At 30.9% G+C, this 115,343-nt stretch carries 134 protein-coding genes, 1 tRNA gene and 2 riboswitches (2 of these 137 running past the window's edge); of the genes, 23 read left to right on the plus strand and 112 right to left on the minus strand.

Going from position 1 to position 115,343, the window contains the following annotated elements; all coding sequences use genetic code 11:
- Both RSA29_RS02200 and RSA29_RS02205 read right to left on the minus strand, forming a co-directional pair.
- Positions 1-3,546, minus strand: partial view of a hypothetical protein gene (locus RSA29_RS02200; protein ID WP_346941562.1) — the 5' portion only. 3 nt of this gene lie to the left of the window's left edge; only the first 3,546 of its 3,549 coding nucleotides appear in the window; it begins with the start codon at positions 3,544-3,546; the stop codon falls past the left edge of the window.
- 61 nt (positions 3,547-3,607) lie between these two features.
- Entirely contained in the window at positions 3,608-4,843 is a 1,236-nt protein-coding gene (locus tag RSA29_RS02205; RefSeq protein ID WP_346941561.1) for a hypothetical protein, read from the minus strand.
- Between the two features lie 190 nt (positions 4,844-5,033).
- Between RSA29_RS02205 and RSA29_RS02210 the strand changes: the two genes are divergently transcribed.
- The 5 genes from RSA29_RS02210 (at position 5,034) to RSA29_RS02230 (ending at position 9,214) form a co-directional block, all read left to right on the plus strand.
- Entirely contained in the window at positions 5,034-5,855 is an 822-nt protein-coding gene (locus RSA29_RS02210; protein WP_346941560.1) for a hypothetical protein, read from the plus strand.
- 76 nt (positions 5,856-5,931) lie between these two features.
- Positions 5,932-6,603, plus strand: coding sequence for a hypothetical protein (locus tag RSA29_RS02215; RefSeq protein ID WP_346941559.1), 672 nt, complete (start codon positions 5,932-5,934; stop codon positions 6,601-6,603).
- Between the two features lie 134 nt (positions 6,604-6,737).
- Positions 6,738-7,319, plus strand: a complete 582-nt coding sequence (locus tag RSA29_RS02220; protein ID WP_346941558.1) for a hypothetical protein — start codon at positions 6,738-6,740, stop codon at positions 7,317-7,319.
- A gap of 47 nt (positions 7,320-7,366) precedes the next feature.
- The gene (locus RSA29_RS02225) at positions 7,367-8,014 is read left to right on the plus strand and encodes a hypothetical protein (RefSeq protein ID WP_346941557.1); all 648 of its coding nucleotides are present in this window, start codon (positions 7,367-7,369) and stop codon (positions 8,012-8,014) included.
- Positions 8,015-8,047: 33 nt separating this feature from the next.
- A complete protein-coding gene (locus RSA29_RS02230; protein WP_346941556.1) occupies positions 8,048-9,214 on the plus strand; it encodes a hypothetical protein in 1,167 nt (388 codons plus the stop codon).
- A gap of 150 nt (positions 9,215-9,364) precedes the next feature.
- Here the strand turns inward: RSA29_RS02230 and RSA29_RS02235 are convergent, their stop codons facing one another.
- Together RSA29_RS02235 and nth are read right to left on the minus strand one after the other, a co-directional pair.
- Positions 9,365-10,543, minus strand: coding sequence for an NADP-dependent malic enzyme (locus tag RSA29_RS02235; protein ID WP_346941555.1), 1,179 nt, complete (start codon positions 10,541-10,543; stop codon positions 9,365-9,367).
- Positions 10,544-10,705: 162 nt separating this feature from the next.
- A complete protein-coding gene (gene nth, locus RSA29_RS02240) occupies positions 10,706-11,341 on the minus strand; it encodes an endonuclease III (RefSeq protein ID WP_346941554.1) in 636 nt (211 codons plus the stop codon).
- 401 nt (positions 11,342-11,742) lie between these two features.
- Here nth and hcp point away from each other — a divergent pair, with 401 nt between their 5' ends.
- A complete protein-coding gene (gene hcp, locus RSA29_RS02245) occupies positions 11,743-13,398 on the plus strand; it encodes a hydroxylamine reductase (RefSeq protein WP_346941553.1) in 1,656 nt (551 codons plus the stop codon).
- 247 nt (positions 13,399-13,645) lie between these two features.
- Here the strand turns inward: hcp and RSA29_RS02250 are convergent, their stop codons facing one another.
- The 13 genes from RSA29_RS02250 to RSA29_RS02310 all read right to left on the minus strand — a co-directional run bounded on the left by RSA29_RS02250 (position 13,646) and on the right by RSA29_RS02310 (position 29,177).
- The gene (locus RSA29_RS02250; protein WP_346941552.1) at positions 13,646-14,761 is read right to left on the minus strand and encodes a galactokinase family protein; all 1,116 of its coding nucleotides are present in this window, start codon (positions 14,759-14,761) and stop codon (positions 13,646-13,648) included.
- Between the two features lie 306 nt (positions 14,762-15,067).
- Positions 15,068-16,330 (minus strand): MFS transporter, encoded by a 1,263-nt coding sequence (locus RSA29_RS02255; protein ID WP_346941551.1) that lies wholly within the window; start codon positions 16,328-16,330, stop codon positions 15,068-15,070.
- A gap of 295 nt (positions 16,331-16,625) precedes the next feature.
- A complete protein-coding gene (locus RSA29_RS02260; RefSeq protein WP_346941550.1) occupies positions 16,626-17,921 on the minus strand; it encodes a hypothetical protein in 1,296 nt (431 codons plus the stop codon).
- A gap of 2 nt (positions 17,922-17,923) precedes the next feature.
- Positions 17,924-18,484 (minus strand): sigma-70 family RNA polymerase sigma factor, encoded by a 561-nt coding sequence (locus RSA29_RS02265; protein ID WP_346941549.1) that lies wholly within the window; start codon positions 18,482-18,484, stop codon positions 17,924-17,926.
- Between the two features lie 343 nt (positions 18,485-18,827).
- A complete protein-coding gene (locus tag RSA29_RS02270) occupies positions 18,828-20,015 on the minus strand; it encodes a nucleoside transporter C-terminal domain-containing protein (protein WP_346941548.1) in 1,188 nt (395 codons plus the stop codon).
- A gap of 515 nt (positions 20,016-20,530) precedes the next feature.
- The gene (locus tag RSA29_RS02275; protein WP_346941547.1) at positions 20,531-21,307 is read right to left on the minus strand and encodes a M20/M25/M40 family metallo-hydrolase; all 777 of its coding nucleotides are present in this window, start codon (positions 21,305-21,307) and stop codon (positions 20,531-20,533) included.
- A gap of 102 nt (positions 21,308-21,409) precedes the next feature.
- Positions 21,410-22,204 carry a GNAT family N-acetyltransferase gene (locus RSA29_RS02280; protein WP_346941546.1) on the minus strand — a complete coding sequence of 265 codons (795 nt, stop codon included), beginning with the start codon at positions 22,202-22,204 and terminating at the stop codon, positions 21,410-21,412.
- Position 22,205: 1 nt separating this feature from the next.
- A complete protein-coding gene (locus RSA29_RS02285; RefSeq protein WP_346941545.1) occupies positions 22,206-22,784 on the minus strand; it encodes a GNAT family N-acetyltransferase in 579 nt (192 codons plus the stop codon).
- A gap of 28 nt (positions 22,785-22,812) precedes the next feature.
- The gene (locus tag RSA29_RS02290) at positions 22,813-23,667 is read right to left on the minus strand and encodes a GNAT family N-acetyltransferase (RefSeq protein WP_346941544.1); all 855 of its coding nucleotides are present in this window, start codon (positions 23,665-23,667) and stop codon (positions 22,813-22,815) included.
- Positions 23,668-23,671: 4 nt separating this feature from the next.
- On the minus strand, positions 23,672-25,438 hold the full coding sequence (locus tag RSA29_RS02295) for an ABC transporter ATP-binding protein (protein WP_346941543.1): 1,767 nt from the start codon (positions 25,436-25,438) through the stop codon (positions 23,672-23,674).
- On the minus strand, positions 25,435-27,180 hold the full coding sequence (locus RSA29_RS02300) for an ABC transporter ATP-binding protein (protein ID WP_346941542.1): 1,746 nt from the start codon (positions 27,178-27,180) through the stop codon (positions 25,435-25,437). Before RSA29_RS02300 ends, RSA29_RS02295 begins: the two co-directional genes overlap by 4 nt.
- Before the next feature lie 638 nt (positions 27,181-27,818).
- Positions 27,819-28,823 (minus strand): S66 peptidase family protein, encoded by a 1,005-nt coding sequence (locus RSA29_RS02305; RefSeq protein ID WP_346941541.1) that lies wholly within the window; start codon positions 28,821-28,823, stop codon positions 27,819-27,821.
- A complete protein-coding gene (locus RSA29_RS02310) occupies positions 28,824-29,177 on the minus strand; it encodes a helix-turn-helix domain-containing protein (protein ID WP_346941540.1) in 354 nt (117 codons plus the stop codon).
- A 155-nt stretch (positions 29,178-29,332) separates the two neighbouring features.
- On the opposite strand from RSA29_RS02310, the gene RSA29_RS02315 reads away from it, so the two are divergent.
- On the plus strand, positions 29,333-29,968 hold the full coding sequence (locus RSA29_RS02315) for an NAD(P)H-binding protein (protein ID WP_346941539.1): 636 nt from the start codon (positions 29,333-29,335) through the stop codon (positions 29,966-29,968).
- 194 nt (positions 29,969-30,162) lie between these two features.
- Here the strand turns inward: RSA29_RS02315 and RSA29_RS02320 are convergent, their stop codons facing one another.
- The 15 genes from RSA29_RS02320 to modA form a co-directional block, all read right to left on the minus strand.
- Complete coding sequence (locus tag RSA29_RS02320) at positions 30,163-30,714, minus strand: hypothetical protein (protein WP_346941538.1); 552 nt, start codon at positions 30,712-30,714, stop codon at positions 30,163-30,165.
- A gap of 20 nt (positions 30,715-30,734) precedes the next feature.
- Entirely contained in the window at positions 30,735-31,202 is a 468-nt protein-coding gene (locus tag RSA29_RS02325) for a GNAT family N-acetyltransferase (RefSeq protein WP_346941537.1), read from the minus strand.
- Positions 31,203-31,348: 146 nt separating this feature from the next.
- Positions 31,349-31,654, minus strand: a complete 306-nt coding sequence (locus RSA29_RS02330; RefSeq protein WP_346933087.1) for a hypothetical protein — start codon at positions 31,652-31,654, stop codon at positions 31,349-31,351.
- Between the two features lie 566 nt (positions 31,655-32,220).
- The gene (locus RSA29_RS02335) at positions 32,221-34,158 is read right to left on the minus strand and encodes an ABC transporter permease (protein WP_346941536.1); all 1,938 of its coding nucleotides are present in this window, start codon (positions 34,156-34,158) and stop codon (positions 32,221-32,223) included.
- The gene (locus RSA29_RS02340; RefSeq protein WP_346941535.1) at positions 34,151-34,918 is read right to left on the minus strand and encodes an ABC transporter ATP-binding protein; all 768 of its coding nucleotides are present in this window, start codon (positions 34,916-34,918) and stop codon (positions 34,151-34,153) included. The genes RSA29_RS02335 and RSA29_RS02340 overlap by 8 nt, the downstream gene beginning before the upstream one ends.
- A gap of 117 nt (positions 34,919-35,035) precedes the next feature.
- Positions 35,036-36,049 carry a sensor histidine kinase gene (locus tag RSA29_RS02345; RefSeq protein ID WP_346941534.1) on the minus strand — a complete coding sequence of 338 codons (1,014 nt, stop codon included), beginning with the start codon at positions 36,047-36,049 and terminating at the stop codon, positions 35,036-35,038.
- A 1-nt stretch (position 36,050) separates the two neighbouring features.
- Positions 36,051-36,722, minus strand: coding sequence for a response regulator transcription factor (locus RSA29_RS02350; protein WP_346941953.1), 672 nt, complete (start codon positions 36,720-36,722; stop codon positions 36,051-36,053).
- A gap of 402 nt (positions 36,723-37,124) precedes the next feature.
- On the minus strand, positions 37,125-38,126 hold the full coding sequence (locus RSA29_RS02355; protein ID WP_346941533.1) for a hypothetical protein: 1,002 nt from the start codon (positions 38,124-38,126) through the stop codon (positions 37,125-37,127).
- Positions 38,127-38,621: 495 nt separating this feature from the next.
- The gene (locus RSA29_RS02360; RefSeq protein ID WP_346941532.1) at positions 38,622-39,575 is read right to left on the minus strand and encodes an L-threonine 3-dehydrogenase; all 954 of its coding nucleotides are present in this window, start codon (positions 39,573-39,575) and stop codon (positions 38,622-38,624) included.
- Between the two features lie 177 nt (positions 39,576-39,752).
- Complete coding sequence (locus RSA29_RS02365; RefSeq protein WP_346941531.1) at positions 39,753-40,946, minus strand: glycine C-acetyltransferase; 1,194 nt, start codon at positions 40,944-40,946, stop codon at positions 39,753-39,755.
- Positions 40,947-41,123: 177 nt separating this feature from the next.
- The gene (locus tag RSA29_RS02370) at positions 41,124-41,822 is read right to left on the minus strand and encodes a lysophospholipid acyltransferase family protein (RefSeq protein ID WP_346933079.1); all 699 of its coding nucleotides are present in this window, start codon (positions 41,820-41,822) and stop codon (positions 41,124-41,126) included.
- Between the two features lie 57 nt (positions 41,823-41,879).
- Entirely contained in the window at positions 41,880-42,857 is a 978-nt protein-coding gene (gene queG / locus RSA29_RS02375) for a tRNA epoxyqueuosine(34) reductase QueG (protein WP_346941530.1), read from the minus strand.
- A complete protein-coding gene (locus RSA29_RS02380; RefSeq protein WP_346941529.1) occupies positions 42,847-43,827 on the minus strand; it encodes an NAD(P)/FAD-dependent oxidoreductase in 981 nt (326 codons plus the stop codon). The genes queG and RSA29_RS02380 overlap by 11 nt, the downstream gene beginning before the upstream one ends.
- A 100-nt stretch (positions 43,828-43,927) precedes the next feature.
- Positions 43,928-44,584 (minus strand): molybdate ABC transporter permease subunit, encoded by a 657-nt coding sequence (gene modB, locus RSA29_RS02385; RefSeq protein WP_346941952.1) that lies wholly within the window; start codon positions 44,582-44,584, stop codon positions 43,928-43,930.
- A 24-nt stretch (positions 44,585-44,608) separates the two neighbouring features.
- Positions 44,609-45,385, minus strand: coding sequence for a molybdate ABC transporter substrate-binding protein (gene modA / locus RSA29_RS02390; RefSeq protein WP_346941528.1), 777 nt, complete (start codon positions 45,383-45,385; stop codon positions 44,609-44,611).
- A gap of 258 nt (positions 45,386-45,643) precedes the next feature.
- Here modA and RSA29_RS02395 point away from each other — a divergent pair, with 258 nt between their 5' ends.
- The gene (locus tag RSA29_RS02395) at positions 45,644-45,862 is read left to right on the plus strand and encodes a PF20097 family protein (protein ID WP_346933075.1); all 219 of its coding nucleotides are present in this window, start codon (positions 45,644-45,646) and stop codon (positions 45,860-45,862) included.
- 108 nt (positions 45,863-45,970) lie between these two features.
- Here the strand turns inward: RSA29_RS02395 and RSA29_RS02400 are convergent, their stop codons facing one another.
- From RSA29_RS02400 to yedE, 3 genes are read right to left on the minus strand one after another with little or no spacing between them, the layout of a single operon-like run.
- Positions 45,971-46,207: a DUF3343 domain-containing protein gene (locus tag RSA29_RS02400; protein WP_346941527.1), complete on the minus strand. Its 237-nt coding sequence runs from the start codon at positions 46,205-46,207 to the stop codon at positions 45,971-45,973.
- A 1-nt stretch (position 46,208) separates the two neighbouring features.
- A complete protein-coding gene (locus RSA29_RS02405; RefSeq protein ID WP_346941951.1) occupies positions 46,209-46,424 on the minus strand; it encodes a sulfurtransferase TusA family protein in 216 nt (71 codons plus the stop codon).
- Positions 46,408-47,511: a YedE family putative selenium transporter gene (gene yedE, locus RSA29_RS02410; protein WP_346941526.1), complete on the minus strand. Its 1,104-nt coding sequence runs from the start codon at positions 47,509-47,511 to the stop codon at positions 46,408-46,410. The genes RSA29_RS02405 and yedE overlap by 17 nt, the downstream gene beginning before the upstream one ends.
- 176 nt (positions 47,512-47,687) lie before the next feature.
- Here yedE and RSA29_RS02415 point away from each other — a divergent pair, with 176 nt between their 5' ends.
- The 3 genes from RSA29_RS02415 (at position 47,688) to RSA29_RS02425 (ending at position 52,386) form a co-directional block, all read left to right on the plus strand.
- Positions 47,688-48,845: an aminotransferase class V-fold PLP-dependent enzyme gene (locus RSA29_RS02415; RefSeq protein WP_346941525.1), complete on the plus strand. Its 1,158-nt coding sequence runs from the start codon at positions 47,688-47,690 to the stop codon at positions 48,843-48,845.
- A 284-nt stretch (positions 48,846-49,129) separates the two neighbouring features.
- Complete coding sequence (locus tag RSA29_RS02420) at positions 49,130-49,744, plus strand: DedA family protein (RefSeq protein WP_346941524.1); 615 nt, start codon at positions 49,130-49,132, stop codon at positions 49,742-49,744.
- A 20-nt stretch (positions 49,745-49,764) separates the two neighbouring features.
- Positions 49,765-52,386 (plus strand): cation-translocating P-type ATPase, encoded by a 2,622-nt coding sequence (locus tag RSA29_RS02425; protein WP_346941523.1) that lies wholly within the window; start codon positions 49,765-49,767, stop codon positions 52,384-52,386.
- Positions 52,387-52,465: 79 nt separating this feature from the next.
- Here RSA29_RS02425 and RSA29_RS02430 read toward each other — a convergent pair whose 3' ends face one another.
- From RSA29_RS02430 to RSA29_RS02495, 14 genes are all read right to left on the minus strand, one after another.
- Positions 52,466-53,173, minus strand: a complete 708-nt coding sequence (locus RSA29_RS02430) for a CbiQ family ECF transporter T component (protein ID WP_346941522.1) — start codon at positions 53,171-53,173, stop codon at positions 52,466-52,468.
- Positions 53,174-53,177: 4 nt separating this feature from the next.
- Entirely contained in the window at positions 53,178-53,471 is a 294-nt protein-coding gene (locus RSA29_RS02435) for an energy-coupling factor ABC transporter substrate-binding protein (RefSeq protein ID WP_346934251.1), read from the minus strand.
- A 1-nt stretch (position 53,472) separates the two neighbouring features.
- Positions 53,473-54,195, minus strand: coding sequence for an energy-coupling factor ABC transporter permease (locus RSA29_RS02440; RefSeq protein WP_346941950.1), 723 nt, complete (start codon positions 54,193-54,195; stop codon positions 53,473-53,475).
- A 252-nt stretch (positions 54,196-54,447) separates the two neighbouring features.
- Positions 54,448-55,224, minus strand: coding sequence for a cobalt-precorrin-6A reductase (locus RSA29_RS02445; RefSeq protein WP_346941521.1), 777 nt, complete (start codon positions 55,222-55,224; stop codon positions 54,448-54,450).
- Between the two features lie 119 nt (positions 55,225-55,343).
- Positions 55,344-56,066, minus strand: a complete 723-nt coding sequence (gene cobJ / locus RSA29_RS02450; protein ID WP_346941520.1) for a precorrin-3B C(17)-methyltransferase — start codon at positions 56,064-56,066, stop codon at positions 55,344-55,346.
- A gap of 138 nt (positions 56,067-56,204) precedes the next feature.
- On the minus strand, positions 56,205-57,197 hold the full coding sequence (cbiG, locus tag RSA29_RS02455) for a cobalt-precorrin 5A hydrolase (protein ID WP_346941519.1): 993 nt from the start codon (positions 57,195-57,197) through the stop codon (positions 56,205-56,207).
- Positions 57,198-57,292: 95 nt separating this feature from the next.
- Entirely contained in the window at positions 57,293-58,045 is a 753-nt protein-coding gene (gene cobM, locus RSA29_RS02460; RefSeq protein ID WP_346941518.1) for a precorrin-4 C(11)-methyltransferase, read from the minus strand.
- A gap of 26 nt (positions 58,046-58,071) precedes the next feature.
- A complete protein-coding gene (locus RSA29_RS02465) occupies positions 58,072-58,737 on the minus strand; it encodes a cobalt-factor II C(20)-methyltransferase (protein WP_346941517.1) in 666 nt (221 codons plus the stop codon).
- A 37-nt stretch (positions 58,738-58,774) separates the two neighbouring features.
- Positions 58,775-59,335, minus strand: coding sequence for a precorrin-6Y C5,15-methyltransferase (decarboxylating) subunit CbiT (cbiT, locus tag RSA29_RS02470; RefSeq protein WP_346941516.1), 561 nt, complete (start codon positions 59,333-59,335; stop codon positions 58,775-58,777).
- A gap of 1 nt (position 59,336) precedes the next feature.
- Positions 59,337-59,942, minus strand: coding sequence for a precorrin-6y C5,15-methyltransferase (decarboxylating) subunit CbiE (cbiE, locus tag RSA29_RS02475; RefSeq protein WP_346941515.1), 606 nt, complete (start codon positions 59,940-59,942; stop codon positions 59,337-59,339).
- A 42-nt stretch (positions 59,943-59,984) separates the two neighbouring features.
- Positions 59,985-61,064: a cobalt-precorrin-5B (C(1))-methyltransferase CbiD gene (gene cbiD / locus RSA29_RS02480; RefSeq protein ID WP_346941514.1), complete on the minus strand. Its 1,080-nt coding sequence runs from the start codon at positions 61,062-61,064 to the stop codon at positions 59,985-59,987.
- 15 nt (positions 61,065-61,079) lie between these two features.
- Positions 61,080-61,706, minus strand: coding sequence for a precorrin-8X methylmutase (locus tag RSA29_RS02485; protein ID WP_346941513.1), 627 nt, complete (start codon positions 61,704-61,706; stop codon positions 61,080-61,082).
- Positions 61,707-61,741: 35 nt separating this feature from the next.
- Entirely contained in the window at positions 61,742-63,067 is a 1,326-nt protein-coding gene (locus RSA29_RS02490) for a cobyrinate a,c-diamide synthase (RefSeq protein ID WP_346941512.1), read from the minus strand.
- An 11-nt stretch (positions 63,068-63,078) separates the two neighbouring features.
- Complete coding sequence (locus tag RSA29_RS02495) at positions 63,079-63,909, minus strand: sirohydrochlorin cobaltochelatase (RefSeq protein WP_346941511.1); 831 nt, start codon at positions 63,907-63,909, stop codon at positions 63,079-63,081.
- 145 nt (positions 63,910-64,054) lie between these two features.
- A riboswitch (cobalamin riboswitch) is annotated at positions 64,055-64,227 on the minus strand.
- A 224-nt stretch (positions 64,228-64,451) separates the two neighbouring features.
- Here RSA29_RS02495 and RSA29_RS02500 point away from each other — a divergent pair.
- On the plus strand, positions 64,452-64,700 hold the full coding sequence (locus RSA29_RS02500; RefSeq protein WP_346941510.1) for a GIY-YIG nuclease family protein: 249 nt from the start codon (positions 64,452-64,454) through the stop codon (positions 64,698-64,700).
- Between the two features lie 121 nt (positions 64,701-64,821).
- Positions 64,822-65,367 carry a hypothetical protein gene (locus tag RSA29_RS02505; RefSeq protein WP_346944340.1) on the plus strand — a complete coding sequence of 182 codons (546 nt, stop codon included), beginning with the start codon at positions 64,822-64,824 and terminating at the stop codon, positions 65,365-65,367.
- Between the two features lie 190 nt (positions 65,368-65,557).
- On the opposite strand, the gene RSA29_RS02510 is transcribed toward RSA29_RS02505, so the two are convergent.
- From RSA29_RS02510 to RSA29_RS02540, 7 genes are all read right to left on the minus strand, one after another.
- On the minus strand, positions 65,558-66,715 hold the full coding sequence (locus tag RSA29_RS02510; protein ID WP_346941508.1) for a glycosyltransferase: 1,158 nt from the start codon (positions 66,713-66,715) through the stop codon (positions 65,558-65,560).
- Positions 66,716-67,210: 495 nt separating this feature from the next.
- Positions 67,211-69,556, minus strand: a complete 2,346-nt coding sequence (locus tag RSA29_RS02515; protein WP_346941507.1) for a hypothetical protein — start codon at positions 69,554-69,556, stop codon at positions 67,211-67,213.
- Position 69,557: 1 nt separating this feature from the next.
- Positions 69,558-69,770, minus strand: a complete 213-nt coding sequence (locus tag RSA29_RS02520) for a hypothetical protein (RefSeq protein ID WP_346941506.1) — start codon at positions 69,768-69,770, stop codon at positions 69,558-69,560.
- Between the two features lie 13 nt (positions 69,771-69,783).
- A complete protein-coding gene (locus RSA29_RS02525; protein ID WP_346941505.1) occupies positions 69,784-70,206 on the minus strand; it encodes a hypothetical protein in 423 nt (140 codons plus the stop codon).
- Positions 70,207-70,461: 255 nt separating this feature from the next.
- Positions 70,462-70,653, minus strand: coding sequence for a hypothetical protein (locus RSA29_RS02530; protein WP_346941504.1), 192 nt, complete (start codon positions 70,651-70,653; stop codon positions 70,462-70,464).
- Entirely contained in the window at positions 70,644-71,510 is an 867-nt protein-coding gene (locus RSA29_RS02535; RefSeq protein ID WP_346941503.1) for a ParM/StbA family protein, read from the minus strand. The genes RSA29_RS02530 and RSA29_RS02535 overlap by 10 nt, the downstream gene beginning before the upstream one ends.
- A gap of 113 nt (positions 71,511-71,623) precedes the next feature.
- A complete protein-coding gene (locus tag RSA29_RS02540; protein WP_346944341.1) occupies positions 71,624-71,821 on the minus strand; it encodes a helix-turn-helix domain-containing protein in 198 nt (65 codons plus the stop codon).
- 470 nt (positions 71,822-72,291) lie between these two features.
- On the opposite strand from RSA29_RS02540, the gene RSA29_RS02545 reads away from it, so the two are divergent.
- Positions 72,292-72,684 carry an NINE protein gene (locus RSA29_RS02545; protein ID WP_346941501.1) on the plus strand — a complete coding sequence of 131 codons (393 nt, stop codon included), beginning with the start codon at positions 72,292-72,294 and terminating at the stop codon, positions 72,682-72,684.
- A 224-nt stretch (positions 72,685-72,908) separates the two neighbouring features.
- On the opposite strand, the gene RSA29_RS02550 is transcribed toward RSA29_RS02545, so the two are convergent.
- The 44 genes from RSA29_RS02550 to RSA29_RS02765 form a co-directional block, all read right to left on the minus strand.
- Positions 72,909-73,901, minus strand: a complete 993-nt coding sequence (locus RSA29_RS02550; protein ID WP_346941500.1) for an N-acetylmuramoyl-L-alanine amidase — start codon at positions 73,899-73,901, stop codon at positions 72,909-72,911.
- Positions 73,902-73,978: 77 nt separating this feature from the next.
- Positions 73,979-74,278 carry a hypothetical protein gene (locus RSA29_RS02555; protein ID WP_346941499.1) on the minus strand — a complete coding sequence of 100 codons (300 nt, stop codon included), beginning with the start codon at positions 74,276-74,278 and terminating at the stop codon, positions 73,979-73,981.
- 5 nt (positions 74,279-74,283) lie between these two features.
- Positions 74,284-74,568 carry a hypothetical protein gene (locus RSA29_RS02560; protein WP_346941498.1) on the minus strand — a complete coding sequence of 95 codons (285 nt, stop codon included), beginning with the start codon at positions 74,566-74,568 and terminating at the stop codon, positions 74,284-74,286.
- Positions 74,569-74,665: 97 nt separating this feature from the next.
- The gene (locus tag RSA29_RS02565; RefSeq protein ID WP_346941497.1) at positions 74,666-74,830 is read right to left on the minus strand and encodes a hypothetical protein; all 165 of its coding nucleotides are present in this window, start codon (positions 74,828-74,830) and stop codon (positions 74,666-74,668) included.
- Positions 74,831-74,865: 35 nt separating this feature from the next.
- A complete protein-coding gene (locus tag RSA29_RS02570; RefSeq protein WP_346941496.1) occupies positions 74,866-75,015 on the minus strand; it encodes a hypothetical protein in 150 nt (49 codons plus the stop codon).
- Positions 75,016-75,019: 4 nt separating this feature from the next.
- Entirely contained in the window at positions 75,020-75,280 is a 261-nt protein-coding gene (locus RSA29_RS02575; RefSeq protein WP_346941495.1) for a hypothetical protein, read from the minus strand.
- The gene (locus tag RSA29_RS02580; RefSeq protein ID WP_346941494.1) at positions 75,281-76,363 is read right to left on the minus strand and encodes a hypothetical protein; all 1,083 of its coding nucleotides are present in this window, start codon (positions 76,361-76,363) and stop codon (positions 75,281-75,283) included.
- Positions 76,364-76,630, minus strand: coding sequence for a hypothetical protein (locus RSA29_RS02585; RefSeq protein WP_346941493.1), 267 nt, complete (start codon positions 76,628-76,630; stop codon positions 76,364-76,366).
- A 15-nt stretch (positions 76,631-76,645) separates the two neighbouring features.
- A complete protein-coding gene (locus tag RSA29_RS02590; protein WP_346941492.1) occupies positions 76,646-77,047 on the minus strand; it encodes a hypothetical protein in 402 nt (133 codons plus the stop codon).
- Entirely contained in the window at positions 77,037-78,617 is a 1,581-nt protein-coding gene (locus RSA29_RS02595; RefSeq protein ID WP_346944342.1) for a hypothetical protein, read from the minus strand. Before RSA29_RS02595 ends, RSA29_RS02590 begins: the two co-directional genes overlap by 11 nt.
- Positions 78,618-78,968 (minus strand): DUF6711 family protein, encoded by a 351-nt coding sequence (locus RSA29_RS02600; RefSeq protein ID WP_346941490.1) that lies wholly within the window; start codon positions 78,966-78,968, stop codon positions 78,618-78,620. It lies immediately after the preceding gene.
- Between the two features lie 15 nt (positions 78,969-78,983).
- Positions 78,984-81,545 carry a hypothetical protein gene (locus tag RSA29_RS02605; RefSeq protein ID WP_346941489.1) on the minus strand — a complete coding sequence of 854 codons (2,562 nt, stop codon included), beginning with the start codon at positions 81,543-81,545 and terminating at the stop codon, positions 78,984-78,986.
- Positions 81,545-81,784: a hypothetical protein gene (locus tag RSA29_RS02610; protein WP_346941488.1), complete on the minus strand. Its 240-nt coding sequence runs from the start codon at positions 81,782-81,784 to the stop codon at positions 81,545-81,547. The genes RSA29_RS02605 and RSA29_RS02610 overlap by 1 nt, the downstream gene beginning before the upstream one ends.
- Positions 81,785-81,828: 44 nt before the next feature.
- Entirely contained in the window at positions 81,829-82,215 is a 387-nt protein-coding gene (locus tag RSA29_RS02615) for a hypothetical protein (protein WP_346941487.1), read from the minus strand.
- A 45-nt stretch (positions 82,216-82,260) separates the two neighbouring features.
- On the minus strand, positions 82,261-82,968 hold the full coding sequence (locus tag RSA29_RS02620) for a phage tail tube protein (RefSeq protein ID WP_346941486.1): 708 nt from the start codon (positions 82,966-82,968) through the stop codon (positions 82,261-82,263).
- A gap of 12 nt (positions 82,969-82,980) precedes the next feature.
- Entirely contained in the window at positions 82,981-83,361 is a 381-nt protein-coding gene (locus RSA29_RS02625; RefSeq protein ID WP_346941485.1) for a hypothetical protein, read from the minus strand.
- Complete coding sequence (locus RSA29_RS02630) at positions 83,358-83,795, minus strand: hypothetical protein (RefSeq protein WP_346941484.1); 438 nt, start codon at positions 83,793-83,795, stop codon at positions 83,358-83,360. Before RSA29_RS02630 ends, RSA29_RS02625 begins: the two co-directional genes overlap by 4 nt.
- Positions 83,795-84,112 (minus strand): phage head closure protein, encoded by a 318-nt coding sequence (locus RSA29_RS02635; protein ID WP_346941949.1) that lies wholly within the window; start codon positions 84,110-84,112, stop codon positions 83,795-83,797. The genes RSA29_RS02630 and RSA29_RS02635 overlap by 1 nt, the downstream gene beginning before the upstream one ends.
- A gap of 6 nt (positions 84,113-84,118) precedes the next feature.
- On the minus strand, positions 84,119-84,421 hold the full coding sequence (locus RSA29_RS02640; protein ID WP_346941483.1) for a head-tail connector protein: 303 nt from the start codon (positions 84,419-84,421) through the stop codon (positions 84,119-84,121).
- Positions 84,402-84,719 carry a hypothetical protein gene (locus RSA29_RS02645; protein ID WP_346941482.1) on the minus strand — a complete coding sequence of 106 codons (318 nt, stop codon included), beginning with the start codon at positions 84,717-84,719 and terminating at the stop codon, positions 84,402-84,404. Before RSA29_RS02645 ends, RSA29_RS02640 begins: the two co-directional genes overlap by 20 nt.
- A gap of 47 nt (positions 84,720-84,766) precedes the next feature.
- Positions 84,767-86,005, minus strand: coding sequence for a phage major capsid protein (locus RSA29_RS02650; RefSeq protein ID WP_346941481.1), 1,239 nt, complete (start codon positions 86,003-86,005; stop codon positions 84,767-84,769).
- Positions 86,006-86,650 (minus strand): HK97 family phage prohead protease, encoded by a 645-nt coding sequence (locus tag RSA29_RS02655; RefSeq protein WP_346941480.1) that lies wholly within the window; start codon positions 86,648-86,650, stop codon positions 86,006-86,008.
- Positions 86,640-87,908 (minus strand): phage portal protein, encoded by a 1,269-nt coding sequence (locus tag RSA29_RS02660; protein ID WP_346941479.1) that lies wholly within the window; start codon positions 87,906-87,908, stop codon positions 86,640-86,642. The genes RSA29_RS02655 and RSA29_RS02660 overlap by 11 nt, the downstream gene beginning before the upstream one ends.
- Positions 87,909-87,932: 24 nt before the next feature.
- Complete coding sequence (locus RSA29_RS02665) at positions 87,933-89,645, minus strand: terminase TerL endonuclease subunit (protein ID WP_346941478.1); 1,713 nt, start codon at positions 89,643-89,645, stop codon at positions 87,933-87,935.
- Positions 89,638-90,150: a hypothetical protein gene (locus tag RSA29_RS02670; protein ID WP_346941477.1), complete on the minus strand. Its 513-nt coding sequence runs from the start codon at positions 90,148-90,150 to the stop codon at positions 89,638-89,640. Before RSA29_RS02670 ends, RSA29_RS02665 begins: the two co-directional genes overlap by 8 nt.
- 89 nt (positions 90,151-90,239) lie before the next feature.
- A complete protein-coding gene (locus RSA29_RS02675; RefSeq protein ID WP_346941476.1) occupies positions 90,240-90,620 on the minus strand; it encodes an HNH endonuclease signature motif containing protein in 381 nt (126 codons plus the stop codon).
- Between the two features lie 211 nt (positions 90,621-90,831).
- Positions 90,832-91,335: a hypothetical protein gene (locus tag RSA29_RS02680; protein ID WP_346941475.1), complete on the minus strand. Its 504-nt coding sequence runs from the start codon at positions 91,333-91,335 to the stop codon at positions 90,832-90,834.
- Between the two features lie 34 nt (positions 91,336-91,369).
- Positions 91,370-91,741: a hypothetical protein gene (locus RSA29_RS02685; protein WP_346941474.1), complete on the minus strand. Its 372-nt coding sequence runs from the start codon at positions 91,739-91,741 to the stop codon at positions 91,370-91,372.
- A 9-nt stretch (positions 91,742-91,750) separates the two neighbouring features.
- Positions 91,751-91,927, minus strand: a complete 177-nt coding sequence (locus RSA29_RS02690) for a DUF3797 domain-containing protein (RefSeq protein WP_346941473.1) — start codon at positions 91,925-91,927, stop codon at positions 91,751-91,753.
- 1 nt (position 91,928) lies between these two features.
- A complete protein-coding gene (locus RSA29_RS02695; RefSeq protein ID WP_346941472.1) occupies positions 91,929-92,102 on the minus strand; it encodes a hypothetical protein in 174 nt (57 codons plus the stop codon).
- Positions 92,103-92,124: 22 nt separating this feature from the next.
- Positions 92,125-92,334, minus strand: a complete 210-nt coding sequence (locus RSA29_RS02700) for a hypothetical protein (protein WP_346941471.1) — start codon at positions 92,332-92,334, stop codon at positions 92,125-92,127.
- A gap of 159 nt (positions 92,335-92,493) precedes the next feature.
- On the minus strand, positions 92,494-92,640 hold the full coding sequence (locus RSA29_RS02705; RefSeq protein ID WP_346941470.1) for a hypothetical protein: 147 nt from the start codon (positions 92,638-92,640) through the stop codon (positions 92,494-92,496).
- A 24-nt stretch (positions 92,641-92,664) separates the two neighbouring features.
- Positions 92,665-93,720: a site-specific DNA-methyltransferase gene (locus tag RSA29_RS02710; protein ID WP_346941469.1), complete on the minus strand. Its 1,056-nt coding sequence runs from the start codon at positions 93,718-93,720 to the stop codon at positions 92,665-92,667.
- Positions 93,721-93,756: 36 nt separating this feature from the next.
- The gene (locus RSA29_RS02715; RefSeq protein WP_346941468.1) at positions 93,757-94,278 is read right to left on the minus strand and encodes a hypothetical protein; all 522 of its coding nucleotides are present in this window, start codon (positions 94,276-94,278) and stop codon (positions 93,757-93,759) included.
- Between the two features lie 69 nt (positions 94,279-94,347).
- Complete coding sequence (locus RSA29_RS02720) at positions 94,348-94,647, minus strand: hypothetical protein (protein ID WP_346941467.1); 300 nt, start codon at positions 94,645-94,647, stop codon at positions 94,348-94,350.
- A 34-nt stretch (positions 94,648-94,681) separates the two neighbouring features.
- Positions 94,682-94,894: a hypothetical protein gene (locus RSA29_RS02725; RefSeq protein WP_346941466.1), complete on the minus strand. Its 213-nt coding sequence runs from the start codon at positions 94,892-94,894 to the stop codon at positions 94,682-94,684.
- An 89-nt stretch (positions 94,895-94,983) separates the two neighbouring features.
- Positions 94,984-95,280 (minus strand): hypothetical protein, encoded by a 297-nt coding sequence (locus tag RSA29_RS02730; RefSeq protein ID WP_346941465.1) that lies wholly within the window; start codon positions 95,278-95,280, stop codon positions 94,984-94,986.
- 9 nt (positions 95,281-95,289) lie between these two features.
- Complete coding sequence (locus RSA29_RS02735; protein ID WP_346941464.1) at positions 95,290-95,511, minus strand: hypothetical protein; 222 nt, start codon at positions 95,509-95,511, stop codon at positions 95,290-95,292.
- A 2-nt stretch (positions 95,512-95,513) separates the two neighbouring features.
- Positions 95,514-96,551 (minus strand): DUF3102 domain-containing protein, encoded by a 1,038-nt coding sequence (locus RSA29_RS02740; protein WP_346941463.1) that lies wholly within the window; start codon positions 96,549-96,551, stop codon positions 95,514-95,516.
- Between the two features lie 12 nt (positions 96,552-96,563).
- Entirely contained in the window at positions 96,564-98,111 is a 1,548-nt protein-coding gene (locus RSA29_RS02745) for a PcfJ domain-containing protein (protein WP_346941462.1), read from the minus strand.
- A 10-nt stretch (positions 98,112-98,121) separates the two neighbouring features.
- Complete coding sequence (locus RSA29_RS02750) at positions 98,122-98,496, minus strand: Cas9 inhibitor AcrIIA9 family protein (protein ID WP_346941461.1); 375 nt, start codon at positions 98,494-98,496, stop codon at positions 98,122-98,124.
- A 34-nt stretch (positions 98,497-98,530) separates the two neighbouring features.
- Entirely contained in the window at positions 98,531-98,779 is a 249-nt protein-coding gene (locus tag RSA29_RS02755; RefSeq protein WP_346944343.1) for a hypothetical protein, read from the minus strand.
- Positions 98,743-99,546 carry a hypothetical protein gene (locus tag RSA29_RS02760; RefSeq protein ID WP_346941459.1) on the minus strand — a complete coding sequence of 268 codons (804 nt, stop codon included), beginning with the start codon at positions 99,544-99,546 and terminating at the stop codon, positions 98,743-98,745. Before RSA29_RS02760 ends, RSA29_RS02755 begins: the two co-directional genes overlap by 37 nt.
- A 250-nt stretch (positions 99,547-99,796) precedes the next feature.
- Positions 99,797-99,946 (minus strand): hypothetical protein, encoded by a 150-nt coding sequence (locus RSA29_RS02765; RefSeq protein ID WP_346941458.1) that lies wholly within the window; start codon positions 99,944-99,946, stop codon positions 99,797-99,799.
- A 93-nt stretch (positions 99,947-100,039) separates the two neighbouring features.
- Between RSA29_RS02765 and RSA29_RS02770 the strand changes: the two genes are divergently transcribed.
- The gene (locus tag RSA29_RS02770; RefSeq protein ID WP_346941457.1) at positions 100,040-100,519 is read left to right on the plus strand and encodes a hypothetical protein; all 480 of its coding nucleotides are present in this window, start codon (positions 100,040-100,042) and stop codon (positions 100,517-100,519) included.
- Here RSA29_RS02770 and RSA29_RS02775 read toward each other — a convergent pair.
- The 5 genes from RSA29_RS02775 to RSA29_RS02795 all read right to left on the minus strand — a co-directional run bounded on the left by RSA29_RS02775 (position 100,494) and on the right by RSA29_RS02795 (position 102,036).
- Positions 100,494-100,913, minus strand: coding sequence for a hypothetical protein (locus tag RSA29_RS02775; protein ID WP_346941456.1), 420 nt, complete (start codon positions 100,911-100,913; stop codon positions 100,494-100,496). The genes RSA29_RS02770 and RSA29_RS02775 overlap by 26 nt on opposite strands.
- 125 nt (positions 100,914-101,038) lie before the next feature.
- Positions 101,039-101,281: an AbrB/MazE/SpoVT family DNA-binding domain-containing protein gene (locus tag RSA29_RS02780; protein ID WP_346941455.1), complete on the minus strand. Its 243-nt coding sequence runs from the start codon at positions 101,279-101,281 to the stop codon at positions 101,039-101,041.
- A 154-nt stretch (positions 101,282-101,435) separates the two neighbouring features.
- A complete protein-coding gene (locus tag RSA29_RS02785) occupies positions 101,436-101,618 on the minus strand; it encodes a helix-turn-helix domain-containing protein (protein WP_346941454.1) in 183 nt (60 codons plus the stop codon).
- A gap of 9 nt (positions 101,619-101,627) precedes the next feature.
- A complete protein-coding gene (locus tag RSA29_RS02790) occupies positions 101,628-101,783 on the minus strand; it encodes a helix-turn-helix transcriptional regulator (protein ID WP_346941453.1) in 156 nt (51 codons plus the stop codon).
- The gene (locus tag RSA29_RS02795) at positions 101,767-102,036 is read right to left on the minus strand and encodes a helix-turn-helix transcriptional regulator (protein ID WP_346941452.1); all 270 of its coding nucleotides are present in this window, start codon (positions 102,034-102,036) and stop codon (positions 101,767-101,769) included. Before RSA29_RS02795 ends, RSA29_RS02790 begins: the two co-directional genes overlap by 17 nt.
- Before the next feature lie 179 nt (positions 102,037-102,215).
- Between RSA29_RS02795 and RSA29_RS02800 the strand changes: the two genes are divergently transcribed.
- The 3 genes from RSA29_RS02800 to RSA29_RS02810 all read left to right on the plus strand — a co-directional run bounded on the left by RSA29_RS02800 (position 102,216) and on the right by RSA29_RS02810 (position 104,060).
- Positions 102,216-102,575, plus strand: coding sequence for a helix-turn-helix domain-containing protein (locus RSA29_RS02800; RefSeq protein WP_346941451.1), 360 nt, complete (start codon positions 102,216-102,218; stop codon positions 102,573-102,575).
- A 219-nt stretch (positions 102,576-102,794) separates the two neighbouring features.
- Positions 102,795-102,944, plus strand: a complete 150-nt coding sequence (locus RSA29_RS02805; RefSeq protein WP_346941450.1) for a hypothetical protein — start codon at positions 102,795-102,797, stop codon at positions 102,942-102,944.
- Entirely contained in the window at positions 102,945-104,060 is a 1,116-nt protein-coding gene (locus RSA29_RS02810; protein ID WP_346941449.1) for a tyrosine-type recombinase/integrase, read from the plus strand.
- A 121-nt stretch (positions 104,061-104,181) separates the two neighbouring features.
- On the opposite strand, the gene RSA29_RS02815 is transcribed toward RSA29_RS02810, so the two are convergent.
- The 3 genes from RSA29_RS02815 to RSA29_RS02825 form a co-directional block, all read right to left on the minus strand.
- Positions 104,182-104,257: transfer RNA gene (locus RSA29_RS02815), tRNA-Trp, on the minus strand.
- Positions 104,258-104,358: 101 nt separating this feature from the next.
- Positions 104,359-104,919 carry a DUF3867 domain-containing protein gene (locus RSA29_RS02820; RefSeq protein ID WP_346941948.1) on the minus strand — a complete coding sequence of 187 codons (561 nt, stop codon included), beginning with the start codon at positions 104,917-104,919 and terminating at the stop codon, positions 104,359-104,361.
- Between the two features lie 251 nt (positions 104,920-105,170).
- Positions 105,171-105,791, minus strand: coding sequence for a CBS domain-containing protein (locus RSA29_RS02825; RefSeq protein ID WP_346934236.1), 621 nt, complete (start codon positions 105,789-105,791; stop codon positions 105,171-105,173).
- 300 nt (positions 105,792-106,091) lie between these two features.
- Here RSA29_RS02825 and RSA29_RS02830 point away from each other — a divergent pair, with 300 nt between their 5' ends.
- The 4 genes from RSA29_RS02830 to rimI all read left to right on the plus strand — a co-directional run bounded on the left by RSA29_RS02830 (position 106,092) and on the right by rimI (position 109,029).
- A complete protein-coding gene (locus RSA29_RS02830) occupies positions 106,092-107,342 on the plus strand; it encodes an HD domain-containing phosphohydrolase (protein ID WP_346941448.1) in 1,251 nt (416 codons plus the stop codon).
- A gap of 85 nt (positions 107,343-107,427) precedes the next feature.
- Positions 107,428-107,886, plus strand: a complete 459-nt coding sequence (gene tsaE / locus RSA29_RS02835) for a tRNA (adenosine(37)-N6)-threonylcarbamoyltransferase complex ATPase subunit type 1 TsaE (RefSeq protein ID WP_346941447.1) — start codon at positions 107,428-107,430, stop codon at positions 107,884-107,886.
- Entirely contained in the window at positions 107,883-108,590 is a 708-nt protein-coding gene (gene tsaB, locus RSA29_RS02840; RefSeq protein WP_346941446.1) for a tRNA (adenosine(37)-N6)-threonylcarbamoyltransferase complex dimerization subunit type 1 TsaB, read from the plus strand. The genes tsaE and tsaB overlap by 4 nt, the downstream gene beginning before the upstream one ends.
- Positions 108,562-109,029: a ribosomal protein S18-alanine N-acetyltransferase gene (rimI, locus tag RSA29_RS02845; protein ID WP_346941445.1), complete on the plus strand. Its 468-nt coding sequence runs from the start codon at positions 108,562-108,564 to the stop codon at positions 109,027-109,029. The genes tsaB and rimI overlap by 29 nt, the downstream gene beginning before the upstream one ends.
- A 96-nt stretch (positions 109,030-109,125) precedes the next feature.
- Here rimI and RSA29_RS02850 read toward each other — a convergent pair whose 3' ends face one another.
- Both RSA29_RS02850 and RSA29_RS02855 read right to left on the minus strand, forming a co-directional pair.
- Positions 109,126-109,737: an ECF transporter S component gene (locus RSA29_RS02850; protein ID WP_346941444.1), complete on the minus strand. Its 612-nt coding sequence runs from the start codon at positions 109,735-109,737 to the stop codon at positions 109,126-109,128.
- A 336-nt stretch (positions 109,738-110,073) separates the two neighbouring features.
- Positions 110,074-110,186: riboswitch (FMN riboswitch) on the minus strand.
- A gap of 35 nt (positions 110,187-110,221) precedes the next feature.
- The gene (locus tag RSA29_RS02855; protein ID WP_346941443.1) at positions 110,222-112,396 is read right to left on the minus strand and encodes a Tex family protein; all 2,175 of its coding nucleotides are present in this window, start codon (positions 112,394-112,396) and stop codon (positions 110,222-110,224) included.
- Between the two features lie 156 nt (positions 112,397-112,552).
- Here RSA29_RS02855 and RSA29_RS02860 point away from each other — a divergent pair, with 156 nt between their 5' ends.
- Positions 112,553-113,857, plus strand: coding sequence for a M28 family metallopeptidase (locus RSA29_RS02860; RefSeq protein ID WP_346941442.1), 1,305 nt, complete (start codon positions 112,553-112,555; stop codon positions 113,855-113,857).
- A gap of 85 nt (positions 113,858-113,942) precedes the next feature.
- Here RSA29_RS02860 and prfB read toward each other — a convergent pair.
- A protein-coding gene (gene prfB, locus RSA29_RS02865; RefSeq protein WP_346941441.1) for a peptide chain release factor 2 occupies positions 113,943-115,050 on the minus strand; the annotation gives its coding sequence in 2 pieces (ribosomal slippage) (positions 113,943-114,971 and positions 114,973-115,050; 1,107 coding nt in all).
- A 2-nt stretch (positions 115,051-115,052) separates the two neighbouring features.
- Positions 115,053-115,343, minus strand: partial view of a preprotein translocase subunit SecA gene (secA, locus tag RSA29_RS02870; protein ID WP_346934227.1) — the 3' portion only. Its footprint extends 2,211 nt past the window's final position; 291 of the gene's 2,502 nt are visible here — the last part of the coding sequence; its start codon lies off the right edge, out of view; the stop codon is at positions 115,053-115,055.

The raw sequence follows: 115,343 nt of genomic DNA on the forward strand, positions 1-115,343 counted from the left end.
GTTAACAGTATCTAGATCTTTGTCTATTATATCTAATCTAATAGTATCATCTTTATCTACTATTGCTGCACTATAAGCGGCATCTACGGTTGCTACAGGTTTATAGATACTTCCTGTAGTTGTACGTGTTGCAGTACTACTATTTGTAAATAAAGCATTTGCAGGAGTTGTATTTTGTAATACAATCGTCAATACATATCCGTCTGGACTTAATGTGATACCTTCTGCTTGCCAAGCTAACGTTAATCCTGATAAAGGTGTTCCTGTAAACGCCAAGCTAAATTGACCTAATTCAACTTTCCTTGCAGCATTTCCTATATTTACTGTTGCCACTGAAGCTGTCGAAGCAACTGTTACAACATATGGTGGATTTGCTACTGGGGTTGTTGTTGTTGCTGGTATTCCAGCATATTGAGTGCTTATAGGTTTATTAAATGTCAATACTAATTTATATTTATCCCCTATAGCCGCAGGCGTAGTAACTGCTGGTACATAAGTCCAAGTAAAGTTTTGAACCTTCAACATTCCTACTGGAAGGTTAAAGAATTGTTTAATATAATTGCCATTACTATCCTTAGTTGTAAAGCTAGGATATGCATCTGGAACAGTATTTACAAATAAATTGTCAATTACAGTATAGTTAACACTCGGTAATGCAATACCTGTTAATCTAACTGGATTAGTATTATTAGGTGCAGGTACACTTGCTACACTAGCAGCACCTATTACAAGATCTTGTTTTATGCCTGTGATTGGATCTTTATAGTATACATCAAAATCATTTCTATTAGTGACACTAATATTCTTTCCAAAATTCAATTCAATATCAGCAGTTTTATTAACTGTACTAATATTTAATAAGCTACCAATACCTTGGACTGCCGTTGGAATTTGATTATTTGCAGCTATTAGACCTACACCAGTAGTACCTGAATCTATTGTAGTATAAGCTACTGTACTTCTTAAAATCCCTTTTCCAAATATATCTACAGTATTAGCTGTATATTCGATATATGCAGGTGACCCTGCACTTACAATATACTTAGTAACTAATTTAACATTGCTAGTAGTGCTAGTAAAGCTGTTATCTGGGAAGGTGAATATTATTTTATTAAAGTTGATTGTATCTAATACATAATTTATAGGTTCTACTGCTGTATTAGTACTCGCAGGTGATTGAACAAAAATAGCTTGAAAGTCTGATGCACTTACATTATAGAATAAGTTATTTACAATTGTACTATCTGCAAGACTACTACTTAATTTATACTCTATAGTATTAGTTGATGTTATTGTTGCTACACCGTTTGCTATATCTAACTTTTTAACTAAATAATCTATTTTTCCTGGTGTACATAATGGATATACATTGCCTGATTGACTATTTACGTGTTTTATATATGGTCCATCAACATACCCTACATGAATATTATAATCGGAAGGTACTGTAAAATCTGGCATTGTAGTTGGTGTTGGGAATGTATATCTAATCCACATACTTTTATTAATATCTACTATAGTAGTTAGTGAATCTAAAATATACGGTATCGGTGTGCCACTAGTTGGAAGGTATTCCATAATATAATTAGTTTGTCTTAAAACTGAGTGTCTATCATCTTGGGTAACATTCATAGGTTTATCAAATACTATTACCATACCATTATCAAGATTTGTTAACGTTCCTGGAGTTGTTGGTGTTGGTGTTGTTGCTAATATTTTTGTTATGCCAGGTGAAATGTAATCTATTATTTGTAATAGTATAGACTTAGTATTTATATGAACTCCTACAAAGTCGCAAATTGTTTCAAGTGCAGTTAATACATAGGTTCCTGTTGTTAAAACGTAATTCACAGTTATAATAAATTCCATATTAGAAGTTCCACTAACTGGTGTTATTGAATCTAATACTATAATTTCACCTAAAGGACCCTTTAAAATATAATTTAAAGTATTTATAGCTGAATTTATACCATTAGGAATAATGTTCATAGTTTCATTAAATGTTGCACGTATTTTAGTTTTATTATAATCATTTTTCCCTTCTTGCACTGCCATTATAAACCTTGGTGTTGTTGGTGGTACATTAATAGTTGCCTGTACTGGTAATGTTTCCAATCCTGATGCATCTAATACTGTTCCTACCACTATTGTAGCGCTAGGAATTGGTAGTAATTTTGTAACATCTGTACCATCTAAAGTGTACAATATTTCATTAAATCCATTCCCTACTCTTTCTACGCGATTTATTGGTATAGAAACTGGAACACTTGAACCATCTATCTTGCTAATATTAAAATATTGTGGAAATGTCAATTCAAATGTAGATGTTGGCAAGCATACGCCAGAATTAAAGGTAACTTGTACTTCATGGTTTGATAATGCTACTATGCCTCCCACATCTTCTATTTCTGCTGCCACTGTATTTCTTGTGCAAGTAAAAGTTTTCTCAAAGTTTGCTATAGGTCTATTACTATAATCTGTTAATTGATTTGCAAAGTCTTGATGCTTTGTAAAGTTGATAGAAAGTTTATTTGTTCCACCAGTATTAAAATTACCTAAATTACTTTGTATTTCTAGTCTTCTATTATCTGCACTAACAGTAGCACTAAATGGATAATAGGTAATTGCTGATGCACCTGTTCCTTCTGTTCTTATTATATCAATATCTCCAGCCCATATATTTACCATTTCACCTAAGTTAGTATCAACACCGTAATATGATATATAAAAGTTATTCAATTCTGTATGATCTGTACTTCCCGGATCAGTATCAGTTACCACAGCACCTAAGTTCTTAACTGGATAATCAAATTCTGCAATAATTAATCTTGTTCCAACAGCGTGAACTGTACAGTTGTTTTGATTCATCATTGGGAAAGTTGTAAAATTAAAACTATAATCACCAGTTGCCGTATTTTGTCCACTATATACCGTAACATGATATATAGTATTTACTTCAAAAAGCTTTGTATTATCAGTTACTATTACTGTTTTTAAATTTGGATTTCCTTCTGTACTTTGTGCTGGGTCTTTAAGGTTTAGCTTATCAACAACCTTTGTAGCCATTGTACTAGAACTTGGAATTCTTGGAGCACGGCATACTTCTTTAACTTCTACTTCAATATCTTCAGTAAATGGTACATTTAATTCTAAATCAAAACTAAAAGGGTTAAAGTTATTAACATTTAATATTTTTAATTGATCACTCATATATAATCCTCCTATTAAATTTTCCATTGTTATAAAATCATCACTCTCATTTGTAATGCTTAATACTGTATCTTTATCAGTTATATCTAAAGTAAGGTTAATATCGACATCCTCCTCTACACCTATTGGTACATGTATGAACGAAAGTATACTATCATTATTATATATACCTAATATATCTCCCTCATTATTTTTGTTTGCTTTTAAACTCAAATGCAATATATAATTACCTTCATTTAAAATTACTCTATTGTTTCTCAAAATAGCTTCTGTAGTTAAAATTTTAAAGTTACTATTTTCAATAGGTAGTAGTTCTAAGCTATCAATCTTAATCACACAATTAATCCTCGCTTTATTTATATAATATTCTATGAGTAATTCTACTAATCTGTGCATATTATAAGTTATTAAAAAACATATTTATCCAATAATATTCATTGTTTTTTAAAACAATTTCATCTAAGTATTTCTTCTTTGTACTAATCAATATTCCTATCTTTCGAAACTTACTCTCGGTTATATTCATCCCTCCATCAAATTTCTTTAAAATTCCTATAAGACAATTGTCAAACCTACATCCATCTATTATTACGTCTCTCCATACGTTAATAGCTGTTCCTTCAACAATGTCTTTAAATGTACATTGAACTATTTTAGTATAATTAGTTGCTTTTCCCCAAACAGATATTCCTCGTCTTCTTGTGCTCTCTACTATTATATTTATGAACTCACATTCTGCTCCTCCTAATGGGAAAAATACTATACCATCTCTAAACTTTATATTACTATTTGTTGTTATCAATATATTTTTTATTATTATATTAGAAGCATTTATTAAAAAGGCCGCTTTATTTTTTGATTTTTCATTAGGAACTATTACTGCACCTTTATCCCCTATAATCATTATTGATTTATTAATCTCTATGTCTCCATTGTAGATATTAGATTTCAAATAAACTATAGCTCCATGACTTGCATCCGCTATAGCCAAAATGAGCTCCCTGGTGTTTTCCACATAATAATTATATGTATCTATTATCACTTCGTAATCTTTAATGCACACAACACGTCCATTATTGTTATCAAAGGTCAATCCTCTAGCAAGTTTCAGCACTTCTTTAAATTTGCCCTTAAAACTATCTATATTTATGAATATACTCTCTTTAGAACTTAACATTGTATTTCCACATATATCTGATGCATCCTCCATGAAGCTTTCATTATCAGCTTCAATAGCACTTCCACAGCCTTGAAAATAATTATCTTCAATAGATATTGCATAGTTATCATTTATTTTAATAGCATTTTTACAGTTAACAAAAGTACATTTATTAATTGTTACGAAGCTTTTTCCTTCTTTTACTAATACGATTGAACTTGATTTATCACTACCTTCAAAGCGACAATTATTAAACTCTACCTCTGCTCCTTTTTTCAAATATACAACTGAATTTTTAAACAGTATATTATGAAAAGTACAATGACTAGACACAAATATATTATCTACAATAGTACAATCATCCCCAACCAAATCTATATCTTTATTAATAATGATATCTTTATTATTATTATTAATTTGGTTATGAATGAAAATAGTCTTTCCACCTTGAATTGAAAAATCATTAATATTCATACTAGCCACCCCTCTCTCTTCTTATTTATTAATCATATTAGATATATATTATTAAAAATATAATTTATAAGTCTAATAATATATAATTATCAAACTTATTTACATATTCACATACTTGTCCCATAATAAATTAATTACTTAATCACATTTCTGGTGCTAGTGTATATATTGTATTAGGGGTGACTATAGATTGAGTAATATATCTTTAACTAATTGCAATATTAAAAATAGCTTTGCTATTACAACTGACTCAAGTTTAACCCTTAGTAGTAATAACAGTATATTTAACTTAGAGTACACTACTAATGATCAAATTATCCAACAAAAATTAATCGAATTAAAAGGTGAATATTTAAACCCTATTAAAATAACTTCATCTGCAATTATAAAAATAGATGATAATTGTAGCTGCGAAAAAATAACTATAGATTCTATAGAAAAGCCTTCAATTTATTTTATTGGAGATATTTCAAGAATTAAAACACTTGAAATACTTTGCTCCTGTAATATAACTTGTCCTTATTCTATAAGTAGCTTTAATGGCTATGGATTTTCACCTGCAATAGATATAAATCTTAATAACACATCTAATGATTCTATAGAAAATTTAGTTTCATTGAATGGAAACCTATCAATATCATCACTCAATGTTAATTCATATACAAATCTAAGATTGGATGGTAATTTTTATAAGCTTACCATTAAAAGCCAACTTAGAAATATAGACTTACGATTATGCGGAGATACAAAAATTTCTAACATTGATATAAATTCTAACACTCTAATAACCGCCCAAGAGTATGTTTTTAATAGATTAAAAATCACTCCAGGTTCAGGTCATGATAGATTAATCCTTTATAAAACATCGTATATTTTAAATTTTATAAATGGTAAGGCAACTTTAGCTATACAAATATCTGAGATAGGTCCCTATAGTATAATGTCAGACCTCTATTTAGATAATAAAGATATTTCGATAGATATAAATCACATATATGTAAATCCTTCATAAATTTTATTTTACTTAATTGTGGTATAAAAAAATTAATATCATAATTAAAATTAAATTATATAAGGAGAACTATATTATGGCTGTTAATATTATAAACCTATCCCTAGGTCAACCAACTTCTAACGATAACGCCGGTACTGCTGAGATTACTGTTATTCCAGTATCTCTTGCATCTGCCTTTGATAATGATTTAGACAACGTTCTTGTAACAAAAGTTTTCAAGAAATTTAACTCTGTTACTGGTGCTTTTGATGCTATTGTAGTTGGAAATTATGCCTTTACCGCAGTAGTCGGTTCCGCAAAAACAAATGGATTATTTTCTTATGTTGCTGGAACTAAATTAACTGAAAATGATATTATTCAAATTAGATTATATGAAACTGATACTACTGTTCCTACAGACAGTAATGACACTAACTTTGTAGTTGAAGATTTGTATACCACTTTCGATGCTAGCGGAGATGTTGGTGCTAACGTACCATTCCAAGTACCTGCAACTGCTGGTAATTATAACTTTAAATTAACACAAACAAACGAAACTGCTCCTGATGGTACAATTATTACAGCTGCTACTACCACTGTTAATTATCCTGTTAAAACTGCAACAATAATAATCAATGATTATGTAGATAAGATAGTTAACGAAGTTGTAAAAATTAAAATTGATAATGCTGAGGATAATCAATCTACTCCAGCTGTCTTTGCAGGTGATTATAGAACAGCATTTACAACTATTTTAGTACCATAATAATTTAAATTTAATACACCTCTGGTCTAGGTGTAAGCCTAGACCTTTTTAATTAATATTCATAACTTTCAATTACAAATCTATAATATATATTAACTGTTAGTTAATCACTACAGTCATAGAGAGGTTTTTATATGGCAACTATTGTAAATGTTTATATTTTAACCGCATCGATTTACGAAATTATTTTCTCTGCTAAGGATTCTAATGATCAAGATATATTAACTATATCTAAAGAAGATATACTTCTACATGTGAATAATAATGTATTTGTAAACTTTTCACTAATTACTCCTATTTCTAATGATCCTCAATATACAATCTTAATAGATAAAGGAAGTATTTTAGATAATTATGATGTTATTCTTTTCAATCTCCATGGTGCTTTATATACCTCTGATAAGTATATAATCTACTTATATCAAAATTTTTACCTAGGGGAATCGCTAACACTTTTACCAAATTTATTTATTGATCCTACGAAAGATTCCCTTATTAAAATTGACCTTATTAAAACAAATAGTGAAGATTTAAGTAACATAAGTGGACAACAAATCTTATCTAGTGGAATAGGTACTACATCCAATGTCAATGTAGATAGTTTACCCATAGTAAATATCCCCTTCAATATAACCCTTGACTTAAAAGATTTAATGGGATATCCAGTTATAGATTCCAAGTATACTATCGATATAAAAATCACTAAAGAACCATAGCATATTTATATTGCACTTTAAATATGGTTTCTATAATGGAGTAATTTATGAAACAAATAAAATTATTAATAATAAAAGTTATAGCTAATAATTTACTTGGTAAATTTAAAATAGCGTCTATATATATCTCATATGATGAATTAGTAAACAGTCCCAATGATAATGATATCAATGTAAAAAAATATAATGGTATGATTTTTGAAAACTATGGTAATGGCTTAAATAAATTTTATACAATAAAAAATTCTACAACTACCTCCTGTGAAATAAACTTTAACCTAGGGAAAGAACTCGATATTGAAGATAAAATTTCTATAACACTGACAAAAGAAGTACTGACTGCACTTAATAACCCTATACCTGCTTATGGCACAATAACTGTTTCCCTATTTACTATATTTAACAATATAGGTTATAGTGATTCCTCTATTTATTACGAAATGCCTAGTAGTCCAGGAATTTACCAAGTTCAGTTGTTAGAGATAAATGAAACTGATATTAGTGATAATGATATTAAATCTTTAGGGATTAAAGTTGTAAATGCACCAGATACTGCCATAATCCCTAAGCAACCATATATTGAAAATACTTCATCATATCCAGTAACTTTTCAAATATTAGACACCAAAGATACTAATAATAATTTAGTCACAGCAAACTTCACTACAATTTTAAGAGTTAAAGTAATACAATAATCCTTTTATTATTAAAGGATATGAGGTGATAAAGTGAGTGAAAATAATACTATTTATGTTAGGAGAGTAATTTACCTAGGTAATAGTATAATTATATATTTTAATACACCTATGATGAGATTAGGATATCACAGTTATCTTATGCCAAATAATTATGCTATTTTAGAAACTGATGCTAATAACTCATTAATTGATATCTATCCTCTCGATTTAAATAGTATTATAATTGAAGAGCCAGTAAACGGATTCACCGTAAAATTTACTGTATTTAACAATAAAAATCCAATCTTTAATAACACTAAAACCTTAAGTGTAGGATATATATATCTAACTACAGTTAAATATGTATTATCACAAAGTGGAAATATAAATAATTTTTGCGTTAAATATAAATTAGGAAATCCTGCTAAAAGAATAGATATTTCAGATGGTAGTATTGAAGTAAAACCTAACAGTTTAATTTATTCCTATAATGGTGAAAATGGATTTTATCCTTGCATAAATTCTCAAGATTTTTATATAAATACGGGTATTTCAAGTAATCCAATAATATATCCTATAGATGCATTGTACGACCCTATAGGTGGAAATAAAATTACATTCCTATTTAAACCCGGTGATCTTCCCGATTCCGGTGAAATGTCTCTAAATACAGTGCCTAATCCCAAGACCAAGGACGCTTTTGGCTTTTTCATCTTAGGTAATCGCACCTTAATATTTGGGGAGCCCGATACTATAATCCTTCAACCCGGAGAGCTAATTCCATACTCTACTACCCCAATTAATAAAAACTTTATTATATATATGTCCAATGAAAATAATAACAGATCTTATGGATATACTGATATTATTACCACCATCAAAGGATGGGTAGTAATCTATGCCGATAGTTTAACTCTTACTAAAAATGTAAGTTTTATAAATCTTAATATAAACAAAAATGTAACTGCAAATTTTGGTGATGGATATGTTAACTTTACGGATGTCAACTTTGCTAAAACCGTGAATGTTGAATTTGACAGTGGAACCTTATCCTTTAAAAATGTTGATATAACTGGAAGTTTAACTGCTAAATCCGGTAGTGGAACTTTAACCCTTACTGCAGTAAATATAGCCCAATATGGAACTGTTCATATTGGTAATGGAGATCTCATACTTGATAATGTGGACATAACTTCATTTTCTATAATTAAACCTTAATATAGAAATCAATTTATAATTTAAATATAAATACAGCCTATTGAAACGTTGATTCTAGAAATCATCACTTCAATAGGCTGTTGTATTTTTTGTTAGTTTATAATTATTTTTATATCATTCCATTTAAATGTCTTTTATATATTTATCCTCTTATTTTAATTTTTTTGCAATTCCCATTTCCTTTGCTATCCTCATAACCTCTTCTGCAACCTTATTTGCAACTCTTTTATCTAAGGCATCTGGTATTATATATTCTTCATTTAATTCTTCATCTGAAATAAGATTTGCTACAGCTCTTGCTGCTGCAAGCTTCATCTCATCATTTATTCCACTTGCTCTTACTGCAAGGGCTCCCTTAAATATTCCTGGGAATACTAAAACGTTATTAATCTGGTTTGCAAAATCTGAACGCCCGGTAGCAATAACTCTAGCTCCACCAGCCTTAGCTTCATCCGGCATAATTTCTGGAGTTGGATTTGCCATGGCAAATATTATTGCATCAGAGTTCATTGTTTTTACATCCTCAGCATTTATCATATTAGGCCCTGATACTCCTACAAATACATCTGCCCCAACTAATACATCTCTAAGACTTCCTGTTTCTTTATTCTTATTAGTTATCTTTGAAATTGCTACATGGGAATCAAATAGACAGTTACCACCATCATAAAGAGCCCCCTCTTTATCACACATTACTATATTCTCTGCTCCAGCCTTCAAAAGTAATTTACATATTGCAATTCCAGCTGAACCTGCTCCATTTATAACAATTTTAATATCTTTAATATTCTTTTTAGTAAGTTTCAAAGCATTGTAAAGCCCTGATAAAACTACCACTGCAGTACCATGTTGATCATCATGAAATACTGGAATATTAAGTTCTGCTTTTAATCTGTCTTCTATGTAAAAACATTCTGGCGCCTTTATATCTTCTAAGTTAATTCCACCAAATACAGGTGCTATTAATTTTACTGTCTTAATTACCTCTTCTGGATCCTCAGTATCAAGACATATTGGGAATGCATCTACCCCTCCAAATTCCTTGAAAAGTAAAGCCTTTCCTTCCATTACTGGAATTGAAGCCTCAGCACCTATATTGCCCAGACCTAAAACTGCAGTTCCATTTGAAACTATAGCCACTGTATTTCCCTTTATCGTATAATCATAGACTTTATCTTTATCTTTTGCTATTTCAATACAAGGTTGAGCCACTCCTGGAGTGTAAGCTATTGATAAATCTTCTCTAGTGTTTACACTAATTTTGCTTATAACCTCTAATTTACCCTTCTTTTCCTTGTGCATTTTTAACGACTCTTCACCATATGACATAATTAAATCCCCCTTTTTTAATTTAAAATTCAAAATTCAAAATTCAAAATTTATAATGATTGTAGAAATTCCTTTGGAATTTCTTAATTGTATTTTTTATATTTTTCTTAAAACTCCACAGGAATTTTATCTTAATAATTTATAATTCATAATTTTTAATTCCTAGTTCCTAATTTTCAATTTATACTCGCAATAAGGTTCAATTGGACACTCTTCACACTTAGGCTTTCTAGCATCACATATCTTTCTTCCATGCCAAATTATATAGTGATGTGCATCACTCCACATACTCCTTGGTACGTATTTCATTAGCTTCTCTTCAACTATTTCCACATTATCTCCTGGTGCAAATCCAGTTCTATTTGAAATTCTAAACACATGGGTATCCACTGCTATAGCTGGCACTCCAAAGGCATTTGATAAAACCACATTAGCTGTTTTACGTCCTACGCCTGGAAGCTCAATAAGCTCTTCCATGGTTCTTGGAACCTCCCCATTGTGCCTTTCCATTATTGCCTTACATGCACCTAAAATATTTTTACTTTTATTCTTATAGAAGCCACAGCTATGAATCCATTTCCCTAGTTCCTCTTCAGTTAATGTTAATATAGCCTGCGGTGTATTATACTCTTTATAAAGTTCCTTTGTAACTTGATTAACCCTTACATCTGTGCATTGCGCTGAAAGTATAGTAGATATCAATAGCTCGAATGGACTATTAAAATCTAAACCACAAGATGCACCTCTATAGGTTTCTTCTAAAATCTCCAGTATCTTTTTTCTTTTTTCCTTATTCATAAAACCACCTCAATATATTTCAATGATTATAATTATTTGTTATTCTTGCTCTATATATTCTAATTGAATTTATGCATTTCATTCTTTTAAAATACCTAAAGATTTTATCTTTCATTTTAAATTCTTAATTAAAATATATATATTTATTTGTTTATCACCCTTTTATTTATATTATATCAGATTTTGAAAGTTTTACTTCACTAAACACAGCTTTAAAGTTATATCTTTCACTTATTGTTTTCTCTTTTTCATTTTGTAAGCACTTATTAATGAGTTTTCATTTCACCTCTAATTATCTATCTACAACTATATTTAATTAGAGAATAATCCTAAAAGTTATGAATACACTAAAGTTATGAATAAACTACTAATAAAACACTAAAGTTTTAGGAGGAATTATAATGGATAATCCAATGTTTTGTTATCAATGTGAACAAACTGCAGGTGGTAAAGGGTGTACTAAATTAGGTGTATGTGGTAAAAATCCTGAAATTGCTGGCTTGCAAGATCTATTAATATATCAAGTAAAGGGAATAAGTTGCTATGCTAAGACTCTTATAGATGCTGGTGAAGTTATAGATAAATGTACAGTTTCTTTAATTGAAAATGTATTATTCACAACTTTAACTAATGTCAATTTCGATGCTGAAGTACATGTTAAACTTCTTAAAGAGTGTCAGACGGTTAAAGCTGATTTAAGAAGCAGAGTTAAAGGTGATAAAGAATACCCAGAACAAGCTACATATAATCTTAGTGAAACCAAAGAAGAAATGCTTAAGGATGCAGTGAAGGCTGGAATTATGTATGACCAAGAAATTGATGCAGATATAAGGTCTTTAAGACAAACTATAATTTATGGATTAAAGGGTATAAGTGCATATGGTCACCAAGGAAGAATGCTAGATTACGTTAACGATGAAGTTGATAATTTTTATTTTATAGGGCTTGAATGTACAACTAATGATAATCTTGCCCTTGAAGATTTAATTAATATGACAATGAGAACCGGTGATGTTAGTGTAGCCGTTATGCAAAAGCTAGATGAAGCTAATACTAAAACATATATGAATCCAACTCCACAAAAGGTAAATATCCACACTGAAAAAGGACCTTTTATTATTGTGTCAGGACATGATTTAAAGGACCTTGAAATGTTACTTAAGCAAACTGAGGACAAAGGAATTAATATATATACCCATGGTGAAATGTTACCTGCTCATGGATATCCAGATTTGAAAAAATATTCTCACCTAGTAGGAAACTATGGTGGTGCATGGCAAGATCAGCAGACTGAGTTTGATAGTATTCCTGGTTGTATTCTAATGACTACAAACTGTCTTATGAGACCTAGAGAAACCTATAAAGATAGAATATTTTCAACTAGTGTAGTTGGTTGGGATGGAGTAACATATATTCCAGCTAAAGAGGATGGTACAAAAGACTTCTCTAAGATAATAAACAAAGCTTTAGAGTTAGGTGGGTTTCAAGAATCACAGGAACCCAAAGAAATTCTTGTTGGATTTGGACATAATGCTACTTTAAGCAATGCTGGAACAATTGTGGATGCCGTTAAAAATGGGGATATACGTCACTTCTTCTTAATTGGAGGTTGCGACGGAGCAAGAACTGGCCGAAATTATTATACAGACTTTGCAAAAAAGGTTCCTCATGACTGTATTATTCTAACCCTAGCTTGTGGTAAATATAGATTTAATAAATTAGAATTTGGTGAAGTTGCAGGTCTCCCACGATTACTTGATATTGGTCAATGTAACGATGCTTACTCTGCTGTAAGAATTGCCACTGCCCTAGCAGATGCCTTTAGTACCGATGTAAATGGATTACCTTTATCCATTATATTATCTTGGTATGAGCAAAAGGCCGTTGCAGATTTACTAGCACTATTATCACTAGGCATTAAGGGAATTTTCCTTGGCCCTACACTACCAGCCTTCATCAGCCCAAATGTACTTCAGTACTTAGTTGACACCTTTGGAATAAGACCTATAAGTACACCTGATGATGATTTAAAAACTTGTCTTAAGCAAGGAGTTTAACATTTTATATCACTTTCATATAAAGTTATTATTATATTCTTGGAGTTTTCTTAGGCATCTGAAAATAAATAACAAGTCAAACATGCTGACTTATTTATTTTTTGAAGATGCCTTAATCAAGACTTCTAAAATCCACTTCATAATAACTTACAATTATAAAACCAGACTCTCCTAAATTATATATTAAAAATAAAATCCCTTGAAGTAATTATAACAAATTTAGTTATAATTACTTCAAGAGATAATTTTAATTTTTATCTACTCTTAAGCCTGAATCTGGTGCAACTACAGCTCCGATATATCCCAATTTTTCAACTGCTGATAATATCTTTTCACAGTCCTCTTCCTTTGCATAAACAAAGCAACAACCTCCGCCACCTGATCCATTTATCTTTCCACCAAGGGCTCCATTTTCATAGGCCGTATTTAATATTTCCTCAATTTCCTTAGTTGAAATATTAAGTCCATCTCTTAGATTATTATGATGCCTTCTTATAAGGTTACCCAATTTTTTATCTGAAAATTCATCACCTTTAAATAGTTCCTTAGCATCATTTAAGATTTTAAAGTTATCTATATTGGCCAGAATATTCTTTTTCTCTACATCCTCTAATTCATCTAGTAGCTTTACTAACTCTTCAGCCTTAAGAAAATCTTCAATTCCGTTTACACCTTTATCTTTAAGCTTTTTTAGTCCATTTACTACAGGATTTTTTGCAGTTGCTAAAACTTTAGTAGTATCCTTTTCCATAAGTGAATCAAATAAAATAAACTTTCCTGGAATAACCTTATCTATAGGACAAACTTCTGTAGTATTATTAGGAAACTTTAAGTTTACAAGCCCTCCAATTGCAGATGTGTAATGATCCATCATTCCTCCTGGCTCGTTAAACTCTTCAACCTCAGCTACGTATCCAAGATGAGCAATCTTTTTAACATCATCTTTATCTTGAGAATTTATTCCTTCAAGTATAGCTTTAATTAATGCTATTATCATAGTTGATGAAGAACACATACCTTTCCCCATAGGAATATCTGAAACCATAATTATATTAAATCCATTTTTTATCTCATAACCTGCTTTTAAAATCACATTAATTGAACTTTTAATATAATCTCTATTATTTTCATATACTATTTCTTTTGAAATATCTACACTATGATGAACCCAGCTATGTACATGTCCACTATTTTCATTGAATTTTCTACTTCCTATTTTAATATCAATTATGTTATCTTCTCTAGGTTCAATTTCTGCATGAAACCTTATATTTATAGCTTGTGCGATAACCTGTAATCCTAAATAATCTTGATGTTCCCCAAATAAACAAACTCTACTTGGCGTTGATACCTTTATCCTCATAACATTCCCACCCCATTACTATTCTTCAAATACATACTATCTCCTATTTTACTTAAATTTGTAACACTTTTCAATGAATTGTTACCTCAATCTAATTATCAAGGCTTATTAATAAGTATATACTTAAGATTAATTCCATTTTTATAAATACAAAAGTGAAGTTCCCTTGAAAAAGAAACTTCACTTCTTATTTCTTCGTATAAATTTAAAAACTTATTCTCCTAACAAGAATTTCAAAATTCGAAATAAAAATATAATTATACCTATATTAATGACCTTTTTCTTATTCCATACTTCATGTATTAATTAAATACTAGTTGATGTTTTTGAATCAGCAACTATATTATCTTTAGTTGCCATTTTAAATACTACAAGTCCTATTACAAACATTATTGCAATAACACCTACACCAACCTTTGAACTCCCACTTAATTGTGTACTTATACTCACTAACATTGTACCCATGAATGCTGCACCTTTACCAAATATATCATAAAATCCAAAGTACTCACTAGATTTTTCTTTTGGAATAATCTTGGAATAATATGAACGCGATAGTGCTTGAATTGCTCCTTGGAATACTGCAATACACACAGCAAGCATCCAAAATTCCCAGGCTTTATCCAGTTGCAATGCAAATATTGTTATTAACGTATACCCCAAAATACAGGTTGCAATTAATTTTTCTGTTCTAAACTTTTTAGAAAGTTTCCCAAACAGTATAGCACATGGGAATGCTACAACTTGTGTTAATAGTAATGCTAATAATAGATTATTATCTGATATACCAACATCCTTTCCATAGGATGTTGCCATTCCAATAATAGTATTAACTCCATCAATATAGAAGAAAAATGCAATTAAAAACAAGAATATTTTTTTCTGTTTTCTAATATTAAGTAGAACTTTTCCAAGGCGTTTAAAACTGTCTGCTACTGGTTTTTCACTTTTCTCAACATAGTATTTTTGCTTGTAATTCTTCAAAAGAGGCACTGTTATAAGGAACCACCAAAGAGCAGTTAATAAAAATGCCATTCCCGTAGCCATAGGTGTTGAAATTCCAATCTTCCCTGCGAAAAGTATTAGTAACAAACTTATAGTAAAGGGAATACAACTACCTATATACCCCCATGCAAATCCCTGTGAAGATACATTGTCCATCCTATCATCAGTAGTTATATCATTAAGCATTGAATCGTAAAATATAAGACTTCCTGAAAATCCTACCCTACCTAAAACAAATATGGCTAGGAATATAATCCAAGGTATTGGAAGTGATAAAGACGCACAACTTATTACTCCCAGCATCATAAATAATGAAAATAATGGCTTTTTATATCCCTTAGTATCTGCTAGCGTCCCAAGCATCGGTCCCAGTATTGCTACTATAATTGTACCTAATGACATTGCATAACCCCAATAAGCCGTTGAATTTGATGGTGAAATTCCTGCAGTCGTTGCTATGTTTTTAAAATAAATTGGTATTATTGTAGATACTAGCATGGTAAATGCCGAGTTACCTACATCATATAGAATCCATTGCTTTTCTAACCTTGTAAATTTACTCATATTATCCCCCCTTGAATTTTAACTGAATTTTCTGTTAATTTTAATAATATCATTACCTTAATAGTAATACTCTTCAATTATTTGAATATGACAGTAACTTATTGTAAAGTTTATTGAAAATATTTACTATTGTTACTTTAATTATAATCGTATTTGCTAATTAAATCGAGCATTTCAAGAAAATTCTAACTATTTTAGCAGAAATCTTAGATTATATTCAAAACCAGTATTAATAAAACTTCACTATAAATAAGGATGTGTATAACCCTACACACCCTATTATATATTATATATCCTATTCCACTGTAAAGCTCCAATTTCCACCTTGATTTATCTGAACTTTATCTATATTGAAATATATTTTTTTCAATAGCTTTTCCTTTACTGATAAATCTTCATTTTCTAGATATAATTCTCCAGTAAAATCACCTTGACCGCCCATACTTCCACCACTTCTAAAACTTTGCCAAATCATGAATACGAATCTATCCTTATCATAATTATCAGAGTAATCAAGCTTAACTTTATATTCTCCGTTATTATTTTCTATAGTTGTAACCTTAATATTATCATCTAAGCCTTTTAATTTTATTTCTTCATTTACCTCATGGTATTTCCCTTCTTTAGGGATTTTTAAAACTACCTTAGTTCCCACCTTCATTTCATATGCCAAATCTATATTTGTTATCTTAATATAAAGCTTTCCTTCATATCCATTCGATATTTTATATGCTCTTCCAGTTCCATCATTAGCACTTTCTATGATTAAAATATTTCCTTCTTCATCTCTTACCTCTATGTCATTAATATGATCTAATCTTAAAATATAATTCTCAAGGTCCTCGTACTCTCTATCACTCCATATCTTAAAATATCTTTCACCATTTTCATAGTAACTAGTCGCTCCAATTAATATATCTTTATCCGTTGAATTTCCACCAATTTCATTATATCCATTTTTAAATTCTACTTTATTTAAAGTAAAGCTATCTATCTTTTCATTTTCATGGTATAAATCAAATTCTGTTATCAACCCATCATTTTGAGTAAAATTAAATTCTGAACATACCTTATCTGAACCTCCAGCATGTGACGATCCCTCGACCTCCAAGGTCTTTCCATCCTTTGTTTTCATTGTAATCTCTTTTATTATAACTGGATATGATATCCCTTTTTCTGAATTTGAATCGCTCCATAGTTCCACATATATATGCTTCCCGTCATTAATAATACTCTTTATGAATCCATCTTTGCCATCTATTTTAACATTCCTAGGTTCTTCTAAAATATAAAGAACTTTATCTCCATCACCTTTTATAACACCCTGAGATGGTGTGAAGATTAACTTCTCAGTTATTTGTGCAATAACTTCTTGTCCTATTGGTGAGAACCCTAGAACTAATACTATTATCGCTACCATTGCTGCTACTTTACATCTTTTATTATTAATATATTTTTTATTTAAATCTAACCTTTTTCTTAAAGATTTTTTTAATTTTATTTTTTCATCCTCAGTCATCGGTATTTCCTCAAAGTTACTCACATCGAATTCCACATCATTGAATGTATCATAAATATCCTTCTTATTCATAGTTAGATACCCTCCTTCACTTCTTGGTAATATAACCTTCTCAGTCTCTCTTTCCCACGGCTAATCCTCGTATTTATGTTACTTACTGATAATTTTAAAGCTTCACTTATTACCTTACTCTTCTCACCAAGTAAATACTTCATAATAAATATAGTTCTATCTGGCTCTTCAAAAGACTCTATTATTCTAATTAATCTATTACTTTCAATATTATCTATGAAACTATCCTCTGCACTTCTTACACTTATGATGTTTTCATCAACAATTTCATTATTGTTTTTCTTAGAATATTTTCTAAAATAATCAATAGACTTAAACTTAGCTATGGCGCCAAGCCAACTTTTAAACTTGAAATCCTCACCAGTAAACTTGTGACCATTTTCCCAAATTGCTATAAATACATCTGAAATACATTCCTCTATAATTCCTTTATCCTCTAAAGAACATAATGTTTTAGTTATAATTGCTTTTATTAATGGCCCATATATATCAATTATATAATCGAGCGCTTTTGGGTTTTTATATTTTAATTCTTCTATAAAGTTTTTCTCATCAACCCTCATTAAATTTCCTCCCATGAAGTAACTATCACTTTTAGATAATTACGATTTACACTTTATAAACTAATATTATAAAAACTATTAGTTTTTACTTTCACCCTATATATCGAATGTACTTATATTAATCTTACAACATTATAATGATTATTATAAAAAACTTAATAATTAAATATTTATATGTAACCACTTTGGTAGAATAGTTCCTTTTCAAATTCATGTAAGTATTCTACTATAATATTTATATCAATTTTATCAATACATTAAAATATCTCAAAAAAGATATAAGTGCCTATCTGTTAAGATAGACACTTACATATCTGAAAATAAATAATAAGTTAAATATTCCTTATAACATTATTGCTACTAAACTTGCAGTTACCATAGCTGCTATAGTTCCTACAACTAAAGCTTTTAAACCAAATTTCATTACTTCTGATTTTCTACTTGGTGCTAAAGTTATCATAGCTGAACTAACTATTCCTATCGATGCAAAGTTAGCAAAGTTTGTGCATGCAGTAGTTAATATAGCTACTGTTCTTGAAGATAAGGCTCCTAATTCTACAGCCTTAGCCATACTATCAAAGGCTACAAATTCATTTACTCCAACCTTATATCCAAGGACCTGCCCAAAGGTTGATATTTCACCTGTAGGAATACTTAATAGCCACCCAAGAGGCATAAATATTAATCCAAGTATTTGTGATAGTGAAGTCCCAAGTAAACTAAGGAAGTAATTTATGATTGCTACTACCCCTAAGAATCCTATTAATGTAGCTCCAATTGCTAATGCAACCTGCATTCCTGTAAGAGAACCAGTAGTTATTGCTTCAAATATATTCTCATAAGACTCTCCAGTTATTTCTATCTCTTCTTCCACATTAACTTCTTCAGCTTGTGGTACTATTATCTTTGCAATCATAATAGTTGAGAAAGGAACTGTAAATACAGCTATTAGCATATATGATAAATCAAAACCCATACCAACATATCCTGCAAGTATACCAACACTTGCACTGGCAAACCCTGATGCCATACATACAAACAACTCAGAATTACTTATTTTTGGTAAATACTTTCCTACAACTAGAATCGCCTCAGATCCACCTAGCATCATGTTAGATACACAACACATAGACTCCACCGGTGACGTTCCTAATACCTTAGCTATAGCTCCTCCAAGGTACTTTACAAGGAATGGAATTACTTTGAAAAAATATAATACCGATATAATTGCTGACGTAAATACTATAAGGGATAATGAGTTAATCGCAAATACAAATCCCGTTGTAGAAAGTCCTCCAAACACAAAGTTTACACCTTCCATTCCAAGCTCAAACACCTTACTAAATCCATTTGCTATTCCTTCAAGGATTCTACGACCAATGGGTACCTTTAATACAAATAACACAATAAGCGTCTGTATTAATAGTCCAATCCCCACCGCTCTCCAACTGATTTTCTTCCTATTGCTAGATAATAAAAAACTTATACCTATCAAAATAGCTATCGCTATTATTCCTAATGCTAACTTCATCTCCTACCCATACCTCCATTAATTTCATCTTTTGTTTTTATAACTGTAATTTTATATCTTATCATATAGTTTTTCGTAATTTCTCTATAGAATATTCATTATTATAGAAATTACTTATTTTTATTAAGTTTTGTAACGAATACTACAGAAAAAAATGAAATAGTATATGGTTAATCATTAGGATCCTAAAAATTATTTATATCGAAAGTCTTCCCCTTCTTATATCCCTATTTATAATTTAGAATTGTAAATTTAAAATTATAATTTTTTAGCCTTATATTCTGAATTTTAAATTTTTATTTTTCAATTCAACACTACTTCCTAATTTTTAAGACAGGTTTTATCATACCAAAAATCACTAGTAAATGAAAGGTCATATTTTAGCAATATTAATTTCTCAAAATTCAGATACATCTTAAATTATGGCTATGTTTTAAATTACTGTTAATGAGGCCTCCATATTATCTTTGCTAAAAAATTAGCGTTGTATTCATTAATACAACGCTAACCTTATATTATATATTCTTTTTAAAATATCCCTCTAACCCATTAACAATCTTAGCTATATTTTTATAGTTAAGTTTTTCATAAGTGTCTTCACCTGTATGCATATATGGAGTCACCCCTATTTCTGTTAATTCAATAGCTTTATAACCAACCTTCCAGAATGAACCATGATCATCAGTCCACATATCTTTACACTTGCATAAGTTAAGATTACTATTCTCTATTATGGTATTCATAAATGCCTCTGAATCCTCATTAGTTACATAGGTTACCGGATATGATTCTGATAAATCTCCTTCCCAAGTTCCTATAGTATCAAGGTTTATAACACCCTCTAATTTGATTCCCATTTCTTTATATCGCCCTGCAAGATGCTTGCTCCCTATTCCCCCTGCTTCCTCTAAGTTAAAAAGTACAAATTCCATATTTAACTTTAAATCACTAACCTTTAATAGTCTAGCTAATTCTAAAACTGCTGCCACACCAGAAGCATTATCATCTGCGCCTGGTGCTTTTTCATCCTTTGAAATAGAATCATAGTGGGCACATACAATATAGTTTTTATCTCCACCATTATTTAACCTAGCTATTATGTTATTATAGCAACCACCTTCATGTTGAAAGGAATCTACTTCTACACTATACCCTATCTTTTTTAATTCATCAGTTAAATATGTTTCTGCTATTTTGTTTCCCTCATTTAAATAATGTCTACTTTCTATTAAAGATAATGTTCTCACACAGTTTACTAAATTTTCTTCATTGCACATCCTTGTTGAACTCATTATTTTATCCCCCTTTAATTCCCTATTTTAAAATTAATACAATCTCTCCAACTTTCTAAGGTTATATCTTTTATTATAATCTATATTCTAAGTTTTCAGGCCTTAATTCCTTATAATTTCAACTTTCAAAAGACGAGTTCTACTAACAAAGCCACAACTTTCTAATGTTAGCTTTGAGTTTGTATTATAGTACCAACAGCCACATATAGGAATCTCACCATTTTCATAACACAACTGCTTCAATTTAGTTATTATAGTTCTCCCTATACCCTTTTGTCTGTAGCATTCTCTAGTAAACATTCCTATGCTTGTGTATCCCTTGAGTATCTGTCCTTTTTCAGTTATACCGAAACCTAGGACTTCACCATTATCATCCTTCTCAAATACATACAACTCGCCATCTTTTATCTGAGCATCTACATCTTCAAAGAAATCTACACTAAGTTCCTTTATGATATTCACATCCTGTAAATTAGCTAATCTAAGTGATCCACCTTCACAGAAACTAATTTCATCCTCATATTCTTTGTTGTCTTGAAAAAAGTATGCTTGGTTACTTATATTCTTATTTTCCATATCGCAAACACAACTTAAAAACAATTCATCACCAGTACATACATACGCAGAATCTATTTCTTTAAAACTTTCAAGAATAATTTTAAAGACATTTTGAGCATGTCTTAAGTGCTTATATTCTATATAAAACTGAGTTAATAATTTTCCTTCGAAAATTGCAAAATATCCAATTCCAACTTTATCTTTAACTACTTCATAAAATTCAGATGCTATAACGTGATCATCTAAATATGAATCAAAGGGTGATGATAATGTTTTTACATATGAATTCATAAGTTTAATTATGTCACTAATACCACATGGCTTAAATTCTATATTCACCTTAAGCTCTCTCCTCTACACCACTATTTAATTTTGAAAATATAACCCTGTCTTCATATTTATTAACCTCTTTGTTGTACACTGACTCCCTACTTATTCCGTCTATTTCAAACCCTAATTTTCTGCATAAACTAATAGATGGAATATTATCTGGATGTATTAAAGCCTCTATTCTATGCAAATTTAATGTTTTGAATCCATATCCTATAATTGCTTCGCCAACTTCACTCATAACATTTTTTCTCCAATACTTCTTATTGAGCATGTAGCCAATTGTACAATTGAAATTATTTTTGTTAAAATTATTAAGTGCTATTAATCCAATGACCTTAAAACTGCTTTTTTCCTCAATGCACCATCTAATAAACCGTTTTTCTTCAAATCCCCTTAGAAAAGCTGCTACTGATTTATGTGCTTGTTCCATAGTTTCCATAGGTGTAGTTTGTTGGTATTTAACAGCTTCTTCTTCACAATATATTTCATATATATCTTTATAATCTGTATCCTTAACTTGCCTTAGTATGAACTTATTTGTTTCAATCATTGGAAATTTATCAAAAGCTAGATCAATTTTATTCATATCATCTTCCTCGCTTCTACATTCTAAATTACAATTCATATCTATAATAATCAAACTGTGTTTTAATTTCAAATCCATTGTTAATGTACAAATTATAGGCTATGTGATTTTTACTATCAACCTCAAGAAGTATATCTTTAATATCCATATCTAACATCTTTTCTATCAGTAGATTTAATAGTTCCTTCCCATATCCAAGACCTCTATATTTTTGTAAAATTCCTAGGCCACAAATGAGTCCATCATTATTTTCTAAACTAATGCTACCTACTCCAACAATTTCATCATTTGATTTAACCATATAAGGTTCCCTGTCTTCAGAATCCAAAGCTCTATTAACCATTGATTGTGCCATTTCTAAGGTATTATTATAAATATCAACGTACACTTCTGCTATTTCATCTGCATTTTCTCGTTGTACTGGTACTAAATTCAATATACCTCTACTCTTTAACCCCTTATTTGAGCCATAGATTAATAAATACTCTGAGAAATCGTATTTTGCATTAAGGTTCTTTAAAACACATTTCGCAGCCTTACTTTCTGGCTCTTGAACAAAGAGCATTTCATTAACCCCGTACTTTTTTATCTCCTCCATTGACTTTTTAAGCAGTAATTTGAAGTACCCTTTATTCCTTTCTAAAGGAAGCGTATATGCTGATATCTCTGCTTCTTCTGAGGTTGGTATAAACATAGATAAAAAACTTACAAGAACATCATCCTTATATCCTAAAAAGAAACAATTGACCTCTTTATTAAAACTTAAATCACTTGATAAAAATACATCTCCTTTTAACCCGTCATGCTGCTTACAAATACCTTCTAATTTTCTTATTTCCTTAACTTGTTCTTCATTTAACTCTTTTAATTCTAAAACTTTCATCACTTTACACATCCATTCCCCAAATTTGTTTCATTTCTTCACAATTTACTAGTAGTTCTTCTAACTCCCCATTCGCTTCAACTCTTCCATCTTTCATCACTATAACTTTGTCTGCATTTTTTAATGCTATATGCCTATTTGAAACTACTATTGCCGTAATATCTTTCTTTTCAAACATTCTATCCCAAAGCTTTATCTCAGTTTCTATATCTAAGGCGCTTGATATATCATCGAATATATATAACTCTGATTTTCTTGCAAACATACGAGCCACTGCAACTCTTTGCCTTTGCCCACCTGATAACTTAACTCCCTTTGAGCCAATTACAGTTTCTATACCATCTTTAAAACCTTCAATATCTTTCTCCAGCACCGCAGAATATATAGCTTCATTTATATTACTACTCTCCTCATCTAGTCCTAATAAAATATTATTCTTTAAGGTATCACTAAATAAATTAGGACTTTGAGAAGTATATGCACTTATAGGTGGAATAAATTCTTTACTATTATCTTTAATTTCATGATTGTTAAAGTAAATTTTACCGCTATCCCTCGGTAACACCCCTAAAATTGATTTTATAAGGGTAGTTTTTCCTGAACCTATCCTACCTGTAATGACAACAAATTGTCCCCTATCTACAGTGAAATTTACATTCTTAATCCCACTTATATCATTATATTTATAAGTTAAATCTTCAACTTTTATTGTTTTAAGCTCTTCATGAACCGTCTTAACTTCATCCTTAGGTAAATTGCCCTTTAAATGAATTGAATTATGCTTTAATAACTGCTCTTCCTTATTTTCTTCAAGGAGCATAAACATTCTTCTAAATGCCACTCCCCCTTGTTCATATCTTGCTAAAATTTCTCCTAGAAAACTAGCAAAATCCGCCACAAAGGTTAAGTAGTATACAAATAGCGAAAAATCACCCACAGAAAAACTTCCATCTACCATATACCTTCCTGCTAAAAGTAATATTAATCCTGTCCCAATATTTACAGTGTTATCATATATGGCATCAAGAACTTTATTAAGAATTTTATCTTTCACCATATATTTATGTCGCTCTTTATTTAAATTATTTAGGTTATTAATTATATATTTCTCACTACCGGACACCTTAATAGCTTGTATTCCATTAAAAATTTCTCCTATTGCTCCAGATACCTCACCTGTAGATTCCCTAGCTGTAGTTCTATATTCTTTTATACTCTTCATAGCTTTTTTAGCTAAAATTATAACTATCACTAGTGGTGCAAATACAAATAGAGTAATTTTCACATTTATACTTAATAAAATACAAACTGCCACTATTGCAAAAACTCCATCTCCTAATATATCTAGCGTATAGCTTATAACATTTTCTATCTCGCCTATATCATCTCTAAAGCAATTCATAGATTCTCCTAAAGATGCTTGTTTTTCATTGCTATCTTTATCTAATATACACTCCAGTAAATTACGTCTAAGAATTGCGCTCATACTAAATCTATGAACTGCATCTACCTCACCACCAATTCTTATAATAATGGACCTTACTAAAGCAACTACTATAAGCATGGCCATAAGTCCTAGTACCTGATTATTTATTCTTCCACTAATTTGTAATTCATCAAAGAATTTTTTAGTAATTAATCCTGGTATAAGGGGAAAAACATGAATCATCATCCACAAAATACAATTTGAAGTGTATAACCAGGGTCTATATTTTATCATTTGCCATATATACTTTAGAACATCATATTTTTCTTCCTTCTTTTTTATCATACTAACACCTCCTCCAGGCCCTTTTGTAGCAGATTAAAGAACTTAGAATTACTATCTTCGCAAAGCTTCTTTCTATTTCCATACTCCGCTATTTGACCTTCTTCTAAAATCAAAATATTATCTGCTCTATGAACAGTTCCTAATCTGTGGGCTATTATTATACATGTCCTATCCTTTAAAAGTTTATTTAATGAAGCATCTATAAGCCCTTCAGTTATAGGATCCAACTTAGAAGTAGCCTCATCTAATATAACTAACTTAGGATTCTTTAGAAAAACCCTTACAAAAGCTAATAGTTGAGCTTCTCCAGCTGATAGTCCACTACCCTCATTGTCTAACATAGTATCTAAGCCTTTAGGTAGATTATTAAGCCATGACATTAAACCAATATCCTTAATTATCCCAAGAATAGTATCATCACTTATATTCGGATTAAATAGTGTAAGATTTTCTCTAACTGTAGCATGAAATATTTGTACCTCTTGAGTCACATAGCTTATACTCTCCATTAAACTCTCTTCACTTATCTCTTTTAAATCCTCACCATTAAATTTTATACTGCCGCCACAAACATCATAAAGCCTCACAATAACTCTAGCTAAAGTAGTTTTTCCGCTACCTGTATGACCAAGAACCCCCAAAACAGTATTCTTAGGTATATTCACATTTATATTTTCAAGTACCTGTTCTCCATCTTCATAACTAAAGTCTACAGCTTTTATTTCTACCTCCACAGGATTTTTAGGATCTAAAACCTTCTCACCAAACTCTATAGTACTCTTAGTATCAAACAATTCCTTTACTCTTTTTATACTAGCTTCAGCCTTTTGAAGTTCTTGCATCTGAGACCTAATCTCCTCTAACGGATTTACCATAAGCTCTGTATAATAGAAGATTAAATATACAGTACCAAAGGTTATAACAGAATTTCCATAAAGATATGCTGATAATAAAAGTGCCATTACATTCCCAAGGCCAAAAACAATCAAATTTGCAATCCACATATAGTAATAACCTAATGTTGACTTTACTTCTGTTGGTAACATCTTTCTATAAAACTTATACAAAGTATTCATGGTATAAGACTTTGCTCCACAAGTATTTATGTCCTCTACACTAGTGATTTGCTCACCTAAAAAACCATATAGCTTTGCACTATTCTCTCTTGCTATTCCCCAATGAACCGAAGCCTTTTTTTCAATCAATCTCATAACAATCAATGATAAACTAGCAAACAAAGTTAAAGTTACTCCAATTCTCCAATCTTCCCTAAGTAAAATTATAAGAATCCCTATAATTAATCCACCGTTAGTTAACAGTTCTAACATAAATGTAGAAAAGAAACTAAATAGAGCATTTACATCTCCATCAACTCTTTCAAGCATTTCCCCCGATTGATGTTTTTTATGGAATGACATATCCAGCTTAATACAATGATCAATTAAATCTACCCTCAAATCATTTGTTGCACTCCAACCTATATTTTCACTAATATAAGTTGATATAATTCTAAACAGTTGTCTAACAAGTCCAAATCCAATAAATAATAATGCCGCTATTATTAAATTTTTACTTCCTCCTCCGGTTTCTACGGTATCAATAAAATATCGTAATATCTGCGGATTATATAGCTGCAACCCTACATTTAATATCAGTATTATTAACAATATAATCACACTAAGCTTTTTCTTTTCTAAATACTTGTATAATAACCCCAAATATTCTTTTAATGGTAATTTCATATTTTCTCACCCCTTCTTTTATATTTTTTTGTTTTTTCTAAGTCCCAACACTCCTAGCTTCCTAGCTTCCTAGCTTCTTAACTTGCTAACTTCCTCCACCTCAAACACCTTTGTACCACTTATGTTATCCCTCCTAGCGCAATACACTATTCTAAATAAATAAAATTACAAATTCCTTATCTACACCCATTTAGAACATAACTTTTTACAAAATAAAATAGCCATATCCTTCACTCAAAATGATAGGATATGGCTATTACGCACATATTTGTTTTCAAGTATAACTTATAAACTTACAATGACTAGAGTCTACTTTTATACTCCATTTATATAATGTGAACATACACCTTACATAAATGCTAACTCTATAGTTTACTTTTACACTTACAGTTAGATTAAAACATGAAAATATAAAAAGTCCCAGAGATACCCTGGGACTTAACTACAAATCATCATTTTAAACCTTACTTTAAAAACCTATAATTTGAGGCAGGGCATAATTATATATTTTATTTGTTGATTTTAAGTTTTTAATTACAAATAACATATTCCTACCTCCTTTTTTACTTTATATACCTATTATAGTATTCTTTTGAATATTATGTCAATAGTTTTTTTTATTCCTTCTAACTAACACCTTAAATTAATGAGATTCCTAAATTATCCTCAAGTATCGTTACCCTTTTATTTGTTGCATCAAGCTGTATCTCTACTCCTATTGGTAGAGTCATCATTGGATGTGTGTGACAACAATCAAACTCTGCCAAGAAGGGAATATCACACTCTCCCATAACTTCCATCAGTACCTCATAAGGTTTCCTACCAGTTCCACAATCCTCAAATAGCTCATGCTTGCCAAGGATAATTCCTGAGACTTTTTCAAAAACCCCATTTAATTTAAGAAAAGAAAAGCTTCTCTCTATTGTAGCTATATCTTTTAAAGAATCCTCAATAAATAATATATCTCCACATTTTATCTCCGGCATATATTCACTTCCCCATATACCTTGCATAGTATTTAAGTTTCCACCTATTACTCTGCCTTTTACCCTTCCATCATGAACTGTTATAACTTGATTTTCATACTCTAATTTCGACCTATCTTGTGTCTTCCAGTCAACCATTTCATCAGTCCACACCTCTGGATTTCTAAGTGTATATGGTAATTTTATATTCTCTATTAAAACCTCTTTAAAATAATCATAGGTTACATCTACAAAGGGTGGAAACTCTCCAAATGAGGCAGCTGTTGCCGGTCCATAAAATGTATTTATTCCAGTTTTCGCATAAATACCAAGAAGTATTGCCGTTACATCTGAATATCCAATTATAATCTTAGGATCCCTTTTAAACGCCTCATAGTCTATATAGGGTAATATTGAATTAGAATTCATCCCACCTATAGTAGACATAATACATCTAACTTTTGGATTTCTGATTAACTCATTTAGCTCCTCAGCTCTTTCTTTAATACTGCCCGATCTATAGTAATCGCTTTTCCCTGTCAATAATCCCTCAACAATGTTAAACCCCTTACTTTCTAGAAACTCTTTTCCCCTTTTATATCTCATGGGTACCGTAGATGTTATTGGTGATGATGGAGAAAACATTCCTATACCATCACCTATTTTTAACTTTTTCATTTATATCCCCCCATTGTTTTTATTAGAACTATACTTTTCATATTCCTTTGACCATTTTTCTAAAGCCTCTAATACTGGTAAAAATTTTTCACCAACCTCCGTTAAAGAATATTCTACTTTAGGTGGTATTTGATTATAAACATTTCTATGAACAATTCCATAACCTTCTAACCCTTTCAGCTGTTTTGATAATGTTGCTTGTGTCATATCTGGCAATTTTCTATGTAATTCTCCAAATCTAAGTGTTTCCTTACTTAATAAATATATAATTAACATATCCCATTTTCCACTTACTATTTTCTGAACCTTTGCAAATGAACAATCTTTAAACGATTTTTCTTCATAATTTTCCATAAAAAACACTCCTACTACTATCTTTATAGATAGTACTATCTTTTTTAATTGTACTTTATATCTTTATTATAATATGTTAAATTGAGGCTATCAATAAAATAATTAATTCAGTGTACAAGTCTGTACACCATATATAATGAGGAGTGACTTAAATTATGAAAATCGCAGTGTTTGGTGCAACAGGTGGAATTGGTAAATTCGTTGTAAAGCATGCTTTAGAACAAGGATATAGTGTGAATGCCTATGTACGTAATCCATCTAAACTTGAAAATACCTATAAAAATCTTACTGTCTTTGTTGGTGAAATATCTGATTATAATAAAATTAGAGAAGCTATCACTGATTGTGATGCAGTTATAATAACTTTAGGAATATCTATGAAATTTGGATATGAAGATACCTCCTCAATAGAAGCTCATAAGAATATTATTAAAGCTATGAAAGAATTAAATGTGAAAAGACTTATAGATTGGTCTACTCCAACCGTAAAATTTAAAAATGATAAACCTTCTTTTTCAACAATTATTCCCGGTATTATGGCGTCATTATTTCTGCCAAAAGCAAAAAAGGTTCTTGTGGAAGTAACCAACCAAGTTATTAGTTCTAATTTAGACTGGACAATTATAAGATTTATGGCTCCAAAAGATTCTCCATTTACCCAACGAATTAAAGTTAGCTTTGGTGATGTTAACCTAAATTTTAATATTTCCAGAGAAGATATTGCCTATTTTATGGTTAATCAAATATCAGATAATAAATACCTTCATTCTATGCCTATTATCGGTAGTTAATAGTAAGAACTCCAATTAAGTTTAATAATACTAAAAAGAGTTGCCTCAAAATTTACTTTGATGCAACTCTATATTTTTTAATGTACAAAACTCTACCTTAATTTATCTATTATTGTGGAGTCTAATATATTAATATTTTACCTCATAAAAATATTAATGTTCCCTTTAACTTGGGATTTAGACTATTAGAACATTCAATTCAATTTCTCATACGACCCTATACCACAATCTGACTTAAGTATACTTTCCATAAACTTCTTAATTTCATTGCCTTTACTTAAAATCACTACTTTGTTAGTATATTGATTAAGTCTAACTTCTAAATCATCTTTTCCAATCTCATAATTATTTAAGGCCTTAAACATAAACTTAAGCATATGTATACTAGGCTTATATAAACATTCTTCTAATCCTAGTTTTTGCTTAAAGAATCTAGTCATAACTCTCATCTTCCTGACAAAGATGCTAGGTTTAAGATGTACAATTACATCGGCAGCTTCCATGCCTTCAGAAAACATTATTCTACCAGCATCTTCAATTACCCAATAAGGTTTTATTATTATGCTTTTGAACAACAGATTAATCTCCTCATCAGTTCTTCTAATATTTCCCCACTCTTTATTAGTCTTATCTTTAATATGTACAATACCGTCAAGATGTGTGCATTTAATCCCTAATTTATTTGATAGTTTTTTTGCTAACGTTGTCTTACCACTTGCAACAGAACCAACAATATAGATTCTCATATAAAATCCCCTTTGAATATTTACTCCCAATACATCTCCATAGCTAAGAATTCATATTCACCGCCATTTACATTCCAAACAAATTCTTCAGTGACTTTAAATCCTAATCTTTTATATACCTTTATTGCTCTTTCATTAAATTTTACTACAAGCAAATTAATCTTTTCAAGATTATATTTTTCTCTACCAAACTCTAATACAACTTCTAAGATTTCTTTTCCAATACCCTTTCCGGTTAAGTCTGGCCTCATTTGTATTCCAAAGGAAACTTCCTTATCATCTTCATCTCTATCAAAACAGCAGTTACCTATTAATTCATTCGTCTCATTATAAATACCAAAAGCACTCTCATCTTTATCTAGATTCATTGCCCACTCTTTTTTTCCCTCACTCCTATCATTATCATAAAAACAATATATTCCATCAAACTTCCATGTTGCAATGTTTTTAGCGTCACTTTCCGTTACTCTTCTTATTTGTATCTTCATGGTATATCCCCCCCTTTTCCCTATAAATTACGCTTTATATATTTTGGTAGCACTTCATATAACTTTGGAGATATAGTATCTAAATCATATTTAGTGACATCCTTAAGTAATACTATCGCTATAAAATATTAAAATATAAATTCATTCTACTTCCTTCTCATCAATCTCATAACTCCACCTATTAGAAATCCTACACCTAATACCAATGCAATCATACTTGAGAATAACTGTCCAATAGCAAAATTATTTATTAAGCCTATGATTATCGGAACTAATATTATTAATCCCAAAATTATCATTACTATTGGTGATCTAATTATATTTTTCAGCGGTAATGGAATACGACCTGTGCCAACCCAATGTCCAGGATTTGTAGAGTTTCTTTGCCAGTCATTTATATCTTCTAACTGTTTTTCTAGTGGATTTAATTCATTATTATTTTTATCACTCACTATACCGCCTCCATTATTTTTTATAAGTCTACTTATCTAATTAACGTTATTTATATACAAACTAAGTTCATGCTACAATTACATTATAGTAAATTTATGTATTTATTACAACTTAATTGCTTTTAGTTACAAATATCATTATTAGATATTTACTAATTATTTTATTTACAGATTATTATCAATTTAACCAAAAAAATCCATGGTGAAATTGCCACCATGAATTTATTTATTTGAAGGCCGGCTGGTTATATATTTCATGATGCCTTATTTATGTTTAAAATTCTTCTCAACATCTAATTTAAAACATAAATAAAATAATTCCCTTGAATTTGAAGCTAAAAACCATACTGAAATTAGCATTTCCCCTAGAGGCCTCAAACCCTGTCACCTCTAAGCTTTGAATACCATAAGAACATAAAAACATTGTAATTTCCGTAATTTATTTTAGCTTTTTTATCTGTTATGTTTTTCAAATAATTAGGAGGTAGTAATAATGATAAAACATAAAGTTTTTATCCCAAGTATAAATTCTAAAGGATCCTGTGACTTGCGTTTTCTATTGCTATCTACTTAACAATTTTATAATAAATTTTTGCTGTTAAAATAAATACTATGCCATAAATAACTGCAAAAATACTTATAGTTGCTATAGTACACAATCTAAATAATGGCATATTGGTTAAATTTAACAGCGCTAATAATTTAGTTATTATAGGAAATGCAAAAACAATATGGATTGCTGTAAAAATAATAGGCAAGAAAAATATAATTAGTATCTGACTGCTTATTGTTTTCTTTATCTCAACTTTACTCATTCCAATCTTTTGCATTATCTCAAAACGTTCTTTATCTTCATACCCCTCAGATATCTGCTTATAATATATTATTAATACTGTTGCCATTAAAAATAATGAGCCTAAGAAAAGTCCTAAGAATAATAAACTTCCAAAAAGAGCAAAGAAACTCTCCCTACTGTTAGCGACACTTTCAATAGTAACATTTATTCCTGACTCTATAAAACTTTGATTTGATCCATTGATAATCTTTAACATTTCTGAATCATTTCCATCAACATCAAAAGCAACATCATAGCTTTTCTTAAATTCTCCAAAAGAATCAATATCATTTAAGATCACTATATGTGTGTCTAGTATATCTGAAGGATTCTTTTTAGCAAATGTTAATGAATCTACCTCTTCTTTTATCTTAAAAGTCTTATCTCCAATGCTAATAACATCTTTCCCATAATTACTATTAATTGAAAAAAGAATAACTTCATTATCTTTAAGAATAATATTCTTTCCTTCTAGTCTATTATAATCTGAAATAGAAACTATGCTTAATGTAGATGTGTTAGGACTGTATTGATTATCATTCTTTAATTTAAAACTAGTATTTTCTTTTATAGATATAATAGAATTTGATGTATAATTAATTTTATTGCTAATATTAACTTTACTTTCCTTAATTTCACTCTCTACTATTTCATTTATTCTCTTTATTTTGTCTGTATTGATTTCTTTCGTACTTATAGTTACATCACTTGGAAACCTATATCTCAAAATATCTTCCATTCCAACATATAAAGAAACTGTAGTTGACAGTATCACAACCACCGCTGTACTTAATATGCAAATATTAGCAAGTCCAACTGCATTTTGCTTCATTCTATACATCATGCTAGATACAGAAATAAAATTTCTTGTTTTATAGTAAAACTTTTTATTTTTTCTAAGAAGCTTTAACATAACAATACTTCCTGCTGTAAAAAGTGCATATGTTCCTATCATAACTAAAATAACAGCAACAAAAAATAAATTTAGTGCAGAAATTGGATTTTTTACTGATAATGCTATTCCATACCCCGAGCTAAGCGCTATTAATCCTATAATTGCTATAACCCATTTAGTTTTAGGTTCCTTTTCCCCATGCTCTCCACCCTTTAAAAGTTCAATTGGTTTTGAGGTCTTAATTTGAATTAAATTAGTCATTAATGTCAAAATAAATATTCCTAAAAATACAAGTAAAGTTACTACTATTGATACTGTTGAAATTGAAAAACCAAAAGTTACATGGAAATTAAGTATCTTTAAAAATAATAAAAACATAAGTTTATTTAATATAATTCCTCCAATAATTCCTACCAAAAGGCTACTACCTGAAATTATTATACTTTCAAAAAATAATACTTTTGCAATATGTTTTTTTTCAAGACCTAATACATTATATAAGCCAAGTTCTTTTTTTCTCCGCTTTATCAAAAAGCTGTTTGTGTAAAAAAGGAATATAACTGAAAAAACACCTATTATTACTGTTCCTAAATTTAATATTGTTTTAAGATTTTGAGACCCAATTATCTCATCTAACCCCTTATTTATAGAGAATGAATGCATTATATAAAACATACTAATAGTACATATACAGGTTATTATATAGGGATAATAGGTTTTGCTATTATTCTTTATATTTGTTAGTGCTAACTTTTGATAAAACAATTTATTCATCCCCATTACCCCCATTAGTAATGACTGTTAATGTATTAGATATTTTCTCAAACATTTCTTCGTTAGACATTGCTCCTTTATAGATTTGATGAAATACCTCTCCATCTTTAATAAACAATACCCTACTTGCATGACTTGCTGCTTTTGTACTATGAGTTACCATTAATATTGTTTGCCCATCTTTATTTATCTCTGAAAACAATTTTAATAATTGATCTGTAGCTTTTGAATCTAATGCTCCTGTTGGTTCATCTGCTAAAATAAGTTTAGGTGAAGTAATAAGTGCCCTTGCAACAGCCGCTCTTTGCTTTTGTCCACCTGATACTTCATATGGATACTTTGATAATATATTTTCTATATTAAGCCTCTTTGCAATAGGTTCTAATCGTCCTTCCATTTCATCATATTTCTTTCTAGCTAAAACAAGTGGTAAAAATATATTATCCTTTAATGAAAATGTATCAAGTAAATTAAAATCTTGAAATACAAATCCTAAATTTTCTCTACGAAATACTGATATTTCACTTTCTTTTATATTTACTATATTTTTATCATTTAACATTACATTTCCACCAGTAGGCTTATCTAATGAAGCTAAGATATTAAGAAGCGTGGTTTTCCCCGAACCCGATTCCCCCATTATTGCAACATATTCACCTTTCTCCACTGAAAATGTCACATTACTTAACGCCTGTACCTGATTTCCTCCAAATCTAGTTGTATATACCTTCTTTAAATTATTTACTTCCAATAATGCCATATCACTTTCCTCCAATTCATATATTAACTATATTATTATTATAGAAAATAAGGAAATGTAAAACCATAATCCTGACTTACATTTCCTTGTTTAACCTTACACTTTTGTAAGGTCTTCCTATTCCATTATTATTTTTATAGAAGAAAGATTAATTTTCACTGTAGTTCCTTCATCAACTATAGATGTAATGGTTATACTATGCGAAAGCTTGTTTAATATCTTCTTGCAAAGATATAATCCAATTCCTGTTGCTTTTTTATCCATCCGTCCATTATATCCCGTAAAGCCTTTTTCAAATATCCTTGGCAAATCTTCTTGTTCAATACCTATTCCTGTATCTTCAATTACTAATGTCTTTTCTTCAAGACTATCCATATATATTGATATTTTCCCTTTCTTTGTGTACTTCAATGAGTTTGATAAAATTTGTTCAATTACAAAAACTAACCACTTTTCATCGCTTAATACACTACAGTTCATTTCATTAAACTCCACCGCTATGCCCTTTTTAATAAATATATGTGCATACTTTCTTATTGCTTGCCTTATAATTTTCGATAAATCATAATTCTGAAATACTAAATCTGAAGATGAACTTTCAATTCTTAAATATCCTAATACCATGTCCACATACTGATCAATCTTAAAAAGTTCTGTTAATAATTCTTTATTTTGCTTATTTTGCTCAAATTGTAATAATAATTTCATTGCAGCAATCGGTGTTTTAATCTGGTGCGCCCACAATGTATAATAATCTATCATCTCTGTTTGTTTTATATCTGACTTCAAAGCTATTTCTTGCTTTTGATTATATAACTCAAATAATATATTCTGATAGTATGCTTCTATAGTACCATTAGCTATTGGTACTTTTTCTAAATCTACAGAAATTTGATTTTTAATATTATACAAATCACTATATTTTTTATAATATTTAATAAAATCATAAAAAGAAAATATTATTCCAAGACAACTAACCAGAAGAAAAGCGTATACTATAGGCTCAATATCTATTGAATATAAGAAAAATATAGTTACATAAATAGCACTAAAAATAATATATTTAATTATCGATTTAATATGATCTTTAACGTATAACAACATTACCTTTAATAAATATTTTAAACTCATATTATTCCACCATATATCCTATGCCTTTTTTCGTTTTAACAAGATCAATAATACTAATATCACTAAGCCTTTTTCTTAAACGAGTAACATTCACTGTCAAAGTGTTATCATCAATATAACTATCACTTTCCCACAGTTTTTCCATAATAGTATCACGAGACACCACTCTACCAATATTTTCAAATAAAACCTGTATTATCTTAAATTCATTCTTTGTAAGCTCAATCTTAACGTCTTTATATTCAATGGTAGTGTCATTAAGGTTTAATACTATTCCTCTATGTTCAATTACATTCATTTGTCCTCCAAAAGAATATGTCCTTCTCATCAATGCCTGGACTTTAGCCACAATAACATTTAAATCAAAAGGCTTTGCAATAAAATCGTCCCCCCCCATATTCATAGCCATAACAATGTTCATATTATCACTCATAGAAGAAATAAAAATTATAGGCACCTTGGATATTTTACGAATTTCATTGCACCAATGATATCCATTAAAAAATGGCAAAGATATATCCAATAGTACAAGTTGTGGATTAAATTCAATAAATCCCTTCTTAACATCTTTAAAATCAGTTATACATCCCACTTCATAATTCCATTGACACAAAAAGTTTTCAAGTCCTTTTGCAATTATCATATCATCTTCAACTATTAAAATCTTATACATACCAACCTCATATCCCTTCTTTATATTTAAATTCATAATTTATTATACTATATCCCATGTTCTATACACTAATATGTATGTACTTTTGAAATGCATTAATATATTCAGGAATCGATCTAAATTAATCAAAAACTTTAAAAGAAATGTTAGCGCCACTCCAGTTATTTGTATAAAATTCTTGAATATCAAAGCAAAAATGCCGCATATTCATTTGAATAATACTACATTTTTACAAGTTATTATTTTTTAACTCTCTATATTTAATCCTAATATTATCATTTACACTTTTATTTCAAATCCATATTCACACAACACAAAATCGTCTATTCTTACTTCATAGCTTCCATCCTACAAATTAGAGTTTATAGAGTTCTACAATCATCATTTAGTATTATGAATATATTAATAATATCCTTTTTCATTATTAAAGAACAAAATCGCTTCACCCTCTTTATATTGTTTGTTCATTGCTTCTGTTTCTAAGTATGTCATAAATATAGTTTCAACAGGTACTGTTCTTTTCAAAATATACCCATTTTTATTATTGCTAGTTTTATCTAAATCAGCAAATGATAGAGCAACATCTAAACTAAACGTCCATGATGTAAGAGATTTTTCATAGTAATTCATCCAATTTCCCTCAGTAGACATTCCCCTATATAATATTACCTCATCAATATTTAGCAGCTTAAAATAAGCTCGTAAATAAGCAATACGATTAATTATATAGTCTATAATTCTGTCCTTGCCTCCTACATTGTTAAATATTTCATTTTGTCTTAATATCTTATTTTTATAACTCACAATTCCTAGTTCTGCAAGTATAATCTTGATGCCCTTAATCCATTCCAAATTTGGATTCAAAACAATTTCACTTGTTGTTTTTTCTTCTATACAATCTAATCCTATTGACTCCATATACCGTTTTATATCTTTAATAAGAAATTCATTTCCCTCTTTAGCATTTAAGTCTATGGTCTGTCCATTTATTACATTACTTAAGTTATTTTTAAGCCAATTAATAATATTATTTTCAGCAATAGCTATCTTTTCTTCTGTTATTGCTTTATTTTCTTTACTTGCTTCAATGGTTAATAGTTTATTAAACTGTTTAACTTTTTTAGTTATACGCTCTATATCTTTACTTTCTAACTCTCTAGAGTTCTTTAAAACCTGAAATAGATTTATATCTTCAGCAGGCAAGTCCCAATAGTTACCTTTGTCTTCAAAGTCTGTAATTCTCCATCTAAACATTGCTATTTCTTCAAAATATTCTTCTATGTAACCTGGTGTTCTTCTCCCATCTAATAGCCTACACTGATTACTATTAACGATATGTTTAATTTCCCCCTGTACAAATTCATCATCTGATAAAGCGGTTGTGCTAAATTGATGAACTCCCATATATTCATCCCCTTTTTATGACCTTATTGACTATCTAAAAATCTAAAGAATAAATTCCTATTTATCGCTCACGATATAGTACTATATTGATTTGGCAATGAACACTATCTGGTTCTTCTAATTTTTTATAATATAGCCTTATTGAAGACTTAAAAAACTTTTTGAATATCTTTATTTAAATTATCATGTGTAAGAATATTATACCATTATATGCTATTTTTACAATTAACTAACCTAGCATAATAAGTAGTGGTACCGTCAAAAATTGCTTAGTGTTATAAATCTACATTTTACTGATTCTATCCCCCATACAAAACTATACTATAGAAGATTTTCACTTTACCACAAAAAATCCATGGTGAAATTTCCACCATGGATTTATTTGTTTGCATATGTTTTGAATGATTGTTGAAATTGACCTTCAGTAAATCAATGTTCCGAAACGGTTTAGCCAAGATAATATGAATTCCTTATCAACTTTAGTCTAAAACTGTATTATTTTACACCTTTAGCTTTTAGTTTCTCAAGCATATCTATGGTCATTTTAGCAAGATCGTACTCTGCTTTAAATCCCCACTCTTCTGTTGCTGCAGTTGGATCGATTGAATCTGGCCAAGTGTTAGCAATTCCTTGTCTTACTGGATCTACGTTATAAGACATTTCGAATGTTGGAATATGTTTTTTGATTTCTTCTGCTATTTCTTCTGGTTTGAAACTCATAGCAGTTATATTAAATGCATTTCTATGAACTAATTTACTTGGATCTGCTTCCATTAAAGTAATTATTGCATTTATAGCATCTGGCATATACATCATATCCATGTAAGTTCCTTCACCTATGAATGAAGTATATTTACCTGATTTTAATGCTTCATAATATATATCTACAGCATAATCAGTAGTTCCACCACCTGGTAGTGCAACATAAGAAATAAGTCCTGGGAATCTTACTCCTCTTGTATCAACTCCAAATTTAGTATGGTAATAATCACATAATAACTCTCCTGAAACCTTAGTTACACCATACATAGTGTTTGGTCTTTGGATAGTATCTTGAGGAGTGCCTACTTTTGGTGTAGATGGACCAAATGCCCCTATTGAACTTGGAGTAAAGAATTTACAACCTAATTCTCTAGCAACTTCTAATGCATTAACAAGTCCACCCATGTTTAATGACCATGCAAGTTGTGGTTTTGCTTCTGCTACCGCTGATAATAATGCTGCAAGATGAATTATAGTATCTACTTCATATTTTTTAGCTATTGATAAGAAAGCATCATAATCTGTAACATCAAGAGTTTCAAATATTCCACCCTCAACAACCGCATTTCCTTCTGGTCTTCTTAAATCTGTAGCTACAACATTGTCTACACCATAAACTTCTCTCATCTTTGTTACAAGTTCCGTACCAATTTGTCCTAAACATCCAGTTACTATTATTCTTTTCATCTTTAATTCTCCCCATTTCATCTTATTTAATATTATTTAAAATGATATACCTAATATCTACGAGTCTTATATTTCTTTTTTTAGACTGTATACTGTCTTACAGATTTTCAGATAACGTTTTCTTAAATTTGGTGAGAGTAAAAACTCCCACCAAATATTAAAATCTATTTATCTTATCTATTTTATTAACCCCATATCTCTTCCAACTTTTGCATATTTAGCAATAGCTTCATCTAACATTTCTTTTGTATGTGCTGCTGATGGCATATTTCTAACTCTTGCTGTCCCTAGTGGAACTGTTGGGAATACTATTGATTTAGCATATACACCCTCTTCAAATAGTCTTCTACTAAATTCTTGTGCTTTTGCAGCATCACCTATTATACATGGAGTTATTGGAGTTTCACTATGTCCAATATCAAATCCTAATTCCTGTAATCCTTTTTTAAGATAGTTTCCATTCTCCCATACTTTATCATGAAGTTCAGTACTCTCTGTTAATATTCTTACAGCTTCAATACAAGCCCCTGCTGATGCTGGAGTTAATGAAGTTGAGAATAGGAATGGTCTACCTCTAACTTTTAACCAGTCGATAAGATCACTAGTTCCTGCAACATATCCTCCAACTACACCGATAGCTTTAGAAAGTGTTCCTATTTGGAAATCTATTTTATGTGATAGTCCAAAGTGATGAACTGTTCCAGCACCTTTACCAAGTACTCCTGAACCGTGAGCATCATCAACATAAGTTATTAAGTCAAATTCTTCTGCAATTTCTACAATCTCAGGAAGTTTTGCAATATCTCCATCCATTGAGAATACTCCATCTGTAATTACCATTATTTTTTCATATAATCCAGACTCTTTAGCTTCTTTTGCTTTATTTCTTAAATCTTCCATATCAGAGTGCTCAACTCTTATGATTTTAGCTCCTGATAATCTACATCCATCAATGATTGATGCATGGTTTAATGAATCTGAAAGTATTGCATCTTTTTTATTCATTACAGCAGATATTGCTGCCATATTACAGTTGAATCCTGATTGGAAAGCTATTGCAGATTCAGTGTGTTTAAACTCTGCTAATCTCTTCTCAAGTTCTATATGTATGTCAAGAGTTCCATTGATTGTTCTAACAGCACCTGCTCCTACCCCATATTTTTCAGTAGCTTTTAATGAAGCTTCTATCATTCTTTTATCTGTAGCAAGTCCTAAATAGTTATTTGAAGAAAGGTTCACAAGTTTCTTTCCATCCACTTCAATGATTGGTCCATTTTGCCCCGTAATAACATTGATTTCATTATAAAGTCCCTTGCTTTTAAGGTCCTCTAAATTCACTTTAAGAAAATTTTCTAATGATTTACTTCCCATATGATTACCTCCACCTTAATTATATATTAATTTAAATTAACAACATACAAATGAATATTTATAATGTATGTTAGTTTATTTATACTCCAAAATAACATCTTTTTCAATGACATTTACATCCTTTTACTTAAAAAAATTTCTTTTTTATACCATAAACTAACATGACACATGTTTAACTTACTTATATAGCCCTCTATAATCTTCTGGCAAAAGTGCTGCTATAGATTTCATTACCTCAGTCATAGCTCTATCATTATAATCATTTTTATCTTCGTCTTTAAATTTTGATGGCATTGAAATTACGTCTCCAAATTTCACTGTTACTTTTGCTGACTTAAAATTTTCTTCTCCCATATCCTTATCATTTATTGGCAAAAAATCCTCTGTTCCAGTAATCCCAATGGGAACGATATTTGCCTTCGATAACTTGGCTATAAGTAAAAGGCCTTTTTTACCCTCTATCATTTTTCCTGTTCTGCTTCTTGTTCCTTCTGGGAACATCATTATATTTTCTCCAGCCTTAAGTCTTTGTATTATCTTACTTATTGCTTCCTTATCCGCTGAGTTAGGTTTTATTGATATAGTTTTAACAAATTTAAATCCATTTTTCGTAAAGTCATTGTCGGAAAGTTTTACTCCGGCTATAAATGTAGGATCCTTTTCTTTAAGTACTTCATTAAGTATAAGTCCATCTGCATTACTTAAATGGTTGCAAATAAATATTATAGGACCATTTATATCCTTAATTTTATCATACCCTTCAACTTTTAGATTTGCATATTTTTTTATAGCTGATTTAACATAATTCCTTACTAATTTTGCTGAAAGATTTTTCGGTAGTTTATCTACTATTTTCATTAACATTTCCTTTTTCATATAACTCTCCCTTCTAAAACTAAACGCATTAATAATCATCCTTTAGTTTACTTAAATTTATTGTTTAAATAACATGTCATAGTATTCTTTTATATAAGGTGATTTAATCACCTCTTTAATTTCATCTTTATCATCATTATACATGAAATAATAATTAATAAGTCCATTTCTTATTAATAAATTCTTACCTCTCCACCCACAAGAGTGATTTGAATATATCTCCTTAAACCCTTTATTATCTAGCTTTATAAGGCTTAACAAGTCAACTTCTTTCATATATTTCATAGGAATAAACTCTTGTATCCATGATATATCTATATCTTTATTGTGTGGACATATCTTCTGACACGCATCACACCCAAATATGTTTCCCTCAATCATAGGTAATTCAATTAATTCTAAATGCTTTTTCTGTGTTAAATAAGAAACACAGCAGCTTGAATTAAAGCTTTTCACATCATCTATTATAACATTTGTTGGACATTTTTTCACACACAAATTACAGCCCATACATCCATACCCCTTAGGTTCATCAACCTTTAATTTAAGATTTGTAATTATTTCCCCCAAAAATACATATGAACCATACTTTTCTGTAATTAATGTGTTATTTTTACCTATAAATCCGATTCCACTCTTAGCAGCTATATATCTCTCTGGTAAAGGATTGCTATCTACAAAACTTTCAGCCCTGCCACCTATAGTTTCTATAAACTCACATATTTTTTTCAAATACCCTTTGAGTACCTTATGATAATCAGTCCCCTTAGTATATAATGAAAATCCATGTTCACTATCGCCTTCTCCATGATAGTATGGAAATGCAATAGATATTATGGTTTCTCCATCTGTCATTAAAAGCTTTGGATTAAGCTTCTTCTCTATGTCCTGCTCCTCAAATTCATTGAAAAGTTTATTTTCTTCACGATACCTAAAAAAATCTTCTAGCTCTTCAAATCTTCTACACTCCGTAAATCCAATAATATCTATACCAAGCTCTTTAGTAAATTTTATTATCTTTTCCTTAGCATCCATGTTCTCTCCAATATTCTATAGCATACTTTCCTGCAATTCTTCCCTGATTCATTACATTTTCAACTGAATTATATCCAGTAATTACTGTGCCGCAAGCAAAAATTCCTGGTATAGAAGTCTCCATATACTCTGAGGCAATGATTCCGCTATTTTCGTCATTTATCTGTATTCCCATTTTTTTTGCTATTACGGTATCAGGTTTTAAATTCATACATAAAACTAGGGTGTCGCACTCCATATATTTACAAGTCCCCTCAATCACATTGTAATCATCATCTATGTGTACAATGTCAACTCCGCTTACTCTAGATGTACCATATATCTTAACTACTCTATGTTTGAATAAAACTGGAATATTAAAGTCCTGTATATAATAACTAGATTGCTCATTTATAGCTCTCACTTTATTATTAGTTTCAATCATACTATTTACTGTAGCCCCTTCTAATATTAAGGTTTTGGCTGCTAATACACCTATATCATCAGAGCCTAGTATGATACATTTTTTTCCAGGCATTACACCCTTTTTATTAATATATCTCAGTGTTGAATAAGCTGTTGTTATGCCCTCTTTACCATATCCTAATATGTTTTTATATCCAAATGGTATTTCTCTTGAACCCATGGCAAGTATTATTACTTTTCCCTCTATTGTAGTTATCCCTTCATCACTATTAACTAAAGTAACATTTTTACTTTTTTCAATTTCCAAAACCGTAGTTTCGCACTTAATAATTATGCCTAAGCTTTGAGCCTCTTTAATCAATTTAGAAATTAATTCTGGTATAGTTAGATTTTCTTTTATATTTTTATAATAAAACCCTGTATGAACACAACAATTTATTGCTCCCCCTGGTTCTTCTTCTCTTTCAATTATTATTACATCCTGAGCACCTCTAATTTTAGCTTCTATAGCCGCTGTAAGACCACTTACACCTGCTCCTATGACTACTAAATCAAAAACTTTCATAAAAAACCTCCTAAAACATTATCTAATAGCTAATACATCAAATATCTTTTAGCCTAATGCTTTTTACAACTAATTATACTATTTTTTTAACTATTTATCATTATCTTCTGAGCCTTATCCCTCTATTCAAAAAAAATACTACACTAAAACTAAATATAACAACTATAGCCATAAGTATATTTGCTTGAAGTTTATTTCCACTTTCTACTGCAAAATATATAGCTATAGGTATTGTTTGTGTTTTCCCTGGTATGTTTCCAGCAACCATAAGTGTTGCACCAAATTCACCTAAAGCCCTTGTAAATGATAGTATGACACCGCTAACAATTCCCTCAATCGCAAGGGGTATTATTATGTAATAAAATATGCTACTATCCTTAGCTCCAAGGGACTTTGCAGATTCTATATATGCTATGTCTATGTCTAAAAATGCAGCCTTAGTACTTTGATACATAAGGGGGAGTGCAACAATTGCTCCCCCAATAGCCGCGCCTAACCATGTAAATACTAAAGTATTCCCAAACAAAGCCGTAGTTATTTTTCCTCCCAATCCATTTTTCCCTATAAAAAGCAATAATCCATAACCAACAACAGTAGGTGGTAAACACATAGGCAAAAGTATAAGAGTCTCTAAAAAAGCTTTTCCCTTAAAATTATATCGAGTAAATATAAATGCTAAAGCAATCCCTAATATAAATACTATTATAGTAGCTACCAGTGCTACTTTTAAGGAAATAATAACTGGACTTAATATCACATTCTTCATATCAAAACCACCTTATTAATCCAGTTTAAAACCATATTGTTTTAATATTTCTTTACCCTCATTACTACCTAAGAAATCAAGAAATTTAACACTTTCATCTTTTTCTTTAGATGCTCCTATTAATCCACCTGGATATATTATAGTCTTATGACTTGAGTTATCAAAAGTAACAACTATTGATGATTCTTTTATATGCATTGCATCTGATTTATAAATTATCCCACAAACAGCATCTCCACTCTCAACATAGCTTACAACTTGCTTAACATCTTTAGCATAAACTATTTTATCTTGAATCTTGTCCCATTGATTGTAATAATTCAAAGCTTCCTCTGCATATTGTCCTACTGGAACTGATCCAGCTTCGCCTAACGCTATATACCCTTCTAATTTCTCTAAATCATTTATATCTGTTATCTTATCCTTATATTCATTGTTCACTATAAGCACAAGTTCATTTTCTACTATAGTCTTTTTGCTACCTTCTACTATTAAGTTTTTTTCCTCAAGGGCTTTGAATTGCTTTTCTCCCGCTGATATAAATATATCTACTGATGCTCCCTCTTCTATTTGCTTTTGCAGTGACCCTGAAGCTCCGAAGTTAAAAGTTAAAATAATATTATTATCTTTCTCATAAACGGTCTTTATATCTTTCATAACTTCCTCAAGACTTGCTGCAGCAGAAATTATAATTTCTTGTTTTTTATTATTTTTATCACTGTCTACCCTGTCGCACCCGGTAAGAACAATACCTATTAACAATATAACCATTAAATATTTTAATTTTTTCAACTAATCTCCTCCAACTCTAAAATATATACTCTAATTTAAAATTTAAAAATAAGGATAAAACCCCTAATGGATTTTTTTGAAAAATAAATGTACAAATTAAATTAGATATATATATATTATACTCAACTTATATATTTCCTTTTTTTACAATAATTATTTATATAATAAAGAATTATATGTATAATGAATTTAAGCAGTAATATAATTCTAATTATCTTATGGTTTAATATATCCATATTAAAAGGAGCTGATTAAATTATGAAATGCCCGTATTGTAACAATGAAATGGATATAGGTAATATTGAATGTGATGGACGAGGTGGTTTATTATGGTCTGATTCCTACCATAAGCGAAGTCTCTTATCAAAATTTATGGGAACGGATTGTATAATTTTAGCTGAGGCAGCTATTTTCGGTAACACTACCCATTTGGCTCACAGTTGTATCAAATGCAAAAAAATAATTATTGATATTTAACCTACAAAAAATTATATGGAGTTGATAGTCATATTAAACTATCAACTCCATATCTATACTACTATATTCATTCTAGAGATGAGTTCTTTTTCCCTTTAAAGATAATAATTAATCACACTCATACACGGCAATATGATTATTTCCTTCTACTTTAAAAATCTTTTCAACATCCTCTGTTATCATGTCATTTATGTCCTTATCTATAGTAAACATAACTCCAATTCCACAATTGGAACTAAGCTTTCTTGGTATCGGCATAGTTTCACTACTTATTCCAACTGAGTTTAAGTACCTATGATACTTTATTGCTCCTGAGTGCGTAAAGAAAACAACAATATACTGCATACTATTTTTTCGCCTCTACTGAGAAATCTTCACCCACTTCTTTTACTATTACCTTAAATCCAGCATTCTTAATGAATCTTGAAACATTTTCTTTAGCTACATTATTATCAACTAGTATTTCAAATCCATCCTTATTTTCCCCTAATGCTTTTTTAGCCATTAATACTGGTTGAGGACAACTCATACCTCTTGCATCTATTTTAACCAATAGAAACACCATCCTTACTTTCTGTTTTATTCTTACCTATACTAAATGCCTTGTTAACACATAAATATGAAACTCCAAGTAAAATTACTATTCCAATAACTACAGCGATTTTACCATTTCCAGTAGGACCTTCTCCTGATGATGCAAGTCCAAAGTTATGTGCAAATGCTGCTCCTACCACCATTCCCATTACAGTTATAGCTGAATCTGCATTTCCTTCTCCCGATAATACTAATTGTCTTAATGGACATCCCCCTAAAAGGACTGACCCCCATCCTGCAACAACCATCCCCATGAAATTCCATACAGCATCATTGTGAGCTATAGGTTGACCTTTGAACCCTAGCTTAAAGAATTCTGGCCCTAATATTATATTACCTATTAATGTAACTACAAATATAGATATAAATCCCCACATTAAATAAGTATCTTTAAACATTATTGCATCTCTAATTCCTCCAACCATACAAAGTCTAGTTTTTTGAGATACAATCCCGATAATAAGCCCTGCCCCTAACGCCATCCATATTGGAGCATGCATAGAACCTGGACCTTTTTCACTGAAAAATATAAATGCTGGTGCAGATATAAGTAATACTAATAACATTACTGCTATAACCGGCATAGCATATCCTTCTACCATCGTTTGAGTATAGTTTCTTTTTAAACTAAATCCTCTATTTAAAAATTGAATTCCTATGAATATCCCTGCAGCAAATCCAAGTAACCCTATAACTGCATTTAAATCTCCACCTGCAATCCTTAGCACCATTCTAAGTGGACATCCAAGGAATACTAACGCTCCTATCATAACTATAGCTCCAAGAATAAATCTTAGGAATGGTGATGAACCACCCTTAACCTTAAACTCCTTTGTAAATATTGCTATTATAAATGCTCCTAAAATAATTCCTATAACTTCTGGTCTAATATATTGAACAACTTCTGCTCTATGTAATCCTACTGCGCCTGCTGTATCTCTTAAAAAACAAGCTATACAAGCTCCCATATTTTTAGGATTTCCAAAGTAAACTAGAAGTACAGACATTAATCCAATAATTCCACCAGCAAAAATGATACCTCTTTTCTCCCTCATCTCTTTACTACCCCCTACATATTTGTTAATATTTAATTACACGTCCAGTTTACCATATGTTGCTATATTTATTAAATTTTAATTTCAAATACATATTACTACATCTATTTGTTATTCAAATGAATATTTCGCTTTAAAAATATAGTATGGTGAATTTATATATAAGGAGGCTAATTATGAAAAAAGTATATTTAGATAATGGTGCAACCTCTTTTCCAAAACCCACGGAAGTAATAGAATCTATGACCAATTATATAGTTGGTATTGGTGGAAACGTTAATCGTGGTAGTTATGACAGCTCTTTTGATGCTGAAAATACAATATACGAAACTCGTGAACTTTTATGCGAACTATTTAATTTCTCCAAACCTGAAAATGTGATTTTCACTAGAAACATTACCGAGAGCTTAAATGTAGTGTTAAAGGGACTTCTAAAGAGAAATGATCATGTCATTGTTTCATCCATGGAACATAATGCAGTTATGAGACCTCTTAATTCTCTAAAAAACAAGGGTGTAAAATACTCTATAGTACCCTGTGATAAGGATGGTAATCTTAATGCAGCTGATATACATAAGTACATACAGCATAATACTAAGGCTATAATAATGACCCATAGTTCTAATGTGTGTGGAACCATTCTACCCTTAGATGAAATAGGAAGCTTTTGCAGAAATCATAACTTACATTTTATTGTAGATACAGCACAGACAGCTGGATTTTTGCCAATCGATATGAAAAAAATGAATATAGATATATTATGTTTTACAGGTCATAAAAGTCTTCTAGGACCTCAAGGTATTGGTGGTTTTTTAATAAGTGATGCTCTAGCTAAGGTAACTTCTCCACTTATAGAAGGCGGTACAGGAAGTCTTTCTGAATACGAAATCCAACCAGAGTATATGCCCGATAAATTCGAAGGTGGAACTTTAAATATTCCTGGAATTTTTGGATTAAATGCTAGCCTTAAATTTCTGAAAGAAACTGGCGTTGAAAACATACGTGCTCATGAATGTTTTCTTACCCAAATATTTTTAGACAAACTTCAAGATATTAAGGGTTTAAATATTATCGGGAGCTTGTATGCTAAAAATAAAACTTCCGTAGTATCCATAGATTTCTTAAATATTGACAATGGTGAAGTAGCATATAAACTTTCAAAAAATTATGGAATTTCTGTAAGATGTGGACTTCACTGTGCTCCATCTGCCCATAAAACATTAGGAACTTTTCCTGATGGAACTGTAAGATTTAGCTTTGGAGCTTTCAACACGGAAGATGATGTTATTTATGCTATCGAATCTATAAAAGAAATTTTATCAAGTTATTTTTGATTTTACTAATTTAACAAATTCTTAACCTAATTATCATTGTAATTATCCTTATATTAATCTATAATTCATATAAAGATAAGATAGTTCTTATTAAAAGGGAGTAGTAATAAATATAACATCAACAACAACGGTTTTAAAACCTGGTGTTATTGCCTTTTGGGTTACAAGACTTTTAATATAGTTTTTAGATAAAAATTATATTAAGGGTCTCTTTTTATGTATATTTCATAGCAATATATGTAAAAAATATATTGCTATGACAAATTTTTATATTGAGGTGTATTATGGATGTATTAAATGATTTTCTAAATTTAGTAATTACTACTATACAAAGTTTTGGTTATACTGGTGTATTTCTAGCAGTTGTTTTAGAATATGCTTGTCTCCCATTACCAAGTGAAGTATTACTTCCCTTCATCGGATTTTTAGCTTCTAGTGGAAATTTCAGCTTTCCAGGAGTTATTGTAATTAGTACTCTAGCTGGCTTAATCGGTTCAACAATTTGTTACCTTATTGGCTACTTCGGAGGTTCGCCTATCATTAATTGGCTATGCAATAAATCCTCTGGAGCAAAACGAAGTTTTGACAAACTAGACACATTTATAGCAAAGTATGGTAAGACTGCCGTTTTTATAACTAGATTATTTCCTTTGACTAGAACCTATATTTCATTGGCTGTAGGCGCTGTAAAAATGAGATACTCCCAATTTATTTTATATTCCTTTGGAGGCATAGTAATTTGGAATACAATACTTATCTCTCTAGGTTATTATCTCGGCGAAAATACAGATCTCATAAAAAAAATCTTATCAAATTACTCAATTGTAGCTATAACGCTGTTAATCTTAGTAATATTAATAGTATTATATAAACTAATCAAAAGAAAAAAGAAGTGTTAAAAACTTTAGGAGGAAAAACTATGGATAAATTTTTTTCTAAATCATCTACGGAAGTATTAAAAAACTTTAATGTTTCTAAAGAAGGTTTGAATGATACCCAAACAAAAGAAAACTTAAGTAAGTATGGTTATAACCAACTTTCTGAAAAGAAAAAGAAAGGTGTTATCGAAGTATTTATAAGTCAATTTAAAGACTTATTAGTATGCATCCTAATAGCTGCTGCCGTTATATCTATGATGACAGGTAATGTCGAAAGTACTTTAGTTATATTTTCTGTTATTATTCTTAATGCATTACTTGGAACCATACAACACTTTAAAGCTGAGCAATCATTAGCTAGCTTAAAAGCACTATCCTCACCCTCTGCTAAGATATTTAGAAATGGTGTAAAGGTTGAATTAAATTCCAATGAAGTTGTCCCTGGCGATATATTAGTTTTAGAGTCCGGAGATTTAGTTGCCGCAGATGGAAGGATTATTGAAAACTTCTCTCTACAGGTAAATGAAAGCTCTCTAACTGGAGAATCAGAAAGTGTTACTAAAACTAGTGATATTATAATAAAAAATGAACTTGCTCTAGGTGATCAAAAAAACATGGTATTCTCAGGCTCCCTTGTAACCTACGGTAGAGCGTTAGTTGTTGTAACGAATACTGGTATGGGCACAGAAATAGGAAAGATAGCCCATCTAATGGATGAAACCCAAGAAAAGAAAACTCCACTTCAAACTAATTTAGATGACTTTAGTAAAAAACTTGCAATAGCTATTCTTGGCGTTTGTGTCCTTGTATTTGGACTTAGCCTATATAGAGGAACTCCAATGCTTGATTCCTTAATGTTTGCAGTTGCCCTAGCTGTAGCCGCTATTCCTGAGGCTTTAAGCTCTATTGTTACAATAGTTCTTGCCCTAGGAACACAAAAAATGGCTAAGCAAAATGCTATTATTAAAAAACTTAAAGCAGTTGAAGGGTTAGGATCTGTATCCATTATCTGTTCTGATAAAACTGGTACTCTAACTCAAAATAAAATGACAACAAAAAAAGTTTATGTAGATAATAAGTTAATTGATGGTGAATCCTTAAACCTAAACAATTCCCCAGAAAACTATTTACTTAATAGCTCTATACTTTGTAATGACTCTACATCTTCTGCTGGAAAAGAAATTGGTGATCCAACTGAAGTTGCTCTTGTTAATTTAAGTCATAAGTTTTCTTTGGACGAACTCTCAGTTAGAACGAACTTTAAAAGAATAAGTGAATTACCTTTTGATTCTGATCGAAAGCTTATGAGTACTCTTCACCACTTTGATAATAAGTACCTAATGTTCACTAAAGGTGCCTTCGATGTGCTTTTAGATAGAGTTAAATATATTAAAACCTCTGAAGGTGTAAGAGAAATTTCGGCTAAAGATAAAGAAAATATAATTGAAACAAACAAAAATTTATCTGAAAACGGATTAAGAGTTCTAGCTTTTGCCTATAGAGAATTTGACACTGAAAAGAACCTCGTTATCGAAGATGAAGATAACTATACTTTTATTGGATTAATCTCAATGATAGACCCACCAAGAGAAGAATCAGCTACTGCTGTTGCTGACTGTATCACTGCTGGTATAAAACCAATAATGATTACTGGTGACCATAAAATAACTGCTTCTGCCATTGCAAAGCAAATCGGAATACTAAGAACTGGTGATTTAGCTATCGAAGGTTTAGAACTCGATAAAATGTCTGATGAAGAACTTAAAAATAATATAGAAAATATATCTGTTTATGCCAGAGTCTCACCTGAGCATAAAATAAGAATAGTTAACGCATGGCAAGAAAAAGGTCAAATAGTTGCCATGACAGGTGATGGAGTTAACGATGCCCCTGCACTTAAGCAATCAAACATTGGAATTGCTATGGGTATTACAGGTACTGAGGTTTCAAAGGATGCTGCATCAGTAATTCTTACGGATGATAACTTTGCTACCATAGTTAAAGCTGTAGCTAATGGAAGAAATATTTATAATAATATACAAAACTCCATTAAATTTCTTCTATCTGGTAATACCTCTGGTATCATTGCTGTGCTATATGCCACATTAATGGCTCTACCAATGCCATTTGCAGCTGTACACCTACTATTTATAAACTTACTTACAGATAGCTTACCAGCAATAGCAATAGGTATGGAGAAGTCTCGTCATAACTTATTAAAAGATAAGCCTCGTGATAGTCGTTCTTCATTACTTTCAAAAGACTTTATGATAGAAGTCGGTCTTGAAGGGTTAGTTATCGCTATCTTTACACTAACATCCTTCTACATAGGTCTAAAGGTTAATCCTGCTGTAGGTTCAACTATGGCATTTGCTACATTATGTCTATCTAGACTATTCCACGGCTTTAATTGCAGAGGTAAGAATTCTATATTTACTATAGGAATATTCTCTAATAGATATAGCTGGATGGCATTTGGTTTAGGATTAGTATTCTTGAACTCAGTACTATTCGTACCATTCCTACAAAACTTATTCGAAGTAGCTACTTTAACTGGTTCTCAAGTAGGATATATATATCTTCTATCATTCTTACCAACAGTAATTATCCAAATTACTAAGGTAATTATCGACACAGTTAACAATAAAAAAACTTCAATTTAATTTTAGAAAAACCTCCACTGAATTAATACTCAGTGGAGGTTTTATATTTTATAAAATATAAAAAAGTATATCTAAATAACTATCTTACCTTAGATATACTTACAAGAATAATAAGACACATAATATATCCTATTATTAGCACTATTCTTTTATATGACAAATCAAATTCTTCATACCTATAATATATATTTCCCTTATAGCATCTACTATTGATTCCATTTTTAATATCTTTCCACCTATTCAAGGTATTTACGAAAAGTAGTGAAGCAATAACTCCGGAATCTTTTACTTTAGCCTTAAATCCATTAAATCCACCTCTACAAATCATTGCTTTTCGTAGCATGTGAAATTCATCGTCTATAAGTATTAAAAATCTTTCCATAGACTTTCCTATATCAGAAATATCCTTAAGAAAGCTAACTTTAGACCCTAAGTAGAAAATATGATCCGTTGGCGTTGTAAGTGTTAAAAAACTCACTGTAATACCACCTGATACTGACTTTAAGATAAGAATTAATGTACTATACCATCCATAGTCAAATACAAAAGTTATTGATGAAATTAATGCAAATATAAAGGTTGCTTCTACAAAATGTTTTACCACATGTAATGGATTTTTATAAACAATATGAAGTCCAAGAAAAAATATTATATTTACTACCAATGGGTAGCACTTAGTACTAAAACTAAGTGCTATTATTGGTAGTATACATAAAAGGATTTTTTCTATTGGATGAATATTAGTTAGCTTACTTAGCTTTGAATACGCTAATATTGTTTTTAACATCCTTTTAACTGTTTCCTTTTAACTGCTGATTATTTTTTTTAGAACCTTTTTTAAGTCCAATATAGTACCCTATAAATCCAGCTCCAATTGCTGCCTGTAAACAGAAAAGAAAGCTTTCAATTTCACCTGATGGCGGTTCCCATAAAGGTTCTGCCCATGGCTCATAATCACCGTTTATTTCTTGAATTTTAACTTCTATTTCCCCATCTGCACCATTAAACTCACCATTTCTTCCAATGAATAATGATCCCAAAACTATAGCAACACATAATAATATTAATCCTATATTCTTTTTCATATTATTTCACCTCTCCAATCTCTAATAATTCTTCTGAGGCGTGTTTTTCTATAAAATCAAATATCATAACAGTTATTATTCCTTCTACTATAGCAAGTGGTATCTGTGTTATGGCAAATATTGATACAAACTTACCAAATGAAGCCACAAATCCACCTGTAGTAGCCGGAAATGCTAGTCCTAGTTGAATTGATGTAACTAAATAGGTTGCTAAATCCCCTATCATTGCTCCTAGGAATATTGCTGCTTTTTTATTTTTATTCTTAAGTAATTTATAAACTCCAAAAGCTGCTAAAGGTCCTGCTATACCCATTGATAACACATTAGCTCCCAATGTTGTTAATCCTCCATGGGCAAGGAATAGTGATTGGAATAAAAGTACTACTATTGAAACCACGGACATAACAAAAGGTCCAAAAATCATAGCTCCAAGACCTGTTCCTGTTGGATGTGATGAACTTCCTGTAACTGATGGTAGTTTCATTGCAGATAATACAAAAGCAAATGCCCCAATTAATGCTAAAAGCATTTTTAAATCTTTCTTATTTAATGTCTTTATCCTAATATCTCTAATTCCTAAAGCTACAAATGGAATACATGCTACAAAATAAAATGCAGCCCATCCTATAGGTAAAAAACCTTCTGCAATATGCATACCATATGCCGCTTGTGGAATTGTGAATAATAATGCTAATGCCCAGACAAATATAAATGATTTTTTCAATACAAATGACTTTTTCATAATTCTCCCCCCATATTTAAATCTAAAACTTGTTAATTTAAATATCATGCCGCTAGCAATGCTCATATTTAAATAATATATACTAACTGTAATTTAATAAACTTTATAATTCCCCTATATACTTAATGTGCACTTAAATATATAATTTTTATTTATATTAATATCTCATCATTATTTAGACAGCCTTTGCCCCCACCTTTACCCGAGCATTCATAGCTATCATATCCAGAAATGTTAACTTAAATATTGTTTATTACTACAGATATAGTCACATAACTCATCTTCATTATTGAAGACTTCCCCATACTCCATAATTTTTCGTTCTACTACTATAACCTTAATTCCAAGGTCTATCGCAGCTTTTATTTTTTCATAAGTTCCCCCTTGAGGTCCACTATCCTTTGTAAGTAATGCCTTACCATTATATTCTTTGATAAAGGCTTTATTTAGTTCGTAACTTATTGGCCCTTTAATGAAGATAAGATCTTCTACCTTAACTCCAAGGTCAAATACTTCTTCCATTACCTTTAATGAAGGTAATACTCTGTGAACTATTCTATTCTCAACATTCAAATCTAGTATTTTACCTATATTTCTGCTTCCAGTTGTATTTAAAATACATCCATCTACAGATCCCAGGATCTCGCCTAAATCTTCATAGTTTGGTACTTCTACTATTAAATCATTCTTTGGAAATGTATCTAAAGTGCTCTTTCTTTCATACCTTAAATACTCTATATTAAGCTCTTTAGCTATTCTCATAGCTATAGCACTTATTTCTACAGCATAAGGATGTGATGCATCTACAAGGACATTTACTCCATTGTTTTCAAATAATGCTTTTAATTCTAAATACGCTAACGGTTTATCATTTAACACCTTATATCTATAGTTATTTAAAAGCTCTCCTCCATAAGTGGTAGCTGTTGACACTACAATATTATCCGTATGTTTATTAAGATGGGAAAGAATTACCTTCCCTTCTGATGTTCCTACTATTAAGCCTATCATTGTAATTCTCCTCCCTAAGGCATCTTCACAAAGCAACTAAGTCAGCACTCTCAGATATTTGACTTGTTATTTATTTTCAGATGCCTACCTTCACCTATATTTTTATGATATAGGTTATATTATTTGCCTACTTTATATCCTCTTGGAGTTATGAATAATCCATCTTTAATATAACTCTTTGTATTTCCTACAATTACTATAGTCATCATATCAACTGCTGAATCATCAAATTCTCCTAAAGTCCAAACCTTAGCTTCTTGACCTTCTCTTAGGGCATGCTTAACTGTAGCTACTGGCGTATCATCTTTTCTATATTTCTTAATTATATCTAAAGCTTCTCTTAAGTAATGTGGTCTACCATTACTCTTTGGATTGTAAAGAGAAATTATAAAATCTCCTTCTGCTGCAAGTTGTACTCTTTTCTTAATATCTTCGTAAGGAGTCATTAAATCACTTAAACTTATGTTACAGTTATCGTGCATTAGAGGTGCTCCAACTATTGAACCTGCTGAAGACGATGCAGTAACTCCTGGTATAACTTCAACTTCCTCATCTTTTTTCATTTCAAGAATTAATCCAGCCATACCATATATTCCAGCATCTCCTGTACTTACAACAGCTACCGTACCTTCGTTAGTAAGTCTTAAAGCTTCTGCACATCTAGCTTCCTCACCCATCATTCCTGTAGAATAAACTTTTTTACCATCTAAAAGTGGCTTTATCATTTCTATATATTTTGTATATCCTACTACGATATCACTTTCCTCTATAGCTTTTACTGCTTTGATTGTCATATGATCAAGTCCACCTGGACCTATTCCTACTACATATAATTTTCCCATTTTTTCTTTCCTCCATTTAATTGCAAACCTTGTTGCTACTTATTTTTATAGTTACTCTTGATTTTATATCCATCTGTTTTAAAATCTTATTAAATACAGATTAGAACATATATCATTTATTTATACTTAATACTCTCTTTAAATTAATTTCCCAATACAAAGAGTTATGCCTTCAAAACTTAACTTTTCAGTTAGAAGTGTCCCTCCACCTAGTTCTACACAAGGCTCACATACAGCTCTAACCCCAATAGATTTTTGCACAAAGTCACTACCTTTATACTTATGCTCCACACTCTTTATCTCATCTAATGAATGTATTTCCATAGCACATCCCAAAAACTCACTTAATGCAATTAATGCTTTTTCATCTTTCTTAACTTCAACTGTAGATATTGTTTTTATAGCTCTTAAATCTATATTGTGTTTCTTTAAAGTATCCACAACAAATTTCTGAACTTTAATGTTATCCACATCTTTTCTACATCCCATGCCTAATATTATATTTTTTCTTATTAATCTTAAGTGACTAAGCCATTCTATACGTGGAACATTATCCACATGTATCTTATTTGATACAGTAACTATGCCCTTAATATCATTTGCTACATTTACATAACCTTTTGGCATTTTTATTTTATTATCTTCATCTAAGAACGCTACCTTAGCACTATCTACTAGCTTTGCAGCCACATCCTTAGCTATTTTCATATCATGTATTATAAGATTATTATCCTTTGCAATCATGTCTGGAGCATCAATCCCCATACTATCTGTGGCAGTAGTTATTACCGGAGTCGCTTCCAAAATTTCTGCAACCTTTAGTGTAAGCTCATTTGCTCCACCTAAATGTCCACCTGCTAAACTTATAACAAATCTACCCTCACAGTCCACTACCACTACTGCTGGATCCTTATCTTTTCCTTTCAAGAAAGGTGCTATGCCTCTTACAGCTATACCCGTAGATGAAATAAATATTATTCCATCTACAGTTCCCATAAGCTTTTCACTTACAGTCTTTAGCTTAAATTCTTTATTATTATAACTAGAGTAAATCTCTAGCTCAAAAGTTTCCTTTAGCTTTTTGGCAATGTTGTCTCCTTGTCTTGTTACAGACACTGCTGCTAATTTCATAACTCTCCTACTTTCTCAAAATAGTTCATTAGCATCTAAAAATAAATAGTAATTCGAACATACTAATTTATTTATTTCTTTAAGAAGCTTTCTAACTACTTTTGACCTTCTCTGAACATATGAGTAAAGGTTTTATCATATAAAAGACTCTTCTCATAGTCACAGTTAATAAAATCTCCAACTAATATTTGAGCACATTTTGTAATTCCTGCTTCTTTTACTTTTTCTGCTATATCATCAAGAGTTCCTATTATTGCTCTTTCATCTTCCCATGTAGCTCTTTCAACAACAGCTATATTTACGTTTCTTCCATAACCTTTTCTAAGTTTAGCTACAACTTTTTCAATCATGCTAATTGAAAGGAAAATCGCCATAGATGCACCGATTGATGCAAGTCTTTCTAAGTCTTCTGTTTCTGGTACTGGAGTTCTTCCCTCTACTCTTGTTAATATTACAGTTTGAGTTACTGATGGAAGAGTGAACTCTTTCTTTATAACTGAAGCTGCTGCAGTAAATGAGCTTACCCCTGGAATAACCTTGTACTCTATATTTAATTTATCTAATTCATCCATTTGCTCTTTTATAGCACCATAGATAGCTGGATCTCCAGTATGAAGTCTTACTACCATTTTGTTCTCTTTTTCAGCCTTATTCATAACCTCTATAACCTGTTCTAAAGTCATAGATGCTGAGTTATGTATCTCACACCCTGCCTTGCAATAAGTCATGTGCTCTTTACTTACAAGTGAACCTGCATATATAACAACATCAGCCTTCTCTAAAGTATTTCTACCTTTAACCGTAATTAACTCTGCATCTCCTGGACCTGCTCCTATAAAATAAACCATATTTATTTCCTCCTTCATATCTAGAACTATTCTCTATTTGCAATAATAAGTGACATATATTCTTTGTTATCTAATATATCTTCTCTTTTATTTAAAATTTCTTGTCCTTCTCTACCAGCTCTTTTTATATATACATAGTTAAAGCCTTTTGCATCAAGAACGTCCAATACTTCTTCTTCTCTTTTATAAATCTTCATTATTACCACATATTTTTCATCTTTTATATCCGCTACTCTACATGCTGGCATAATTAGTAGTGGCTCATCCCCAATAACAAGTGGCTTTTGTGCAAGACTTGCACTCGCACAGAATGATGTTATCCCAGGAACTGTTTCAACCTCGAAACCGTGCTCCTCTATATACTTAAGTAAATAAATATATGTGCTATAAACAAAAGGATCTCCTAAAGTTAAAAATGCAATATTCTTGCCTTCTTTAAGCTTCTCTTCTATAGCCTTAAATGCTTCAAATATCTTCTCTTCTTGATCTTCCCCACCCATTGGAAATTGCTTTATCATAACCTCTTTATCTGCAGTTATGAAATCCTCTGCAATCCCAAGAGCAATACTTGTTCCGCCCTTCATTGCACTTGGTGCAACTATTACATCACACATCTCTATAGTTTTAACCGCCTTTAATGTTAATAATTCTTTATCTCCAGGACCTACGCCAACTCCGTATAATTTTGCCATTTAACTCACGCCTTTCTATTAATTCATAATTTATAATCTAAAACCCTGCTTCTACAATAAATATTGGATTATACCCAAATAACATGTAACTTTGCCCTCTTGTTTTGCTTACTCCAATTTGAGTACAAGCTATCTTCATGCCTAATTCTTTTAAAGTGCTCATTGCTTTATATACATTATCTATAGTTATAAACGTTAACACCATAGTTCCGTTGTCTTCGAGTATGTTGCTACATTTCTTAATTATATCCTCTAAATTTCCGCCGCTACCGCCAACAAAGATACTATTAAATTTATCAGTAATAGTATCTAACACTTCAATAGCTTCCCCTGGGATAATCTCAAGATTATCACACTGAAATTTCTCTTTGTTTTTATAAGCTACTTCTAAAGCATCTTCATCCTTTTCTATAGCTACAACTTTCCCTTTAGTGCAAATTCTACTTCCTTGAACTGCTATAGAACCTGTTCCTGTACCCACATCCAAAAGAGTAGAATCCTCTTCTAAGTTAAGTCTTACCATACTTAGAATTCTAATTTCTTCCTTAGTCATTGGACAATTTCCTCTTATAAATTCTTCATCTTTTATATACTTCATATTAATTTTCCTCCACTACAAAAACACTTAAGGATGAAAAGTCTTGTAACATTATTTCTTCTGGATTTCCCGTAGTTATCTTTTCATCATCATAGGATAGATTTTCTCCTACCCATATTCTACAATCTATATTTTCATCAAATAATTTCTTTGCTAGTACCTTTGGTGAATTCTTGCCATCTGTTAAAAATACGCAAGTATTATTACTTCTTACGATGTTTAAAAAGTCCTCTTCTCTTCCATGGACACTACCTAAAAATTTGCCATGCCAGCTCTTCCCGATTTTACTCATTAAGTATTGAAATGAACTAATCCCAGGTATTATTTCTATCTCATAACCATTAAGACTCCTCTTTATATAATCAGTAACCCCATAAAAACAAGGATCCCCAGAGGCAATTATGGATATGTTTTTATCCTTATTCTCTTCCACAACCTTTAAAATCTCCACCAAACCTTTAACTGCAATTTTATTCTTCGCAACAAAATTTACACTTTCTAATGCTCTTGAAAATCCTATTATAACATCACTATCATCTAAAACCTTAATAGCTTTGGGAAGTATATAATCACGGCTTCCTGGACCTATTCCCACTATATATATCATCTACTTCACCCCTGAATCAAAGTATACTTTTTAAATTTTAAATTATATCGTTGAAGCTAACACCTTAGGATTCGTTGCTCCCCAATACATTACTACATCACAATTTAACTCACCATAGCTGTAAAGTTCCATTCGCCTCTTAACCTTATCTACAATGGTGTCATATATCTCTTCATATGTTCCATTTAAAGCTTTAATAGCACCTTCAGTTGTCTTTTCATCATATATCTTTCTAATTATCTCATGTGGTGCACCTGCTAATGCAAGCTCTAGTGCAATTACTTCAAGCCTCACATCACACACTCTGCTATGGGTATGGAAACATCCAGCGGATATTTTGCAAATCTTTCCTATGTGACCTATTATGATAACCTCTTTAACTCCACATGCCACGCAACACTCTATTGCAAATCCAACAAAGTTTGATATTATAGCCACTTGTTCTAGATTATACCCCAATGACTCAGCTACCTTTTCACCCATATTTCCGAAGGCTAGCACTAAAATATTATGCTTTAGGGCCTTTTGGGTTATCTCAATTTTTATAGACTCTTTAATTGCTTCCTCTGACATTGGATATACAATTCCTGTGGTTCCTAAAATTGATATACCACCAATTATATTGAGCCTTGGATTAAAAGTCTTCTTTGCAACTTCCTCACCTCTAGGCACGAAGATTGTTATAGTTACTCCAGCTTCTTCTGGAAGCACACTTAAGACCTCTTGCTCTATCATAAGTCTAGGTACTGGGTTTATAGCTGCTTCACCCTTTTCAATATAGAGTCCTTCACCCTGTACCACACCTACCCCAATTCCACCTTTTAAAGTATATCGTTCTTCACTTTTTTCTGCCCTTGCCCATATACGTAAACCGTGGGTTGCATCAATATCGTCTCCCCCGTCTTTCACTACCGAGCACTCTACATAGTTATCTTTTATAATTATTTCATCAATGACTAAATTAAGCACTATACCTTTAGGTGTATTTATTTCTATCTCTCTAACTTCTTCACCTGTAAAAAGCATATAAGTCGCAGCTTTTGCGGCGGCAGCTGCTGAAGAACCTGTTGTATATCCACATCTTAACTTCTTACCATTACTATTAACATATAAGTCCAGCATCTTAATACCTTCTTTTTATCTTTCTATCAACATGTACATAAGAGCATTAACTATAGCTGCTGCTACTGCACTTCCACCTTTTCTACCTCTTACCGTCATCATTGGCATATTTTCTACCTTTTCGATTTCTTCCTTTGACTCTGCAGCTCCTACAAATCCTATTGGTGCCCCAACTATAAACTTACATCTTGATTCTCCTGCTTCAATGATCTCTTTTAGCTTAAATAAAGCTGTTGGAGCATTCCCAAATACAAAGAATTCAACTCCATCCGCTACAGCTTTTTCAACTGCTGCCATAGAACGAGTTATACCTCTCTCCTTTGCAATCTCAGCTACCTCTGGCTCCGCTACATAGCATACAACCTTACAGTTTAATTCTTTTAATGCCTTTTTATTAATTCCAGAAAGAGCCATATTTGTATCTGTATAAATAGTTGTACCTTTTTTAAGAATTTCTAGAGCAGCTTCAATAGAACCTTCGCTCATATAAACTAAATCCTTATATTCAAAATCTGCCGTTGTATGAATAACCCTCTTTATTATTGAAAGTTCTCTATCATTGAAGTTGTGGTCTCCCATTTCCTCTCCTATGATTTCAAAACTTTTTTTCTCTATATCCATTGGTACTTTTATATAATCCATAATTACCTCCAATTTTTTAATTCATAATTGATAATTTACAATTCATAAATTAGACTCTGTAAAAATTCAACATTTGAAAAGAAATGCACATGTCCATAGGCACCTAGGGTATTATTTTTTACATACCCACATTTCCATGTCTTAATATTCCCATCATACATCTGTTTTTTTAGTTCATACACTTTAGTATCCTTTAAATCAACCAATGATTTATGAAACTCATGGCAATTTATCTCGACACCCTTTTGAACCATTTTATTTTCCTCTACTACATTTATAGTAGCATATCCAAAGTTGTTAAGTTTCCCTGTCATATATGACGTCCCTTTAAAAAAGCCTACCATTTTGTAGCCATCTATACTTTCTGTGAGGTACATAAGCCCTCCACACTCTGCATAGCATCTAACTCCACTTTCTAGTGCTGAATTAATGCTTTCTAGCATGGATTTATTCCTAGATAATTCTTCTTTAAACACTTCAGGATATCCACCACCTATATATATAAAGTCTATATTCCTAGGCAGCTCCTTATCTTTTAAAGGACTAAAGTATACTATGTTTCCCGATTCCTGTAAAAGCTCAATATTCTCTTTATAATAAAAACTAAAAGCTTTATCGTAAGCTACTGCAATTTTAATATCCTTATTTTCAACATGAAACTTTCCATGTTCTTCTGAATGATCAACTTCCGTTTCCTTAAACTCTTTAATAAGTTCATCCACATCTATATACTCTTCTACAAGACTACTGCACAACTCTATTTTAGTTGATAAATCATCAACTTCACTGCTTTGTACAAGACCTAAATGTCTACTTTTTAAAGTTAATCTTTCATCCTTAGGTATATATCCAAAAACTTTGATCCCCTTACAGTTAACTTCAATAGCTGTTTTAAGCAATTTATAATAGCTAGCACTTATATTATTTAATATAACACCTACAATATTGACATCCTCATAGTTCCTTATGCCTTCTATCTCAGCACAAAGCGTAGCTGACTGAGCCTTTGGTGATAATACAAGTACTACTGGAAGCTTTAATGTTTTAGACAAATGGGCTGTGGAAAACTTAGTATCTATTCCCTTTCCATCATACAGTCCCATAACACCTTCAATAACACCAAATTCACCTGTACCTCTTAAATAACTTTCTTTAATGCCATCTTCTCCCATTAAAAACAGGTCTAGATTTCTCGATGCCACTCCAGTTATTTCTCTATGAAAAGCTGGATCTATATAATCTGGTCCAACCTTATAACCCTGAACCTTAAATCCTCTATTAATAAGAGTCTTCATAAGAGCTAAGGTTATTGTTGTTTTTCCACCACCACTACTATTTGAAGAAATTATTATACTTTTCATAATTAACTCCTTTATTTTGCTTTTTTTGTATCCCCTAAGTGTAAATATTTATTATCCACTACATCCTTTACATGGTTTACATAAATATCTCTAAATGCTTTAATCTCCCCTAATCCATGAAGATAAATCTCTACGTTTATACCAGCTTCTTCAAGGACAGTTTTCCACGAATCTTCCTCATCTGAAGCCATATCATTAGTAGCATGATCTCCTGCCACAAGCATTAATGGTGCAAGCTTAACTTCATTTATTTTATCCTTTTTAAGCATATCAATTATCATGTCTATAGTTGGGTACCCTTCTACAGTCCCTAAATATACATTGTTATGATCCATATATCTAAATATACTTTGAAGTGCTACAAATGCAGAGTTTGCAGGATGATTACTTCCATGCCCCATGAACACCATAGTTTTATCTGCCGGTATAATATCCTTTATGGCATCTACAAAAATTTCATAATCATTAGGTGTTTCTTCTCCACCTTGAAAGTGAAGAGCCGGCCTTCCTAACTTTATAGACTTAAATTTATTACTTGCTTTAAATCTATCTACCACAAATCTAACATATTGGAATTCTTCACCTGGAATAATATGAAGTGGTTGAACAATAATCTCTTCATATCCCTCCCTATATAGCTCTTCTAAAGCTTCCTCTGGAGTTGGGACTATTATTCCATCCCTATTTTTAATTTTCTTAATTATCATATGTGCCGTAAATGCTCTCTTAACATAATAATCCTTAAATGTTTCCTTTATCTCATTTTCTATCTTCTCTATGGTTAATTTTAATGTATCTTTATATGTAGTTCCAAAACTTACTACCAATATAGCTTTTTTCATTCTAATACCCTCCGCACGCCTTAATAAAATACTACAAAAATAAAACCTCCACCAAACGGTAGAGGTTAAAATCCAATCTAAATACATATATTTACAATTTGCACTGCAAATATAAATTAATATGTCGATTCTCTTCCCTCCGAAGTGTCACTAATTTGTTTTAGGCAGGTCTCCTGACTCACGGTCATCCTTATCTCACCTTCCCAGAATTATTCCAGTGGTTTATGAGATTCGTCTCCGTATACAGTAGCGGGGGCTGTAGTGGACTTTAACCACTTTCCCTATTAAACATAATGTACCCAAAACTTTATATATTCAGTTATAATTAATCTTTTTAACTCACGCTTTCCGCAAGTTGTTTTCATTATACCTTATACAAAAGCTTAATTCAACATAATTACCTTGACATTTATAAAAATGCTATATTATTTATACCCTATACCTATTTATACCAACGGATATACTTATTGCAATCTACATATTATAATAATATACTTTAATTATAATTTTTATTACAAATTTAGATATATTGAGGTAATTTAATGTGTTATGTATATATTTTAAAATGCAATGATAATACACTCTATACTGGGTGGACAACAAACCTAAAAAAAAGACTTACATGTCATAATAGTGGAAAAGGTTCAAAATATACAAGATGTAGACTCCCTGTGGAAATAGTTTATTCTGAAATTCTAGAAGATAAATCTTCAGCCCTAAAACGGGAATGCGAAATCAAAAAGCTTTCTAGAGATAAAAAAATACTTTTAATTGGAACTGCTTTTAATTAAGCTCTTTTAGTTTTTAAATTTGGAGGTAATACAATTGATTAAAAAAAATCTATCTTTTAACTCACTTTTCAAATGGGCCTTTAGATTCATTACACTCACACTAATGGCTTACCACATAATAATGAATACTAATAATATGGATATAAACTACATCCTTAACGGAATATTAATTTTAATATGTTCTTTTGCACCAGATTTAATTTTAAGACTGGTAAAATATAAGATATCAAATTCCGCCGACCTATTAATTCAAATTTTCATATTTTTATCTATGTTTTTAGGTAGAATGTATCATTTCTATTCTCTGATATCTTGTTGGGATTTATTTCTTCATCTAATTTCAGGTGTTGTTTTAGGTTTTCTTTCATTGTCACTACTTAAGAACCTTGCAACCCAAAATGTATTTGAGCAATTGTCTCCTCTTTTAATATTTCTTTTCATTCTACTGTCTATTGTTTCTTCAGCTGCTTTATGGGAATTTTGGGAATTTGCAGGTGATCAACTTTTTGGGTTTGACTCTCAATTTAATAGCCTTGTAGATACAATGTCAGATATGATAATAGGGACTATAGGTGGTTTACCAGTTGCCATACTGGGATATTTCCATTGTAAAAATGGTTCATTTAAATTTTTAACTGGTTTTATTAACTCATTTACAAAAATATAACCGCTTTTTAAAATTCATATTAGCACTAAATTTAATATTGCATAGAGCTTAAATGTTTTATGTATAAATTAACTTCCCTCCCCCTTACATAAAAATAAATTAGACTTAAATAAAATTAAATTTTATTTAAGTCTAATTTATTCTCTATATTATACTATTTATTCATACATAATAATTCACTAATTTGCCTCTATGCTATTTCAGGATTTTTAACAACTTGAGAATTATTTTCTTCAATAATTACCCTTATACGTTGCAATAAATTTTTAGTAGCGGATGACTTATCAAACTCAGTACAACTTTCACTAAGCTGTTTTAATTTTTCCTCATCCTTAAACAAGGTTTCTATAGTATCTTTACAATTATGTCCACGTCCTATAGATATAGCCATATTATGCTCTAGTAAAAATCTAGCATTAGATTCTTCCTGTCCAGGTATTGCATCAAATACCACCATAGGTAAATTTGATGCTAAAGCTTCTGATACGGTTAACCCTCCTGGTTTAGTTATTAAAATGTCAGCTAAATTCATATATCTATGAACCTCCCTCGTAAATTTAATAACCCTAGTTTCTTTTTTACTTAATTCTATAGATTTCTTAATTTTATTGTATAACCTTTGGTTATTACCTGTAAGAACTACAACTTGAAAATCCATAGAAATCTCAGATATGTCCATATAAATTTCCTCTATATTTTGAACGCCAAAACTACCTGCCATAATCAATACCGTACTTTTATTTTCATCCAATTGCAATTCCTCTACTAATTTCAGCTTATCCTCACATGTTTTTTGAAAAAAATCACTCGAAACTGGTATTCCATATGGATGGATACACTCACCAGGCACACCTCTATCTATCATCTCTAATCGCATTGCTTCACTAGCCACACAATACTCATCAACATTAGGTTTTATCCACGTTCTATGAGCTGCATAATCTGTCATTATACATAGAAGTGGTGTATTTATTTTATTTTGACCTTTTAATATTGAAATCATCTCAGTAGGAAAAGGATGCGTAGTTATAATTACATCTGGGCTAAAATCTTCAATTAAAGGTATAAGCTTCTTTGCAAAATGTACAATTAATCTTGTAGTCAATAACGTTAACGCACTTGCTCTATCCGTAACGCTATATATTCTTTTATAAATAAAATTAAAATACTTTGCTAATATAATATATCCTTTAGTAACTATTTTATTGATTAGTGGGTTAATGTACTCTAATGCATCTACCACTTTTACTTCAGAATTTTCTTCATGCTCTAAAATATATGACTCCAATGCTTTTGAAGCCTTAATATGACCTCCACCAGTAGATGCAGATAAAATAAGAATTTTCATATTCTCGACCCTCTCTATCTTTACTTTACATGGCCTAATGTAGTAAATTCAACTATTCTATTTTACCACACTCCTGATTACTTAGTCCAACTATTTAAAACTTGTCCACGTTGTGCATTCTCCGCATTTTTAGATTCTATATGTATATATTATACTATAATCCAAAATAAACTTATTAATTTTTTGTGATTAATTCGTTAAATCATTATAAGAACTTTTCACCAAATTCTCATTTATTTTCATTTTTTACAATTTACCCATTTAAAGTTTTACATCATATAAAATAAAAAAACCTAGCAAACATTACGCTTACTAGGTTTCTTGGCAGGGGTGCAGGGACTCGAACCCGGAACCAACGGTTTTGGAGACCGTTTTTCGATTTAATCATCTATGGACAAGTTATGCCATAATTAAGTTGAATCAATAGTTTTCGCGCTTTCGCTTTATCGTACTTATTATATTTTTATCATGCTTTATCAAAATTCCACACCTCATTTACACCCTTATCATAGGCTTTGGCAACCTAGTAATAAAGCTAGAATAGCCCTTTGAATAGTAAACTAAATTCAAAGATGGATAATCATAAGTTTTTGCCATATCTCGCAAATCTTCATACTCATAATTTTCAAATTTGTTTTTGAGCAGATTAAAATCTTCCTCTTTAGTTCCTTTCAGCAACATAAATGTTCCACCAGCATCAACAATACTTATCAATAGATTTTTAAGTTGAGGTAGTCCTTGTGTACTAAATACAAACTTACACCCAAATTTGCGAGTTTGAGGTAATATATTCTTTTTACTTAGCATTTGCATTGCAGTAGGACATTGAAATATTTCATCTATTGATATATAAGTTCTTTTAGGTTGCTTATTCCATTTACCTCGTATTTCCGTAGCCATCCAAATTTTGCTTATGAAGAATGTAGTTATAATATCCTTAGCTTGATTACTCCATTCATCTTGTAACATTTTTATTATTATCAATTTACCTTTTTCTAACTCCTTGGAAAAGTCTATATTATCATTTGAACCTTTATTGAACATATATTCTAAAGCTATATCTTCTTTTAATAAACTAACTCTATCAAGTATACCATCAATTCTAGCATCTTTATTTCCTATTACTTCACTTATAGGATTTTCTTTAGTTGCCTTTGAATGTTCATCCAACTCGCAAATCATTTTAATTTTATCCTCTAATAATGGAATTAATTCTTTATCAAGTCTACTTATATATTCTGCCCTTTTTTTATAATCTTCTAAGCAATCAATTATGGCTTTTAGAGAGGTTTCTCCAACACAAAATACTATAGTTCCAGCTGCTATTAGATACTTTCTCATTCTTGCTTGTAGTGGTTGTGCTTCATCATTGATAGCATTTATAAGTTCAACAAATTGCATTACTTGGAGATTAGCATTTTTTATTCGCTTGAATGGTGTAGTTAGATTTAGATTAGTAGATTCGTTAAATGCGAACCCTTGCATACATTTTTCATTAGAATAATCTAACACGATTACATCTTTTTTGTCAACATACTTCAAAACTTCTTCTGCAAGTTCATTATTTTTTATATAGTCTATTAATACTCCCCCCTCGCCCCTAGTTCTAGCAAATCTATATATATTAGCCATAAATGTGCTTTTCCCTGCTCCTTGACTTCCGTTTATGCTTAAAGGATAAGAACCTACATCATAGTTATCTTGTAAGTAAGCATTAATATTATTACCTTTATAACTATTCTGACCTAGGCACATATACCCTTGCTGCAATTCCTTAGCTACCATATTTTCTTCAATCTGAATATGCTTAATTCCAAATTGAGTTAATAAACTTCGCCCAGGTATTTGTATAAAATTGCCCAACTCTTCAGAACTCATTATATTTGTATCTATATTGAAATCATAATCTGTAACTGCTGGTACTTTTTTAACTTTTTTATATATTAATTCATTGTTATCATCAATGGATCTATAACTCTGGCATATACTTATAGCATTATTTTCTTTCCTTATAGTATCTTCACTTTCAGATATTACAGCTATTTGAGTTTTAATTATATTACTTTCCTTCTTTCTTTTAGTCGCAGCACTCAACTCATTTTGTTGTTCCAATACTCCTAAAATGCTAGTATAAAGACTTTCTTTACTATCCTTAGCTTTGCCACCTAAAAAATCAGCAACTACGTTCATTAAGCTATCAAGAATATTTAATATAGTTACAACTCCATTTCTAACTATATAATCAACGGATAATACTTTTTTATCTATGCTTTTCTTTTCAGTAATTTTTTTCAATGTAGAATTATATTGATTAATCCATGGATATTGAGTTGTTGGGATAAAATTATATATAATAGTAACTCTGTCTTTATCCTTCATTATCTCCATAACATTCAAAATTGAATTTAAAGGCTCGTTACTCTTTCTGTCAACTAGCAAACTCATAGCATCTTCTTTTTTATACCCAAGAGAATACATTTCTGCATTCTCCCCAAACTCCTTTATTCCATCTTCTAATAATTCTATAGTTGCTTTGCTCCAAATCTCCCTTATCTTTTCTAGTATGATGTTGGTGAAAAATCTAGGTACTAAAAAGTAAAAGTTAGCATTGTTATTTTCTATGTCAATTATATAAGAGATTTTAAAGCTTGTTTCTATAACGAATTTATTTTGCTCTCTTTTAATTCTCTTATTAATAGCTTTATAAGTATGTGCTATAGCTTTTGCAATATTATTACTTGTATAATTCCTTATAGATTTGTGAGGTGTAATTTTAATAAATATATACTGCTGTTTTCTTACCTCAAAGTAATCAGATAATTTCATAGTTTTAACTTTCATGCTATATCACCAACTTTACTGCTTGTAATACGAAATGTGTTATCAAACTTAATGTAACTGCTTTTGCCCCTTTCTTATATCCAGCCATATATACTATTAACCCTATCATTGCAACTGTTAGACATATTACATAACTACTATCTATAATTGTAATAGATAGCACTTTCAAGCCATCTATAGCCTTATCTATTGCGATACTTTTCAATGCATTCATTTATTACTACCTCCTACCCAAATAGTCCAACAATAAATCTGAATAAAGATGGTACTATATAAAAACTACTAAATATTAACAGCCATTTAAATAATAAATTTAATATTTCCTTTTGCCCTCCACCGTTTCTGAAAACTGATACCAATATTTCAGTTATACATCCGATTATAGCAACCCAAAATCCCGCCCTTTGCAAAATTGAAAGTATTTTCATACCAGCTTCATCAAGTTTGTTTAATGCAACCCCAGAATCTCCATAAACCCTATTACTAGCAAATCCTAAACTTGCAATTGTAAATACTAAGCATTTATAAGCTTTGTTGCTAAGTGATCCTATAAAATTATCTAATCTATTAATTTCATTTATTTCATTAATATTTAACTCACCACGTTGTACTGCTAAAAATTGTGGTATTGTCATTTTTATTTCTTTCATTTTAATTCCCCCTATGAATATTATTTTTTAATATGGTTATACTACTAACATAAGCTTAAAAGGAGTTGATTTTATGTTTACTTTTGCCCTTGGATATTTAGCTTGTTTTACACTTGCAGCAGCAGTGATTATTTTTTAATTTTACCTAAAAAGTGTAATCTTTTTAGTTTTATAGCATATACTTAAAGTGTAACTTGTTTCGCTTTAAAAATTACCAACCGCCTGGATATGGCGGTTTTTTTATTGCCATTTATCCTAAAATTCAATTTCTAACTCATTGGATTTTTTAATAGTTTTAACCTCGTTTTTAGTATTAGCAAACCCTTTATTGCTCATATCATTTTCAACTAAATCTTTTATATAGCAACTTGCATTTCTTTTAGACTTTATAAATTCATATATATCTATTTCATCTTCTTTGAAACTTAATGAAATCTTCATTCCCACAAACTTACACCTCTCTTCTTAAAATTATTAGCATTTGCAAATAATGGTTCATCAACTAAAAAAGCCTGAGGAACTCTCTTTATAATACTTTTAGCTAATATAATACCTCCACCACCTAACATTGCGAGGTTATTAGTGCTAAGGCTATACTCGACATTTAGTTGTCTTATAATGCCCTCTGTGAACTCTTTAAACACATCCATAGCGAAGGTTATATTCTTAGTTTCTCCATTAATTTTTAGTCCATTTCTAAGTATTCTTTCTGTATCATTTGAAGTTAGATCTAAACTATATTTGCTATTTATAACTTTTATAAAGTTGCTATATAAATGCAATGTTCCTTGATTAAGTGACAATGGATTAATTATCTTCCTCTTATTATTTTTTATTTCAAGCAATGCTATGTCTGTAGTTAATCCACCTATATCAAGGATTATTCCTTCATAGTTGTTATCTATCCCCCCAAGTCCCTCTGGATAAACTTCTATATTACGTATTACATATTCCTTGTGTTCATTATTGAATTTCCCAATCAAATACCTATCATCCATTATTCTTTCTTTCAGTAAATCCTTGTCTGAATTAAATTGACTTAATGGTAATCCTAAAACCAAATCTATCATTCTTTCCTTCGTTGAAAGTGCCAATGCTCCAAACAATAATTTAATATAACTTTCTTTCTCAACTTTTCTGTAACAAGTGTCAAAATTTCCATCACCTAGATAACAAATTTCTCTATTCAATTCAATTTTCATGTTATTCTCTAAGATGTTGCCTATGATTGATACTTTTGAATCAAAAATACTCAACTCTGATGTTTTTGTACTATAATTGCCTATATCTACACCTAAAATCATGCTCAAACTTCCTCCACTTTTCTTCCTTTGTTATATATGTATGCAACATTGCTCCAAAAGTTTCTAAATAGAAATAAATTTTCTAAAAAGAATTTAAAATAAAAATAAGGCCCTTAATCTAGGTACCATATATCTTCTACCCTGCGATTAAGAGCCTTAGCAATTTTTAATATTGTTTCTATATTCCCCTGTTGTTTATTAGTTTCGATTTTAGAATAAGTGCTTTCCGGAACTTCTATAATGCAACAAAACTCATTAGCTTTCATCATATACTCCCTCATTCTAATTTCTTTTAGTCTGTTTTTAACCACACAATCACCTCTCTTATACATTCTCCGCCATCCAATGATTTCCTTTTTTTAAGTTATTTCCTTTTTTTAAATTATTTCCTTTTTAAAATTATTTAAAGTTATATCTCTGCTTTTAAATTTTGACCAATTTTATTCTATAATATATATAAAGATTAAAGGGAATATGCAAAATGAGAACTAAAAGTGTACTATATTTTCTTCCTTGGAACTTAGAAAAATTTGATGAGATAATAATCTCGCTACGCTCGAATATTGATAATATGAATTGTATATAACTAGCCAGTTACTAAGCTTAAAATGTACCTAATAAGGCATTGATTTGGCAACTTGATTTGATAGGTATATCTTAAAGGTATTAAAATTAATTAATATGCAGAATTATATCTCCTTGTTATTTATAATCATTGTTATTTACACCTTCTTAATATATACTATTAATGAAATTATTAACATATTTAGGGGGTTTGATTATGGAAATCACTGATTTTAACAATCAAAATATTAATTCTCAAAACACAAAGTTTTGTAAGCATTGTGGTAAAACTATTTTAAAAGAAGCCGTTTTATGTACAAACTGTGGCCTTCAAGTCGAAAATCTCAAAGGTTCAGAACAGCCACAAGTTATTATAAATAATAGCAATTCTAATATGAATACAAATACTAATTCTGGACTTGGTCGCGCAAAGAATAAATGGGTTTCGTTTTTATTATGTCTATTTTTGGGATTCTTTGGAGTTCATAAATTTTATGAAGGCAAGATTGGAATGGGCATATTGTACTTACTTACTGGAGGATTATTCGGTATAGGTTATGTAATAGATTGTGTTATATTATTATTCAAGCCAAATCCATATTTTGTTTAAAATATAACAAAAGCTTAAGATTTTAATTGTATTCTAGGAGTTAAATTTAATACACTTATTATTATGTATAATTCCCAAATTTCTGTACATAATCTAAGCATTAACATATGTAAAAAGCACTCCTCTTTTTACTATCATTTTTTTCTCATATTAAATTAATTTTTAACAAAAGAAAAAAGGTAGCAAGACCAAATAATTCTTGCTACCTTTCAGTTATTTAATACCTATTTAATTACAACTAAAAAACTTTCAAAGCCTTTTTCTTTAAGCTTCTCCTGTTGTAAAACTGCATTTTCTTTTTTAGAATAAGTTCCACATACAACCCTAAATTTTGTACTATCTTGGACAATCTTTTCTTTAATATCTATAGTTATAAAATTATAATCATCCTCAGTATCTGTTGTATTTGACTTATACTTAACATGGCATACAACCTTATAAATACCCTTATCCCTTGGCATAAAGCTACAATTATTACTTTCTTGCCAATCAGTAACCGTAGTCCATTCACCATTTAACTCATAGAAATATTTATATAATACATTTGGATCTGTACTATGTGCATATACTGTAATTTTGTTATCTACCTCTTCCTTTCCTTCATGGCTCATTTCATCTATTTCTAATTTAGGTCCTGGAGTTGACCCATTAGTTATATCCTCACCCATGTACTCTATACCTAAATACTCAAGAATTCCCTTAGCTATCGCCACCCCAAAAGCTCTTTGCTCATCTATTGTATCAGCTATTTCATAATCTGCAGAATCAAGGAAGAATGATTCTATAATAATAGCTGTCATTGATGTTTCTCTTATAAATCCAAAGTAATCTTTTCCTCCATCTCCAACTTTGGTTTTAACACCTCTGCTATTTTGTCCTAACGCTACAACATGTTTTTCTATACACTGTGCTAATTCCTTTCCTTCTACATCTCCTATAGAGTAATATGCTTCAAATCCATCGCCACCACCAGCATTGTTATGAAAATCAATAGCTATAGCTGCACCTGAAGCATTAGCTTCTTTAATTTCCTCTTCAAGCGGGTCATTCTCATCTCTGTATCTTGACATTGGATTTGGCACACAATGAGATGTTAAAACTTTATTACATGCAAGTGCCATGGTTAGATTAACATCCGATTCCTTCATACCATTCGCAACTGCTCCACCATCATTTCCACCATGCCCTACGCCACTAAATACTTTTTTATTACCCATAATAATTTCCTCCCTCAAATTCGCAAACGCTTGCGATTATTAAAATATAAAAAGAGTAGAAATTAATCTACTCTGACTTACTTTTGATTTATTGTTATTTTCCCTGTTACAACATCATATCCACCACATAGAATAACTGCAATTATTAGTGCATTACATAGCAGCGTATAAACTCCAATTAAACTTAATGGAAATAATATCAAACTAGTATTTATTATACATAGATGTAATACCGCTATCATCCAAGTATATATTTTGGTAGGTATTCTTTTTATTATTGGTAATTCCTTAGTAAAGTTTATCCATAATTCTATTAATAATATTGCTATAGCAAAAGTTACTATTGTATCTACATTAAGATAGTTTGTAAATTCCATATATACTATTCCTCCTTATCTTCTAGGCTATCAATGCGCTTATGAGCTGATTTAGTACTTTCTTCAACCCTAATTAATCTTCCGTTAATATCCTCAATTTTTCTGTCCTGTGCTTTAATTTCTAACCTTATATCATCTACCCCTCTACTTATATATTCCAACTTAGTAGATATCACCGCATCATCTCGCCCTTCTTGCTTAATATCCTTGTTTTGATTTCTTTTAAACGTGCTTATACCTATCACCGCACCAATTACCGCGCATATTGCTCCAATGCTTATAGTTTCCATTGCTACACCTACCTTTTATTTTTTTACATAAAAATAGACTAGAATTTAATCTAATCTTCTATGATCCATCTAGTTCGCTTTATCCTTGAATTGTGAATTACTGTTGATACTCAAAATCTTCACAATCTTCGTCTAATACTTCAACTATTCCATTTTTATCTTTAGTGATTATATGCCCTTTACTACACTGATACTCTTGTGTTTTTCTATTACCAACAAAGCTATTAGCACAATCCAAACAATCATTTTTATTTATTGACATATTAAATCTACCCCTTTTTACTTCGTAATTTCTGTCTAAAGTTTATTAACTTCTACCAATATTTCAGTTTTTTCACTTTCAATAAGTTTTGTATATTCTAATATAATATCCTCACTTGTCCTATTTTCTTGTATCATTCTAGCCTTTATTGCATTTACAAATATACTTTTTTTCCAACTTGGCATACATCTACACCCCCATCATATTAGCTATGGCTATTTCTATGTTCACCATTCTAGTTTCCATTGTACTTGGTACTATATCTATATATTCATACCAAACTTCATTTGTAGATTTTCTACATTTGAGTACCGCTTGTTTCCCTTCTATATTTTCTTTTAAGGGTAACGATTTTATTGCAATACCTTTAACTTTATCTTTTTCTGTCAAAGTTTCTTCATCAAATACTACACTGCAAGTATTATCTGGATTTTCAAATAAATAAATCATTTATATAACACTTCCTTTTACTTTTTTATAAGATTGAATAGTATAACTTTTTTCTATTTGTACTTTACCACCAACAATAAATGTATCACTTTTGTCATGAGCATATGCATATAAAGTACTATTTTTAAATGTAATTTCAGTTAATGGTATTGTAATTGCTAAAGTATCTATATTTAACTCGATATAGAAATCTTTAGAACCATTGGTACCTGTACATATTATTCTATTAGATGATACATCAAATCTAGTTGCGACTATATTTACTTGTGTTAACGAGGCAACAATATTTAATGTATCTTTATTTAATTTTATCATAGCATCTACTTGCGTCGATTTACCGCAAGCTAAATATACATAATTATCTTTCACAATTATATATTGTACTACTGCAGGATAACTTGAATTAAGGCTATCATGTATAGTAGCCGATGATGCTATAGATTGTAATGTAGTTTTACTATATTTACTACAAGCACACCCAGTAGCAGTTGTTCTAGAATAACTGTAAAAATAACTGCCATCGAATGCTACTATACTATAACTAGTTCCACCTATTGTTGCTTGTGATACTAAAGTAGAATCTGTAAGAGATATTTTAAACATTTTTGCATAATTATTAACATATATATATGCATACTCATTATCTACATACAATTGAGTTACAAAATTCATATACGTAGATGTAATATTACTTCCAGCTAATAGACGTTCGGTCCAAGAATTTGTAGTTAAATTATATTCACTTAAATAATATGATGTGTTATCTGAAGAGGTAACACAATAAATTTTATTTTTATCAGTACTTATTGCTAGTGGAAATATTGTTTGAGAATATGCAGAAATATTCGTATTCATATTTACTATAGATTTTAAAGGTATAATAGTTTTTTTGACAGCTAATGAGTATGAATCCCTTATAGATATACTATTTTTAGAACACGATATTATACTATCTGCATCGAATTCCATAACTCCAATACTATCATTTTGAAATGAATTAATTTCAGTACATTTACTTTGCATTATAGGTAAATATTGTTCTTTATTTATATCAATTGTTGTACCTAAATATATTCTAGCCATTTATTCCACCACCTTTTCTAAAAATACTGCACCATTTTCAATTCCCCATTTATATTCTTCTTTAGTAATTGTGTCTTCAATAACACTCGCCTTAGCAATACCGTATTCTATGTTATTCATATTACTAGCACTTATTGGAGTTCCTTCTTCTGTAATAACCCCTGATTTTGGTGTAAGTGTTATACTCCCATCTGGATTATTAGTTACATCGTAAGTTCTAGGCTTTTCAACTATTCTATCTTTCCATACTGTTTTTATATAAGCCATTTAATTCGCTCCTTTCTAAAATAACCTTGTATCATCCCCGCAATCTATAACCCCACAGAACTGTATACTTGCCTTTGCACTTCTTATTAGTTCATATAAAAGTTTAATATTGATTTCTAATCTATTTGCATCAATAAAACTAAATGGTTCTAATGGCCTCCATGTATTTTTAGTAGGAATCCATCCAGGTACCTCATGAAACTGATTTTTCAAACTCTCTATATTACTCTCAATTCTATTTAAACTATCAGCAAATTCTACATCTGCATAAGTTCTATCTACTTTAGTTTTGCCTATACCTGCAGTTTTACAAAGATATTTTAATTCATCCAATGTTTCAATAATATTAGATTCTACTCTGTTGAGATCTTCTGGATTATATAAGTCTATGTTTGTCCAATCTATTTTAGTCAACAATATTAATCCCACCTATCAATGTTGATTTACCTCTCAAGTCACCTTGATATTCATATTCTTGCTTAACTATTACTACCTTTTTAGTTTCATATGCATTTTCGATATCTACTACATCCAACCCCTCAAATGAAGGGTTTTGTCTCCAGTTAGTTGTGTATAATGCCCTTAAGTTTTTAATACTTATAATCCAATTTCCTACAGCTTGAGCTACATTTAAAGTAGATATTAATGTATTATCTACTTTAAGACTATCACCTACTTTAACCATTGCATTAGTACATATAACATCTACACTATTTCCTAAGTTTGTATAGTATTTAACCTCAACATTTTTTATTAATGGTTCTAGTGAAATTTGAGGTTCTTTAAACATATTATCCATGTCTATAATTCCACTAGATACCCCTAAATTAATGTTTATCAACTTAACATATAACTTATTATCTACAACATAAACATTACATTTTGCTGCTATTGCAACCATCTGTAGTGCAGTCCTGCAACTTACTTTCTTAATAAGTCCAGTAGTACTTATACGCTCCAGTGTAGCATCTAATTCATAATCGATTATTCCTACCTTAGATAAAATTGCTATGGCTACGGCCTTTAAATTAGTAGTACTGGATGTTAAGCTTTCATATTCCTCACCGTCCAAGGAATCTATAATATTTCTAGCTGTAAATGTAGCTGTCATAGCTCCCTCATCACTGGTCCACTCTTTAAGCCAATAAGTCCCCATCTTGCAATATTCAAATCCACTAGTTATGTCTGCACCGATCTCCACTATTACTTGTTGCCGTTGCTGCAAGAACCTATAGAAACCAGTAGGGTTTAATATATTAAATTCTCTATTTTTGTTATAAACTACAAACTTAAATTCCGAAGGAACTATATTAGCACTTGTAAGGTGCAATTCTTCTAACAGATTCGCCTTAATTAGATTGTCATCATCGTAGACTCTTACCACTCCAAAATCTATTTCTAATACCTTTGCCCTACTGTATGGCTTACACCATTTTTTAATCTTAATTAAGATCTTCTTATAGAGATATAAAGGGGTTTCTATTACAAACCTAGCTTTGGTGTTATTAGTAATATTTACAGTGCTTATTATGTTGTTGTCCGCACTATAGGCAATAATATCGAAGTCTACAGCATATTCATTGCAAAGAGTATCAAATGTTATTGTAAGTCCCATGGAGCTATGAGTATTACTAAATATAATTTCTATATCCGCTGGAGTAGTAAACATACTATCTTCTCCACACAACGTATTACTCCACCACCCCATTTCTCCATTTGTGGCAGGAACCTGAGAAGGAATAACAAAACTCCCATCAAGTTTCCACCTACTCTTTTCCCAGGTAGCTAACTTATAGGAGCTTTCTCTTTCCTTATTAAACATTTGTTGCTTATCACTTAAACTAAACTCTGTAGATGTTATTACATTGCTAATATCGCCATTTGCTGTAATATCACTAATATCAAATGTTACTCGCATTTTACACATTCTGCTAGGTGCTACTATTGCAGCTTTAAATTTATTACTTACACTTTTTATTAGTAACACCTACCTTTCAACTAGATTAAACTTCAAATCTTTGTACTTAGCAATACCATCTGTAAATATTAACATCGGAGTTGTTCTATCTCCACAGTAGAATGTCCCTATTTTAACTGCATTCTCTTGTGGATCTACATACTCTACAGTAAAAAATATAGGAGAAACAGCATTAAGTACTATACCTGCTGTTTCGCTTGTTATTAATCCCCACCCTATCTCTATTTTCCTTTTAGTTGCAATCCTTTCTATTATCATCGTTCCATTAGCATTACGTTCTGCTTTGCTTATGTCCTGTATCCCTACACTGTAAGAAGCAGGTGTAGGAATTTCTACTCCATTAATTTTTATAAGTGCCATCTGCCCCTCTCCTTTTTATACTGTTTTAATTATCATACGGTTACCTAGTCTTTCATTCTCTTTAGCTGCATATGGATTGATAACCCTTGCGAATGTAGTACCATCTACTTGAAGGTATATATCCCCACTATTAGAGTTATTACTGCTATTATTACTAAATTGCATAGCACTCATTACTGCTGTTCCCAATGCGCTTGCTAATTTATCAACAAAACTAGTATTTTCTAATGGTACTACCATCTCAGCACCAGCTTCACCGATTAATGCCGTTGTTGGACTATTTACAATACCACCTCTAGCTAATTTAGGTATCTGTGGAGCAGATATAGGATTCAAACTAATATCTACACCTGGTATTTTATTAATCAAATAAATTGCACCCTGAATTAATCCATTTATTGCAGCTATTACACCTCGTACTGCAAAGTTAATTACATCTATTGTTGCATTTAAAACCCCTTTGAATATGCCACTGATTAAATCTACAATGCCTCCAAACACATCTACAATACCCTGCCATGCCTTTCCCCAGTTTCCAGTAAAAACACCTACTACAAAATCAATTATTCCTCCAAGTATTCTCAATATGCTTTTTACAATGTCAGATATTATAGCTATAAATGTTCCAAATACATCTACAATATAATTTATTACAGCGGCGAATGTTGGTCCTAAAGTTATTACCAACCAATCTACTATAGGCTTTATAAACCCATTGTAAAGTTCTAAAGCTCCATTTACACACTTCATTATAAATTCACCAACCTGCTCAACTAGTCCCTTCAAATGCTTTTCCCATAGCCATGTAAGCATTTCTAAAAAAGGTTTTATTATAGGATTTAAAACATTTTCCCATAACAATTGCATAGTTTCTTGTACCCCTTTAATGAAGTTTCGTATATTATCAATAAGTGTCTTGCCATACTTATCCCAAAGATTTTTTATAATTTCTAAGAAATCAATTACTATAGTTTTTATTAATTCTAAGGCTGGTCTAATTAATATATTCACTAAGTTTTCCTGAGTACTTCTAACTAAATTTAATACATCATTTAGTATATTTCCAATACCTACTAACAACTCTAAAAATGCCGGTATTAATCCCACTACTGAATCTCCTATTGGCATTATGAAATTAGTTATGAATTCACCTACAAATTTAAGATTATCGGCTAACATATTAGCTAATATATTAAAAGTATCAGACTGCATTTGAGCTAACTTAGGCGCTATTTCAGCTATTGAATTTATTATAGGTATTATCACTCCATCTCTAATCCACAATACAAATGGTAATAATGATGAATTATAAAACTCTATTGATGCCGCGCTTATAATATTAAATGCGCTTAATGCACCATCCTTTAATATATTAAATGCATCTGAGTTAGCTATAGTTATTGCTAAATCTTTCATGAATTCTTTAATTTCTGAAATTTTAAGTTTTACCAAGTCTGCCATTTCTTGTACTTGTTTTGATATTATTACTGTACTTTCACCTATACCACCCATTAATCCTTTTGATGTATCTACTCCACCTCCAGCTGGATTTGAACCACCACCACCACCTGATGATGAATCATCTTCTTTACTAACATTGTTAACTTCATCGAATCCTGCTAAAAATCCCTGTGCCTTCTTGGCTGCTTTGCCTGTATCTGCATAGCTATCAGCAAGTTCGTTATTAGCCGCTGTCATTTGGTTGACTGTTGATACTCCACCACCTGCAGAACTCTGAGAAGTTCCAAATATAGCATTCATAAATTGAGCTACTAAATTCAAAACACTTGCTAGTGAATTTGCAAAGCTCGTAAGTGCTGGCAAAATAATATTATATATTGGTAAAAAAGCTTGTCCTAGCGCTAATTGACAATTTTTAAGGGATGAGGTAAACATTAATTGTCTGGTTGCCGTTGTGTTTGCTAAAGCATCTCCATATTTAACTGTAGCCTGTTCAATAATTGCCATATACCTAATTTGTTGTTGTTCTTGAAATGCAAGTTGTTGCCAAGACCTCCCATTAGCAAACTGTTGAAATGCCTTAGTGCTCTCTATCATAGCTACATTAACATTTATGCCCAAATCTTCAATAGCTTCTGTATTCCCAAGTAAACCACTTCTAATCCTTTCCATAGTATCTTCCATTGTTCTACCTGTACCACTTGCGACTACTGCTGATGCCTTTAATAAGTTTTCAGTATATTCAACTGTTTGAGCGGTATCCTTTGTAAACCCACTTGTCAAATTACTGTATATTGCACCATACTTATATGCTTCACTCTTCGCCATACCGTACACTGATGCCTGATTATTTACCCAATCTCTAAACTCCCCCGCATTATTTCCAAGCGTTCTCCCAATTTGGTTAAACGCACTTTCAAACCCTACTGCTGATTTAGTTGCATCTTTGATAAATTTACCTACCCCTAGTGTAATTAAAGCATTTTTAATCATCCTTAATGAACCATTAATACTACTTTGAAATTCTGTCATAGTCTTTTGTGCTTGCTTTGTACCTTTTGTCATACTTGATGCATCAAATCCAGCTCTAACCATTAAATTTTTAACAACTGCCATTACTTCACCTCGATTCCTCCACAAGCTAAATTAAACCTTTTTATTTTTTCCAACAACTCTTCTGCTGTCATTTCTTTTTCTTTTTTAGTCAATTTCTCATATGTCGGAATTTCTTTCGCACGCACGAACCTTGCAATCCATGAAGACTGAATATAAACTAATTGAAGTTTCTCTTCTATTTCATATTCAGTCTTTTTATTTTGTTCTTCTACATGTATTTGTAACTGATATGGTGTCATATCTTCATAATCTTTTATTGTTATTCCTAGTTGGATAGCAACTCTTAAGCTTTTGTCCCAGTCCCACTTTTCTTTTTGCTCTGAGCCTCCATTGCTATCCTTTGTAAGTTTTTTCCGCTTTCACCTTCATTCATAGAACCCATACCTACCGTAATTGCTTCATATAGTTTTTCAGTTACAACTCCGAATGGCGCACAATCTAATAGATCCTCCATATCTTCAAGCTTTAAAATTTCATTATTTTCTTTTGCATCCTTAAGAAGTAGACAATACATTATCTTTTCTATTTCCCCTAAGTCCATGTTATTCATATCCATTGCATCAAAATCTTTACCTGTTAATGCTCCTAATGTTTTGATAGCTTTATGCCCAAACCATAACTGTCTTGGTCTATCTAATTCTATAATTACAACATCATTTTTATCTAACATTTAAATTCCTCCTTAAAATAAAGGCTAGGGTTAATCCCTAGCCAACTAAGCTGTTTTTACAGCAATAACCTCATAAATTTTCTGTGTTTTACCAGTCTCCTGATGAATTATAAACATATCAGCCGTCGACCCTATGGCAGGTAACGTAATTGCATTTGATGCAGCACCACTCGTTAAATTCTGTACAAAAGCACCATTTACATAAAGTGATAATGTTCCTACACCTGTTGCAGTAACCGTTACACTAGTTGCAGTAACTCCACTGTAAGTATAATAAAAGTTGCTTGCATTAAATGTTGGTGTTAAACTTCCACCTGCTCCAGTCACCATTAACCCCGTTAATCCGTTACTAGGTGTTAGCCCCAGTGTTGGTTTTCCCGTTACTTTTATTGTAGCTTCAAAAGGAATTGCATCCTCTGTATTCACATCTGTTTTTACCCCTGTTACTATCCCTTGAAACGTCCATGATGCCCCTAACGCGGGTGGAAATAATATCGTAAAGTTTATGATTGTACCACTGTTAAATGCATTGTATAAAGCAATCTGACCATTTGTATCTGATGGGTTAAAATATCCACTTGCAGATACCTCTCCTCCATCTTTAGTTCCTTGAATGTATTCTTTCCATCCTCCCGTAGAATCTAATGTTGTTGTCTCTACTGTATCCGCCTTGAGATCTAATCCCCCAATGCTCTTTAACTCTGCAATAGAATTCGCTCCTATTTGTAACTTTGTACCTATCCCAAATTGCATATTCATGCCCCCTTAATAATTTACTTTTAAATTAATATTTGCGATATATTCATCTGTACTTTCTATATAGTCATTCCCCTTATATTTCACAGTAATATTTTGTATCATAGGTCCATCTGTGCCAATTTTTCTGCCCCAAAAGGTTAATAACTTATCCTTAACCTTTTCTTTAACACCTTGTAAAACCAAATAATCATTTGATACAACTATTAAACTGTAAATACATTCTGCTTTATTCCCTGTTCCTTGCAACATTTTATTAAAAGTTACATCATCTTCTTTATATGTTACAAATGGTCCTTTTTCATTTTTAGGTGCTGCGAGTGGGAATACCTTTTTATTTAGTTCAGATATTTGCATTAATTCCGCTCTAAGAGCTTCTTCAAATATCATATTTTATCAATCTCCTTTATCATTATGCTAACCATTTCTTTTTCAATTTTACTTGAGTTATCTTCCATAGCTTTTCTCATGAAGTGGAATCCTGGAGTATATCCTCTTCCAGTTTTGAACCCGTATTCCTGTGATGCCGGATAATAATATCGTTTTTTCCCATCCTTAGACATCTTAACAAATACATCATTCATTTTTGGGTCCATTACAACTTGATATACTTTTTTACCTTTCACTCTAGATCTTTCAGCTTTTGAAATAATGCCTTTTCTCATGTATCCAGTTTGATCTACCCATTCACCTTGCTTAACTGCTGCTTTAGGGATTAATATTGCCTTTCTCACTGCTGTACTTACTACCTTTTGAGGCAGAATTTCGAGTTTTTTTAATGATTTTACTAGCTCCTTCATGCCTTCAATTTTATAACTAGCCACTAAATCAACTCCTTACACATTAATAAAGATATAGTATTTCTCTCATACTCATTTATAAGACTAGTTATTTCAAATATCCTACCTTTATAAACTACTCTCATACTAGGTTTAATATCCTTTCTATATCTAATTCTTATCTTGTGTGTTATTTCTGAATTGATTTTTTCAGCTGCAAAGAATTCTCTACCTGCTATAGGATTAATATTCCCCCAAACTTTGCATATATCAGTCCAGGTTTCGGCTGTTTGTCCAAAACTATCCTGAACTCCTATAAGCTCCTGAAAGGTTAATTTATCCCTTAATTCACCCGCTTGCATATTCACCTACACATTCCAAAACCTATGAGGTTTTAATATAGCATTAACGCTAAATGCCATTTCTTCTGTAACTTGTCCAACTGCAGCTCTATTCTCATACCAATGTGATATTAGTAAATATATTGCGATTCTTATGCTTTCTGGCACTTTCCATGTGTTTGTACTATTCATATTACTGTTTAATATAGGTCTTTTAATAATGGTCTCACAATGGCTTATAGCTGCACCCATTAGAACTTCTATTACCTTATCTTCTTCAATTGTTTCAACTCTTAAATAGTCTTTAACTTCATTTAGATTTACTTCCACTTTTACCACCACGCTTTTCCTTTTTATCTTCGATTTTAACTTTTTCATCCGATGGTAGTTGGCTTTCTTTTTCATTTGAATTCTCTTTACTTTCATCTTCTTTTTCTTCTGCATCAACTATATTATTTTCAGCTTCTAACTGTTCATCTTCTTCTATCCTATTCATATCTTCTATGATTTCACAATGTCCAACTTTATCCCAAACCTCAGCCACTTCATCTCCTAAAATAACTTCAAGCCCTGGATAATAACTCCAATCAGCACTAGCAATACTTATTTTCATTCTCACCTTTTTCATTTTTTCACCTCAAATTAAATTAAAGGAGGCTATGCCTCCTTCATATTTTACGTTGCTGAGTTAGCGTAATGTTTTATCGGGTTCATTCCTGCATCTACAAGTCTTCCATCCCCTCTGTAGAATGCTAAAAATCCCACTTGACCACTTTCAATATATTTATCTGATATTCTAAACAATTGAATATCCATTACGTCTCTAATAAAGTAATTTGACATATCTCCGAATGCAATTGACTTAGCACTAGCAGCCATCTGAGGCATATCATTGTTAACAACATACTTATATCCTGCAATTGTATCTGGTTCTTTAACCGCAAGTCCTGGAACCCATAATGGTCTTTGTTGTCCATCTTTTAATTTTTTAAGTGCCTTTAGTGATAAATCATGAAACATAAATTCAGCATTAGCCCTATAAACTATATCTACTGAATGTATTAAGTCAACTAAATCATCATAAGTAACAGATGTTGTTTGTCCCACAACTCCAGCTTTTCCCAACGCTGATGCAGTTATTATCCCCTGAGGCTTAGATGCATTATCCCCAGTTGTAAAGTGTTGATTTGTTATTCTTCCTATTCTTTCTCCCAATTTTTTAGCAATATACTGTTCAATATTGAACGCACTATCTTGAAGTAACTCATATGGCACAAGTATTGTTTTTGAAGAATACTTATATGCTTTCAAAATTACTTGTCCAAACGTAACATCCGCAGAATTTGCTTGTGCATTTTCTCCCAAAAGTTCCCCCATAATCGAAGTATCGTTTGCGGTTGGAATTGGCATGTCATTACCACTAGTAGTTGGAATAATACTTGTTTTAGCCTGTCTCATTCCACCGTAAAACTTCATTGCATCTTGAATTTGATTATAAAATCCTTGTGGAACTGTATACCCTCCCGATGCTCCTGTTACTGATGAAAGAGCTCTCTTTTCCATCAGTAAATTCCTTTGTTCTGAGGTTATCGAACCCGGCTCAAGTATATATTGTTTGAATGCACTTCTATACTCCTCAGTTTCTAGTATATTTTTAGTTTTACCTTCTTTGTTATCTTCAAATTCTCTCTTTTCTTGCTGCTCTTGCTTTTCTGCAAAATGTCTTTCTTGCTCCTGTAGCTTCTCTCTCTTTTGAATTTCAGAAGTTAATCCATCTACCTCTGCATCTAACCTTTCATACTTAGTATTTTCGTCACCTGTCATTGACCTTTTTTCTGTATCAGCCTTATCTATAATTCCTCTCATTTCTTGGTATAATCCATATCTTTTTTGTTTTAGTTCTTGAATTGTCATTTATACTCCACTCTCCTTAATTTTTAATTCTAATTTCTTTTTAAAATTCTGGGTATTAAAAAAAGGCTCATTTTCAGCCTCTCTCTTATCTAAATATACTTTGTAAGGATCATAACTTCTTGCACTAACTATACTGTCTGGATAAGCCGGAAACGCAACTGGAGAAATTTCTAACAGTTTAGCTTGTGTTACACTTCTTACTATATTATCTGGATCACTTTCATCCCATTCCTCTTTTGTCATTTTAAATCCAAAAGATACCCCATCCACATCACCACGCTTAATTGTTTCATAAGCATCATTCCCTAAAGTTGTTTGAGGTAAATCAAGTTCAAACCTTAACCCTATCTCGTCTTCTACTAATCTTAAAGTACCGTTTTTGGTTCTCCCCAATACTTTACTCGTATCATGACTCCACAAGCCTCTTTGGTCATCTTCCGTTAATGAATTATTAAATGCACCTTTTTTAAACTGCTCCTTAAATCTATAATAATAACCTAATGTTTGTGATTTCATTTCCCATTTAACAGCATAACCACTTATCGTTTTAGTTCCATTTTCAGCTTCTCTTATCTCTATACCTTCGCTAATTAATTCCCTTTTTTCAATCTCTGGCATCTTAATTTTAGATTTATCAATTGTCATTATTCTTCTCACCCCCTTTCCCAATTACATTTTTCATTGCCGCCTTTATTGAAATCATATTACCATTTACTAAATATGCATCTCCATCCGGAATCGGGTCCATATTCTCAAGCTTCCTAATATCATTAGCATTAAGCCATCCATTTTGACGACCGATTGCATATCCTTCTTGACGTGTTTTAAAATCCCCCCGCAATAACCCATCAACATTGAACTCTACAAAATAAGTTTTACGTTCTTCCTCTGTAAGTAATTGCATAAAAATAGCCTGTTCAATTCTAACAAGCCATGGTCTTAATGTATGCACAACGAACCCAATACCCTGATGCTCAATGTTTGAAAATGTTGCTTTATCTAAATCTGCAATCATATGCGGTGGAACCCTAAATATCCTTGCTATTTCATTTAATTGAAACTTTCTTGTTTCAATAAATTGACTATCTTCAGGTGGAATTATTGTTTTAGCATATTTAAGCCCCTCCTCAAGGATCATCACACTATGAGCATTATCTAAACCTTGCCTTTTAGCTAATAAATCTGATTTCAATCTTTCATATGCTGCATCACTCAACGCGGTAGGACTCTCAAGAGTTCCTCCAAGGTTTGTACCTTCTCCAAAATATTGGCTTCCAAACCTTTCAGCTGCTAATCCAAGTCCAATTGATTCTCTAGCATATGCTATAGGACTTAATCCGTCTTTACCGTTAAAGCTTAACCCTTTAATGTGTAATATTTCATCCTTAAAATAAATTTTATAACCTTCCTTTGTATTAACTGCATACTGTAGCTGAAATTCTTTAGGTCTTGTTTCATCCTTATATACTCTAACTTTCCAAGGCTCTATAGGTTCTAATTCAACTACCCTTCCTGTCTTATCTAATATTTTTTTAACGTAAGCATTTCCCCATAAATTTAAGTGCGCAATAATTGTTTCCCTAAATTCAAATGAACTTTGATTGTAATTAGAAATATCATGTAATACTGTATAGAGTGGGTGCTCATAAGCTACTTTTTTACTACCATCCGGACCACACTTGTATATCTTTAATGGTAGCGATGCTATGCTCTCACTAAGTATCCTTACACATGCATAAACAGCCGATAACTTCATAGAGTTCTCTTCTGTAACCGCAATTCCACTTTTGCTATTATTAACTCCAAATATAGCTCTCATTCCAGCTTCATCACTGCTACTTACATCTTGAATTTCTCTAATTTCTCCACCTAAAAACTTGATTACCTTTTCTTTTATACTCAAATTTTCACCTCCCCTCAGTTATATCTATATAGTTCTAATACCTCGTTCTTCGTAAATACTTTTCTTAATTGGGTTACCCTTCATAGCTTCTGTCCACGCATCAATTATTGCATCTACACAGTCAATTCTTTTTTGCGCTAAATCCTTATCTATCTTTTGTTCTTTAAAACTATTGTGTACTACTTTTGCATTTGCGAGTGACCATGTTAATACCTTTCCTTCATCTTTATTGTAAATTATATTGCTACTCTCAACTTCAAGTTTAAAATCCACCGTTGCATCATTTAAGTACTTACATGATTGTGTAATTAGTAAACTATCCCAACCAGTCTCTTCTAAATCATTTAAAAATGCACTTGCATTATGTGGATCATAACAAATCATTCTTACTTTTAAATCATACTTTTTAACTATTTCCTTCAAGTAAGCAATTATATATTTATAATCTGTTTTAATCCCCCCAAGTGTTTCAGTTAGGGTAATAAGTCCTTCCATAACCCACATATCATATGGTGCTTTATCTGTTTTAATATGTTCTGCAAGTCTCTTGCTCGGCATGAAACTATGTGAATGTAAAAAGTATTTCTTAAATCCTTCATCATTATAAAATGGAAATACTAACCCTAATGAAGTCAAGTCTCCACCTGATGATAAATCTAAACCAACATAGCACTCTTTTCCTCTCATATCCTCAAGTGACATTTCACTAGCTAAGTTTTTCCATGCTAAAATATCTTTAATATAAACATTATCAGTAGCCTGTATCCAAATATTTAATTGTTTCGTAATGAAATCTCTAAGAGTTTCTCCTCCCATGTCTCTTGCTGTATCACCTACTGGAATGAGGTTTTCTAGGGCTAATTTATCAAATGCAAGAGTAGGATTAGCCTTAATCCAATTTTCCGGATTCCAAATATCATCCTTTTCATCCATCTTAGCTATATAAACAAACTGTGATTCATTTGTAAATACACCTTTTAGCAAGTTGCAGCAGTACTCATATAATTCAAAACATGGTGTATTTAAATCAAACCCGGCTGTAGTTATAACACTAATTAGGGCTTGTTTCATTTTCTTAATACCGCCCTCAAGTAACTTGTACATCTGGTTATCTTTGTGGGCGTGATATTCATCTACTATTCCTAATAGTGGCCTGAATCCATCTATAGACTTTGTATCTCTCCCTAACGCTGTTATAAGTGAATTAGTTATGTTACAAATGATAGTACTTTTATATTCTTGAACCTTAAACAACTCTTTAAGATCTTCATCTGAATTAATAAATTTAACCATTTCCATAAATACTATCATCGCCTGTGCATGTTTGGTAGCTGTACAATATATCTGACCATAATTATATCCATCAAAGTTTCCGTAAAAAGTTCCTAAAATACCATTTAAAAATGATTTACCGTTTTGTCTTCCGAGTTGTATATAAGATGTTCTAAATCTTCTATATCCAGTTCCTTTTGTAACCCAACCATTCAAAGAACCTAATATAAAGTCTTGAAATGAATATAATTCTAATTGTAGTTTTTCCTCACCTTCAGCAATATATAAAGTCTCTGCATAATCTATAATACGCAGAGACTTCTCTATGTTAAATTCATATTTGTATGGTGCTAGTTTACTTTTTTCCAAATCATCTAAATGCCTTTTACAAGCTAGCTTAACATATTCCCCAGCTATCTCTTTACCATCTAGGACATCAATAGCATATTTTGTTACTCTATCCACTAGCACCACCTACAAACTTATTAAATTTATTTTTCGGTGTGTCATTCTCCTGTTTTTTAGGTATATTTTTAGTTCTAGCAACTGGATTAAGATATAGTCTGTCAGAAAGTCTTAATATCTCCTGACGCTTCATTCTCAATTCAACATCTACTGTCATAAATAATTCTAAGCCTTTTTCTTTTTCCAATGGATCTAATGATTTCATTTTTTCTCTAGCAATATTCATGGCCATAATTAAATCATCTAATTCTGAAACTGATAAACAGTATTGATTTATAATATGCTCATCCAATGCTGCTATAAAATCTATTTCTTTATATAATTTCTTTAATTTTTTAAATTCTTTTAATGCTCTTTGGTCCTGCATTACATAATCACTAGCTTTAAAAGTTTTATTTGATATATTTATTTCTGCTGATTTTCTTCGTTTAATTTCCGCTTTAGTTAGGTGATGGCTTCTTCCATCTGCTTGAATCAATTCTACTGGTCTTGCATTTCTTGGCATTTTCTACAGCCACCCCTTTCGAAAGTTTTATAAACGGATTTTTTGCACAGAAAGGGTGGATACGTGGTCTTAGGGTCTTAGCTATGTAGCTATCGACTCCCCCCTCCCACTTTGTTTCCGAATCCACCATCCTCCTTAGCTGTTTTTACATCGTGATGCATCTTACATAACGCTTGATGGTTATTCTTATCCCAAAATAATTTCATATCACCCTTATGCGGAACTATATGATCTACTACAGTTCCTGGTACATATCTTCCCTCAGCTAAACACCTTACACATATAGGATTAATCCTTAGGAATTTCAATCTGTAAGCTCTCCATTTATCTGTGTATCCTCTACTATATGAACTGCCTCGCCTTCTATCTGTCTCTTTATACTTTTGTTTTACCTTATCTTCACACTCTGAGCATCTAACATCACCTAGCTCTATATGCTTACCACATCTGCATAACTTCATTAATGCCATTACTTCACCCCTCAATATCAATATATAGTATTTGTTATTCACACTATACACAATATGTTGTGTATAACTTATTTGTTTTAAATAATTAAAAGACACCTATATTTCTATAAGTGCCTTTTGATTAAGAGGGAATTATTATTTATATATACTTTTACTTACTACCATTTTATATTATTCAACTCACTATTAAAACCCCAACTTTTCCCCATAATTACCCCACCATGTCAATCTTTACTCCATCAATCCCAAACAATAATACACTTAATCTATCTATCATTTGATTAACCCAACGACTTGGAGTGTTCTTACCACAATTAAGCTTCTCTTGTATTTCTTCATAACTCATATCCTTTATAAAATACATCTCTAAAGCAAAATACTTTTCAATTGCATCTTCTTTTATCTGTCTTTTCTTTAGTTCATCTAATGCCATATCTATATGAGCTATCATTACTAATGTTTTCGCTTTACTCCTTTTAATTGATATTATGAATATTTCATCTTCTGTTAACTTATCATAATCTTTGTCTTCTATAGCAAACCTCAAACTATCAATCCCTTTATTGGTATGATCCTTTAGGTCGTTGTAGTGCCTCATTAGCAATCTAGTATTTTGAAATACTTTCCCTCTCTTCTCTAACTGTTTTTCTTTATCAAACTCTCTTATAGCTTCTCTAGTAGCTTTTTTAATAGCTTCTTCAACTTCTTTATTCAATTGCTATTTCCTCCTCTCTTTTAACTATGCTGCTTCATTTTGCATATAGTCTTCCACCCATTAACCTTATACATATATCAAGCTTCTCATATCCTTCGCTGTATACTCTTAACTTCTTAGTTATCTGTATAACATCTTTATAACTAATTCCTAACAGTTCCTTAATTTCATCCTCCGAATAAAACTCTTTATCAAATAATTTAAATAGCTCCTTTTGTAGTTCATACTTATATTTAAAATCTATATCACTATTCATATGTGGACTCTCATTTCCTCTATGGTGTTCTTGACATAAATATTTAAAATTTATTTTCACATTTCTCATATATGAAGCTTGTCCCCTGAATACAATGTGATGTAATTCAACTCTACTATTCCCACATACCTCACAATAACTATCTCCCATTGCAACCTCCTAATTAACCTCTTTACCATCCTCATCTACAGTTATCTTGAACCCACACTTGCAAGTCCTTGTAAATGTATCATCTTCAACTATTATCCCGCCTTCTCCATCACCAATAATATCACTGCCACATTCAAGGCAATTTTCATACTTTGGCATTATCTCAAGTAATTTAAATGCATTCATCTTATAACCTCTTACCATTCACATTATTGTTTTTACTCTGTTTTTCTTTTCCTTGACCTTCTATCTTATCAATACAGAATTCTCTATTAGGATTGATAAATATACAAGTATCGCCTGTAATTGAACAGATATAACAAAAATCACATGCATCATATTTAGCATTTTTGCAACTCACTTAATCACTTCCTAATCTTTAATTATTCTATTAATATTATCTCCTCTTCAAAAACCATCGCTGTAATATATTGAGGCCCTTGGCTAACGTAATATATTTTTCTTCCTACTAAATTACTTCTATCACTTTCAAGTACCTCTGCTATCATAGTCACAACTCCTGTTACATCACTTCTGCTACAATGTTCTATATAACTAACTTTCTGATTGATATTGATTTCTTTTTTATCCAAACCCTACATTCCTCCCTCGAATACTCTTTTAATTGTGAAATTAATTAGTCTTGATTAAAAGTTTTGGTTCATCGCCTTTAACCGATATCTCTAATTTGTCAAAATCATATTCACATCCATCAACAACTATTTTGAATTCCATTTCTCCATCATATAACTCTAATACATCTCTGAAATACCTAGTTCAAAAGTTTCACATTTACCATTTTCATCAATCTCTATTCTTTCCTCATTGATGTTTCTGGTACAACTATCCTCATAATAATATTTACATTTATCATTCATACACATCATGTTAATAGCCACTTTAACTCCTCCTTGAATTGTGAACTATACTATCTTTAATTGAACTTCACTCAACCTATACTTATTTGCTATTTTTATATATTCCGGATTAAGTTCAAATCCTATAAAGTTTCTTTGATTTTCTAAAGCCACCATTGCAGTTGTTCCGGATCCCATGAATATATCTAAGACTGTTCCACCTTTTGGACATCCAGCTAATACACAAGGCCTTATTAACTCTGGTGGAAATGTAGCAAAATGTGCTGCTCCTAATTTATCTGTGGCCACACTCCAAACTGACCTTTTATTTCTTACTCCTAATTTATTTGGTTCATTGCCATGACTCTCTCTTTCTGCAGTAATGGAATTATTAAAACTTCTTCCTTGTGTATATGCTCCTCCACCTCTAAAAGTTTTAGAATTCCCTTTAAGCCTTCTACCTTTATTCGGATTCCCTAATGTTCCATTACTTCCTCTAGGCAGATTAGGATCTCCATTAACACATGGTTCTTTTATGCTTTCATCATCATAATAATATTTTCTACTCTTACTTAGTAAAAACATATATTCATGAGCCTTTGTAGGTCTATCCTTTACAGCTTCAGGCATACAATTAGTTTTATTCCAAATAATATCACTGCGTAGATACCAACCATCATCTTGCAATGCAAATGCTACTCTCCAAGGTATCCCCATTAAATCTTTAGGTTTTAATCCGTCTTCTTTTATTTTCTTAGTTCTTTCATATCTTCCATCCTTTGGACCATGTTCTTGTTGAGTCTGAAATAACTCATTCTTAACTTTCTTTTTTCTATCTCCACCAGTGCCTACATAGCTATCACCTAAGTTAAGCCACAATGTCCCCTCTGCCTTTAAAACTCTTTTAATTTCTCTAAATAATTCAACCATTTCAGTTAGGTATTCTTGTAAAGAATCTTCTAACCCTATTTGTCCTGGTACTCCATAATCTCTTAATCCCCAATAAGGTGGAGAAGTTATGCAGCAGTCTATTGAGTTATTTTCTAAGAGTTTTAAACCTTCTCTGCAATCCATGTTATAAATATCATTTAACTCTAGCAATCCATCACCCCTCTCACGCACAATTCCTACATTGCATCTGCTCCTTGTATTGTGAAATTAGCTATTAAATGAACAATACAAATTTTTATATAAGTCTTTCTTTAATTTTTCTGCTATTTCTTCATATTCACCCATGTTAATACTTATTGTATGTTCTGCTCTCATTACTGGCTGTGAATGTTGTGTTATCATAGGAACTACCACAGCACACCCTACCATTTTCTTATTGTTGCATTTATCAATATTTAAACATTTTCTACATTTATCAGATAATTTACTTATATTTTTCAATAATATATCTCCCTTCTTAATACACAATACCTGCATTGCATCTGCTCCTTGACTTGGACTTCTAGCTAATATTCTATCGAATATAGCTTGTATATCTTTTATATCTTCCTCAGTTACATCACCATGAATTCTATCATCCCAATCTTCGTACATGCCATTGCAATATACATTTTCAATTGCATCATCTATAATATCTTTTACATCGAAACTAGCATGATGTGGTGTTGTAGTATATATTTCCATATCTCTATAACGCTCTATATTCCCCATCCACTGAAAGTATTTCATCTTTAGATAATGTTGATAATTTTACTTTTTCCATATTATTCCTCCTAAATTTAATCCTTGAATTATTCGCTACTCTTCGTCCTCTAAGTAGTAATCTATATGCTCTCCAACAAATGAATCTAATACATTGCATATATTTTCAATAAATAAATCCGTATAAGTTTCTACAAATGTTTCTAATAAACAAACATCTTCTCCGCCCCATTGAATTCCACATTCATCCATAGAAAGAGTGCTTTCTCCCATTTCTTTAGTTCTTAAAAGTTTAGTATCGACTACTATATCATTTATAATCGCATCTAAATCCCAACCGTCTTGTTGTTGAAGATAATTTTTAACAGCTAACAATGTCTTTTTATTTGCTTTCATAATTTCAATTCCTTTCTTTCACCATTCCTACAAATTATAAACTAATGACTTCTGTAAAATGATCTTTAAATACTCTTCTGCTAATCTCAATCCACTCTGCATTGTCATTTACTAACCTTACGTCATTCTCACAATACTCACACTCTTCAATGAGCCACTCACTGCCTTTATCGACCTTCATGTATTCATCTTCTATAATTTCATCATCATACCTATCTATAATCAATTCTTTAACACATTTAAACATCTTACTCTCCTCCACCCATGCTGCTTAACTTTTTCATTTCTTAACCCTTGGTCTACTCTTCAACTTTTCTAAATGCTTCTGATACTGCTTCATAACAGAGTTCGCCTTATTATATAGCTTGGTCTTAAATTACCACCTTGTAAGTCTACAGCGTCAATAAACTCATTTAGCTTACTCTTTTCAATTTCAAATCTTCCTACTGATGAAAAGTATTTAGCATGTGGTAGTATGCTTACATAACTACCGTAATCCTTATAGCTAAATATACTTTTTTCATCTTTAAATGCTGTATAAAAGTTATCTAATATCTTGCTTTTTACTATCTCAACACTATGATCCTCTGTAATTATTTCATCAAACATATTTATTTGTTTTACCCCACTCATAGAATCACCCTAAATCCTTTCACTTACTTTTCCCCAATCTATTCCTATTCTTACATCTAGCTTCTTAACTCCTACAAGTTTTAATTCATCTGAGATAACGTGTACACTATACACGTTATCTCCAACTTTAAGAATGTTATATACTTCTGGTCTTAAATCTACTTCCACTAAACACTCGCCTTGATTAATTGCATTAAAACCTTTCTTTAGTTCATGTACTTTATATGCCATCTTTATAACCTCTCATTCATTTTTCCTATTAGAGTTCTCGTTGCTTCTTTATATTTCCCTCTAACTTCTTCATTCTGTATTTCTTCTATAGCCTTAAACATCTCATTGAATGCATGTTGTATCATATTGAAATTAGCTTTAAATTTGCTTGTTGCCTCCCCTATGCTCGCCTTTTCCCTAAGCTTCTCCAATTCTTTTTCTATCTCCTCTGGCACCTTTTCTACCAGTTCTACATCTATTGGCTTTTCCTTTAGCTTTTCTTCTAGCTCCTGGACCTTTTTCATATACTCACATATTTCTGTTTTCTTATTGTCTAATTCCTCCTTAAGCTTTTCTGCTTCCTCATCATCTTCATCATCTTGTGCTTTTTCTAATTCACTCTTAATACTCTCTACATCTTTATTAAGTTTATTAACCTCTAGCTTTGCCCCTTCTCTTTCCCTCTCTAGCGTATCCTGAATCTTATATATATTCTCCTTACTAATCTTTAAAGACTCTTCTTTAATCCTTATTTCAGCTTCTAGCGCTGCCTTTTCCTTCTCTACCGCTTTAGACTTAGTTTTAAACTCCTCAGCTGCCTTAATAGCTTCTTCTTTTTCTTTCTCAGCCTTTTTCATAGCCTTTATAGCCTTATCCAATTCTCTTGTAGACATATTATCTATGTCATTTTCTTTAACAAAATCTTCTCTTTCTTCTATATCCGGTATTCCAAGGAGTGATACAGCTTGGCTATAACTTAAATTCGCAAACGCTTGCGAATTTGTATTCCCGAATAAGCTTATCTGATTGGACCCATATTCCGTAAATATCCTCATAATGTTATTTGCAGTACGCTGAGAATAATCAACTGATTGTTCTAACCACTCTGCCCACTTCCCATGATTTATTAAACTTTTAGCTTCTATAAGCTTTCTGCCAATTTCAATACTATTATTTAAAACCATAAGCTTTGTTTGATTCTTTATATTGTTTATCTCTGCTGCAATTAACTCTGGTGTCCTTTCAGTTATGGATGTATCACTTGTTACTAATTCATTCATAATTTTAACCTCCTAGGCTGTGAGCCTTGCCTTTTTATTCTTTTCTTCAAGCTTCTCTTTTTCAAATTTCTCTATAAATGCTGCTATTTCACCCTCTGGCCTACAATTGTATTTCCCACGAACCTGAACTATTTCATTTTTTTTAATTTCAACTGTAAAAAATGGTGTCCTTGGTTTGCTTTTGTCTCTTATAAAAAGAATTGTAGTTTCACCCTTTGCATGTCTTTCTGCATATCCGCCAACACAATGATGCAGCTTCTCGCCTTCTCTTATAAGTTCTATTGCACTTCTCGCAGGCCTTATAAATATATTTTCAAATTCAAGATAGTATTTTTTATATGCTTCATTGTATCTTTTTTCAAATCTTTGATTTAAATCTTTGTTTTCCTTATATTTAACCCTCTTAATTGTTTCTTCGTGTGCTTTTACTAAATTCATAGGAAATAATACATGACTATCTTTTAAATCCATATTTAGCTTATTACAGTCTTCTATATAATCTCTATAAGTTGATATGATATTGTAATAACCTTGTAATCTCTTTGTATCTCTCTGTTTACATATATAGTTATATACTTTCTTTAAGCTTCCATATTTTAAAAGTTTAATAAATTCCACCGGGTATTCAATTGTACCCGCTATTGCACTAAGCTCTTTTGGCTTCAACTTTGACCCATCTTTCTTGTTTATTTGATATAACTTTAGTAATAATGGTGTTATTCTTAAGTTTGAATCCCTTAATGCATTTAAATCTTGTTTATTTATCTTGAGAGCTTTGTATAGATCTTTTCCCTTCCAACTAACCGCACTGTATGTGTTAAGCCCATAAATTTTTGCATCTATTAACCCATAAAATTTTATCTTACTTAAATGTTCTATAACTAATGGATAATGACTATATAGTCCTATACCCTTTATTAATGTTTCAAAATTATATCTTCCAAAATCCATATATTGAAAAACAGTATCCTTAATTGACTCGTCTAAACTTTTTTGGTCGGTAAAGCATTTACATGTTAGACCTGATGATCCATATGTCTGTACTGAAAAGTCATGAACAGACTTTCTCATTTCCCAGCCTTCATACGTATTATACTTGCGATGCCAATAATATCTGCTTAACATTATAGATTTCTCACCTGGACGAAATATATATACAGCAACTAAACTATAATGAGTCTCAATATTTTTATAATCTCCACTGTAATCTCTATAAACAAAGTATCCCCTAGCTGTAATAACATTTTTATCACATGTGCTTTTATCGAATCTTAAAAAATAATCTTGGTCTATTAATTTTTTTCTTGAATATCCAGCATATTTAACAGTGCATTCACTTCCACAGCTTGGACATTCAGCTTCTATGTTATGCTTTATATCAAAATTTACTTTTGTTTCTTTATTACAATGAGTGCAATATGCATAGTGTTGCTTTCCTTTTTTAGTAATAAACAAATATCTACTTTTTTCCAAAACTACATCATCAACATATTTCTCAACATCATTAGTTAATTCAAAATTTATATGATCTAGATATTCCTCGTATAAATAGTCCCCCATGATATCCCTCCTATAAATCCAGCAAGTCGTCTAGGTTTATGTCAAGCTCCTTGGATTCCTTTTTATATTCATTAATGCTTATCACCTTATTGCTACTGTTAACTTCTTTTTCAACCTCTTGAGTTATCCCATAATACTTCAGTACTATTCCAAACCCTTCTTCATCACTTAACATTGCACATCCTTTAACAGCCTTCTTCTTCGCTTCTTTGGACATTTCATTTAAACTTCCCATTATAGTCTTGTCTTGATTCATTATCATCTTTGCAGCTTCTTCATTGTTCTTTATCAGATTTATTAAGAAAGCTCCTATGACTCTAACAAATTCACTGTTCTCTTTTTTAATCTCTTGGTTTATTTTTTCTATAGCATTTGTAATACACATAACATAACCCTCCAATATTTTAATTAGCTAATGATTACCTTGTTTTTATTCTTAAATCCCCAGTATGAAATTCATTTATCATATAGCTTTCTTTATAGTTCTTGTGCCCAATCAACACCGATTTACTATTTACTGCTAGTACTATTCCTTGTTTCTCCTGCCACTTATTTTCGCCACTTTTCTTTTGCCTAGCTAATAATGTTATTTTTCTCCCTATTTCAAATCCTTCCATTAATATTCCCCCCATCATTCTTTTTTCCACATCTTCAGATATATGTGCCATCCTGTATCCTCGTAATATACCTTTTCAACTTCTGAAATTTTATAGTCACTGTACTCTTTTTCCCAGAAGCTGTTATCATTCTCTTTTGCTATCATTTCAATTTTTCTTTTACTTCTGTATTTATGGTCATTTTTAATAGATTCAGGTCTAATCAAATTCCTCGAAGAACTCCATCTCTTCTTTCCCTTTGATCCATGTCTCTTAGTAATATATTTTGCTATAGCTTCAAGTCCATTCCCTTCTGCCTGCAACCTGTCACAATTAATAATTCCTATGCCATCACCTTTTTTCTCTCCTTTTTTTCTACGCATGGACCATAAAGCTTCTACTTCATCTCTATCCAATCCACTATTTATAACAATATGGTGATGTATATTTTTAGGCTTCTCATTCTCCGACATTATATATTCTGTTACTATGACATATTTAAGCACAGTTCCTTTTCTCTTCATTGCGTAGGCTATTCTCCTCAAATAATTTCCTACTACCTTTTCTGCATCTTCTATTGTCTCTGGCATATACTTAGGCTTATAAGTAGCAGATATATGATAATCTCCAGTTCCAAAATTTCCATTTACAGTTTGTACTAAATATCTCCTTGCATTTTTATCATTAATATTATTTTGTTTTGGAGCAGACTCCTTTGTTCTTTTAGCTCTTTTCCCTTTTGCTACTTTTTCTTGCATTGCAGTTCTAGGTATTATATCTACTTCACAATATTTCTCTCCACAGTATATCCTTCTCTCACGAATGAAATGTTTTTTCATGGCCCCCTCCTATTGCCTTGTAATCTTTTTGTTTCTAAAATCATAACTATTGTTTTTTATTTATTATTAATATCTATAGTTATAATGTTAATACCTCATACAAGCCCGGTTAACAGCTCAAAGAACTGTATTTTTCATTGACCTTCACCATGAAAATTGATATACTTAAAGTAGATTATTTAGTATATCGTTCACGGCATAAGGTTATCCAAGCTTCCAACTTGGATAGCCTTTTTTATATCTTCTTTTATTACTTATTGCATGTGGAAATATTTCCACACCTACTGCAAATTGTGTTATGTTTTAATGACCAAACTGAATATCCGCACTTTGTACACTGCTTTATCCACAGTACCTCTTTCTTTTCTTCATCGTTAGTAACAATAGGTCCTGATTTCATTTAAATCACCTCTTTACTTTCAAGTGATTCCTTAGACCGGTTGTACACCTTCTGTCATTTATGGTAATATATTGTTGAAAGGAGGTGAATTTTATGAAACTTACACTAAATCAAATTCAAGCTTTAGACTTGTACCTAAAGCGATTAATTTCAAGATTTCCTATTGTATCTCAAAATGAAAACTTGAATATTGTAATAAGTATAAATAACTCATTATGGACTGGTGACTTCATTCAATATGAACACCCACTTATCATTAATCGGTATATAGATTGTGACTCATCAATTGAATCCAATGGATTATATCCTAGTGATATATTTACACTTCCAGATAATTTTAAGTTTGTTGATTATAGAAATATTAAGTCAGATACTGCTTATCTTCTATTATTGGACTTATTTAAAGTGGTTGTAGATATTCCAGCTCCTACCATCACTTTAAATCCACTTCTATATAATGCTAAAAACTTAGAAACAAATTTATCATTACCATTTATACACCTTGATTCTACAATTGAATATGAAGTTATATCATTGACTAATACTTTTAAAGATGAGTGTACTCACTCATAAATTTTAAATATCTATACACATACTCAAGAGTTGCATATGCATCAACATATGTTAACTCTTTTTCCTTTAGTGTCTTTAGTATCTCTTCTCCTATTTGTGCTACGCCTTCCCCCTTTTCTATAAACCATAAACTATTTGTTGGGTACACTTGTTTGGGAAATTTTAATAAATATTCACTTATCTTCTCATCTGCCATTCTTAGCGCTTGAGTGTATATATCTTTATCATCCCTTTTAGACCGTTCTTGAACTGGTGCTCCTTGATTAGTTTCTTCTAATGCCGCTATTGCTACTACTAATGCTTCTACATCTGCATCTTTAGTCTCTATGCTTGTAAATCCCTCACAGTCCGCTTTGAGCTTCTCTAGATGTTCCATTGCTTGTATTTTATTCATATCCTATCCCCCACTTATATTTATTTAGTAAATCCTATTCGCTATTAAAAATAATACTCCAACTATTGCCCACGTTCCTAAGCTGCCTAAAATAAAATCAATTACTTTTTCTTTCTTAGTCAACTCTATAACCTCCCTATACTCTTTGAACAGCTTGGACATATATTCTTGCCACTGTAATTCTTAATCCCTTTTACCTCTTCACAAAAGATACATGCTGGTTCATATTTCTTTAATATTATTTGGTCCCCATCCACGTAAATCTCTAATGGATCCTTTAGGTCTATATCCAAGGTTCTTCTAAGTTCTATTGGGATTACTATCCTTCCTAAATCGTCTACCTTTCTTACTACTCCTGTTGATTTCATTTACATACCCCTCCATATTTTTTTAATTTTGGCATATTCCCATGGTTATCACCATAGAATATACTAACCAGTGTTTGTCCATTCTTTGAAAGTAGATTTTTATAAAAGGCATTACTGCCTTTGTTTTTAAATTTCTTATTATGTTTTATAGCTACTAATCTATGTTTATTTCATCTATTCCCACATTAATAAATTCAGCAATATTTTTTTTAGTGAATCTTAATTGTCCCCCGACTTTAACAGATTTTATTTTTTTATTTTCTGCCATTCTATAAAGTGTAGTTGCACTTATCTTTAAGTACTCCGCAACTTCTTTTACTGTATATATAATACCCATCCCCTTTTTTTATCTCCAATAATCGCTATTTATAATATCATTTGGAGTAATCTCTAATGCTTTGCATAACTTGCATATAATTCTTATTGTTGGGTCATAATTTTCTCTTTCTATATCGCTTATATACCCTTGTGAAATCCCAGTTATTTTAGATAATTCTTTCATTGTATATTTCCTCTGTACTCGTATTTCTTTCAATTTTAATATTTTCATTTGTAAATGGCTCCTCTTCTGTTGTAAATAGCTCTTCTACTGTTTTGTCCAAAACATTAGCTATCTTTATAGCATCTTCTACCTTTATTTTTCTTTTTCCATTTTCGTAGTTAGAGTATGTCCGTTCTGTTGTTCCAATATTTTTAGCTATATCCTTCTGCAAGAGACCTTTTTTTATTCTTGCGAGCTTCAATTTATAGTTCATTTTACACCTCCTTTTTGTATTACAGTTCATTATGTTCTAAATCTTGTTTTAAGTATATGGTTTATTTTGTTCTATGTCAACAGTATTTTTTCAATTTTAAAGTTTTTTATGTTCTTTTGTAAAATATTTTTTAATATCAGTGGTACAATATGAACATAAAAAAATGGAGGAGGTGCATTATGTGGAATGTAGGAAATGTTATAAAAGATTTAAGAGAAGATAAAAACTTGACTCAAAAACAATTTGCTGAAATGCTAGGTACCACTCCAAGAAGTATAAGCTACTATGAAAACGGAGATAGAAAAATACCTATTGACATGCTACCTGAAATTTCTAAGATATTAGAGGTACCAGTTGAATATATACTAACTGGTAAAAAAGATATAATTACTAATGCCGGTATTGTTAAGTTAAAATTTAAAAGTGGAAATAGCAAAATTATAAAGAACAAACAAATGCAAGATTTTATAAAAATGTTAGAAGAAAATAAAATTGATGCTGAGGCCTTTATACAAGAGTTAAATGAGAAATATAAATAGATAAAAAAGAGTATTACTAATATTTAAAGTAATACTCTTTTTTTATCCTATAATATATATATAAGTTCTAAAATATCTGTATACCGAATTTGTGTAACTATTCTATAAATAATTACTAAAAAAGCTTTCAAAATAAGTATTTTAATATAAAATCTATAAATAACAGTAAATATTACTATATTTGACTACAATTGATAATTTTTAAAAGGGGATGTAAAAATGAGAGATGTAAAAATTGGGGATTTAAATGAACTTTATAAATTAATAATTGAAAATATAGAATGTATAGAAATTCACAGCACGTCATGGTCTAATAACTGCATATTTGAAGAACATTTTGTTCATAATATAGATAAGGAGAGTGATTAAATGACAGGCTGGGTAGAAAAACATAATGGTTCTTATAGATATCGAATAGAATTAAATAAAGACTTAATAACTAATAAGCGTAAAACCATTTCTAAAAGTGGATTTAAACTTAAGAAAGATGCTACAAAAGCACTAAACCAAAAATTAGTCGAAATTAATGATGGTAAATATATAGAAGATAAAAAAATAAGTGTTGAATACTTTCTCACTGAATGGATAGAAAGTTATAAAAATAATATTGCACCATCAACCTTCAAGAGATATAAAGAATTTTGCACTAGTGTAAATAATCATATAGGGTCAATTGAATTATTAAAACTAACCCCTATAATAATACAAGGACTATATACTGAATTGTTGAATAAAGGTTTAAGTAAATCTACAGTTCTTAAAGTTCATAGATGCCTTAAATTAGCACTTAAACAGGCTGTTGGGTGGAATATGCTTAATAGCAATCCATGTGATAATGTTAAGCCTCCTAGGCCTGATAAAGTTGATATACAAATTTGGGATGAATCAACTACTAAACGTTTCTTATTTTTATCAAGAGATGAAGGCATTTACATCGTAATTGCTATAGCACTTGGTACTGGCATGCGTGAGGGAGAAATATGTGCTCTTAAATGGGATTGTGTAGATCTTAAGAATGGTGAGATATATGTTAAGCGATCATTGCAAAATATAGATGGTGTACTAACTTTGAAAGAACCTAAAACAAAAGGCTCTATAAGACGAATATCTATTGCTCCTGACTTAGTTAACGTGCTTAAAGAATATAAAAAATATCAAACTGAAATGAAAATGTTAAATAGAAGAAACTATACTGATGATAACTTTGTATGTACTTGGGAGGATGGTAGACCATATGCACCACTGTATATTGCTAAGAAATTCCCACTTCTAATATCTAAGTATAATGTTCCCAAAATACGATTTCATGATTTGAGACACACTCATGCTACAATATTATTACTCCATGACGTTCCCGCTAAAATAGTTTCTGAGAGACTAGGTCACAGTACCATCTCAATAACATTAGATACATACTCACATGTATTACCATCTATGCAACGTGCTGCCGCTGAAAAACTCAATGGTTTATTTGGAGCTTTATAATAAGCTCCTTTTATTTTAAGTTAATTCTACACACTTAAAATAAAATCACACCCCATCCACACCCTATTTCAAACAAATAAAAATAAAAAAACCTAGCAAGCATTACGCTTACTAGGTTTCTTGGCAGGGGTGCAGGGACTCGAACCCGGAACCAACGGTTTTGGAGACCGCTACTCTACCAATTGAGCTACACCCCTTCATTACTTATTCATTATATTATATTCCAAATATAAATGCAAGAGGTTTTCTTATATTTTATGGCTTTCTTATATTTTATAGTTAATTATACAATTCACTTTTAATATCTATATGTTGATGAATTTTCACATATAGATATATTCAGCATATTATCATTCATAACTTTTTTATATGAGCATAAAAATTCATTTAACTCATTATCATTTACATCTATTTTCATATAACTTTTTAATATTATATTCTCTTCATCTAAAATTACCTCTAAATCATTTTTTTCATTTTTAATGTAATACATCCTTACATTTTTTACATTAAGCTTACCTTTATACTTTTCTTGAAACCCCATAACTTTTCTTGTTTCTTCATAATCTTTAGTCAACGAATCAAATTGTGTATCTATTCCCATGGATTTCATTTGATTTTCTAAATCTTCAGTTGAAACCCCATACCTATCCATAACTTTTTTTTGTATATTAATAAATTTTTCTTGAGATATATTGTTATCTTTCATATACTTAAACACTTGTTTACTCATTTCTGACATAGAAACTTTTCCTTGGGCCATAGAATAATACATTGAGTATATATAATCTTCAAACTTATCTACATCTTTATCTGTAGCTTTATTCCTTAATTCATTAAAATCTATTACATCACTAATTTTAATCAGCTCCTTAACCACATTGTTTTTAACCTTATTACTACTCTAATATACCTATTTCGCTCTACCACTTGTAAATGTAAATATTGGTTAGATATCCTTTGGTTTTAACTATATAATCAAAACAAAAATCTATTTATAAAGTAGTATATTACAAAATTCTTCCCATTACCACTATTTTTAAATAATTTAGTAATTAGTAAAACCGAGTATATAGAATTCAATCTATACTCCTCGGTTTATAATCTTATCTATTGGATTTTGAACCCTGCTTTTTTTACATTTTCTATTATTTCATCTAAATTATCTGTATTTAATCTTATAATAATTTCCTTAACTTCTGTCATACTTTTAGGATCAACAACAACAAAACTTATTATTTGACCTTTGCTTTCTGAAATAATTTTTGAGAGCTTTGATATTTGACCTGGTATATCATAAGCAATCACCGCTAATCTCTTGCCCTTATTTAATCCAAAAAGTTCTGTAAACTGATGGAATATTCCATGGTGAGTAACAATTCCTTGCATATTACCAGTCTTATCTATAACTGGTACAAATGAAATACTTTTTGTCTCTAAGAAATGTGCTGCCTCTTCCACTTCCTCAAATGGAGATAAAGATGGTACATCTGTTCTCATAACATTTTCCACCAAAAAGTCAGATAATAAACATTGTCTTTCTATTGATTTTTCATAATAGTATGTGTATATCTGTTCTTTAGATATTACTCCACAAAACTTATTACCTTCAACAACTGGTATAGATAAGAATTTGTTTCTTTCCATAACCTCCAATGCCTCTCCTATCGTCACCTTTGAAGTTACTGTTGTTAACTTTTCCTTTGCTAACATTAAGTTGCTTACAAACATAATTTATCCTCCTTTATTTGAATTACTTTATATTATACATTACTTTCATATAATATAGTTAGTAATTTTTAAACATTTTTGTATTCTTAACCCAAGATTATTTTCAATTCTGTTATAATACTATTTTTATAATTATGAACAATAATTATAAACAATATTTATTTACTATTATGTACATAGTTTATCCTCTTTTTTATATAATCCACCTACATTTCTCATTAAATATATGCTAAAATATTTATAAATAGAACTTTTTTCCATGACTTTTGATTAGCATTAAAATTTAACCTGGAGGATAATATGAATATTAGTATGAAAAATATAGTTTCCGCTCTTTCATTATCTTTAGACTTATCCGATAATAACTGGAGCAAATTTGAAAATATTGTAAATATACCTTCAAAATCAAATACTTCTACTCATAAATTTTCAAATCATTCTAAATGCACTTCTTATATATCACTTGAAATTGCTCGTGCTATGAATATAGATGAAACTTCATATTATAATTTATATATAGCTTGCATGATTCATGACATTGGCACTCAAAATATTTTTGATAAATCTCACAATTCAAATTGGTATATTAAAAAGCACTGTATCGACGGCTCTGAAATGATTCAAACAATTCCATCTCTAATACAAGTGTATGATATTATAAGATACCACCATGAAAATTATGATGGTAGTGGATGTTTAAATCTAAAAAACTCTTTAAATCCAATAGAGTCACAGATACTTCGGCTTGCAGATTTAGTTGAAATACAAATTGATTTTGACATTCCATCATATTTACAAAAAAATGATATAATAAACTGGGTATTAGCTCAAAATGGAATTATATTTGCACCCCAAGTTGTTGATGCATTTTTAAAGATATCTGAACCAGAGGCATTTTGGTTAAATCTCTTAAACATCCCAACTATGGATTTTATTTTGAATAATCTAGCCCCTAAAAAGGATACTCTAATTTCTCTTGAAGAATTTGAACCAATAGCTGATTTATTCGCCAATATTATAGATACAAAGAGCTCATTTACGGCTACCCACTCTAAAGAAATCGCTATTCTTGCTTATAACGTTTCAAAGCATCTTGGCTATGATGAAGAAAAATGCTTAAAAATGAAAATCTCTGGTTTACTTCATGACATTGGTAAATTAGCTATACCTACTTATATTTTGGATAAAGAGGGACCTCTAACTGAAGATGAATTCTCAATTATTAGATCCCATACATATTACACTAAATTAATTCTTGATAAAATCGATAATATATCAGATATAAGTTTATGGGCTTCAAGTCACCATGAAAAATTAAATGGACTTGGCTATCCTAGACGTCTTAGCGCTGATGAACTTAGTGAAGAATGTAGAATTATTGGTGTCTGCGATATATATCAAGCACTAACTGCTGATAGACCTTATCGAAGTGGTTTGTATATGTATCAAGCCTTTGACATTCTTGATGAAATGGTTGGCTACGGTTCAATTTGTAGCAATGCTGTAAAAAATCTTAAAGACACATTAATATCTCAAGTTGAATCAACTTAACAAATTTAAATATCATGAAAAGTAATTTTACTATTTACTTTTCATTTTTTTTCTTTTAGGCTAAAATATTAATGAGGTGAACCGCATGGAATTTGTAGTTAGTAATATTGATGAATTAACTTCCCTAGGAATACAACTAGGAAAAATGTGTAAACGCAATGATATCATCTGTCTTATAGGTGACCTTGGTACCGGCAAAACACATCTTACTAAAGGTATAGCCAAAGGTTTAGATATTTTTGAATGTATCACAAGTCCTACCTTTACAATCGTTAATGAATATGATGGTAGATTAAAACTATACCATTTTGACGTTTATAGAGTAAATGATCCTGACGAAATCGCCGCTATAGGTTTTGATGAATATATATTTGGTGATGGTGTAAGTGTAATTGAATGGGCAAATTATATTGAAGATTTAATCCCCGAAGAGAGTTTAACTATTAATATAGAAAAACTTCCCACTCTAGGAGATACTTACAGAAAAATTATCCTTACCTATACTAATAACAGATATGATTATATAAAGGAGTTAAAACTATGAAAATTTTATCCTTAGATTCTGCAACCGAATGTGCAACTGCTGCTATTATAGATGACACTAAACTTTTAGGTGAAATTATTTTCAACTATAAAAAGCAACATTCCGTTATTATGATGCCAATGATAGATAGTTTACTCACTAGTTGTGGATTATCTATAGCTGATATAGATGGATTTGCCGTTTCTAATGGTCCTGGATCTTTTACAGGCCTTAGAATTGGTATGTCTACAATTAAAGGTCTAGTTCAAGCTACAGAAAAACCCTTTGTAGCTATAAGTTCTCTAGATGGTCTTGCAAATAATTTATTTAATATAGATGGTATAATTTGCCCTATCATTGATGCTTTAAGAGGTAATGTATATACAAACTTCTATAGATTTGAAAATGGAAGTCTAATAGATTTAGATGAACCTCAGCTTCTTTCAATTGAAGATGTTATATCCAAGTGTAAAGATTTTAATGAGAAAATAACTTTTATAGGTGATGGTACTTATAAATTTAGAGAAACATTACTCTCATCTCTTCCTTTAGCTTCTATAGCACCTAGCCATCTTAATGTGGCTACGGCATCCTCCATAGGATTTCTTGGCCATTTGCACCTAAAGAATAACGAATGCCATAATATTCTTAGTGCAGCCCCAGTTTATCTTAGATTATGCCAAGCCGAAAGAGAATATGAAGAGAAGGTTAAACAAAATGACTGATTTAACTGTTGAGAAATTGAGTCCTTTAAATATATTAGGGGTTAAGGATATTTGTGATTTAAGTTTTGCAACTCCTTGGTCTTTAATTTCTATTGAAAAGGAGCTTATTAATAAAAATGCAGTTTATATTGTTATAAGACTTGGTAATAAAGTTGTGGCATTCGGAGGTTGTTGGCTTATACTAGATGAAGCTCATATAACAAATATAGCTGTACATCCTAACTTTAGAGGAAATAGCTTTGGTGATATTGTAGTTGAAAACCTAATAAACTCTTGTAAAGAACTAAAGATTTCTTCTATGACATTGGAAGTAAGAGCCTCTAATTTAGCCGCAATAAATCTTTATAAAAAACATAACTTTACGTTAGAAGGTGTCCGAAAAAATTTTTACGAACATCCAAACGAAGATGCCCACATAATGTGGAATTACAACATTTAAGTTTCTTTCGTTATATCTAATATAATAAAAAGATAAAAGGCTATAAAACTAGATTTACTCTAAGTTTTATAACCTTTTATTTACTAATATTGAATTTTATTGTTCCATTATGCTATTCTCTCTATTTATTAGTGGTGATATTTTTTTATAAGATGCAAAGGTTATTACTGACACTAGTACACCTTTTAATATATTAAATGGTGTTATGCCTAAAACTATTATACCTGCAAGGCTACTTATATTTGCATTCCCCTCTGCAGATGCACCTATAACATTACTCATGCCACCCATTATTGTTCCATATAGTGGTATCAATATATAGTAATTGAATACAGCTCCTACTATAGTCATTGCTATAGTACCTAAAATCAGTCCTATTGCAGCACTTTTCTTAGTTTTATTTCTATGATAAATAAACGCTGCCACATACACAAAGGTTCCTCCAATTAAAAAGTTTGCAAACTCTCCAACCCCCCCCGTGATACTTCCACTGAAAACTAAATTCAAAATTACTTTTCCACCCTCTACAATTACCCCAGCTACTGGTCCTAATGCAAATCCACCTATAAGTGCTGGTAAATCGCTAAGATCTAATTTTAGAAATGGTGGAAACCCTGGTATCGGAAAGTCAAATAGCATTAGCACAAAACCCATAGCTACCAATAAAGAAATTTTCACTAACCTGTTTACATTTTTTGACTTGTTCATTTTTTTACCCCCTAAATTTCTGCTTCCTTCAAAGGGTGCATACAGTTGTAATTATGAATTTGAAATTTAAAATTAGAAATTATAGGTTTAGAATTTAAAACTGTAAATTACAGTTAAAGTTTTAACTCTTCACCATTTTTCATTACTAATTTTATATCTTACATCAAATGCGTTTTTACGTAACTAAGTTTCATATTGATTCAACCCTTAGTTACAGCATCTTCAAAAATAAATAAGTCAGTATCTTTCACCTGTTATTTATTTTCAGATGCCTAAATAAAAAAGCCCTGGTTAAAAAAACCAGGGCAAAACTACGCATAATTATACAACTATACTGCTACCTTCTTCCATCCAGACTATACTGTCGGCTTCGGAATTCAACCGAATCAGCCTTTCGGCTCGCGGGCTATACCGCCGGTGGGGAACTTCGCCCCGCCCTGAAGTGCATATTAATTTTTATTACACTAATATATTATCACAAAAATCAAACTATTTCAATATCCTTTTTCATAGATAATGATATTCTATTTCTCTTTTCATCAATATCAATTACTGTAACTTCTACTATATCTCCTAATTTAACTACATCTAATGGGTGTTTAACAAATCTATCACTTAATTGACTCTTATGAACAAGTCCATCTTGATGTACTCCGATATCAACAAATGCTCCAAAGTCTGATACATTTCTAACAGTTCCCATTAGTTTCATACCTTTTTTAAGCTGAGATAATTCTACAACACCTGTTTTAAATATAGGCTTTGGAAGTTCTTCTCTTGGATCTCTTCCTGGTTTTTTAAGTTCTTTAATCATATCTAAAAGTGTAGGTTCTCCTAACTCTAGAGTTTCAGCTAAGGCCTTAACTCCAAAGGCTTTTACTTTTTCATCTATATCTTTGATATTATTCTTTTTCAAATCTTCTTTAGTATACTTTAATATTTCCATAAGTTTTTTACAACCATCATAACTTTCTGGATGTACAGATGTACCATCTAAAGGCTCTTTACTATCATCAACTCTTAAGAATCCAGCACACTGCTCATAAGCTTTAGCTCCGAGTCTTTTTACTTTTAACAATTCTTTTCTAGATTTAAATTTACCACTTTCATCTCTGTATGCTACTATATTTTGTGCAATTGTTGAATTTATTCCTGATATATAAGATAGTAATGATGGTGTAGCTGTATTTAAATCCACACCTACATTATTAACACAATCTTCTACAATATTTTTCAATGATTCATCCAACTTTTTAACAGTAACATCATGTTGATATTGCCCTACTCCTATAGATTTAGGATCTATTTTAACAAGTTCAGCTAAAGGATCTTGTAGCCTTCTTCCTATTGATATAGCACCCCTAACCGTTACATCTAAATCTGGATACTCCTTTGTAGCAAGCTCTGAAGCTGAATAAACCGATGCTCCTGCTTCCGATACTATAACATAAAATATATCTTTTCCCGTTTCTTTCTTTATGTTGCCTATAATTTCACTTAGTATTGCCTCAGATTCCCTACATGCTGTACCATTTCCAAGTGATATTACATCTACATCATATTTAACTAACATATTTTTAAGTAATTCCTTGCCTTCTCTAACCTTAGCCTCACCTGCTGCTGTAACATGTACAGTAACATATTCTAAAAATTTACCTGTATCATCAAGCACTGCCACCTTACATCCGGTTCTAAATCCTGGGTCAAACCCCATAACAACTTTTCCTTTTATTGGTGGTGACATTAGTAATGCCTTAAGATTTTCTTTAAATATGTTGATAGCTCCATCTTCACCTTTTTCTGTTAATATATTACGTATCTCTCTTTCAATAGACGGATATATTAACCTCTTTAAAGAATCCTCAATACTTTTCTCAATGTATATGTTACATTTTTCATCAGTGGTTGTTACTAATTTACTAATATACATTTTTATTCGTTCTATATCACAATTAATTTTCACCGATAAAATTTTATCATCCTCACCTCTATTTATGGCAAGAATTCTATGTGATGGTATAAATTTAATCATCTCTTTATACTCATAGTACATTTCATATTGTGTTCTTTCTTCACTGCTTCCTTTTGTTTCTACGAATCCATTGTTAAATATATACTCTCTTATCCACTTTCTAAACTTGGCATTATCACTTATTTTTTCACTTATGATATCCATAGCACCTTGAAAAGCTTCTTCTATAGAATTTACACTTTTTTCTTCGCTTACAAATTCTAAAGCATATTCATCCAATGATATTTCCCCACCACCAGCTAGAATATATTCACTTAGTGGCACCAAGCCCTTTTCTGTAGCTATTATAGCTCTCGTTCTTTTTTTAGGCTTAAATGGTCTATATATATCTTCTACTTCAGTTAATGTTTCCGCTTTTTCTAAAGAGTTTTTAACTTCATCTGTAAGTTTATCTTGCTCTTGTATCAATCTTATAACATCACTTTTTCTACTTTGAAGATTTCTTAAATAGGTAAGTCTTTCTGCAAAATTTCTCAAAATCACATCATCAAGTCCACCTGTTCTTTCTTTTCTATATCTAGCTATAAAAGGGACTGTATTTCCCTCATCTAATAATTCTATAACATCTTCTACCTGTGATTTATTCATAGGAAATTCTTTAAGTAATTTTTCATTTATAATTGTCATTATTTATTCCTCCTACCTTGGTAACTATCATATCCTTTAATTTTAACATAATATCTTGATTTTTATCATAACCAAAAAAATAATTCATACTTATAATATTAAAGTAATATGTTAGGTGATGCCATGAGAAAAATTTTGCTCTCTTGTTTTTTAACAATGTCTCTTCTCTTATCCTCCATAAGTTATATAAATTATATATCCATTAACACTTTTGATACTGGGCAAGTAAAAGATACCGTGAAATACCTGTCCTCTGATGAATTTAAAGGTAGACTCAGCGGAAGTTTAGAGAATGCCATGGTAGCTTCCTTTATTAAAAGTGAGTTTCAAAATTCTGGACTAGAACCCTTTATGGGTAATTACTATCAAAGCTTTGAGGTTAACTATCCTACTTCTTTATCCGCCGATCCAATGATTGCCATTGTTGATAGCAATGGAAAAACTCATAAAATTTTAGAATATGGCGTTAATTACAAGGAGGATCTACTCAACTTTAGAAATACAGAAATTGAGTTTAACAAATCTGCTATTCTAAATCAAAATGATGAATCAATCTATATTAAAAATTCTATCGGCAGCGTAATATTTTATACTACAAGTGACAATGATCTAGCCTTCAGAAGCTCCTTTGTTGAAAACAGCAAGCAGGACTTATATATTATTGTTACCAAACAAACTCTTGAGGATATAAAAACTTACTTAAACGACGGCTTTTCTATTTACACCTATATTCCTGTATCCATAAAACCTACAACTATTAATAATGTAGTGGGTGTTTTAAAGGGTAAGGATTCAACTTTACCACCTTTAGTTCTTGGTGCCCATTTTGACCATTTAGGAATGGATTTAAATAATACCATCTATAGTGGCGCCTTAGACAACAGTTCTGGAACCTCATTCCTTCTTAGTCTGACTAAATATATAAAGAGATTAGGAACTCCTGATAGGGATATTATATTTGTGGCTTTTAATGCAGAAGAATTTGGTCTCCTTGGTTCCCAGGCATTCGTGGATGAATACAAAGATATTTTAAAAGATAGCAGAGTTTATAACTTTGATATGATAGGAAGTTTTGATGGGATCCCTTTATGTATTATGGGTGGGGATCACGATACTGCCAACACTCCCTTAATTTCAGAATTGACCGAAGTTTTTCAATCGAAGAAAATATACTTTAACTACCTCTTTGAAGATGCTAGTGATCATGGACCATTTAGAAATGCTGGTATAGATGCTGTAACCTTATGTGATAATGATACATCTCGAATCCATACACCTGCAGATAAGGTCAATTACATTAGTGAAGCTGCTATTGATAGATGTTTTAGTGTTATGAAACCTCAACTCTTTAAAGATGGATACTCTCGTAACATACTATACGATAATTTAGAAATGATTTTTATCTTTTCTTGTCTTAGCTCATTAACATTTATATTTATACTTAGGAGATCTAATAGTTAATCCTACACCTGAAATGATAATAAAATATTATAACTAAATCTCTTATACTTATACTTTATAACACAAAATAAAAGAGTAGATTAATCTACTCTTTTATCTTTTTTAAATATTCTTTTATAAACATATCTATACTTCCGTCCATAACTGAACTTACATTAGCAGTTTCTGCACCTGTCCTGTGATCCTTTACTAAATTATAAGGATGGAATACATAGGATCTAATTTGACTCCCCCAAGCATTATCCTTCACCTCACCAGTTATATCCTCTATTCTATCCTTATGTTCTCGAATTTTCATATCCACTAGTTTTGCCTTTAGCATCTTCATTGCATAATCTTTATTGGTATGCTGACTTCTTTCATTTTGGCACTGCACTACTATATTCGTAGGAATATGAGTAATCCTTACTGCTGAGTCTGTTGTGTTAACATGTTGACCTCCAGCTCCACCTGATCTATATGTGTCAATTTTCAAATCTTCTGGTCTAATATCTATATCTTGATTTTCTGTCAGTTCAGGTAAAACTTCACAACCTGCAAAAGATGTTTGTCTTTTCCCACTAGAATTATAAGGTGAAATTCTAACAAGTCTATGAACACCCTTCTCTGCTTTTAAGTATCCATATGCAAATTCACCTATAACTTTAATAGTAACACCTTTTATGCCAGCTTCATCATCTGGTATATAATTCAAAATTTCAATTTTAAACCCATGATTTTCACACCATCTAGAATACATCCTATATAGCATATTAGTCCAATCCTGAGCATCATTTCCACCAGCTCCCGTATGTAAATCTAAGATAGCATTATTGCGATCATATTCACCACTAAGCAAAGTTTCCACATTAAGATTTTCTATATCTTCTTCAATAGATTTTACTTCCAGTTTAATATCTGGGTAGGAGGACGAATCCTCCTCCTCCAAACTCATATCAATTAATATTTTAACTTCTTCAACCCTGAGCTCTAAATTCTTAAAACTATCCAGTTTATCCTTCAGAGCCTTGGATGTCTGTGTAACTTCCTGAGCGTTATTTATATTGCTCCAGAAATCTGGTTCCTGCATCTTACACTCCAGTTCCGATAATCTGATTTCCATAGCTGCTATGTCAAAGAGACACCTTCAACTCTTGTATTTTTCCACTCAATATACTAACTTGGTTTAAGCATTCTTCTAATTGTAATATCACTTTTATTCGCCTCTTCCGCAACAATTCTTATATTTATATCCTGACCCACATGAACATGGATCATTTCTATTAGGCTTTTCTTTTTTCTTCACTGGCTCTTTCTTTAAAGATTTATCCTCGTTGGTTGATGTTATTTCAGCAACTCTCTCTCTCTCTGGCGCTTTTTCCACCCTTACATGGAATAAGTATTTAACTGTTTCATCTTTAATATTTTCTATCATTTCAGCAAACATGTCACTACCTTCCATTTGGTAAGCTTGTGCTGGATCTTGTTGCTTGTAAGCTCTAAGTCC

Origin of the sequence: Clostridium sp. (assembly GCF_036660475.1) — a bacterium.
Taxonomy (GTDB): domain Bacteria; phylum Bacillota; class Clostridia; order Clostridiales; family Clostridiaceae; genus Clostridium_J.

Coding starts and splice junctions, on each gene's coding strand:
- RSA29_RS02355 (WP_346941533.1), bottom strand. CDS start 38,126: ATGGGAGTTCATCAATTTAGCACAACCGCTTTATCAGATGATGAATTT.
- RSA29_RS02295 (WP_346941543.1), bottom strand. CDS start 25,438: ATGATAAAAAAGAAGGAAGAAAAATATGATGTTCTAAAGTATATATGG.
- RSA29_RS02340 (WP_346941535.1), bottom strand. CDS start 34,918: ATGGCATTATTGGAAGTAAATAATTTAAAGAAGGTATATACAACTAGA.
- RSA29_RS02310 (WP_346941540.1), bottom strand. CDS start 29,177: ATGGAAAATTATGAAGAAAAATCGTTTAAAGATTGTTCATTTGCAAAG.
- RSA29_RS02860 (WP_346941442.1), top strand. CDS start 112,553: ATGTCTCTTCTCTTATCCTCCATAAGTTATATAAATTATATATCCATT.
- cbiT (WP_346941516.1), bottom strand. CDS start 59,335: ATGAAGTATATAAAAGATGAAGAATTTATAAGAGGAAATTGTCCAATG.
- RSA29_RS02325 (WP_346941537.1), bottom strand. CDS start 31,202: ATGAAGATACAAATAAGAAGAGTAACGGAAAGTGACGCTAAAAACATT.
- RSA29_RS02555 (WP_346941499.1), bottom strand. CDS start 74,278: ATGGAATTTACAAACTATCTTAATGTAGATACAATAGTAACTTTTGCT.
- RSA29_RS02270 (WP_346941548.1), bottom strand. CDS start 20,015: ATGAAGTTAGCATTAGGAATAATAGCGATAGCTATTTTGATAGGTATA.
- RSA29_RS02830 (WP_346941448.1), top strand. CDS start 106,092: ATGAATATTAGTATGAAAAATATAGTTTCCGCTCTTTCATTATCTTTA.
- RSA29_RS02335 (WP_346941536.1), bottom strand. CDS start 34,158: ATGAATAAATTGTTTTATCAAAAGTTAGCACTAACAAATATAAAGAAT.
- RSA29_RS02750 (WP_346941461.1), bottom strand. CDS start 98,496: ATGTGTATTACAAATGCTATAGAAAAAATAAACCAAGAGATTAAAAAA.
- RSA29_RS02500 (WP_346941510.1), top strand. CDS start 64,452: ATGTGTTATGTATATATTTTAAAATGCAATGATAATACACTCTATACT.
- RSA29_RS02485 (WP_346941513.1), bottom strand. CDS start 61,706: ATGGATTATATAAAAGTACCAATGGATATAGAGAAAAAAAGTTTTGAA.
- RSA29_RS02635 (WP_346941949.1), bottom strand. CDS start 84,112: ATGCAAGCGGGTGAATTAAGGGATAAATTAACCTTTCAGGAGCTTATA.
- RSA29_RS02205 (WP_346941561.1), bottom strand. CDS start 4,843: ATGAATATTAATGATTTTTCAATTCAAGGTGGAAAGACTATTTTCATT.
- cbiD (WP_346941514.1), bottom strand. CDS start 61,064: ATGCTGGACTTATATGTTAATAGTAATGGTAAGAAGTTAAGATGTGGA.
- rimI (WP_346941445.1), top strand. CDS start 108,562: ATGAAGAGAAGGTTAAACAAAATGACTGATTTAACTGTTGAGAAATTG.
- RSA29_RS02350 (WP_346941953.1), bottom strand. CDS start 36,722: ATGTATAAGATTTTAATAGTTGAAGATGATATGATAATTGCAAAAGGA.
- queG (WP_346941530.1), bottom strand. CDS start 42,857: ATGGATGCTAAGGAAAAGATAATAAAATTTACTAAAGAGCTTGGTATA.
- RSA29_RS02745 (WP_346941462.1), bottom strand. CDS start 98,111: ATGGGGGACTATTTATACGAGGAATATCTAGATCATATAAATTTTGAA.
- cobM (WP_346941518.1), bottom strand. CDS start 58,045: ATGGTTTATTTTATAGGAGCAGGTCCAGGAGATGCAGAGTTAATTACG.
- RSA29_RS02570 (WP_346941496.1), bottom strand. CDS start 75,015: ATGCCAAGTTGGAAAAAAAGTATATTTGTAAATGCAATAAAGGCTAGA.
- RSA29_RS02610 (WP_346941488.1), bottom strand. CDS start 81,784: ATGACACCATATCAGTTACAAATACATGTAGAAGAACAAAATAAAAAG.
- RSA29_RS02825 (WP_346934236.1), bottom strand. CDS start 105,791: ATGTTTGTAAGCAACTTAATGTTAGCAAAGGAAAAGTTAACAACAGTA.
- RSA29_RS02360 (WP_346941532.1), bottom strand. CDS start 39,575: ATGAAAAGAATAATAGTAACTGGATGTTTAGGACAAATTGGTACGGAA.
- RSA29_RS02275 (WP_346941547.1), bottom strand. CDS start 21,307: ATGAGTTCAACAAGGATGTGCAATGAAGAAAATTTAGTAAACTGTGTG.
- RSA29_RS02620 (WP_346941486.1), bottom strand. CDS start 82,968: ATGCAATTTGGGATAGGTACAAAGTTACAAATAGGAGCGAATTCTATT.
- RSA29_RS02780 (WP_346941455.1), bottom strand. CDS start 101,281: ATGAAATCAACAGGAGTAGTAAGAAAGGTAGACGATTTAGGAAGGATA.
- RSA29_RS02380 (WP_346941529.1), bottom strand. CDS start 43,827: ATGAAAGTTTTTGATTTAGTAGTCATAGGAGCAGGTGTAAGTGGTCTT.
- RSA29_RS02625 (WP_346941485.1), bottom strand. CDS start 83,361: ATGATATTTGAAGAAGCTCTTAGAGCGGAATTAATGCAAATATCTGAA.
- RSA29_RS02800 (WP_346941451.1), top strand. CDS start 102,216: ATGTGGAATGTAGGAAATGTTATAAAAGATTTAAGAGAAGATAAAAAC.
- RSA29_RS02320 (WP_346941538.1), bottom strand. CDS start 30,714: ATGAGAATCTATATTGTTGGTTCTGTTGCAAGTGGTAAGACAACGTTA.
- RSA29_RS02670 (WP_346941477.1), bottom strand. CDS start 90,150: ATGCCAAGAAATGCAAGACCAGTAGAATTGATTCAAGCAGATGGAAGA.
- RSA29_RS02255 (WP_346941551.1), bottom strand. CDS start 16,330: ATGAGTAAATTTACAAGGTTAGAAAAGCAATGGATTCTATATGATGTA.
- RSA29_RS02790 (WP_346941453.1), bottom strand. CDS start 101,783: ATGAAAGAATTATCTAAAATAACTGGGATTTCACAAGGGTATATAAGC.
- RSA29_RS02520 (WP_346941506.1), bottom strand. CDS start 69,770: ATGAATGCATTGAAAAGTATCGCAATAGATAAGGCTATAGATGGCTTG.
- hcp (WP_346941553.1), top strand. CDS start 11,743: ATGGATAATCCAATGTTTTGTTATCAATGTGAACAAACTGCAGGTGGT.
- RSA29_RS02235 (WP_346941555.1), bottom strand. CDS start 10,543: ATGTCATATGGTGAAGAGTCGTTAAAAATGCACAAGGAAAAGAAGGGT.
- RSA29_RS02775 (WP_346941456.1), bottom strand. CDS start 100,913: ATGAATAAAATACAAGCAATGGAACATCTAGAGAAGCTCAAAGCGGAC.
- RSA29_RS02855 (WP_346941443.1), bottom strand. CDS start 112,396: ATGACAATTATAAATGAAAAATTACTTAAAGAATTTCCTATGAATAAA.
- RSA29_RS02505 (WP_346944340.1), top strand. CDS start 64,822: ATGAATACTAATAATATGGATATAAACTACATCCTTAACGGAATATTA.
- nth (WP_346941554.1), bottom strand. CDS start 11,341: ATGAATAAGGAAAAAAGAAAAAAGATACTGGAGATTTTAGAAGAAACC.
- RSA29_RS02730 (WP_346941465.1), bottom strand. CDS start 95,280: ATGAGTGGGGTAAAACAAATAAATATGTTTGATGAAATAATTACAGAG.
- RSA29_RS02755 (WP_346944343.1), bottom strand. CDS start 98,779: ATGGCACATATATCTGAAGATGTGGAAAAAAGAATGATGGGGGGAATA.
- RSA29_RS02415 (WP_346941525.1), top strand. CDS start 47,688: ATGAAAAAAGTATATTTAGATAATGGTGCAACCTCTTTTCCAAAACCC.
- RSA29_RS02545 (WP_346941501.1), top strand. CDS start 72,292: ATGGAAATCACTGATTTTAACAATCAAAATATTAATTCTCAAAACACA.
- RSA29_RS02225 (WP_346941557.1), top strand. CDS start 7,367: ATGAAACAAATAAAATTATTAATAATAAAAGTTATAGCTAATAATTTA.
- RSA29_RS02285 (WP_346941545.1), bottom strand. CDS start 22,784: ATGAATAAAATTGATCTAGCTTTTGATAAATTTCCAATGATTGAAACA.
- RSA29_RS02735 (WP_346941464.1), bottom strand. CDS start 95,511: ATGGCATATAAAGTACATGAACTAAAGAAAGGTTTTAATGCAATTAAT.
- cbiE (WP_346941515.1), bottom strand. CDS start 59,942: ATGATATATATAGTGGGAATAGGTCCAGGAAGCCGTGATTATATACTT.
- RSA29_RS02725 (WP_346941466.1), bottom strand. CDS start 94,894: ATGTTTAAATGTGTTAAAGAATTGATTATAGATAGGTATGATGATGAA.
- RSA29_RS02765 (WP_346941458.1), bottom strand. CDS start 99,946: ATGAAATCAGGACCTATTGTTACTAACGATGAAGAAAAGAAAGAGGTA.
- RSA29_RS02615 (WP_346941487.1), bottom strand. CDS start 82,215: ATGTTAGATAAAAATGATGTTGTAATTATAGAATTAGATAGACCAAGA.
- RSA29_RS02685 (WP_346941474.1), bottom strand. CDS start 91,741: ATGGGAGATAGTTATTGTGAGGTATGTGGGAATAGTAGAGTTGAATTA.
- RSA29_RS02585 (WP_346941493.1), bottom strand. CDS start 76,630: ATGGCTTATATAAAAACAGTATGGAAAGATAGAATAGTTGAAAAGCCT.
- RSA29_RS02370 (WP_346933079.1), bottom strand. CDS start 41,822: ATGAAAAAGGAAATGTTAATGAAAATAGTAGATAAACTACCGAAAAAT.
- RSA29_RS02300 (WP_346941542.1), bottom strand. CDS start 27,180: ATGAAATTACCATTAAAAGAATATTTGGGGTTATTATACAAGTATTTA.
- RSA29_RS02215 (WP_346941559.1), top strand. CDS start 5,932: ATGGCTGTTAATATTATAAACCTATCCCTAGGTCAACCAACTTCTAAC.
- RSA29_RS02290 (WP_346941544.1), bottom strand. CDS start 23,667: ATGAAAGTTTTAGAATTAAAAGAGTTAAATGAAGAACAAGTTAAGGAA.
- RSA29_RS02805 (WP_346941450.1), top strand. CDS start 102,795: ATGAGAGATGTAAAAATTGGGGATTTAAATGAACTTTATAAATTAATA.
- RSA29_RS02510 (WP_346941508.1), bottom strand. CDS start 66,715: ATGAAAATTCTTATTTTATCTGCATCTACTGGTGGAGGTCATATTAAG.
- RSA29_RS02645 (WP_346941482.1), bottom strand. CDS start 84,719: ATGAAAAAGGTGAGAATGAAAATAAGTATTGCTAGTGCTGATTGGAGT.
- RSA29_RS02365 (WP_346941531.1), bottom strand. CDS start 40,946: ATGGGAAGTAAATCATTAGAAAATTTTCTTAAAGTGAATTTAGAGGAC.
- RSA29_RS02420 (WP_346941524.1), top strand. CDS start 49,130: ATGGATGTATTAAATGATTTTCTAAATTTAGTAATTACTACTATACAA.
- RSA29_RS02560 (WP_346941498.1), bottom strand. CDS start 74,568: ATGGAAACTATAAGCATTGGAGCAATATGCGCGGTAATTGGTGCGGTG.
- RSA29_RS02515 (WP_346941507.1), bottom strand. CDS start 69,556: ATGAAAGTTAAAACTATGAAATTATCTGATTACTTTGAGGTAAGAAAA.
- RSA29_RS02435 (WP_346934251.1), bottom strand. CDS start 53,471: ATGAAAAAGAATATAGGATTAATATTATTATGTGTTGCTATAGTTTTG.
- RSA29_RS02675 (WP_346941476.1), bottom strand. CDS start 90,620: ATGGCATTAATGAAGTTATGCAGATGTGGTAAGCATATAGAGCTAGGT.
- tsaE (WP_346941447.1), top strand. CDS start 107,428: ATGGAATTTGTAGTTAGTAATATTGATGAATTAACTTCCCTAGGAATA.
- RSA29_RS02760 (WP_346941459.1), bottom strand. CDS start 99,546: ATGAAAAAACATTTCATTCGTGAGAGAAGGATATACTGTGGAGAGAAA.
- yedE (WP_346941526.1), bottom strand. CDS start 47,511: ATGAGGGAGAAAAGAGGTATCATTTTTGCTGGTGGAATTATTGGATTA.
- RSA29_RS02445 (WP_346941521.1), bottom strand. CDS start 55,224: ATGATAGGCTTAATAGTAGGAACATCAGAAGGGAAGGTAATTCTTTCC.
- RSA29_RS02795 (WP_346941452.1), bottom strand. CDS start 102,036: ATGAACTATAAATTGAAGCTCGCAAGAATAAAAAAAGGTCTCTTGCAG.
- cobJ (WP_346941520.1), bottom strand. CDS start 56,066: ATGGGAAAATTATATGTAGTAGGAATAGGTCCAGGTGGACTTGATCAT.
- cbiG (WP_346941519.1), bottom strand. CDS start 57,197: ATGAAATTAGCAGCAGTGTCTGTAACAAGACAAGGAGACAACATTGCC.
- RSA29_RS02305 (WP_346941541.1), bottom strand. CDS start 28,823: ATGAAAAAGTTAAAAATAGGTGATGGTATAGGAATGTTTTCTCCATCA.
- RSA29_RS02690 (WP_346941473.1), bottom strand. CDS start 91,927: ATGAATGCATTTAAATTACTTGAGATAATGCCAAAGTATGAAAATTGC.
- RSA29_RS02740 (WP_346941463.1), bottom strand. CDS start 96,551: ATGAATGAATTAGTAACAAGTGATACATCCATAACTGAAAGGACACCA.
- RSA29_RS02605 (WP_346941489.1), bottom strand. CDS start 81,545: ATGGCAGTTGTTAAAAATTTAATGGTTAGAGCTGGATTTGATGCATCA.
- RSA29_RS02220 (WP_346941558.1), top strand. CDS start 6,738: ATGGCAACTATTGTAAATGTTTATATTTTAACCGCATCGATTTACGAA.
- tsaB (WP_346941446.1), top strand. CDS start 107,883: ATGAAAATTTTATCCTTAGATTCTGCAACCGAATGTGCAACTGCTGCT.
- RSA29_RS02720 (WP_346941467.1), bottom strand. CDS start 94,647: ATGAAAGCAAATAAAAAGACATTGTTAGCTGTTAAAAATTATCTTCAA.
- RSA29_RS02315 (WP_346941539.1), top strand. CDS start 29,333: ATGAAAATCGCAGTGTTTGGTGCAACAGGTGGAATTGGTAAATTCGTT.
- RSA29_RS02425 (WP_346941523.1), top strand. CDS start 49,765: ATGGATAAATTTTTTTCTAAATCATCTACGGAAGTATTAAAAAACTTT.
- RSA29_RS02535 (WP_346941503.1), bottom strand. CDS start 71,510: ATGATTTTAGGTGTAGATATAGGCAATTATAGTACAAAAACATCAGAG.
- RSA29_RS02575 (WP_346941495.1), bottom strand. CDS start 75,280: ATGATTTATTTATTTGAAAATCCAGATAATACTTGCAGTGTAGTATTT.
- RSA29_RS02655 (WP_346941480.1), bottom strand. CDS start 86,650: ATGACAATTGATAAATCTAAAATTAAGATGCCAGAGATTGAAAAAAGG.
- RSA29_RS02600 (WP_346941490.1), bottom strand. CDS start 78,968: ATGGCACTTATAAAAATTAATGGAGTAGAAATTCCTACACCTGCTTCT.
- RSA29_RS02550 (WP_346941500.1), bottom strand. CDS start 73,901: ATGGGTAATAAAAAAGTATTTAGTGGCGTAGGGCATGGTGGAAATGAT.
- RSA29_RS02465 (WP_346941517.1), bottom strand. CDS start 58,737: ATGGCAAAATTATACGGAGTTGGCGTAGGTCCTGGAGATAAAGAATTA.
- RSA29_RS02525 (WP_346941505.1), bottom strand. CDS start 70,206: ATGAAAGAAATAAAAATGACAATACCACAATTTTTAGCAGTACAACGT.
- RSA29_RS02715 (WP_346941468.1), bottom strand. CDS start 94,278: ATGAAATACTTTCAGTGGATGGGGAATATAGAGCGTTATAGAGATATG.
- RSA29_RS02250 (WP_346941552.1), bottom strand. CDS start 14,761: ATGAGGATAAAGGTATCAACGCCAAGTAGAGTTTGTTTATTTGGGGAA.
- RSA29_RS02400 (WP_346941527.1), bottom strand. CDS start 46,207: ATGCAGTATATTGTTGTTTTCTTTACGCACTCAGGAGCAATAAAGTAT.
- RSA29_RS02345 (WP_346941534.1), bottom strand. CDS start 36,049: ATGAGTTTAAAATATTTATTAAAGGTAATGTTGTTATACGTTAAAGAT.
- RSA29_RS02580 (WP_346941494.1), bottom strand. CDS start 76,363: ATGGCTAGAATATATTTAGGTACAACAATTGATATAAATAAAGAACAA.
- RSA29_RS02785 (WP_346941454.1), bottom strand. CDS start 101,618: ATGGGTATTATATATACAGTAAAAGAAGTTGCGGAGTACTTAAAGATA.
- RSA29_RS02490 (WP_346941512.1), bottom strand. CDS start 63,067: ATGAAAAGTATAATAATTTCTTCAAATAGTAGTGGTGGTGGAAAAACA.
- RSA29_RS02770 (WP_346941457.1), top strand. CDS start 100,040: ATGAAACTTACACTAAATCAAATTCAAGCTTTAGACTTGTACCTAAAG.
- RSA29_RS02495 (WP_346941511.1), bottom strand. CDS start 63,909: ATGAAAAAAGCTATATTGGTAGTAAGTTTTGGAACTACATATAAAGAT.
- RSA29_RS02850 (WP_346941444.1), bottom strand. CDS start 109,737: ATGAACAAGTCAAAAAATGTAAACAGGTTAGTGAAAATTTCTTTATTG.
- RSA29_RS02430 (WP_346941522.1), bottom strand. CDS start 53,173: ATGTTAAAAACAATATTAGCGTATTCAAAGCTAAGTAAGCTAACTAAT.
- RSA29_RS02260 (WP_346941550.1), bottom strand. CDS start 17,921: ATGAATAAGAAGGATATTTATGATACATTCAATGATGTGGAATTCGAT.
- RSA29_RS02650 (WP_346941481.1), bottom strand. CDS start 86,005: ATGACAATTCAAGAACTAAAACAAAAAAGATATGGATTATACCAAGAA.
- RSA29_RS02395 (WP_346933075.1), top strand. CDS start 45,644: ATGAAATGCCCGTATTGTAACAATGAAATGGATATAGGTAATATTGAA.
- RSA29_RS02810 (WP_346941449.1), top strand. CDS start 102,945: ATGACAGGCTGGGTAGAAAAACATAATGGTTCTTATAGATATCGAATA.
- RSA29_RS02265 (WP_346941549.1), bottom strand. CDS start 18,484: ATGAGGGTTGATGAGAAAAACTTTATAGAAGAATTAAAATATAAAAAC.
- RSA29_RS02565 (WP_346941497.1), bottom strand. CDS start 74,830: ATGTCAATAAATAAAAATGATTGTTTGGATTGTGCTAATAGCTTTGTT.